At 65.1% G+C, this 110,475-nt stretch carries 113 protein-coding genes, 2 tRNA genes and 1 pseudogene (2 of these 116 cut by a window edge); 48 read left to right on the top strand and 68 right to left on the bottom strand.

Translation table 11 applies throughout. The annotated features are described in order from the left end of the window. The 4 genes from ACVIYL_RS27450 to ACVIYL_RS27435 form a co-directional block, all read right to left on the bottom strand. Positions 1–577, bottom strand: the 5' portion of a protein-coding gene (locus ACVIYL_RS27450) for an SPFH domain-containing protein (protein ID WP_456780290.1). 575 nt of this gene lie to the left of the window's left edge; 577 of the gene's 1,152 nt are visible here — the first part of the coding sequence; the start codon lies at positions 575–577; the stop codon falls past the left edge of the window. Positions 578–915: 338 nt separating this feature from the next. Beyond that, positions 916–982, bottom strand: a tRNA-Ile gene (locus tag ACVIYL_RS27445). 2 nt (positions 983–984) lie between these two features. Then, positions 985–1,056 (bottom strand) — tRNA-Phe (locus tag ACVIYL_RS27440). A gap of 203 nt (positions 1,057–1,259) precedes the next feature. Further along, on the bottom strand, positions 1,260–2,099 hold the full coding sequence (locus ACVIYL_RS27435; RefSeq protein ID WP_310881168.1) for a LysR family transcriptional regulator: 840 nt from the start codon (positions 2,097–2,099) through the stop codon (positions 1,260–1,262). A gap of 123 nt (positions 2,100–2,222) precedes the next feature. Here ACVIYL_RS27435 and ACVIYL_RS27430 point away from each other — a divergent pair, with 123 nt between their 5' ends. Then, complete coding sequence (locus tag ACVIYL_RS27430) at positions 2,223–2,816, top strand: cysteine hydrolase family protein (protein ID WP_028336826.1); 594 nt, start codon at positions 2,223–2,225, stop codon at positions 2,814–2,816. 22 nt (positions 2,817–2,838) lie between these two features. Here the strand turns inward: ACVIYL_RS27430 and ACVIYL_RS27425 are convergent, their stop codons facing one another. The 7 genes from ACVIYL_RS27425 to ACVIYL_RS27395 form a co-directional block, all read right to left on the bottom strand. Further along, positions 2,839–4,335, bottom strand: coding sequence for an AMP nucleosidase (locus ACVIYL_RS27425; protein WP_456780289.1), 1,497 nt, complete (start codon positions 4,333–4,335; stop codon positions 2,839–2,841). A 123-nt stretch (positions 4,336–4,458) separates the two neighbouring features. Next, complete coding sequence (locus ACVIYL_RS27420; RefSeq protein ID WP_310881170.1) at positions 4,459–5,697, bottom strand: tlde1 domain-containing protein; 1,239 nt, start codon at positions 5,695–5,697, stop codon at positions 4,459–4,461. Positions 5,698–6,027: 330 nt separating this feature from the next. Then, on the bottom strand, positions 6,028–6,723 hold the full coding sequence (locus ACVIYL_RS27415) for a DUF899 family protein (protein ID WP_253607983.1): 696 nt from the start codon (positions 6,721–6,723) through the stop codon (positions 6,028–6,030). A 77-nt stretch (positions 6,724–6,800) separates the two neighbouring features. After that, entirely contained in the window at positions 6,801–8,303 is a 1,503-nt protein-coding gene (locus tag ACVIYL_RS27410) for a glycosyltransferase family 39 protein (protein ID WP_456780288.1), read from the bottom strand. 7 nt (positions 8,304–8,310) lie between these two features. Beyond that, on the bottom strand, positions 8,311–9,444 hold the full coding sequence (locus ACVIYL_RS27405) for a glycosyltransferase (protein ID WP_076828534.1): 1,134 nt from the start codon (positions 9,442–9,444) through the stop codon (positions 8,311–8,313). Positions 9,445–9,692: 248 nt separating this feature from the next. Continuing rightward, a complete protein-coding gene (locus ACVIYL_RS27400; RefSeq protein ID WP_456780287.1) occupies positions 9,693–9,899 on the bottom strand; it encodes a hypothetical protein in 207 nt (68 codons plus the stop codon). 67 nt (positions 9,900–9,966) lie between these two features. Next, on the bottom strand, positions 9,967–10,338 hold the full coding sequence (locus ACVIYL_RS27395; protein WP_028339943.1) for a hypothetical protein: 372 nt from the start codon (positions 10,336–10,338) through the stop codon (positions 9,967–9,969). Between the two features lie 139 nt (positions 10,339–10,477). On the opposite strand from ACVIYL_RS27395, the gene ACVIYL_RS27390 reads away from it, so the two are divergent. Next, a complete protein-coding gene (locus ACVIYL_RS27390; RefSeq protein ID WP_057018468.1) occupies positions 10,478–11,326 on the top strand; it encodes a DUF72 domain-containing protein in 849 nt (282 codons plus the stop codon). 10 nt (positions 11,327–11,336) lie between these two features. Beyond that, positions 11,337–11,798 carry a DUF488 domain-containing protein gene (locus ACVIYL_RS27385; protein ID WP_456780286.1) on the top strand — a complete coding sequence of 154 codons (462 nt, stop codon included), beginning with the start codon at positions 11,337–11,339 and terminating at the stop codon, positions 11,796–11,798. Here the strand turns inward: ACVIYL_RS27385 and ACVIYL_RS27380 are convergent. From ACVIYL_RS27380 to ACVIYL_RS27355, 6 genes are all read right to left on the bottom strand, one after another. Further along, entirely contained in the window at positions 11,795–12,712 is a 918-nt protein-coding gene (locus ACVIYL_RS27380; RefSeq protein ID WP_253607978.1) for a PhzF family phenazine biosynthesis protein, read from the bottom strand. The genes ACVIYL_RS27385 and ACVIYL_RS27380 overlap by 4 nt on opposite strands. A gap of 163 nt (positions 12,713–12,875) precedes the next feature. Then, positions 12,876–14,189 (bottom strand): adenylate/guanylate cyclase domain-containing protein, encoded by a 1,314-nt coding sequence (locus ACVIYL_RS27375; protein ID WP_456780285.1) that lies wholly within the window; start codon positions 14,187–14,189, stop codon positions 12,876–12,878. 112 nt (positions 14,190–14,301) lie between these two features. Continuing rightward, positions 14,302–15,465, bottom strand: coding sequence for an ABC transporter permease (locus tag ACVIYL_RS27370; RefSeq protein WP_456780284.1), 1,164 nt, complete (start codon positions 15,463–15,465; stop codon positions 14,302–14,304). A gap of 18 nt (positions 15,466–15,483) precedes the next feature. Then, positions 15,484–16,443: an ABC transporter ATP-binding protein gene (locus ACVIYL_RS27365; protein ID WP_057018437.1), complete on the bottom strand. Its 960-nt coding sequence runs from the start codon at positions 16,441–16,443 to the stop codon at positions 15,484–15,486. Beyond that, entirely contained in the window at positions 16,440–17,225 is a 786-nt protein-coding gene (locus ACVIYL_RS27360; RefSeq protein WP_253607975.1) for an HlyD family secretion protein, read from the bottom strand. The genes ACVIYL_RS27365 and ACVIYL_RS27360 overlap by 4 nt, the downstream gene beginning before the upstream one ends. After that, entirely contained in the window at positions 17,222–17,785 is a 564-nt protein-coding gene (locus ACVIYL_RS27355) for a TetR/AcrR family transcriptional regulator (protein WP_253609975.1), read from the bottom strand. Before ACVIYL_RS27355 ends, ACVIYL_RS27360 begins: the two co-directional genes overlap by 4 nt. Between ACVIYL_RS27355 and ACVIYL_RS27350 the strand changes: the two genes are divergently transcribed. After that, the gene (locus ACVIYL_RS27350) at positions 17,757–17,963 is read left to right on the top strand and encodes a hypothetical protein (protein WP_253610085.1); all 207 of its coding nucleotides are present in this window, start codon (positions 17,757–17,759) and stop codon (positions 17,961–17,963) included. The genes ACVIYL_RS27355 and ACVIYL_RS27350 overlap by 29 nt on opposite strands. Positions 17,964–18,047: 84 nt before the next feature. Further along, entirely contained in the window at positions 18,048–19,097 is a 1,050-nt protein-coding gene (locus ACVIYL_RS27345; RefSeq protein WP_456780283.1) for a bestrophin-like domain, read from the top strand. A gap of 29 nt (positions 19,098–19,126) precedes the next feature. Here ACVIYL_RS27345 and ACVIYL_RS27340 read toward each other — a convergent pair whose 3' ends face one another. Continuing rightward, positions 19,127–19,537 carry a DUF2000 family protein gene (locus ACVIYL_RS27340; protein ID WP_438072525.1) on the bottom strand — a complete coding sequence of 137 codons (411 nt, stop codon included), beginning with the start codon at positions 19,535–19,537 and terminating at the stop codon, positions 19,127–19,129. A gap of 311 nt (positions 19,538–19,848) precedes the next feature. Between ACVIYL_RS27340 and ACVIYL_RS27335 the strand changes: the two genes are divergently transcribed. Then, positions 19,849–21,066 carry an NAD(P)/FAD-dependent oxidoreductase gene (locus ACVIYL_RS27335; protein WP_456780282.1) on the top strand — a complete coding sequence of 406 codons (1,218 nt, stop codon included), beginning with the start codon at positions 19,849–19,851 and terminating at the stop codon, positions 21,064–21,066. A gap of 60 nt (positions 21,067–21,126) precedes the next feature. Here the strand turns inward: ACVIYL_RS27335 and ACVIYL_RS27330 are convergent, their stop codons facing one another. The 9 genes and pseudogenes from ACVIYL_RS27330 to ACVIYL_RS27290 form a co-directional block, all read right to left on the bottom strand. Continuing rightward, positions 21,127–21,477, bottom strand: coding sequence for a DUF4189 domain-containing protein (locus ACVIYL_RS27330; protein ID WP_420888210.1), 351 nt, complete (start codon positions 21,475–21,477; stop codon positions 21,127–21,129). A 278-nt stretch (positions 21,478–21,755) separates the two neighbouring features. Continuing rightward, a complete protein-coding gene (locus ACVIYL_RS27325; protein ID WP_456780281.1) occupies positions 21,756–23,360 on the bottom strand; it encodes an NTP transferase domain-containing protein in 1,605 nt (534 codons plus the stop codon). A gap of 7 nt (positions 23,361–23,367) precedes the next feature. Next, positions 23,368–24,060, bottom strand: a pseudogene (locus ACVIYL_RS27320) (XdhC family protein); the annotation flags it as partial. A gap of 2 nt (positions 24,061–24,062) precedes the next feature. After that, positions 24,063–24,386: an XdhC family protein gene (locus tag ACVIYL_RS27315; protein ID WP_018272401.1), complete on the bottom strand. Its 324-nt coding sequence runs from the start codon at positions 24,384–24,386 to the stop codon at positions 24,063–24,065. 12 nt (positions 24,387–24,398) lie between these two features. Next, positions 24,399–25,601: a vWA domain-containing protein gene (locus tag ACVIYL_RS27310; protein WP_310881182.1), complete on the bottom strand. Its 1,203-nt coding sequence runs from the start codon at positions 25,599–25,601 to the stop codon at positions 24,399–24,401. Between the two features lie 105 nt (positions 25,602–25,706). Beyond that, entirely contained in the window at positions 25,707–26,612 is a 906-nt protein-coding gene (locus ACVIYL_RS27305) for an AAA family ATPase (RefSeq protein WP_028336801.1), read from the bottom strand. A gap of 48 nt (positions 26,613–26,660) precedes the next feature. Continuing rightward, positions 26,661–27,467 (bottom strand): FAD binding domain-containing protein, encoded by an 807-nt coding sequence (locus ACVIYL_RS27300; protein ID WP_050383296.1) that lies wholly within the window; start codon positions 27,465–27,467, stop codon positions 26,661–26,663. Between the two features lie 36 nt (positions 27,468–27,503). Further along, the gene (locus ACVIYL_RS27295) at positions 27,504–27,989 is read right to left on the bottom strand and encodes a (2Fe-2S)-binding protein (protein ID WP_456780280.1); all 486 of its coding nucleotides are present in this window, start codon (positions 27,987–27,989) and stop codon (positions 27,504–27,506) included. 155 nt (positions 27,990–28,144) lie between these two features. Continuing rightward, positions 28,145–28,591 carry an SRPBCC family protein gene (locus ACVIYL_RS27290; RefSeq protein WP_016840413.1) on the bottom strand — a complete coding sequence of 149 codons (447 nt, stop codon included), beginning with the start codon at positions 28,589–28,591 and terminating at the stop codon, positions 28,145–28,147. 211 nt (positions 28,592–28,802) lie between these two features. Between ACVIYL_RS27290 and ACVIYL_RS27285 the strand changes: the two genes are divergently transcribed. The 3 genes from ACVIYL_RS27285 (at position 28,803) to ACVIYL_RS27275 (ending at position 31,661) form a co-directional block, all read left to right on the top strand. Beyond that, the gene (locus ACVIYL_RS27285) at positions 28,803–30,158 is read left to right on the top strand and encodes a 3-carboxy-cis,cis-muconate cycloisomerase (RefSeq protein WP_456780279.1); all 1,356 of its coding nucleotides are present in this window, start codon (positions 28,803–28,805) and stop codon (positions 30,156–30,158) included. An 83-nt stretch (positions 30,159–30,241) separates the two neighbouring features. Beyond that, positions 30,242–31,024: a 3-oxoadipate enol-lactonase gene (gene pcaD, locus ACVIYL_RS27280; RefSeq protein WP_456781897.1), complete on the top strand. Its 783-nt coding sequence runs from the start codon at positions 30,242–30,244 to the stop codon at positions 31,022–31,024. A 253-nt stretch (positions 31,025–31,277) separates the two neighbouring features. Continuing rightward, positions 31,278–31,661, top strand: a complete 384-nt coding sequence (locus ACVIYL_RS27275) for a carboxymuconolactone decarboxylase family protein (protein ID WP_028336796.1) — start codon at positions 31,278–31,280, stop codon at positions 31,659–31,661. Between the two features lie 74 nt (positions 31,662–31,735). On the opposite strand, the gene ACVIYL_RS27270 is transcribed toward ACVIYL_RS27275, so the two are convergent. Next, positions 31,736–32,269 (bottom strand): hypothetical protein, encoded by a 534-nt coding sequence (locus ACVIYL_RS27270; protein ID WP_253607968.1) that lies wholly within the window; start codon positions 32,267–32,269, stop codon positions 31,736–31,738. A gap of 192 nt (positions 32,270–32,461) precedes the next feature. Here ACVIYL_RS27270 and ACVIYL_RS27265 point away from each other — a divergent pair, with 192 nt between their 5' ends. Then, the gene (locus ACVIYL_RS27265; protein WP_456780278.1) at positions 32,462–33,220 is read left to right on the top strand and encodes a hypothetical protein; all 759 of its coding nucleotides are present in this window, start codon (positions 32,462–32,464) and stop codon (positions 33,218–33,220) included. A 94-nt stretch (positions 33,221–33,314) separates the two neighbouring features. Here the strand turns inward: ACVIYL_RS27265 and ACVIYL_RS27260 are convergent, their stop codons facing one another. Beyond that, positions 33,315–33,461 carry a hypothetical protein gene (locus ACVIYL_RS27260; protein ID WP_162832451.1) on the bottom strand — a complete coding sequence of 49 codons (147 nt, stop codon included), beginning with the start codon at positions 33,459–33,461 and terminating at the stop codon, positions 33,315–33,317. Positions 33,462–33,830: 369 nt separating this feature from the next. Between ACVIYL_RS27260 and ACVIYL_RS27255 the strand changes: the two genes are divergently transcribed. The 6 genes from ACVIYL_RS27255 (at position 33,831) to ACVIYL_RS27230 (ending at position 40,122) form a co-directional block, all read left to right on the top strand. Then, positions 33,831–34,748, top strand: coding sequence for an ABC transporter permease subunit (locus ACVIYL_RS27255; protein WP_028339921.1), 918 nt, complete (start codon positions 33,831–33,833; stop codon positions 34,746–34,748). A gap of 10 nt (positions 34,749–34,758) precedes the next feature. Next, on the top strand, positions 34,759–36,084 hold the full coding sequence (gene livM / locus ACVIYL_RS27250; RefSeq protein ID WP_309145024.1) for a high-affinity branched-chain amino acid ABC transporter permease LivM: 1,326 nt from the start codon (positions 34,759–34,761) through the stop codon (positions 36,082–36,084). After that, positions 36,081–36,914: an ABC transporter ATP-binding protein gene (locus ACVIYL_RS27245; protein ID WP_028336791.1), complete on the top strand. Its 834-nt coding sequence runs from the start codon at positions 36,081–36,083 to the stop codon at positions 36,912–36,914. Before livM ends, ACVIYL_RS27245 begins: the two co-directional genes overlap by 4 nt. Next, positions 36,911–37,660 (top strand): ABC transporter ATP-binding protein, encoded by a 750-nt coding sequence (locus ACVIYL_RS27240; RefSeq protein WP_456780277.1) that lies wholly within the window; start codon positions 36,911–36,913, stop codon positions 37,658–37,660. The genes ACVIYL_RS27245 and ACVIYL_RS27240 overlap by 4 nt, the downstream gene beginning before the upstream one ends. A 166-nt stretch (positions 37,661–37,826) precedes the next feature. Beyond that, complete coding sequence (locus tag ACVIYL_RS27235) at positions 37,827–38,945, top strand: branched-chain amino acid ABC transporter substrate-binding protein (RefSeq protein ID WP_028339917.1); 1,119 nt, start codon at positions 37,827–37,829, stop codon at positions 38,943–38,945. Between the two features lie 181 nt (positions 38,946–39,126). Further along, a complete protein-coding gene (locus tag ACVIYL_RS27230; protein WP_253607965.1) occupies positions 39,127–40,122 on the top strand; it encodes a P1 family peptidase in 996 nt (331 codons plus the stop codon). A gap of 170 nt (positions 40,123–40,292) precedes the next feature. Here ACVIYL_RS27230 and ACVIYL_RS27225 read toward each other — a convergent pair whose 3' ends face one another. Further along, positions 40,293–41,084 carry an EF-hand domain-containing protein gene (locus ACVIYL_RS27225; RefSeq protein WP_253607964.1) on the bottom strand — a complete coding sequence of 264 codons (792 nt, stop codon included), beginning with the start codon at positions 41,082–41,084 and terminating at the stop codon, positions 40,293–40,295. Between the two features lie 252 nt (positions 41,085–41,336). Here ACVIYL_RS27225 and rpe point away from each other — a divergent pair, with 252 nt between their 5' ends. Continuing rightward, positions 41,337–42,038, top strand: coding sequence for a ribulose-phosphate 3-epimerase (gene rpe / locus ACVIYL_RS27220; RefSeq protein ID WP_028339914.1), 702 nt, complete (start codon positions 41,337–41,339; stop codon positions 42,036–42,038). 13 nt (positions 42,039–42,051) lie between these two features. Here rpe and ACVIYL_RS27215 read toward each other — a convergent pair whose 3' ends face one another. The 7 genes from ACVIYL_RS27215 to ACVIYL_RS27185 form a co-directional block, all read right to left on the bottom strand. After that, positions 42,052–43,530 carry a serine/threonine protein kinase gene (locus ACVIYL_RS27215; RefSeq protein ID WP_253607963.1) on the bottom strand — a complete coding sequence of 493 codons (1,479 nt, stop codon included), beginning with the start codon at positions 43,528–43,530 and terminating at the stop codon, positions 42,052–42,054. A gap of 5 nt (positions 43,531–43,535) precedes the next feature. Then, positions 43,536–44,276 carry a metallophosphoesterase family protein gene (locus ACVIYL_RS27210; RefSeq protein WP_456780276.1) on the bottom strand — a complete coding sequence of 247 codons (741 nt, stop codon included), beginning with the start codon at positions 44,274–44,276 and terminating at the stop codon, positions 43,536–43,538. A gap of 107 nt (positions 44,277–44,383) precedes the next feature. Then, entirely contained in the window at positions 44,384–44,977 is a 594-nt protein-coding gene (locus ACVIYL_RS27205) for a TetR family transcriptional regulator (protein ID WP_456780275.1), read from the bottom strand. Beyond that, complete coding sequence (locus tag ACVIYL_RS27200) at positions 44,974–45,108, bottom strand: hypothetical protein (RefSeq protein WP_016843141.1); 135 nt, start codon at positions 45,106–45,108, stop codon at positions 44,974–44,976. Before ACVIYL_RS27200 ends, ACVIYL_RS27205 begins: the two co-directional genes overlap by 4 nt. A 621-nt stretch (positions 45,109–45,729) precedes the next feature. Continuing rightward, complete coding sequence (locus ACVIYL_RS27195) at positions 45,730–46,338, bottom strand: hypothetical protein (protein WP_253607961.1); 609 nt, start codon at positions 46,336–46,338, stop codon at positions 45,730–45,732. Then, positions 46,331–47,020 (bottom strand): hypothetical protein, encoded by a 690-nt coding sequence (locus tag ACVIYL_RS27190; protein WP_076828495.1) that lies wholly within the window; start codon positions 47,018–47,020, stop codon positions 46,331–46,333. Before ACVIYL_RS27190 ends, ACVIYL_RS27195 begins: the two co-directional genes overlap by 8 nt. Continuing rightward, the gene (locus ACVIYL_RS27185) at positions 47,017–47,799 is read right to left on the bottom strand and encodes a MotA/TolQ/ExbB proton channel family protein (protein ID WP_253607960.1); all 783 of its coding nucleotides are present in this window, start codon (positions 47,797–47,799) and stop codon (positions 47,017–47,019) included. Before ACVIYL_RS27185 ends, ACVIYL_RS27190 begins: the two co-directional genes overlap by 4 nt. A gap of 244 nt (positions 47,800–48,043) precedes the next feature. On the opposite strand from ACVIYL_RS27185, the gene ACVIYL_RS27180 reads away from it, so the two are divergent. From ACVIYL_RS27180 to ACVIYL_RS27170, 3 genes are all read left to right on the top strand, one after another. After that, entirely contained in the window at positions 48,044–49,414 is a 1,371-nt protein-coding gene (locus ACVIYL_RS27180; protein WP_076828560.1) for a histidine kinase, read from the top strand. A gap of 1 nt (position 49,415) precedes the next feature. Then, positions 49,416–50,084, top strand: a complete 669-nt coding sequence (locus ACVIYL_RS27175; protein ID WP_253607959.1) for a response regulator — start codon at positions 49,416–49,418, stop codon at positions 50,082–50,084. A 168-nt stretch (positions 50,085–50,252) separates the two neighbouring features. Beyond that, positions 50,253–51,425: a M20 aminoacylase family protein gene (locus ACVIYL_RS27170; RefSeq protein ID WP_076828489.1), complete on the top strand. Its 1,173-nt coding sequence runs from the start codon at positions 50,253–50,255 to the stop codon at positions 51,423–51,425. Positions 51,426–51,480: 55 nt separating this feature from the next. Here ACVIYL_RS27170 and ACVIYL_RS27165 read toward each other — a convergent pair whose 3' ends face one another. Both ACVIYL_RS27165 and ACVIYL_RS27160 read right to left on the bottom strand, forming a co-directional pair. Continuing rightward, complete coding sequence (locus ACVIYL_RS27165; RefSeq protein WP_057018413.1) at positions 51,481–52,503, bottom strand: agmatine deiminase family protein; 1,023 nt, start codon at positions 52,501–52,503, stop codon at positions 51,481–51,483. 138 nt (positions 52,504–52,641) lie between these two features. After that, positions 52,642–53,205: a cytochrome b gene (locus ACVIYL_RS27160; RefSeq protein WP_253607957.1), complete on the bottom strand. Its 564-nt coding sequence runs from the start codon at positions 53,203–53,205 to the stop codon at positions 52,642–52,644. A 184-nt stretch (positions 53,206–53,389) separates the two neighbouring features. Here ACVIYL_RS27160 and murI point away from each other — a divergent pair, with 184 nt between their 5' ends. The 8 genes from murI to ACVIYL_RS27120 all read left to right on the top strand — a co-directional run bounded on the left by murI (position 53,390) and on the right by ACVIYL_RS27120 (position 59,224). Next, the gene (gene murI / locus ACVIYL_RS27155) at positions 53,390–54,187 is read left to right on the top strand and encodes a glutamate racemase (protein ID WP_057018411.1); all 798 of its coding nucleotides are present in this window, start codon (positions 53,390–53,392) and stop codon (positions 54,185–54,187) included. A 59-nt stretch (positions 54,188–54,246) separates the two neighbouring features. Next, positions 54,247–55,023, top strand: coding sequence for an HpcH/HpaI aldolase family protein (locus tag ACVIYL_RS27150; protein ID WP_092088568.1), 777 nt, complete (start codon positions 54,247–54,249; stop codon positions 55,021–55,023). Between the two features lie 291 nt (positions 55,024–55,314). Next, the gene (locus tag ACVIYL_RS27145) at positions 55,315–55,704 is read left to right on the top strand and encodes a cupin domain-containing protein (protein ID WP_253607956.1); all 390 of its coding nucleotides are present in this window, start codon (positions 55,315–55,317) and stop codon (positions 55,702–55,704) included. A 119-nt stretch (positions 55,705–55,823) separates the two neighbouring features. Continuing rightward, positions 55,824–56,609 (top strand): acyltransferase, encoded by a 786-nt coding sequence (locus ACVIYL_RS27140; protein WP_253607955.1) that lies wholly within the window; start codon positions 55,824–55,826, stop codon positions 56,607–56,609. A gap of 268 nt (positions 56,610–56,877) precedes the next feature. After that, entirely contained in the window at positions 56,878–57,495 is a 618-nt protein-coding gene (rpsD, locus tag ACVIYL_RS27135) for a 30S ribosomal protein S4 (RefSeq protein WP_076828559.1), read from the top strand. A gap of 119 nt (positions 57,496–57,614) precedes the next feature. Continuing rightward, complete coding sequence (locus ACVIYL_RS27130; RefSeq protein ID WP_456780274.1) at positions 57,615–57,842, top strand: hypothetical protein; 228 nt, start codon at positions 57,615–57,617, stop codon at positions 57,840–57,842. Beyond that, a complete protein-coding gene (locus tag ACVIYL_RS27125) occupies positions 57,821–58,117 on the top strand; it encodes a type II toxin-antitoxin system RelE/ParE family toxin (RefSeq protein ID WP_456780273.1) in 297 nt (98 codons plus the stop codon). Before ACVIYL_RS27130 ends, ACVIYL_RS27125 begins: the two co-directional genes overlap by 22 nt. A 39-nt stretch (positions 58,118–58,156) precedes the next feature. Beyond that, positions 58,157–59,224 (top strand): threonine aldolase family protein, encoded by a 1,068-nt coding sequence (locus ACVIYL_RS27120; protein WP_092088558.1) that lies wholly within the window; start codon positions 58,157–58,159, stop codon positions 59,222–59,224. 44 nt (positions 59,225–59,268) lie between these two features. Here the strand turns inward: ACVIYL_RS27120 and ACVIYL_RS27115 are convergent, their stop codons facing one another. From ACVIYL_RS27115 to grxD, 5 genes are all read right to left on the bottom strand, one after another. Then, a complete protein-coding gene (locus tag ACVIYL_RS27115) occupies positions 59,269–60,783 on the bottom strand; it encodes a serine hydrolase (RefSeq protein WP_143029727.1) in 1,515 nt (504 codons plus the stop codon). A 21-nt stretch (positions 60,784–60,804) separates the two neighbouring features. Further along, positions 60,805–62,067, bottom strand: a complete 1,263-nt coding sequence (locus ACVIYL_RS27110) for a serine hydrolase domain-containing protein (protein ID WP_456781896.1) — start codon at positions 62,065–62,067, stop codon at positions 60,805–60,807. Positions 62,068–62,170: 103 nt separating this feature from the next. Continuing rightward, entirely contained in the window at positions 62,171–63,454 is a 1,284-nt protein-coding gene (locus ACVIYL_RS27105; protein WP_456780272.1) for a serine hydrolase domain-containing protein, read from the bottom strand. 49 nt (positions 63,455–63,503) lie between these two features. Beyond that, the gene (locus tag ACVIYL_RS27100; protein ID WP_176937137.1) at positions 63,504–64,055 is read right to left on the bottom strand and encodes an O-acetyl-ADP-ribose deacetylase; all 552 of its coding nucleotides are present in this window, start codon (positions 64,053–64,055) and stop codon (positions 63,504–63,506) included. Then, on the bottom strand, positions 64,052–64,384 hold the full coding sequence (grxD, locus tag ACVIYL_RS27095; RefSeq protein WP_016843475.1) for a Grx4 family monothiol glutaredoxin: 333 nt from the start codon (positions 64,382–64,384) through the stop codon (positions 64,052–64,054). Before grxD ends, ACVIYL_RS27100 begins: the two co-directional genes overlap by 4 nt. Before the next feature lie 292 nt (positions 64,385–64,676). Here grxD and egtB point away from each other — a divergent pair, with 292 nt between their 5' ends. Genes egtB through ACVIYL_RS27080 form a run of 3 tightly spaced genes read left to right on the top strand, consistent with a single transcriptional unit; the run spans position 64,677 to position 67,375 of the window. Continuing rightward, the gene (gene egtB / locus ACVIYL_RS27090) at positions 64,677–65,930 is read left to right on the top strand and encodes an ergothioneine biosynthesis protein EgtB (RefSeq protein ID WP_456780271.1); all 1,254 of its coding nucleotides are present in this window, start codon (positions 64,677–64,679) and stop codon (positions 65,928–65,930) included. A 53-nt stretch (positions 65,931–65,983) separates the two neighbouring features. Continuing rightward, positions 65,984–66,952 carry an L-histidine N(alpha)-methyltransferase gene (gene egtD, locus ACVIYL_RS27085; protein ID WP_092088546.1) on the top strand — a complete coding sequence of 323 codons (969 nt, stop codon included), beginning with the start codon at positions 65,984–65,986 and terminating at the stop codon, positions 66,950–66,952. 27 nt (positions 66,953–66,979) lie between these two features. Next, positions 66,980–67,375, top strand: coding sequence for a DUF4345 domain-containing protein (locus ACVIYL_RS27080; RefSeq protein ID WP_076828465.1), 396 nt, complete (start codon positions 66,980–66,982; stop codon positions 67,373–67,375). A gap of 9 nt (positions 67,376–67,384) precedes the next feature. On the opposite strand, the gene ACVIYL_RS27075 is transcribed toward ACVIYL_RS27080, so the two are convergent. Next, complete coding sequence (locus ACVIYL_RS27075; protein WP_092088544.1) at positions 67,385–68,566, bottom strand: low temperature requirement protein A; 1,182 nt, start codon at positions 68,564–68,566, stop codon at positions 67,385–67,387. Positions 68,567–68,599: 33 nt separating this feature from the next. Then, the gene (locus ACVIYL_RS27070; protein WP_016843470.1) at positions 68,600–68,836 is read right to left on the bottom strand and encodes a BolA family protein; all 237 of its coding nucleotides are present in this window, start codon (positions 68,834–68,836) and stop codon (positions 68,600–68,602) included. 187 nt (positions 68,837–69,023) lie between these two features. On the opposite strand from ACVIYL_RS27070, the gene ACVIYL_RS27065 reads away from it, so the two are divergent. Next, the gene (locus ACVIYL_RS27065; RefSeq protein WP_057018401.1) at positions 69,024–69,383 is read left to right on the top strand and encodes a DUF427 domain-containing protein; all 360 of its coding nucleotides are present in this window, start codon (positions 69,024–69,026) and stop codon (positions 69,381–69,383) included. A 123-nt stretch (positions 69,384–69,506) separates the two neighbouring features. Here the strand turns inward: ACVIYL_RS27065 and ACVIYL_RS27060 are convergent, their stop codons facing one another. Next, positions 69,507–69,680 (bottom strand): DUF1328 domain-containing protein, encoded by a 174-nt coding sequence (locus ACVIYL_RS27060; protein ID WP_024582607.1) that lies wholly within the window; start codon positions 69,678–69,680, stop codon positions 69,507–69,509. Between the two features lie 187 nt (positions 69,681–69,867). On the opposite strand from ACVIYL_RS27060, the gene ACVIYL_RS27055 reads away from it, so the two are divergent. Both ACVIYL_RS27055 and ACVIYL_RS27050 read left to right on the top strand, forming a co-directional pair. Continuing rightward, the gene (locus tag ACVIYL_RS27055; RefSeq protein ID WP_456780270.1) at positions 69,868–71,052 is read left to right on the top strand and encodes an acyltransferase family protein; all 1,185 of its coding nucleotides are present in this window, start codon (positions 69,868–69,870) and stop codon (positions 71,050–71,052) included. 88 nt (positions 71,053–71,140) lie between these two features. Then, positions 71,141–72,292, top strand: a complete 1,152-nt coding sequence (locus ACVIYL_RS27050; protein WP_456777621.1) for an IS110 family RNA-guided transposase — start codon at positions 71,141–71,143, stop codon at positions 72,290–72,292. A gap of 414 nt (positions 72,293–72,706) precedes the next feature. Here ACVIYL_RS27050 and ACVIYL_RS27045 read toward each other — a convergent pair whose 3' ends face one another. Further along, positions 72,707–75,787 (bottom strand): efflux RND transporter permease subunit, encoded by a 3,081-nt coding sequence (locus ACVIYL_RS27045; RefSeq protein ID WP_456780269.1) that lies wholly within the window; start codon positions 75,785–75,787, stop codon positions 72,707–72,709. 33 nt (positions 75,788–75,820) lie between these two features. Further along, positions 75,821–76,936 (bottom strand): efflux RND transporter periplasmic adaptor subunit, encoded by a 1,116-nt coding sequence (locus ACVIYL_RS27040; protein WP_456780268.1) that lies wholly within the window; start codon positions 76,934–76,936, stop codon positions 75,821–75,823. Positions 76,937–77,067: 131 nt separating this feature from the next. Between ACVIYL_RS27040 and soxR the strand changes: the two genes are divergently transcribed. Then, positions 77,068–77,544 carry a redox-sensitive transcriptional activator SoxR gene (soxR, locus tag ACVIYL_RS27035; RefSeq protein ID WP_057018397.1) on the top strand — a complete coding sequence of 159 codons (477 nt, stop codon included), beginning with the start codon at positions 77,068–77,070 and terminating at the stop codon, positions 77,542–77,544. Positions 77,545–77,651: 107 nt separating this feature from the next. Beyond that, on the top strand, positions 77,652–77,912 hold the full coding sequence (locus ACVIYL_RS27030; protein WP_016843463.1) for a GlsB/YeaQ/YmgE family stress response membrane protein: 261 nt from the start codon (positions 77,652–77,654) through the stop codon (positions 77,910–77,912). Between the two features lie 97 nt (positions 77,913–78,009). On the opposite strand, the gene purL is transcribed toward ACVIYL_RS27030, so the two are convergent. Then, positions 78,010–80,241: a phosphoribosylformylglycinamidine synthase subunit PurL gene (gene purL, locus ACVIYL_RS27025; RefSeq protein ID WP_456780267.1), complete on the bottom strand. Its 2,232-nt coding sequence runs from the start codon at positions 80,239–80,241 to the stop codon at positions 78,010–78,012. Between the two features lie 173 nt (positions 80,242–80,414). On the opposite strand from purL, the gene ACVIYL_RS27020 reads away from it, so the two are divergent. The 3 genes from ACVIYL_RS27020 (at position 80,415) to ACVIYL_RS27010 (ending at position 84,638) form a co-directional block, all read left to right on the top strand. After that, on the top strand, positions 80,415–80,894 hold the full coding sequence (locus tag ACVIYL_RS27020) for a PaaI family thioesterase (protein ID WP_092088532.1): 480 nt from the start codon (positions 80,415–80,417) through the stop codon (positions 80,892–80,894). 250 nt (positions 80,895–81,144) lie between these two features. After that, the gene (locus ACVIYL_RS27015; protein WP_456780266.1) at positions 81,145–83,379 is read left to right on the top strand and encodes an alkaline phosphatase family protein; all 2,235 of its coding nucleotides are present in this window, start codon (positions 81,145–81,147) and stop codon (positions 83,377–83,379) included. Between the two features lie 248 nt (positions 83,380–83,627). Next, entirely contained in the window at positions 83,628–84,638 is a 1,011-nt protein-coding gene (locus ACVIYL_RS27010) for a methyltransferase (protein WP_456780265.1), read from the top strand. A 14-nt stretch (positions 84,639–84,652) separates the two neighbouring features. On the opposite strand, the gene pstS is transcribed toward ACVIYL_RS27010, so the two are convergent. After that, on the bottom strand, positions 84,653–85,714 hold the full coding sequence (pstS, locus tag ACVIYL_RS27005; RefSeq protein WP_253607942.1) for a phosphate ABC transporter substrate-binding protein PstS: 1,062 nt from the start codon (positions 85,712–85,714) through the stop codon (positions 84,653–84,655). A gap of 235 nt (positions 85,715–85,949) precedes the next feature. Between pstS and ACVIYL_RS27000 the strand changes: the two genes are divergently transcribed. Next, the gene (locus ACVIYL_RS27000; protein WP_253607941.1) at positions 85,950–86,927 is read left to right on the top strand and encodes a DMT family transporter; all 978 of its coding nucleotides are present in this window, start codon (positions 85,950–85,952) and stop codon (positions 86,925–86,927) included. 42 nt (positions 86,928–86,969) lie between these two features. Here the strand turns inward: ACVIYL_RS27000 and ACVIYL_RS26995 are convergent, their stop codons facing one another. From ACVIYL_RS26995 to purC, 8 genes are all read right to left on the bottom strand, one after another. Beyond that, positions 86,970–87,566 carry an invasion associated locus B family protein gene (locus tag ACVIYL_RS26995; protein ID WP_456780264.1) on the bottom strand — a complete coding sequence of 199 codons (597 nt, stop codon included), beginning with the start codon at positions 87,564–87,566 and terminating at the stop codon, positions 86,970–86,972. A gap of 248 nt (positions 87,567–87,814) precedes the next feature. Beyond that, on the bottom strand, positions 87,815–88,219 hold the full coding sequence (locus ACVIYL_RS26990; protein ID WP_253607939.1) for a periplasmic substrate-binding domain-containing protein: 405 nt from the start codon (positions 88,217–88,219) through the stop codon (positions 87,815–87,817). Positions 88,220–88,249: 30 nt separating this feature from the next. Then, the gene (locus ACVIYL_RS26985) at positions 88,250–89,419 is read right to left on the bottom strand and encodes an ABC transporter substrate-binding protein (RefSeq protein ID WP_456780263.1); all 1,170 of its coding nucleotides are present in this window, start codon (positions 89,417–89,419) and stop codon (positions 88,250–88,252) included. A 130-nt stretch (positions 89,420–89,549) separates the two neighbouring features. After that, the gene (locus tag ACVIYL_RS26980; RefSeq protein ID WP_253609965.1) at positions 89,550–90,512 is read right to left on the bottom strand and encodes a tripartite tricarboxylate transporter substrate-binding protein; all 963 of its coding nucleotides are present in this window, start codon (positions 90,510–90,512) and stop codon (positions 89,550–89,552) included. A 63-nt stretch (positions 90,513–90,575) separates the two neighbouring features. Beyond that, a complete protein-coding gene (gene purQ, locus ACVIYL_RS26975; protein ID WP_057018388.1) occupies positions 90,576–91,277 on the bottom strand; it encodes a phosphoribosylformylglycinamidine synthase subunit PurQ in 702 nt (233 codons plus the stop codon). Then, entirely contained in the window at positions 91,274–91,528 is a 255-nt protein-coding gene (locus ACVIYL_RS26970) for a hypothetical protein (RefSeq protein ID WP_057018387.1), read from the bottom strand. The genes purQ and ACVIYL_RS26970 overlap by 4 nt, the downstream gene beginning before the upstream one ends. 11 nt (positions 91,529–91,539) lie before the next feature. Beyond that, positions 91,540–91,782 carry a phosphoribosylformylglycinamidine synthase subunit PurS gene (gene purS / locus ACVIYL_RS26965; RefSeq protein ID WP_057018386.1) on the bottom strand — a complete coding sequence of 81 codons (243 nt, stop codon included), beginning with the start codon at positions 91,780–91,782 and terminating at the stop codon, positions 91,540–91,542. Positions 91,783–91,797: 15 nt separating this feature from the next. Beyond that, entirely contained in the window at positions 91,798–92,565 is a 768-nt protein-coding gene (gene purC, locus ACVIYL_RS26960; RefSeq protein WP_016843454.1) for a phosphoribosylaminoimidazolesuccinocarboxamide synthase, read from the bottom strand. A gap of 349 nt (positions 92,566–92,914) precedes the next feature. On the opposite strand from purC, the gene ACVIYL_RS26955 reads away from it, so the two are divergent. Continuing rightward, on the top strand, positions 92,915–93,238 hold the full coding sequence (locus ACVIYL_RS26955) for a DUF1476 domain-containing protein (RefSeq protein ID WP_057018385.1): 324 nt from the start codon (positions 92,915–92,917) through the stop codon (positions 93,236–93,238). Between the two features lie 29 nt (positions 93,239–93,267). On the opposite strand, the gene ACVIYL_RS26950 is transcribed toward ACVIYL_RS26955, so the two are convergent. Then, the gene (locus ACVIYL_RS26950) at positions 93,268–94,212 is read right to left on the bottom strand and encodes a LysR family transcriptional regulator (protein WP_253589906.1); all 945 of its coding nucleotides are present in this window, start codon (positions 94,210–94,212) and stop codon (positions 93,268–93,270) included. Positions 94,213–94,323: 111 nt separating this feature from the next. On the opposite strand from ACVIYL_RS26950, the gene ACVIYL_RS26945 reads away from it, so the two are divergent. The 3 genes from ACVIYL_RS26945 to purB all read left to right on the top strand — a co-directional run bounded on the left by ACVIYL_RS26945 (position 94,324) and on the right by purB (position 97,952). Next, positions 94,324–95,151 carry an isocitrate lyase/PEP mutase family protein gene (locus ACVIYL_RS26945; protein WP_456780262.1) on the top strand — a complete coding sequence of 276 codons (828 nt, stop codon included), beginning with the start codon at positions 94,324–94,326 and terminating at the stop codon, positions 95,149–95,151. A gap of 316 nt (positions 95,152–95,467) precedes the next feature. After that, entirely contained in the window at positions 95,468–96,355 is an 888-nt protein-coding gene (locus ACVIYL_RS26940; protein WP_456780261.1) for a hypothetical protein, read from the top strand. A 166-nt stretch (positions 96,356–96,521) separates the two neighbouring features. Continuing rightward, complete coding sequence (gene purB / locus ACVIYL_RS26935) at positions 96,522–97,952, top strand: adenylosuccinate lyase (protein ID WP_253607935.1); 1,431 nt, start codon at positions 96,522–96,524, stop codon at positions 97,950–97,952. A 67-nt stretch (positions 97,953–98,019) separates the two neighbouring features. On the opposite strand, the gene cynS is transcribed toward purB, so the two are convergent. Together cynS and ACVIYL_RS26925 are read right to left on the bottom strand one after the other, a co-directional pair. Further along, the gene (cynS, locus tag ACVIYL_RS26930; protein WP_050387665.1) at positions 98,020–98,508 is read right to left on the bottom strand and encodes a cyanase; all 489 of its coding nucleotides are present in this window, start codon (positions 98,506–98,508) and stop codon (positions 98,020–98,022) included. 19 nt (positions 98,509–98,527) lie between these two features. Continuing rightward, on the bottom strand, positions 98,528–99,439 hold the full coding sequence (locus ACVIYL_RS26925) for an ABC transporter ATP-binding protein (protein ID WP_456780260.1): 912 nt from the start codon (positions 99,437–99,439) through the stop codon (positions 98,528–98,530). Between the two features lie 255 nt (positions 99,440–99,694). Between ACVIYL_RS26925 and ACVIYL_RS26920 the strand changes: the two genes are divergently transcribed. Further along, positions 99,695–100,858, top strand: a complete 1,164-nt coding sequence (locus ACVIYL_RS26920; protein WP_057015126.1) for an IS4 family transposase — start codon at positions 99,695–99,697, stop codon at positions 100,856–100,858. A gap of 68 nt (positions 100,859–100,926) precedes the next feature. On the opposite strand, the gene ntrB is transcribed toward ACVIYL_RS26920, so the two are convergent. From ntrB to ACVIYL_RS26895, 5 genes are all read right to left on the bottom strand, one after another. Next, on the bottom strand, positions 100,927–101,766 hold the full coding sequence (gene ntrB, locus ACVIYL_RS26915; protein ID WP_253607933.1) for a nitrate ABC transporter permease: 840 nt from the start codon (positions 101,764–101,766) through the stop codon (positions 100,927–100,929). Between the two features lie 157 nt (positions 101,767–101,923). After that, positions 101,924–103,315 (bottom strand): CmpA/NrtA family ABC transporter substrate-binding protein, encoded by a 1,392-nt coding sequence (locus ACVIYL_RS26910; RefSeq protein ID WP_253623727.1) that lies wholly within the window; start codon positions 103,313–103,315, stop codon positions 101,924–101,926. Between the two features lie 106 nt (positions 103,316–103,421). Further along, positions 103,422–104,300 carry a sulfurtransferase gene (locus ACVIYL_RS26905; protein ID WP_456780259.1) on the bottom strand — a complete coding sequence of 293 codons (879 nt, stop codon included), beginning with the start codon at positions 104,298–104,300 and terminating at the stop codon, positions 103,422–103,424. Between the two features lie 125 nt (positions 104,301–104,425). After that, positions 104,426–105,601: an acyl-CoA dehydrogenase family protein gene (locus tag ACVIYL_RS26900; protein ID WP_456780258.1), complete on the bottom strand. Its 1,176-nt coding sequence runs from the start codon at positions 105,599–105,601 to the stop codon at positions 104,426–104,428. 36 nt (positions 105,602–105,637) lie between these two features. Continuing rightward, positions 105,638–106,180: an OsmC family protein gene (locus ACVIYL_RS26895; protein WP_225164216.1), complete on the bottom strand. Its 543-nt coding sequence runs from the start codon at positions 106,178–106,180 to the stop codon at positions 105,638–105,640. Between the two features lie 267 nt (positions 106,181–106,447). Here ACVIYL_RS26895 and ACVIYL_RS26890 point away from each other — a divergent pair, with 267 nt between their 5' ends. Beyond that, positions 106,448–107,113: a TetR/AcrR family transcriptional regulator gene (locus ACVIYL_RS26890; RefSeq protein ID WP_456781895.1), complete on the top strand. Its 666-nt coding sequence runs from the start codon at positions 106,448–106,450 to the stop codon at positions 107,111–107,113. A 298-nt stretch (positions 107,114–107,411) separates the two neighbouring features. Further along, complete coding sequence (locus ACVIYL_RS26885; protein WP_253607928.1) at positions 107,412–108,629, top strand: GGDEF domain-containing protein; 1,218 nt, start codon at positions 107,412–107,414, stop codon at positions 108,627–108,629. A gap of 16 nt (positions 108,630–108,645) precedes the next feature. On the opposite strand, the gene ACVIYL_RS26880 is transcribed toward ACVIYL_RS26885, so the two are convergent. After that, positions 108,646–109,374, bottom strand: coding sequence for an SDR family oxidoreductase (locus ACVIYL_RS26880; RefSeq protein WP_253607927.1), 729 nt, complete (start codon positions 109,372–109,374; stop codon positions 108,646–108,648). Between the two features lie 227 nt (positions 109,375–109,601). Between ACVIYL_RS26880 and ACVIYL_RS26875 the strand changes: the two genes are divergently transcribed. Continuing rightward, on the top strand, positions 109,602–110,475 hold the 5' portion of the coding sequence (locus ACVIYL_RS26875) for an ABC transporter substrate-binding protein (RefSeq protein WP_253607926.1). It continues 365 nt past the right edge of the window; the window shows 874 of its 1,239 coding nt (coding positions 1–874); it begins with the start codon at positions 109,602–109,604; the stop codon falls past the right edge of the window.

Here is a 110,475-nt window from a genome sequence, read left to right as displayed (position 1 = left end):
CGACCGCCTGGGGACGCAGATCGAGGCGCTTGACCTCGATCTTGCGGCCCGCGATCCAGAACGCGTGCCGACCGGGCGCGAGCCGCTCGACCAGCTTGCCCTCGACCGTGAGCAGACCGGCCTCGTGGTTCTCGACCACCGCCTCGGTGATGACGCCGGCCCGGTTGGGCTGGATCATCGCGAGGTGGCGTGCCGTGACCCTGGGATCGCTGGTGACGTCGATGCGCTCGACCTCGACCGACGTCGCGACCTTCCAGTACACGCGCGTCTGCCAAGGCGTCATCAGTTGCACGGGACGGCCGTCGAGGCTGACGATCGCGATCTCGTTCGCGCGGGTTTCCACCGCCTCGAACAGCTCGTCGGCGAGATCAGGCCGCGCGGCCTTGATCACCGCGAAGCGATCCGCGGGGAATTCGGTCCGCACGACGCTGAACAGCTCGGCCTTGAGCTGATGCAGGGGATCGAACAGGCGGTGACGTCCGGGCGCGAGCACCTGCTCGAGCCGGCCGTTGCGCGTCAGCAACGCGCGCTCGCCATCCTTCACCGTCAAATTGGTCGTCAAGAAGTGCCAGGTCATGACACGCCTCCATCGTTTGCCTTCAGGCCCATGGGCCTGAGAGCGGGTTGCATTTGGCAAAGGACGTGAGGACGCGAACGCGGCTTCCTGTCAGCCAAGCGGGCCGTGGCTTAAGGCTTGCGCGATGACGGGCGCACGCGCGCGTTCGCGCGACGAATGTCGCGCGGCCGAGCGGAGCCACCCGGCATCAGCGCAAGCGGTATCCACCGCGGCGCAAAGCCGGTCTCACAGTGTCGATGTTCGGACGAAATGCCTTGCGGCAGGACGGCCGGACTGCGACTGAAGCGCGCGTCCGGTCCCCTTCAGAGGTATCAGCTTTACAGGCTGAAACGGAGCGCTTGGAGCGGGAATCGAACCCGCGACCCGATGAGTATCATTCACCTGCTCTAACCAACTGAGCTATCCTTTGTGAGAGACCGGATTCGAACCGATGCCTTCGGGATTTCATCCCCGACGCTCGACCATGAGCTTCATCTCGCGATCTTCATTTCGGCGGAACACGACACCGCAAAGCGGCTCGCGCCAGTCGGGATCTCAACGAGCCCGAACCCGTGGCCGAAGCGAAGGAGCGGGCTAATAGACGAAGCACGTCCGGGTTGCAAGAGGGCTGCGTGTGATTTTTTCATGACGGGGCGCTGCTGTGACCCACGCGTCGCGGCACGTCCCGTCATTGCGAGGCACCTCACCCCCTCTGCGTGGCATCCTGGAAGCAGGCGCGCAGCCAGTCGATGGTGACGCGCGTCGCCGCGTCGCGCTTGAGATGGTTCTGCACCAGGAGCCAGACGTCGCGTCGCTTCGGCAGCAGCGTGGCGCGCAAACGTCGGTCGGTCAGCAGGTCGGCACAGCTGTGCTCCGGCAACACGCCGACCGCGTGATGCGACTGAATCAGCGTGTGGATGATCCGGACATTGTCGGTGACGCAGCGCGCGCGAAGTCGCTTCGTGCGCAGGAACTGCATTTCCGGAATCCCTCCAAGCTCGTCGGGATAGGCGCACAGCATCGCTTCGCCCGCTGTCGTCGCGGCCGGCTCGAAGAAATACGACCTGACCTCGGCAAGCTTCGAGATCGCAAAGTCGCCCTTGTCCGGCTTGCGCAAGCGGATCGCGAGATCGGCCTCCCAGCGCGAGAATTTTACATTGTCGCTCGACGTCAGAAACTGCAGCGTCAGACCTGGATGGGCGCGCAGGAATTCACTTGTGCGCGGCGCCAGCACCTCCTCGGCGATCGCGCTGGTGGAGGCGATGCGCAGCCGCCCGACCGGACCAGGCAGGCTTTCGCCGATCCGGCCGATCTCCTCGGCATGCGCCGCCATCGCCTCGATATGCGCGAGCACCATGTCGCACTGCCGAGTCGGCTTGCGGACGCCATCGACGGCCTCGAACAGGCGCAGGCCGAGCGCGCGCTCGATCCGCGCCAGCCTGCGCCCGACCGTGGTCTCGTCGATGCGCAGCCGCGCGCTGGCGCCCGCGTAGGTGCCCTCGTCCCTGACGGCCGCGATGATGCGAAGATCGTCCCAGTTCATGGCGGCAGGCTACATCGCGCGGCTGCCGCCTGCAATAACGCAGCCACTGGCTGCAATATCCCTGCATAACAGCAGGCCGATCTCGGGCTATGTTTTCGGCGACACATCCGCTGGAGAACGACCATGACGTCAGCCAAGACATTGATGCAGCTTGCCGGTATCGACCTCACCCCGCCCCGCCTCGGCGACAGCTGCCTGGTGCTGATCGATATCCAGAACGAATATCTGGCCGGTCCGCTGGCGCTGCCCGACGCCAACCCGGCGATTGCGCGCGCCACCGCATTGCTCGCGCGCGCCCGGGAAAGCGGCGCCGCGATCATCCACATCGCGCACAAGGGCCAGCCGGGCAGCCTGTTCGACCGCAGCGCGGAGCGTGGCGCGATCGTCGCGCCGCTGGCGCCGCGGCCGGGCGAGATCGTGATCGAGAAGCAATTGCCGAACGCGTTCGCCGGCACCGACCTCAACGCGCAGCTTGCCGCGACCGGCCGCAAGGAGCTGGTGCTGGCCGGCTTCATGACGCATATGTGCGTGAGCTCGACGGCCCGCGCCGCGCTCGATCTCGGCTTCCGCACCACGATCGACGCCGACAGCTGCGCCACCCGCGACCTGCCCGACGGCGTCGGCGGCACGATTGCCGCAAGGCTGATTCACGACGTCGCGCTCGCCGAACTGTCCGACCGCTTCGCGATCATCGCCCGCGGCAACGCGCTCGCCTGAGGGCCGCTCCGCTCTGCGTTCGCTACTGAAACGCGACCTCGGCAAAGCTGCGCAGCTTGCGCGAATGCAGGCGTTCGGATTCCTGCTGCTTGAGCCGCTCCAGCGCCCTGAGACCGATCTCAAGGTGCTGGCCGACGCGCTGGCGGTAGAATTCGCTGGCCATGCCTGCGAGTTTGATCTCGCCGTGCAGCGGCTTGTCGGAGACGCATAGCAGCGTGCCGTAGGGTACGCGGAAGCGATAGCCGTTGGCGGCGATCGCCGCCGATTCCATGTCGAGCGCGACCGCGCGCGACTGCGACATGCGCCGGATCACCTGCGGCCCGCTGATCTCCCAGTTGCGGTTGTCGACGCTGGCGACCGTGCCGGTGCGCATCAGCCGCTTGAGCTCGAAGCCGGTGAGCCCGGTCACCTCGCCGACGGCTTCCTCAAGCGCGACCTGCATCTCCGCAAGCGCCGGGATCGGCACCCAGAGCGGCAGCTCGTGATCGAGCACGTGGTCCCCGCGCACATAGCCATGGGCGAGCACATAATCGCCGAGCCGCTGCGTATTGCGCAGTCCGGCGCAGTGCCCGATCATCAGCCAGGCATGCGGCCGCAGCACCGCGACGTGATCGGTGATGTTGCGCGCATTGGACGGACCGATTCCGATATTGATCAAGGTAATGCCGCGATAGCCGGGCCGGACCAGATGAAAGGCCGGCATCTGCGGGACGCGTTCGGACGGGGTCCCGGTGGTGCCGCCGCCGAGCCGCGCATTGTGCATGATCACATTGCCGGGCGCGACGAAGGCCTCGAGACCGGCCTCGCCCGACGCAAGCCGCTGCTGGGAGAGCTGCACGAAGGCATCGACATAGAACTGGTAGTTCGTGAAGATCACGAAATTCTGGAAGTGCTCCGGATCGGTGCCGGTGTAGTGGTAGAGCCGGCGCAGCGAGTAATCGACCCGCGCCGCGCGGAACAGCGCCAGCGGCTCCGGCACGCCCGGCGTCAGCTCAAAGGTCCCGTCGGCGATCGCATCGTCCATCGCGGCGAGATCGGGCGTATCGAAGATGTCGCGCAGCGACCTGGTGAACGCCGAACTGTCGGCGATGGTCAGCGCCGCCTCGATATTGATGTCCCGGCGGTAGGCGAAATGGATCGGGATCGGCTCCTGCGACTCGCCGATCTCGACCGCCACGCCATGGTTCTTGATCAGGAGCCCGATCTGCTCGGTGAGATAGGTCCGGAAGATATCCGGCCGCGTGATGCTGGTCTCGTGGACACCGGGTCCTGCGACGAAGCCGTAGGCAAGCCGCGAGTCGAGCCGCGCGTGCGACGAGGTCGTGATGCGGACGAACGGATAATGCGCCCGCACCCGCGTCGTGAACGGCACGCCGTTGACATAGGCCTCGAAACGATTGCGCAGGAAGCCGGTGTTGCGCTCGTAGATCTCTTCGAGGCGGACAACGGCGGCTGCGGCATCGACGAACGCTTCGGTCGTGATCGGCGGCGGGGTTTCGATGGAGTGTGTGGGAGACATGTTCGCGTTGCACCAGATCCGTTGCCGAGCTTGGACTCGCTCTGGATCAGTGCAGTATAGCGACTATGGCATCCAGTTCCAGACGTCGATCAGGCCGCGGCGGTGGGCCGCTGCCCGCTCTGACTACTGAATCCGCGCGAGCACCGCGAGACGGCGGATGCCCTTGTTACGGTAGGCGTCGAGGAACGCGTAATAGTCCTTGAACGAGACGCAACCGTTGGAGTCGCCGTTCGGACCGAGCATGAAGGTGTGCGCGAGCAAGCCGTCGCGGTTGAAGATCTTGCCCTCGCCGCCGATCGGATTGAGCCGCAGTGCCGGCACGCCGTGGAACAGCGCCTCGCGCGGCTTGAGCTCGTAAATGTGCGGCGGCGTCACGCCGACCATCTTCAGATGCGAGGACCTGGGGTCGTCGAGCCTGGAGCCGAGGCCCGAATGCGCCTCGAGGCGCGTGCCGTCGGGCAGGTACACGGTCTTGGCTGAGATGTCGTAGACCGCGGTCTGACGGTCATAGGGCGGCGAGCCGCCGAGCATCGGGTTCTGGTCCAACGTCGAGGGGATGCTGCCGGTCACGTTCGCATCGGCTGAAGCGAAGGAGAGCAGTCCGCCGCTCGACTCCCGCTTGCCCCACAGTTTTTCGACCATGGTCTGCCGCTCGTTCGATGCGATCGACATCACCGCGGCCTTGGCGCGCGCGGCCATGTCGCGAACGCCGCCGGACTTCGCAGCCTGCTTGGCCTCGGCAGGCTTCGCCTCGGACGCCTTCTCGGCCCCCTTGGGCTGAACGTCCGCGGTGGGATCGTTGAGCGCCACCTTCAGATTGGCGGCGGCCTGCTTCTTGGCGGTCTCGACCGACTTCGGCGCCGGCAACGGCTTCGATGTCTCGGCAAGCTCCGCGGAGGCGACCGCCCTCGCCGCTTCGGCGACCTTGGGAGCAGCGGCCTGCTTGATCGGGTCGATCTGCGATGCGGCGTCAGCCACGACGCTGGACGCGACGCCCTCGGGCGAGGCGGCCGCAAACCGATCGTTAAACATAAGCGACGATGCCGGGACTTCCGACTTCGCGACCTCGGTCTTCGCGGGCGCCGCCGGTGCGGGCGTCAAGGACGCGAACACCTCGTTGAAGGCCGGCGTCGGCCGCGCAGCGACCGCGACGGGCCGCTTCACCACCGGCGCATCGAACGACGCATTGCCCACGGAGGGATAGACGCTCGCCGCAAAAATGTTGGCGTAGACGGTCCAGGCGCAGCCAAGCACCAGCCCCGCCACCGCGGCGCTGCCGAGGAAATGCTGTGGGAGAATTTTTCGGGAGGATTTCTTGCGGCTTGGCGCCCCAAGAACATACGCACTCGCACTCGTACCCATACGCCCGGCGCTCAAAACAGGTCCACCTTTGTCCCTCACTCGACGCGGGGTCGAACGGGTGTTCGGCTCAACGTCGCGCGGGGGCACAGACGGCCATTAAGGCGACTTTTAGTTAAATGCGACTTAACCGGATGCGATCCCCTGCAGCGCGGGAAGTGCCTGTGGCGTAGGGCTTTTTTAAGATGACATTGGACCGCCAAAGCGGCTTTTCTGTCCCATCATGGGACATTCCGGTATGCCGCTCCAGCGCGGCATACCGGAATATATTCAGGGGAGAATTTCCTTGCCGATCGCCCCGTAATCGCGCGGGGATCGAGCAAAAACCATCTCTCAGTAGCTGAGCTTCGGATACCAGTCCTTGCCGCGTCCTTCAGGCGTCGTGTCGAGCAAGGTCCACAGCGGATCCATGTCCGGTGCGCCGCGCGGGTCCTGGCCGGGGTCCATCGTGCCCGCACCCATTTCGCCTGCCCAGAAATGACGGATCGTGCCGTTGTGGCGCGTGAAGACATTGTAGCCCGGCAGGTCGCTGTCATCCTTGCTGACATAGTCGCGCGTGTAATCACCCGACGCATCCGAGTAGATCCTGTGACGCGTCCAGCCGCGCGCCTTCTTCGCCTCGATCAGCCGTGCGATCGGCGAGCGCGCCACGAACACGAACGACACGCGCTGCTCGATATCGGGCAGCTTCTCCTCCCACGTGCTCATGAACGACGTGCACATCGGACACGGCTTCTCGCGCTGCGGGCCGTACATGTAGCTGTAGATGATGAGGGTCGGCTTGCTGCCGAACAGATCGGCGAGCGATGCCGCACCGGCCTCTCCGATGAACTCATAGGACTTGGTCACCTCGCCGCCCGGCGGCAATGCGCGGCGTAGCGCGGCGACGCGCTCGATATGCCGGCGCAGCTCGATCTCTTCGACGAGCAATTCCTGGCGGGCGCTTCGATACTCGGCGCTCTCATTGGGAAAGCGCCTGACATTGGTCGTGGCGAGTTCGGCAGCAGGCTTGAGGACGGAACTGGTCATGTTGGAACCTCGCGTGGTTGACGGGCTGTCTGGAAGACGACCCGGACCCGGACGATCCGACACTCAACGGCGAGGATTTATTGCAGTTCCGGCGGCGGGGAACGGTCGAGGATCTCGCCCTTTGCGCCTTCCAGCAGGTCGAGCGCGTAGGTCTCGATGGTCAACGGCCCCCGCATGCGTTTGGCCTCGGCCACCGTTTCGACACGGGCGAAATTGTCGCGCAGCGAGGCCGGCATCGCCTGCTCGACCTCATGCACATAGAGCAGCTTGCCAGCCAGTTGCGCCGGGCTCGGCTCTTGCATGTTGACCCAGCGAATGCGCTGGCCCTGCTGGGCGACGCAGGTGCCCTTGGGGAGATAGAAGGCGAGCCAGCCGGTGGTGCCGTAGTCCGCCGCCAGCACGCAGCTCGCGCCGGTCCGGACGCGGGTCGCCTCGATCTCGTCCGTAAGCTCCTGCCAGCCGACACCGACGCTGCGCACGGTGGCGTCGCGGCGGTAGCCCGAGAGCAAACCGGTGTTGGCCTGCACGATCAGCAGCGCGAACAGCACGACGCCGACGGGTGCGGCCCAGCGGCGGCAGAAATCGACCGTGCGCTGCTCGCGCGACGCCCACTGCACCTGGACTGCCGCGACCGCGGCCGCTACGGCAAAGGCGGGATAGACCGGCGCGAACCAGTTGGCCTCGACCCGCGCATGCAATGCGTGCCAGGTGAAGTAGACCACGATGGTCCAGAACATCGTGTTGACCAGCACGCGCGCCTCCAGCGCGCCGGCGCGGCGCCGATAGAGCGCGTAGAGGCCCATCACGCCGAGGATGAAGACCAATGGCGTTGCGAACGCAAACTGGGTCGGGATCAACTCGGCGATGTAGGTCGGGCGGAAATCCTCGATCCGCGCGCGGCCCATCTGCTTGATGAAGGACACCCAGTGATGGTCGGCATTCCAGCGGATGACCGGGCTGAACAGGCCGAGCGCGACCAGGCCGCCGAGATAGAGCCAGGGCGACAGAAACCAGCGCCGCAGCTTCGGCACCATCGCAAGCCAGATCAGGATCGCCGGACCAAAGAACAGCGCCGAGTATTTCGACAGCAGCGCCGCGCCGGCGCTGGCGCCGACCGCAAGCCACCATTCGCCGCGACCGCTCTCCAGCACCTTTGCCAGCGCGTACAGCAGGAGGCTGGCAGCGACCAGCAGCGGCGCATCCGGCGTCACGATCAGCGTGCCGACGGCGGCCATCAGCGTGACATTGAGCAGGATCGTTGCGCTCGCGGCGACGCGCCGGCCGCCGAACAGGATGCCGGCCGCCCGGTAGATCGCCCAGCTCATCGGCAGTGCGAGCAGGATCGACACCAGCCGCACGCCGAACGGCGTATCGCCCGCGATCATGGTGCCGAGCCGGATCACCACCGCCACCATCGGCGGATGGTCGTAATAGCCGCCGGCGAGCGACTTCGACCACATCCAGTAATAGGCTTCGTCGAAAGTCAGCGGCGTCCATGCCGCGGCGGCCAGCCGCAACACGACCAGCGCGCACACCGCAAGCGCGGTGTTTCGGGCCAGCCGCGCCTCGCTCGCGTTCATGCCGCCGTCATCGCTTGCGCCAGACGAACAGCCCGGACATCGCGTAGTTCCAAACCACGCCCATCAGCGCGCCGGCTGCGCCCGCCAGCCACCAGATCGGCTCCTGGTCGTAGACCGAGAACGCGACGCCGACATTGGCGAGCAGGCCGACGCTGCAGACCAGATAGAACAGCAGCAGGCCGCGCAGGATGCCAAAGCCCTTCAGCCGCTGATCGCGATAGGTCAGGAAATTGTTGAGGATGAAATTGCTGGTCATGGCGACGATCGCACCGGTGGCCTGGGCCTCCGGGAATGGCGCCTTGAACAGTTCGAGCGCGATGAACAGCACGGTGAGGTGCACCACCAGGCCGAGCCCGCCGACCGCCGCGAACAGAATGAAGCGCAGCGAGATCAGATCATTGGTCAGCTTCGCCAGCACCAGGCCGAGGAAGTCGAGCGCGACCATCGAGTCGAGCTTGCTCTCGCCATGCTGGCGGGCACCGAAGGTGTAGGGAATCTCGACCGCGCGCAGCTTGCCCTCCGCAGTCGCCACGACGTCGAGCAGAATCTTGAAGCCCTGCGTCGACAGCTGCGGCGCGAGCTGCTCGAAACGGTCGCGGCGGATCATGAAGAAGCCGCTCATGGGGTCGGCGATCTCGACCTTCAGCGCGCGGCGCGCGATCTCGGTGGCGAACGCGCTGGCACCGGCGCGCTGCTTGTTGAAGCCGTCGGCCTTGTAGCCCTCGATATAGCGGCTGCCGACCACCAGCTCGGCCTCGCCGCTCTGCAGCAGCGCCACCATCTTCGGCAGCTGGGTCTCGTCATGCTGCAGGTCGGCGTCCATCACCGCGGCATAGGGCGCGCTCGAGGCCAGGATGCCCTCGATGCAGGCGCCGGACAGGCCGCGCCGGCCGATCCGGCGGATGCAGCGCACGCGGGAATCCTTCCGCGCCAGCGCGCGCACCACGTCCCAGGTTCCGTCGGGCGAATTGTCGTCGACGAAGATGACTTCCCAGGACACGTCCTTCAGGATCGCGTCGAGCCGGCGGTACAGCACCGTGACATTGTCGCGTTCGTTGAAGGTCGGGACGACCACCGAAAGCAGCGGCAAGCTTGCTGCCTGCGATGAGGTTTCGGGGCTCGGCTTGATGGCTTGGTTCATGAGCGCCAGCGTATAGCCGCAGCCTCTCCCGCTGCCAAGGCAGGCCGACCCAAACGCACGCTCGGAAAGCGGGAAAACGGGGCAAAACACCCCTGAAAATGCCAACGACCACGAACAAGGGGCGCGCGTACATCCGGCGCAGCCAATCAATGTCGTGGTCGTCCGGCGCCGGAGCCCTGAAGCTGCAACGTCGCCGTTGCAAGCAAGATAGGAAGGCCCCAGGCGGTCCGCAAGGGGCGCAGGAGGCGCTAGTTGTTCGGGACTTCCCGGATCACCGGGCCGCGTGGCGCCGGGGCTGCCGGCGCGGCCTCGGCAGCTGGAGCCGCCTGCGGCTGTGCGGCGGACCGGCTCGGGTTACGGAGCTGGCTCGGCGACGGCCCGTAGATGAACGCCGCCGCCAGCGCGACGGCCGCGACCAGTGCGCCCAAGAAACCTGCCGTCGATTGTGATCTCATGCCGATGATCCCCTCGCCTGCGCGGATTGATATCAAAAATCGGCCGGCCGCAACAGGATTTGGGAACCTATTTGGCCGCGGCCCTGCGCCGGGTGAAGGCGGTCACGATGTCCTTCTGCGCGAGCTCGATCGCACGGTTGGCGGTCGTCAGATTCGCGTCGGCGTCCTGCTTCGGAAATTGCAGCGACAGGAAGTCGATCAGCGACACACGGAAGTTCTGCCGCTCCGACGGACAGACATTGGCGATCAGCGAGGTGAACTCCTGGTCGGACATCGCCTTGTTGCTGTCGCGGGGATATTCGCGGGCGAGACAATTCCAGTAGGCGTCGCGGCCGGTGATCGCGAGCTTGTGCGCATCGTCGACCTCATCGGCCATTGCAGCGGAGGATATGGCGGCGGAGGACATGATCAAGAGGGCGGCCGCAACCAGCATGCGCATTGTTGTTCTCCATTTTGGCGCATCGTAGCGAAGAGCGACAGCGACGATAAGCGCCGCCGTGCCGATCTGGCAAACTGGCCAATCACGATTATTTTGATTAGTCTTGCTTCCTGTTCCCTCCCTCACGATGAGTGCAGTCGTGGCCAAAGCTCCCACCAAGGCGACCAAGACAGACACCAAGGCAACCAAGACCGACGCAGGCAACATCTATATCGGCATCGGCGGCTGGACCTTCGAGCCGTGGCGCGGGGTGTTCTATCCGGAGAAGCTCGCGCAAGCGAAGGAGCTGTCCTACGCCGCCTCCAAGCTGACCTCGATCGAGATCAACGGCACCTATTACGGCTCGCAGAAGCCGGAGAGCTTTCGCAAATGGGCCAGCGAAGTGCCCGACGGCTTCATCTTCTCGCTGAAGGGACCACGCTTCGCCACCAACCGCCGCGTGCTCGCCGAGGCCGGCGATTCGGTGAAGAGGTTCTATGATTCGGGCGTGCTGGAGCTGAAGGACCGGCTCGGGCCGGTGCTCTGGCAGTTCGCGCCGACCAAGAAGTTCGACGGCGCCGATTTCGGCAAGTTCCTCGAGCTGCTGCCGCGCAAGCTCGACGGCCGCGCGCTGCGCCACGTCGTCGAGGTCCGCCATGACAGTTTTTGCGTGCCCGAATTCGTCGCCCTGATTCGCGAACACGAGGTGCCGGTGGTGTTCGCCGAGCACGGCAAATATCCGGCGATCGCCGACGTCGCGAGCGACTTCGTCTATGCCCGGCTGCAGAAGGGCGATGACGAATTGAAGACCTGCTATCCGCCGAAGCAGCTCGACGCCTGGGCCAAGCGGTTTCAGGACTGGGCCGGCGGCAGCGAGCCCGACGACCTGCCGAAGGTCGACAAGGCCGCGCCCAAGAAGGCGCCCCGCGACGTGTTCGCCTATGTGATCCACGAGGGCAAGGTCCGCGCGCCGGCCGGCGCGATGGAGCTGATCGAACGGGTGAAGTGAGCGAGAACCGATGGCGAAGGCCAGGAAGCTGTTCACCATCGGCTACGAGCAGACGCCGTCGAAGGCGGTGCTCGACGAGCTCGAGCAGGCCGGCGTCAAGCTGCTGGTCGACGTCCGCGCCATCGCCTCCTCGCGCCGGCCCGGCTTCTCCAAGACCCAGCTCGCCGCCGGTCTCGACGAGCGCGGCATCGGCTACGTCCATCTGCGCGGTCTCGGCACCCCGAAAAGCGGACGGGAAGCGGCACGCAGCGGGCAATATGCGCTGCTGCACAAGATCTATTCGGCGCACCTGAAGACGGCGCAGGCCAAGGAAGAGCTCGACGAGCTGTCGGCGCTGGTCAAGCAGTCCGGCCCGGTCTGCATCCTCTGCTACGAGCGCGACCACCAGCACTGCCACCGTCGATGGATCGCCGAGATCATCGAAGAGCGCGACGGCGTCGGGATCGAGAACCTGGCGGCACCGCAGCTCTAGCCTGCCTCGCCCGGCACGTTCAGCGTTCCCTCCATCATCGTCACGCAGCCGCCGCCGACATGCACCGAAGTGATCGCGCCGCCTTGCTTGCGCACGCGCGTCAGCAACAGGCTCGGCCGGCCCATGTCGACGCCCTGCCCGATCCGCAGCCGCAATTCGCCATCGCGCGCGGGATCGATATCGGCGAGCAGCGCCGCGCAAGCCGCGGTCGCGCTGCCGGTGGCGGGATCCTCGGACAGGCCGCTGGCGCCCGGATGGAACATGCGCGCCTGCAGGTCGAGCGGCTGCTCGCTCGCCGGCACGTCGCTTGTGTAGAAATAGACGACGTCGCGGCCGATCTCGGCCAGCGTCCTGGCGAACGCCGCAGCATCGGGCCTGGCGCGCCTCAGCGCCTCGCGCGAGGCGATCTCGACCACCAGGAACGGCAGCCCGACCGAGACGACCTGCGGGGCATGCCGATCGGTCTTCACATCAGCCGCCGTCAGCGACAGGCACGCGGCGGCCGCGGCCGCGCTCACCTCGTTGGTCCGCTGCAACGCCTGCGGCGCGGTCAGCTCGGCCCCGATCACATTGCCGCCGTCGGACAGGATCTCGACCGGCACCAGCCCCGCCTTCTCCTCGAACCTCAAGCGCGCCGGCGCCTTCGCGGCCCGGCTTGCCAGCACGAAGGCGGTGCCGACATTGGGATGGCCGGCGAACGGAATTTCCGAGCGCACCGTGAAGATGCGAACCTGGGCGTCGTTGGCCTTGTCCTGCGGCGGCAGCACGAAGGTCGTCTCGGAATAGTTGAACTCGGTCGCGATCGCCTGCATCGCTTCGGTCGACAGCCCTTCGGCGTCGAGCACCACGCCGAGCGGGTTGCCGCCGAAGGCGCGGTCGGTGAAAACGTCGACGGTGATATAGCGCCGCTGCATCTTGCTTGTCCTCGTGCTCCGGTCATTCCGATGACGTCATCGTAGCACGGCGCGCGCGATGCCCTTCAGAGCACTCGGTGCAATCGCGGGTAGTCACATGCAGGCAGCTCGCGCGGCTTGAGGAGCCGTGCGTGATTGCCTCGGATCATGTGAGCGTCGCCGCCTACCCCAACTGCCAGACGTGCACCGGGTGCTCGTAGCCCCGCACCGGGATCTCGCCGCGCGACACCGCGTCCTTGCAGTCATCGCCGAGCGCCTCGCGCACCGCGGAGGAAATTAAAAACTGCGAGCCGAGCTCCTTGTTCAGCGCCTCGAGCCGCGCGGCAAAATTCACGGTGTCGCCGATCACGGTGTACTCCTTGCGCCGGGGCGAGCCGATATTGCCGGCGACGACCTCGCCGATGTGGATGCCGATGCCGATGCGCAGCGGCCAGCTCGTCGCCGCGTTGGTGCGCTCGTTCGCGGCGAGCATTTCACGCGCGGCGGCGACCGCCTGATGCGCGGCGTCGCCGGTCTCGAACGGGGCACCGAACAGCGCGAGAAAGCCGTCGCCCAAAAACTTGTTCACGATGCCGCCATGGCGATCGAGGATATCGACCAGCACGGCAAAGGCGCCATCGAGCCTGTCGACCACCTCTTGCGGCGAGCGGGTGCGCGCACCGGCCGTGAAGCTACGGAAATCCACGAACATCACCGCAACACGGCGGATGTCGCTGCCGGTGCCGGCACCCTCCGTCATCAGACGTTCGACCACCTGCGGCGAGACGTGCTGGCCAAACAGATTGGTGATGCGATCGCGCGCGGTGGCGGCCGCGATGCTAGCCGCGAACTGCCGGCGCAGCTGCATGCCGACCGCGCCGGCCAACATGCCGCAGATCAGGATGATCGAGCTCCGCGCGGCGTGATAGTAGATGCTGGTCTCGGCCGCGCCGCCGCCCGAGGGATGGAAGAACACCGCCATGTAGAACAGCTCGACCGCCGCGACGAAGCCGGTGAAGGTCGAGAGCCAGAAGTCGAGCCGTAGCGTCGACAGGATGATGAAGACGAAATAGATCAGCGGCGCCACGAAGCCGAGCGCCTCTTGCGGCCCCATGCTATTCATGTGCAGCGCCAGCACGACGGTCGGCAGCGACGTCTCGACCAGCACGCCGATGTAGCGCCGGACCACCGGCAGGTCGCGCCCCTTGCGCATGTGCCAGCTGATTGCCCCGTGCACCCAGAGCTCGAACAGGATCAGCGGAATGGTGACGTAGAAGACGTAGACGGGGCTGAGGTTGCCGTGCCAGACGCGGCTGACCGCGTCGGGCGCAAAGAAATACACCAGCAGACTGATCGCCGCGAGAGCAGCGGCGGTAGCGATCAGCACCTTGATGCGGAGCAGCTCGGTGGTCATCACCTCGCGCATCAGGGCGTGATGGAAATCGGCGGATACGGTTGTGTCTGCCGCTGCGCCGCTTTTGTCCGAAGATTCCGCCATGCCTCCCACCCCGTCATCCCGGGGCGCGAAGCGAACCCGGAATCTCGAGATTCCGGGTTCGATGCTTCGCATCGCCCCGGAATGACGATCATTGATGGCATCCATCATAGCCTCAATCGAGCGTGCGGCGGAAGCGCGTCACCGCGATCGTCATGGCGAACAGCATCAGGGCGACCAATGCGACGGTGTCGTATTGCAGGTTCTGCATCGCCGCCCCCTTCAGCATGATTGCCCGGACGATGCGCACGAAGTGGGTCAGCGGCAGCCCCTCGCCGATATATTGCGCCCAGACCGGCATGCCCGCGAACGGAAACATGAAGCCGGACAGCAGGATGCTCGGCAGGAAGAACATCATCGAAAGCTGCATCGCCTGCAGCTGGTTCTGGACGATGGTCGAGAAGGTGTAGCCGATCGACAGATTGGTGGTGATGAACAGCGTGGTGAGCAGCGCCAACAGCGTGAGGCTGCCGAGGACCGGCACGCCGAACAGCAAAATGCCGATGGCGATGATCAGCGTGGCCTGGATGAAGCCGACCAGCACATAGGGGATGATCTTGCCGAACATCACCTCGACCGGCTTGATCGGCATCGACAGCAGGCTCTCCATGGTGCCGCGCTCGATCTCGCGCGTCACCGAGAGCGCGGTGAAGATCAGCATGGTCATGGTCAGGATGGTTCCGACCAGGCCGGGCACGATATTGAGACGCGAGTCCGCCGCCGGGTTGTAACGGGCGTGAGCGCGGATCTCGAACGGCATGTCCGGGGGATCGCCGACGTGCAGATCATGCGCCAGCGCCGATTGCACCAGCGGCCCGAGCGCGCCGAGCGCCGAGCCCGACGCCACCGGGTCGGTGGCATCCGCCGCGACCAGCAGCGCCGGCCTGTCGCCGCGCCGCACCGCGCGCTCGAAGCCGCGCGGGATCTCGACGCCGAACAGCACCTTGCCGGATTGCAGCAGCTCGTCGAACTCCTCGACGGTGTGGACCTCGCGGACAAAATGGAAATAGGCGGTGTTCTCCATCGCCTTCAGGATCGAACGGCCGAGATCGCTGTCCTCCTGGGTCAGCACCGCGGTCGGCAGATTGCGCGGCGTGGTGTTGATGGCGTAGCCGAACAACGTCAGCTGCATCACCGGCAGCATGATGATCATGGCGAACGAGACGCGGTCGCGGCGAAGCTGGATGAACTCCTTGACCAGCATCGCGTAGCTGCGCCGCCAGAAGCCGAATGCCGGCTCCCTCGCCTCGCTGTTCTGGATCGTTTCCGTTGCGCTCATCGCAATTATCCCTGGAAATTATCCTTGAAAGTTATCCTTGGAGCGCCCCATCAGATCGATGAAGACGTCTTCGAGCGACGGCTCGCTGGCCTGCCAATGCCATTTCGAATTGTCCCGATAGGGCGCAATCGCGGCCTCGAGCGCCGCCTTGTCGCGGCCGGAGACGTGCAGGCTGGTGCCGAACGGCGCCACCATGTCGACGCCGGGCTTGTCCGTGAGTTCGGCCATCAGGCCGTTGAAATCCTCACCCGTCACCGTCCAGGTCGACAGCGCGGAGGCGGCGATCACCTCGTCCACCGTGCCATGGGCCAACAGATGGCCGTAGGCGATGTAGGCGATCTCGTGACAGCGCTCGGCCTCGTCCATGTAATGGGTCGAGACCAGCACGGTGAGGCCTTCGGCGGCGAGCGCGTGGATCTCGTTCCAGAAATCGCGCCGCGCCTTGGGATCGACGCCGGCGGTCGGCTCGTCGAGCAGCAGCAATTGCGGATTGGGCAGCGTGCAGGCGCCGAGCGCCAGCCGCTGCTTCCAGCCGCCGGAAAGGTTGGCGGCGAGCTGCTCCTCGCGGCCCTTCAGCCCGATCCGCGCGATCATGTCGGCCGCAGCCCCGCGCGCGTCCGGCATGCCGTAGAGCCGCGCCACGAATTCGAGATTCTCGCGCACCGACAGATCCTGGTAGAGGCTGAAGCGCTGCGTCATGTAGCCGACCTTGCGCTTGATCTTGTCGGCATCGCGCCGGATGTCGTAGCCGAGGCAGGTGCCCTCGCCGCTGTCGGGCGTCAGCAGGCCGCACAGGATGCGGATGGTCGTGGTCTTGCCGCTGCCGTTGGGACCGAGGAAGCCGTAGATCGAGCCGCGCTTGACCTGCATCGACAGGTCATGGACGACCTCGCGTCCGCCAAACGACTTGGTCAGGCCCTTCACATCGATCGCGATGGAGGGTGCGTTGGACCGCGCGCTGGTGGAGCCGCCGTTCATCTGCGCTCCGCCACCGGCGTCTTGGGATTGAGGTAGATGCTGATCGGCTGACCGACGCGCAGCACATCGGGCCGGCTCGGCCGCGCCTGGATCAGATAGACCAGCTTGTTGCGTTCATCGAGGCTGTAGATGACCGGCGGCGTGTATTCCGCCGTGGTGGCGATGAAGTAGATCTTTGCCGTGAGGTCGGCGGCGCAATTGTCGCAGGTCACCCTCACCTCGTCGCCGAGCGCGAGCTTCGGCAGCTCGGCCTCCGGCACGAAGAAGCGCAGCTTCATGTTGCCGGGCGGCATGATCGACAGCACCGGGCGCTGCGCCTGCACCATCTCGCCCTCGCGGAAATAGATCTGCTGGATCGAGCCCGCGATCGGCGCAAAGCCCTTGCGGCGGTCGAGCCGGGTCTGCGAGGTGTTGACCCGCGCCTCCGCGACGCGCAGCGCCGAGACCGCGGAATCCAGATTGGCCTGGGTGCCGGCGCCGGTGCCGCGCAGCGAGGCCGCGCGGTCATAGCTCTGCCGCGCGTTGGCAAGGGTCGCGTTGTTCTGGTTGAGATCGGCGCGCTGCAAATCGTCGTCGACCGAATAGAGCAGATCGCCGGGCTTGACCTCGTCGCCCTCGCGCACATTGAGCTTGATGACGCGGCCGGATTCATCGGGGCTGACGAAGATCATATCGGCCTCGACCCAGCCCTGGAAGCCGGGATCACGCTTCTCCTGGCAACCGGCCAGCGCCGCCGCCAGCACGACTGCGGTCACGAGCTTCATCATGCGCGAGACGGTCATGACTTGCTCCGTTCGCCGAAGATCAGATCGAGATGAACCTTGAACATCGCGAGAGCATCGAGCGGCGCGTGCCGGGCAAACAGGCTCTGCCAGATCACCGCGACGATCGCGGGCGCCACGACGAGTTGGGGAAACTGCGCGAGCTGGCGCTGCCTGATCTCGCCGCGCGTGATCGCAAGCTGGATCAGCGCCTGCATCGCGGCCATCCCCTTCGACACCACCTCGCGGAAATAGAAGTCGGCGATCGTCGGGAAGCGCGGCCCTTCGGAGACGATCAGGCGGACGATGTCGCCGCGCCGGGTCGACACGATCTCGCGGATGAAGGTCTCGGCAAACCTCTCCACCGCATCGCGCACCGGACCGGTGATGGTGGGCGGCGCGGCCATGCGATTGACCAAGGGCACGACTGCGGTGCGGATCAACTCCTCGAACATCGACTCCTTGTCCTTGAAGTACAGATAGAGCGTGCCCTTGGCGACGCCCGCCCGCTTAGCGACATCGTCGAGCCGCGTCGCGGCGAAGCCGCGCGCAATGAACTCGTCCATCGCCGCCTCGACGATCGCAGCGCGCCGCTCCGCCGATTTCTCGGCGCGGTTCGCGGCGGGCTTCGGCTCAGGCAGCTTTGCCGAGGCCACCTTCGGGATCTTCGCCGCGGCAGCCCGGATCGCGGTGGTCCGGCGCCTGGCAGGCCGGGAGCGGCTCGTTTCTTCGATGCGCTTTGTCATGGCCATAATATGACTGACCAGTCAGTCATCGTCAATGCGTTCAGAGAAAACGCCTGCCGGCCGGAAGCGTTCCTGTCGGCCTTTCCGGGTCCTCAGGATGCGCATAGATTCGCGATCTCGCGGCGCAAATGCCCGAATTTGCTGCTTATTTCCGCCCTTCTGGGAACAGTGGGCGCAGGGAAAGCCGGGTGGCGATCGCACCCGCGGGCCCTGTGCAACAAAAAGGCACAGGGGTGGCACCACAGGTGTAACCGGAGCAATCCGGCTTTCCCTGCGCGATCGGCTACGGCTCACCTCGTGCTCTCCCCGGCGGGATTGGGGGGATTTTGATACAAGTGATCGGCTGGGGGAAACACCTATGAGCGATTGGTTACACAACCTTTCTGTGCCGTGGATGGCCTTCATCGTCTTCGGCTTCACCTATCTTGTTGCCGTTCTCATTTTCGCAGGCGTTGCGATCCTGTCGACCAAGGAGCGCGCAACGTCTTTCAAATCGATCTCTCCCGGCATGTTGCCGGTGCTCGGCATCCTTTTCGGCCTGTTTGTCGCGTTCACCGCGGCACAGGTCTGGAGTGACAGCGATCGCGCCACCGCGGCGGTGAGCCGCGAAGCCAGCTCGTTGCGGGCGGTCATCTTGCTCGCCGGCGGTCTGCCGCCGGAGCAGGAGGCGCGCCTGCGCGGCCTCGTTCGCGAATACGTCGAGGAAACGGTCGCCGTGGAATGGCCGATGATGGCGCGCCAGGCTGCATCGCTCAAGGCAGCGCCTCCCGCGCTGACCGCGGCGTTGCGCCTTGTCGTGTCAACGCCCGCGCAAAACCCGGGCCAGCAGACGACCCAGCACGAGATCATCACCAATCTGAATTCGGCACTCGATGCGCGACGACAACGGATCATCGTCAGCCAGACCGAAGTCGACTCGATCAAATGGTGGTGCCTCTACCTTCAGGCCATCTGCGAGCTATTGGTCATTGCCCTTGTTCACTGCGACAACCGGTTGGGATCCGCCATCGCGATGGGCCTGTTCGCGACCGGCGTGGCCACATCGGTTCTGCTGATTGCCGCGCATGATCGACCATTCACCGGCCAGATATCGATTGCGCCGACGCCGTTGCTGCAGATCATGCCGGACAAGGAGGCGAGCCGATAAGCGCCGGACCGCACTACGCGCGCTGTCCGCTACGTGTGAAACTTCAGCCCGTCGAGGATCTTGTCGACCACCTTGCGCTCGGCGCGAATGGCGAGGCCGACCAGGTTGAGCTCGCTGCGCACGACCGCCTTCACCACCTCGCGGTTGGCGGCGTCATGCGTGGTCTTGAACATGTCCTCGGTGTAGAGCGCCGGCTGCACGTTGCGCGCCAGCGCGCGCTCCAGCGCTCGCGATAGCGCAGGCCCGTCGGCGCCGTAGATCAGAATCGGCTGGCCTATCAGGGAGAGATATCTGGTCCCCGAGCCGTCCTGGTAATTCTCGCCGATACATTCGGGGAAGGAAGCCGCGATGCCGCCGGCAAGAAACGACGCCACGTTGAGCTTCTGCCAGACTTCCAGGTCGGTGCGGATCACGACCGCGATCTTGGTGTCGAACTGCATGGCGATAATTCTATCCGCAGGTTGACGACAAACGCCAGTTCTGACCGCGCATCCCTCATCTGCCCGCCAGGCGCTGACGTTAGTTTTCTTGAGCAACCCACGGGCGGACCCTGCCCGCCTGAAGGGCGACGTCGCGGCTGGCGAAGCTGATATCGCTGCGGCGAAGAAGCTCAACCCACACGTCGACCGCTAGCCGTGCGACGTCGCAAGGGCCCGATCCCTGCCGGGACGGAAAGCGATAGTCAGCTCCTGCGCCGCGTAGTAGGCTTCGGGCGTTCGATGACCATCAGCATATTTCAGGGCATTGCATCATGATCAGCAAGGCCGATGTTGTTGTTATTGGTTCGGGCGGATTGGGCGCGGCCACAGCCTATTACCTGAGCAAGCGTGGAGGTCTCAGCGTCGCCCTTGTCGACAAGCATGAGATCGGATCGCAAACCTCGCCCCGCGCGGCAGGCATGGTGAGTTGTGCGCGCAAGAGCGACTTGATGATTGGCCTCATCAAGGACGCATGCCGCAAGATCGAGGCGTTCACGGAAGAAACCGGCCAGCCGCTCGACTGGGTGCATTCGGGCAGCCTCAAGATTGCGCGCCGGCCGCAGGACGCCGAAGTGATCGAGGACGATTTCGAGCGCGGACGCCGCACCGGCCTCGACGTCGAGCTGATCTCTCCGCAAGAGGCGAGCAGTCTCAATCCGTTCTTGCAGCCGGCGGGCGTCGTTGCGGCGATGCGGATCGGCGACGACCGGTATTTCGACCCGGCGCAGGTTGCCGTCGGTTTCGCCACAGCCGCGGCGGCCAACGGTGCAATCTTGCTGCCGAAGACCGACGTGCGCGCCGTCAACATCGTCGGCGGCACCGTGATCGGCCTGACCACCGCGAACGGCGTCATTGAAAGTCCGGTTGTCGTCGATGCGGCCGGCGCGTGGACACGGCAGGTCGCGGAGGCGAGCGGGATCCGCGTGCCGCTGGTGCCGACCCGGCAGCAGTTGATCGTGACCGAGCCTTTGGATGGCGCGCGGGCCGACCTGCCGATGATCCGCATCATGGATGCCGCGGTGTATGCCCGTCCGTGTCAGGGCGGTTTCCTGTGGGGTGTCTACGAGGAAACGCCGCGCTTCTTCGATATGCAGTCGCTTGGGGCCGGCTTCGACGTCAAGGACATGCCGCTCGACATCGGCGTGCTTCATGCAGCCGCCGATGAGGTCAAGGACCAGCTCCCGTTCCTGCAAACCGCCAAGGTGCGGGAGTTTCGCGGCGGCATTCCGACGATGACTGCCGACGGCCATCATATTCTCGGCCCAGCCATTGGCGTGGCCGGCTTCTATTTTGCAAGCGGGTGCAACGTCGCCGGTCTGTCGATCTCGCCGACCGTCGGCGAGGCGCTTGCGGCCTGGATCGTGGACGGCAAGCCGCCCGTCGATCTATCGCCGATGTCGGTCATGCGGTTCAAAGACCAATCGTGGTCTGAAGATCAATTGGAGCGCGACGCCGCCTGGCAATACCGACACTTCTATGGCGCCGTCTGAGCGCGGCTCGGAGTGCAGGCCATCAGCGCTTTGCCCGCCAGGCGGATTGTGGCGGCCGCCCTACCCCTTGGCGTCGCAGGCCCAGGCGCGGATCACGCATTCCTTGCCGCCATAGTCGTAGCACTTCTTGGTCGCGGCATTGAGCGAGCTCGAGATCTTCGGCGCCACGGCATAGCCATGGGCGCCGCAGGGATTCTTCATGTCGATCGAGAGCGCGGCGCAGGCCCGCTTCATGGTCACCGTGGTGCAATCGCCCTTGCACTGCTTCAACGCGGCGGCACGCGCCGCGCCTTCCGCCGGATAGTCGTAGGCCTGGCCATAGGCCCCGCACTTGCCGACCGCGAACGCACCGGCCGCGCGCGCCTTGGGCACGAAGGTTTCCACGGAGAAACGCGTGGCGCCGAGCAGCAATGTCAGGACGAGAATCGTCAACGCGCGACGCTGCGCGACGGCGGTCGAAATGATCAAGCGGAAATCCCCCAAAGCCCGGCGCGGACTGTACGCAGGGGTCGTTTCCAGATGGTGAATGACGGGTTGAGAGCGAGTTCTATCCACTCGTCGTCCCGGCGAAGGCCGGGACCCATAGCCACCGATGGTGATGATTGCGCGAGGCTCTGGCCGCTGTCCCACCAACAACAACGATTGGTGGTAATGGGTCCCGGCCTTCGCCGGGACGGCGCGGAGAATGTTCAGCCCTGTCTTGCGGCTTCCAGCGCCTGCGGGGTGTCGATGTCGAGGAAGGCGCTGTCGCCGTCGACCGGGACCTCGGCGACCACCTCGGCATGCTTGGTGATCAAGTGACGGGCGCCGATGTCGCCGTCGAGCGTCATCAGCTCCTTGAAGAAGCGCCTTGACCACAGCACCGGATTGCCGCGGCGGCCCTCGCTGACGGGGACCGCGATCAGATGGCCGCGGTCCGGCGCGAAGGTCTCGATCAGGCGATCGATCAGCTTCGCATCGATCAGTGGCATGTCGCCGAGGCAGACGATCGCGCCGTCGGCGCTGTCGGACACCGCCGCAATTCCCGCCTTCACCGAGCTGGCGAGGCCGCCGGCGAAATCCGGGTTGCGGACGAATTTGACCTTGAGGCCATCGAGCGCCTGCTCGACCAGCTCGGCCTGATGCCCGGTGACGACGATGACCTCGGAAGCCTTCGAGGCCAGCGCTTGCTCGGCGACGATGCGCGCGAGCTTCTTGCCGTCGAGCTCGGCGAGCAGCTTGTTCGGGCCGCCCATCCGGGTCGAGCGGCCGGCGGCAAGCACGATCGCGGCGACGTTGCGGTTGCCTTCGGTGTCCGGCACGGTGCGCGGCTGCGGCCGCGTCACGATCTCCATCAACAGGCCGCCGACGCCCATGCCGGTGAGATCCGATCGCGTCACCTTGATGCCGGCGAGCAGCCGCATCAAGACCCAGTCAAAGCCGTTCTCGATCGGCGAGCGCGCGCAGCCCGGCGCGCCCAGCACCGGCACGCCGCCGGCGCTGCCGATCAGCAGCAGATTGCCGGGATCGACGGGCATGCCGAAATGCTCGACCGCGCCGCCGATCTCAGTGATTGCAGCAGGAATGACATCGCGGCGATCGGCGATCGCGGACGCGCCGAACACGATGACGAGCTCGGCGCCGAGCACGAGCAATTCCTTGATCGAGGCCGCCAGCACCGTCTCGTCATGCGGCACGCGGCGCTCGGCGATGATGGTGGCGCCGGCCGGCGCGAGCCGTTCGGCGGTGACGCGCAGCGTCTTGTCGATCACCTTCGGTGCAAGGCCCGGCAGCAGCGTCGAGACCACGCCGACCTTCTGGATCACATAGGGCGCGATCCGCAGCGTATCCTTGCCGGCGACCGCGACGGCGGCATCGCGTAAGCGCCCCTCGACGCCGAACGGGATCAGCTTGACGGTCGCGATCATCTCGCCTTCGACCACCGGCTTGAACGCGGCGAGCGTTGCGAAGGTGATGGCCTCGTCGACGTCGTTGATACGGTCGACCGCGGCGCGATCGATCACCAGCACACCGGGACGGGCCGCGAACAGATTGGCGCGGCCGGTGAAGGCGCGCTCGACATTGACGCCGTCGCCCGCCACCGCCTGCGCGACGCTGGCGGCCGCGGCGTCCTCGGAGACGTCGCCCTCGTCGAGCCGCACCACGACGATCTCGTCGACGCCGGCCTTGGTCAGCGCCTCGACCTCGGCGAGGCCGATCGTGGTGCCCTTCTTGAGCACCAGCGCGCCCCGGCGGAGGGTATGCACGGTGACGCCGCCAATCGCGTCGGCCGGACTGGCGGGACCGAATTTCATGCCGCTTCTTCTTTTTTTCTTTGGGGGGCAAGCGCAGCTGCGCGGTGATCTCGGCCATGATCGCGACCGCGATCTCCGACGGCGACACCGCGCCGATATCGAGGCCGATCGGCGCGTGGATGCGCGCGATGTCGCTGTCCCTGGCGCCCTGCGCACGCAGCCGCTCGGCGCGCTTGGCGTGGGTCTTTCGCGATCCGAGCGCGCCGATATAGAAGCAGTTGCGGTCGAAGGCGTGCAGCAGCGCCGGATCGTCGATCTTCGGATCATGCGTCACCGCGACGAAGGCGGTGTAGTGATCGACGTTGAGCGGCGGCAGCGCGACGTCGGGCCATTCGGCGACCAGCGGCACGTCGGGGAAGCGCTCCGGGCTCGCAAACGCGGTGCGCGGATCGACCACCGTGACGTCATAGTCGAGCGAGCGCGCCAGCGGCGCCAGCGCCTGGCTGATATGGACCGCGCCGATGATCACGAGCTTTGCGGTCGGCGCGTAGACGTTGAGGAACAGCTTCTTGGTCCCGACCTCGACATTGCCGCTCTTGCCCATCCGCAGTTGCTTTGAGAGCTCGGCGCGCAGCGGATCGGCGGCGATGTCCGCGGCCTTGACCAGGCGCTGATCGCCATTGGCGGTGTCGGTGACAATGATGACCGGGCGGCGCGCGGCGCGCTCGGCGTTCAGCTCTTTCAGGATCTCGAGTTTCACGGCTAACCAACCTTCTCAACGAAGACGCGGATGGTGCCGCCGCACGACAGGCCGACATTCCAGGCGGTCTCGTCGGCGACGCCGAATTCGAGCATTTTGGGCTGGCCGCTCGCGATCACGTCGAGCGCTTCCGTTACGACCGCGCCCTCGACGCAGCCGCCGGAGACCGAGCCGAGGAAGGTGCCGTCGTCATTGATGACGAGGCTCGAGCCGGCTGGACGCGGCGCCGAGCCCCAGGTCTCGACCACGGTGGCAAGCGCCACGCCATGGCCCTCTTTCTGCCAGGTCTCGGCGGCCTGAAGAATGTCTTCGTCGCGGTTGAGCATGAGAGCGTCTCCTCAAGCAACAGAGCGGATCAGGCTGCGGTGGTGCGCCGGCGGCGGGGATGACAGCGCCCCGATCAAGCCCTTGATGGACGTCAAGTTATGCACCGGGCGAAATTCGTCAACGTGGGGCAACATCATTTTGATGCCCTGCGCCTTGGCCTCGAAGCCGGAGTAGCGCAGCAGCGGATTGAGCCAGATCAGGCGGCGGCAGGAACGGTGCAATCGGTCCATCTCGAAGGCCAGTTTGGCATCCGCCTCCCGTTCTAGTCCATCGGATATAAGGAGGACGATGGCGCCCTGCCCGAGCACCCGGCGGGCCCAGAGCTGGTTGAAGCTGTGCAGCGAGGTCGCGATCCGCGTCCCGCCGGCCCAGTCCTCGACCGAGGACGAGCAGCTCGCCAGCGCCTCGTCGGGGTCACGGGCCCGTAACGCGCGCGTCACATTGGTCAGGCGGGTGCCGAACAGGAATACCGAGACCCGCTTGCGGGCGTCGGTGATGGCGTGCAGGAAGTGCAGGAACAGGCGGGTGTACTCGCTCATCGAGCCGGAGATATCGAGCAGCGCCACGATCGGCGCCGGCTTCTCGATCCGGCCGAGCTTTCGGATGTCGATGATCTCGCCGCCGGTGCGCAGCGAGTTGCGCACGGTGCGGCGCATGTCGAGCCGTAGGCCCCGCGCGTCCGGCTGGTAGCGGCGGGTCACGAGCTCGGCCTGCGGCAGCCGCATCTTGGCGATCTCGCGCGTCACCTCGGCGATCTCCGCCGCGGTCATCTGCGCAAAATCCTTCTTCTGCAGGATCTCCTTGTCGGAGACCGAGAGCTTCAGCTCCTGCTCCTGGGCCTGCGGCCGCTCCTCGCTCCGCGCCGGCTGCGCCATCGCCTCCTGGACGCGGCGCGAGGCCGGCGGCGGCTTCTTCCTGGCGTGGTCCGGCAGCGGCACCGAATCCAGCATGCTCTTCCACTCCTCGGCGGCGCGGAAGAACAGCATAAAGGCCTGGCGGAAGATCAGCGCGTGCTCGTGGCGCTTGACGAAGATCGCTTCCAGCGTGGCGTAGAAATCGGAGCGATGGCCGACCTCGATCAGCTGCAGCGCGTCGAGCGCATCGATCACCGAGCCCGGCCCGACGGGAAGCCCGGCCGCCCGCAGCGCGCGGGCAAAGCCGATCACGTTGTCGGCCATGTGGCCGGTCGGAGGCGCGAGGTGGTTGATCGCCATTGTTGTTTGGCCTCGTCATTCCGGACCGCACGAAGTGCGGATCCGGAATCTGGAGATTGCGGCGCGAGATTCCGGGTTCACGCTTCGCGTGCCCCGGAATGACGGCTAGTCGCTCGTCGCTTCCTTCAATGTCTTCTGCAACGCATCGCCCTGCATGCGCGCGATGTCGTCCTGATACTTCAAGAGCGCGCCCAGCGTGTCGCCGACGACCTGCGGGGTCAGAGAGCGGGCGTCGAGCTCGGACAGCGCGGTCGCCCAGTCGATGGTCTCGGCGACACCCGGCGACTTGTAGAAATCCTGGTTGCGCAGCGCCTGCACGAAGCGGACGACCTGCTGCGACAGCTTTGCGGAGATGTTCGGCACCCGCGACTTGACGATCGCGAGCTCGCGCTCGGCGGAGGGATAATCCACCCAATGATAGAGGCAGCGCCGCTTCAGCGCGTCGTGGATTTCGCGGGTGCGGTTCGAGGTGATGATCACGATCGGCGGCGCCGGCGCCTTCACGGTGCCGAGCTCGGGGATCGTGACCTGGAAGTCGCTGAGGATTTCCAGCAGATACGCCTCGAACGCCTCGTCGGCGCGGTCGAGCTCGTCGATCAGCAGCACCGGAGGACCCGCGACATCGGGCTCGAGCGCCTGCAGCAGCGGCCGCTTGATCAGGAATCGCTCGGCGAAGATGTCGCTGGCGAGCTGGTCGCGATCGGTATCGCCGGAAGCCTCCGCAAGGCGGATCGCGATCATCTGCGCCGCGCTGCTCCACTCGTAGACGGCGGAGGCGACGTCGAGGCCTTCATAGCATTGCAGGCGGATCAGCTTGCGCCCGAGCGCCGCCGACAGCACCTTTGCGATCTCGGTCTTGCCGACACCGGCTTCGCCTTCGAGGAACAGCGGCCGGCCCATCCGCAGCGCGAGATAGGTCACGGTCGCGAGCGACCGCTCGGCGAGGTAGCCGCGCGAGGTCAGGAGATCCTCGAGCGCATCGACGGAAGTGGGTAACGCCGATGCACTCATGGAATAGCCAGTCTTCGAACAGAGGTCAGCAAAGTCACGCCTTGGTACTTAGTCCTTGGCGTTCGCGGCTTCCACCGCCCTGCGCGTCAAAACGCCGATCAGATGCGCGCGGTATTCGGCACTGCCGTGCAGGTCGCTGTTCAGCCCGTCGGCCGAAACCGCGATGCCGTCGAGCACTTTGTGCGAGAAGCGCTTCTTCAGCGCGTCCTCGAACGCAGTGACGCGGAAGACGCCGTCGGAGCCCGCACCGGTGACCGCGACGCGCACGTCGGACGGACGCTTGGCCACGAACACGCCAACCAACGCATAACGCGAGGCCTGGTTGCGGAACTTGACGTAGGCCGCCTTCTTCGGCACCGGGAACATCACCTTGGTGATGATCTCGTCGGCCTCCAGCGCGGTCGAGAATAGGCCCTGGAAATACTCCTCGGCCTTGAGGCGGCGCTTGTTGGTGACGATGGTCGCGCCCAGCGCCAGTACCGCGGCCGGATAGTCGGCGGTCGGGTCGTTGTTGGCGAGCGAGCCGCCGATGGTGCCGCGGTGGCGCACGGCGGGATCGCCGATCAGGCCGGCAAGCTCGGCCAGCGCCGGGATCGCCTCGCCCACGACCGCGGAGTTCGCGACTTCGGCATGCTTGGCGGTGGCGCCGATGACCAGCGAGCGGCCCTTCATCTCGATCGTGTCGAGACCTTCGATGTGGGAGAGATCGACCAGATGCGGCGGGCTGGCGAGCCGCTGCTTCATGACCGGCACCAGCGTGTGGCCGCCGGCGATCAGCTTGGCGTCCTCGTTCTTCACCAGCAGGTTGGCGGCCTGCCGCACGGTGCCGGGACGGTGATATTTGAATTCGTACATTGGAATGTCCTGATCGCGCTCGCGATGAATTGCTGACTAGGCGAGGTCCGACTTCGCCATCGCCTTGGCGCCGGCGGCGATCGAAGCAACGATGTTCTGGTAGCCGGTGCAGCGGCACAGATTGCCTTCCAGCTCCTCGCGGATCACCTCGTCGGAGAGCTCGTGGCCCTTGCGATGGACCAGGTCGACCGCGGTCATGATCATGCCCGGCGTGCAGAAGCCGCACTGCAGGCCGTGATGCTCGCGGAAGGCCTCCTGCATTGGATGCAGCGGCGCGCCATCGGCCGCCAGCCCCTCGATGGTCTTGACCTCGTGACCGTCGGCCATCACCGCAAGCGTCGTGCAGGACTTCACCGCCCTGCCGTCCAGATGCACGACGCAGGCGCCGCACTGCGAGGTGTCGCAGCCGACATGGGTGCCGGTCAGCCGCAGGTTTTCGCGCAGAAACTGGACCAGAAGGGTACGGGGGTCGACATTCGCGTTCACGGGGGTGCCGTTCACGATCATTGAAATCTTGGCCATCAGCACTCTCTTATCTGCGCCACCGCATATCGGCGAAGCAGGCGGTTTTAAATCATTCCAGACGGCATAATATGGGCGCGCCCCGCGATGGGCAACCTTTCGAGCCACCCCTCCAGGACATGGCCGGACCTGAATAATCCAGCCGAAAGGCGGGGCTAACCCTGCACCGCCTTGGCGAAATTTGCAAAGAATTCATCGGCCAGCTTCTTGGCGGCGCCGTTGATCAGGCGCTGGCCGAGCTGGGCGAGCTTGCCGCCGATCTGCGCCTCCACATTGTAGCTCAGAAGCGTACCGCCATCCTTGTCTGCAAGGCCCACGGTGGCGCCGCCCTTGGCAAAGCCGGCGACCCCGCCCTCGCCTTCGCCTGAGATCTTGTAGCCGTTCGGCGGGTCGAGATCGCTCAAGGTGACCTTGCCCTTGAAGCGGGCGGAGACCGGGCCGACCTTCATCTTGGCGGTAGCGCGGAAGCCGCCCTCGTCGGTCTTCTCCAGCTCTTCGCAGCCGGGAATGCAGGCTTTCAACACTTCGGGATCGTTGAGCTTGTCCCACACAGCCTGGCGCGGCGCTGCAAGCTGGACTTCGCCGGTCATTGTCATGGCCATGGGGGATCTCCTCGATCGCTAGAACCTTTATCCCCCAAGTAAAGCAGCCGGGGCGCAAAGGAAAGGGCACCTTCGGAGGATGAGCGATGCATATTCGCAACCGCAGCAAGCCAAGCCGATCGTTCACGAAATCGCGCAATCCCCGGTGTTGAAAATGCAGGCAGCCCCGGGGCATTGGCATCGACGCGCGGGAGTGGTTAGGTCGCCGGCCATGAGCACAGCCCTCTCTCCCCTGCTTGCGCCGATGCTGTCGAGCGCCGCGATGCGCGCGGTGTGCGACGACGCCGCCACGCTGCAGAACATGCTGGATTTCGAGGCCGCGCTGGCCCGCGCCGAGGTGGCCTGCGGCGTGATTCCCGCAGCTGGCGCAGGACCAATCGGCGCCGCCTGCAAGGCCGAATCATTCGACCTGGCCGCGCTGGCCGACGCCGCGACGCGGTCCGGCAATCTGGCGATCCCGCTGGTGAAGGCCCTGACCGCCAATGTCGCCAGGGCGGACGCTGAGGCGGCGCGCTACGTGCATTGGGGCGCGACCAGCCAGGACGTCATCGACACCGCGACCATGCTGTCGTTGCGTGCGGGGATCGACGCGCTGCTGGCCGACCTCGACCGCGCCGTCGCCGGCTTCGCCGGGCTTGCGCGCGCCCATCGCAACACCGCCGTGGTGGCGCGGACCTGGCTGCAGCATGCGCTGCCGATGCCGTTCGCCCTCAAACTCGCCGAATATGCCGCGGCGCTGCATCGCTCCCGCAAGCGCTTGCTGCGCCTGCGCCGCGAGACGCTGGCGCTGCAATTCGGCGGCGCCGCCGGGACGCTCGCAGCGCTCGGCGACAAGGGGCTGGCGGTCGCCGCCGCCCTTGCGCAAGAGCTTGATCTGCCGCTGCCGGATGCGCCCTGGCATACCCATCGCGACCGCATCGCCGAGGCCGCGTCGGTGTTCGCGATCCTCGCCGGCAGCTGCGGCAAGATCGCGCGCGACGTGTCGCTGATGATGCAGACCGATGTCGGCGAGGCCTTCGAGCGTGCCGGCGCCGGCCGCGGCGGCTCCTCGACCATGCCGCACAAGCGCAATCCGGTCGCTGCCGCGAGCGCGCTGGGGGCTGCGACCATGGCGCCGAATCTCGCCGCGACGATCTTCGCCGCGCAGGTGCAGGATCATGAGCGCAGCGCCGGTCCATGGCATGCGGAATGGCCGACCTTGCCGGGCCTGATGCTGGTGACCTCGGGCGCGCTTGCCGCCATCGTCGATCTCGCCGAAGGGCTCGAGGTCGATCCGGCGCGGATGCGCGTCAATCTCGATGCGACTCAGGGGTTGATCATGGCGGAAGCCGTCACCTTTGCGCTGGCCGACAAGATCGGCAAGAGCGACGCCCATCATCTGATCGAAGCCGCCAGCAAGCGCGCGGTCGCGGAGAAGAAGCACCTGCGCGAGGTGCTGTCGGCGGATGCCAAGGTCACCGCGCATCTCGACGCGAAACGAATCGCGGAATTGTTCGAGCCGATGGCCTATCAGGGCGCCTCGCAAGCGCTGATCGACCGCCTGCTGGCTTCACTGGATGACAAATAGCGACGATGTCATTGCCGGGCAACAGCGCGAAGCGCATGTTCGCGCAGATGACCCGGCAAGCGCATGACGAGAGGGACAAGACGATGCCGATGATCAACGCCGACGGGTGCCTGCTCAACGTCCAGGTGGACGGCCGCGACGGCGGACCGACCTTGATGCTGTCGAACTCGCTCGGCTGCACCTTGCAGATGTGGGAGCCGCAGATGCGGGCGCTGACGCAGCTGTTCCGCGTCATCCGCTACGACCGCCGCGGTCACGGCAAGTCCGGCGTGCCGGCGGGCCCCTACTCCATGGAGCGCTTCGGCCGCGACGTGCTGGCGATCCTCGACGACCTCAACATCGAGAAGGTGCACTGGTGCGGCCTGTCGATGGGCGGCATGGTCGGACAGTGGCTGGGAGCGAATGCCCCGGAAAGATTCGGCAAGATCATCCTCGCCAACACCGCCTGCTACTATCCCGATCCGACCAACTGGCTGAACCGCATCAAGGCGGTGAAGGAAGGCGGCATCGCCGCGGTCGCCGATACCGTGATCGCGGGCTGGCTGACCGCAGATTTCCGCGAGCGCGAGCCGGAGACCGCGGCGCGCATGAAGGCGATGCTGGTTGCCTCGCCGGTCGAAGGCTATCTCGCCTGCTGCGAGGCGCTGTCGACACTCGACCAGCGCGCGCTGCTGCCGAAGATCAAGAGCCCGACCCTGGTGATTGCAGGAAAGCAGGACATGGCGACGCCGGTGTCGGCAGGCGAAATGATCCGCAGCGGCATTCCCGGCGCCAGCATGACGCTGCTCGATGCCGCGCACATTTCCAACGTCGAGCAGTCGCACGCCTTCACCGAGGCCGTGGTCGGCTTCCTGACGCAACGGTAACGGTCATCGTCATTCCGGGGCGATGCGAAGCATCGAACCCGGAATCTCGATCCGCATCCATAACTTCGAGATTCCGGGTTCGGTCCTGCGGACCGCCCCGGAATGACGTAACCGGGAAAGATGCTCTATGGGCGACAATCAGCACGTAGCCCGGATGCAGCGAAGCGAAATCCGGGACAAGTCCTTCGGCCAACGCTGAAGCCCCGGATTGCGCTGCGCTCCATCCGGGCTACGATTTCATGAGGAGACATCCATGGACGACAATCAGCGCCGCGACGACGGCATGACGCAGCGCCGCAAGGTGCTCGGCAATGAATGGGTCGACAAGTCGATCAAGAACCGCAACGCGTTCAACACCGACTTCCAGGACCTGATCACGCGCTATGCGTGGGGCGACATCTGGACCCGGCCGCATTTCGATCACCGCACCCGGCGCGTGCTTGTGATCGGCACCATGGTCGCGCTCGGCCAGTGGGACGAATTCCGCCTGCATGTGCGCGCCGCGCTCGCCGAGGGCGGCTTCACGCCCGAGGACATCAAGGAGATCCTGCTGCAGCAGGCGATCTATTGCGGCGTGCCAGCGGCCAACCACGCCGTCAAGGAAGCCGGCGCGATCATTGCCGAGCTAGGAGCATGATCCGGAAAAGTGCGAAGCGGTTTTCCGAAAAGATCATGCGCAAAAAACGACTAAAGCGCGAAGACTATCGCGCTTTAGGGCTGCTGAAGGGATAGCTGGCCTGCGGGCGTTTCGGTGGTCGTTGCTGCATTGGCAGACGCTTGAGCTCGCTTCGGCGAGGTCTCGAACAGCATCACGATCGCGGTCCCGAGCAGCATCAGAAGCTCGGACGCATGCATGCGCATCGCTTCGACCTCGCCGACCTTGGAAGCCATCATCATGCTGGCGAAGCTCAGCACGCTGCCAAGGCAGAGAGCCACCGCGAGCGCCTCGTCGGCGCCACTGCTGCTCTTGCGCAGCGGCGAGAAAGCGGCCATCGCGAGGAAGACTGTGAAGAACGCCACCACGGTGATCCGCGCCAGCGCGAGCAGCCATGCGAGGCGCACCGTCGCCATCTTGCCGAGGTGCAGATAGTCGCTGGCATAGAACGCGATCGACACGCTCGGCCGCTCATAGAGGCCGTGGATCGGCGACACCATGATGCTGAAGGCGATGATGGTCCAGACCGGAATGAAATAGGCCGCAAGCAGCGCGCCATTGAAGGAGCTGATCCGCCAGTTGTTCGACATTGCCGCTTCCCGTGCTTCCCGCGCCTTTCAGACCGGCGACGGTTCAGGGCGCGAGCTAACGCCGATCAATTGCCGGCAGCAATTTAAACCCTTTGTTAAGGTTAAGCGCGATGCGATGGTTCCGGATCGATGCGATCGGGCCCGGCCGGGATCTGCGCAAGATCGGCGCCGGCCGGGGATAAAGGGGGCAAAATGACCGAAAGAACGCGCGTTTTCGTCGCAACGCCCTGCTACGGCGGCGATCTGAAGATGGCCTATGTGTTCTCCGCCCTGAAGCTTCAGGCCGCGGCCACCGCCCGGGGCATCGACATCCAGTTTCATCTGATCGGAAACGAATCGCTGATTGTCCGCGCTCGGAACGAACTGGCCCACCAATTCCTTGCATCCGGCGCCAGCCATCTCCTGTTCATCGATGCCGATATCGGGTTCGAACCCGAGTCCGTGTTCCGGTTGCTGGATTGCGGCACTGATGTTTCGGCCGCGGCCTATCCGCTCAAGCACATCGATTGGGCAAAGGTGCAGCGGGCTGCGGACGCCAAGCGCAAGAACCTCGCGTCATCCTCGCTGGACTATGTCGTCACATGGGAGGGCGACCAGATCACATCTCGCGGCGACGGCTTCGCCAAGGTCCGCTATGCCGGAACCGGCTTTCTCATGATGAAGCGATCCGCCCTCGTCAGGCTGTGCGACGCCCATCCCGAACTCAAATATCGGGCGAACCACAAGAGCAACGACTTGAACACCGGCGACCTGGTTCGCGCCGACCTCGACCGCGTCTCGCTGTTCGAATGCATGATCGACAAGACAATCGGCGAGTATCTATCCGAAGATTACGCGTTCTGCCGGCGCTGGATCGATCTCGGCGGCGAAATCTGGCTCGACCTTCGAAGCGAGCTCACGCATTTCGGTTCGTACGCCTTCCGCGGCCGCTTCGCCGACCAGTTGGCCTGAACAAGACAGCCCAAGCGAAAAGAGTTTAAGCCTGAACAAGGGAGGCCTCGCCTTTCGGCGAGGCCTCCCTGCTAGTTCGGCTCAATTGTCCGAATTAGCGCTCCGGATTGGGCTTCTGGCCCTGCCGGCCCGGATCCTGCTGTTGCTGGCCGGGCTTCTGGCCGCCGCCCTGCTGCTGCTGGCCGGGCTTCTGATTGGGGTTCTGGTTCGGCTGTCCCGGATTCTGATTTGGGTTGCTCATTCAGCTACTCCCTTTGCTTTCATCAAGCTGTGGACAACGCGCGCGTCGGAAGCGCGGTTGCTCGGGGAACACGGGTTCCGGCGTGATCATTGCAAGGCAAGGCCATGTCGGCCCTGTGACATCGGAACCGCATCCGCCAAACTAGTTATGTACAAGCCCTTTCTGCTGCTGCCACGCTGTTGCCGCGGCCGGGGTTCCACTGTTAGAAAACGACACGACGCGACGGATCAGGCTGCCGGGGCCCTCGCCGCGTCACCCTCGACGTAGCGTTTTCGAGCGAAGTGGGAACCGGTTCGCGTGAAGAAAGCGCGTCCAGATCAACACGAGAGCCTGGTCGGTTCTCAACCGAACAGGCTCTGACGGCAGCGTATGGATTATTTCGCCCAGCAATTGATCAACGGCCTCGTGCTCGGTTCGATCTACGGCCTGATCGCCATCGGCTACACGATGGTCTACGGCATCGTCGGCATGATCAACTTCGCCCATGGCGACATCTTCATGATCGGCGGCTTCATCGCGCTGATCTCGTTCCTGGTGCTGGTGTCGCTCGGCCTCACCGCGATCCCCCTGATCCTGCTGATCGTGCTGCTGGTCTCGATGGCGATCACGGCGCTCTACGGCTGGACCATCGAGCGCATCGCCTACCGACCCTTAAGGCATTCGTTCCGCCTGGCGCCGATGCTGTCCGCGATCGGCATGTCATTCGTGCTGACCAATTTCTCACAGGTGTCGCAGGGCGCGCGAGTGAAGCCGGTGCCGCCGATCATCACCGGCGGCTACACGCTGCATGAAGGCTCGTCGGGCTTCGCCGTGCAGCTCTCCAACATCCAGATCATGGTCGTGCTCGCCACCATCGTCGTGCTGGCGCTGTTCACCTGGCTGGTCTCGCGCACCCGGCTCGGACGCGACATGCGCGCCTGCGAGCAGGACCAGACCATGGCCGCGCTGCTCGGCGTCGACGTCGACCGCACCATCTCGATGACCTTCGTGATCGGCGCCGCGCTCGCCGCCGTCGCAGGCATGATGTATCTCCTGTATTACGGCCTGGTCGATTTCTTCATGGGCTTCGTCGCCGGCATCAAGGCGTTCACCGCCGCCGTGCTCGGCGGCATCGGCTCGCTGCCGGGCGCGATGCTCGGCGGGCTCGCAATCGGCCTGATCGAGACGTTCTGGTCGGCCTATTTCTCGGTTGAGTACAAGGACGTCGCCGCGTTCTCGATCCTGATCGTGGTGCTGATCTTCATGCCGACCGGCCTGCTCGGCCGTCCCGAAGTCGAAAAAGTCTGACAGGCACTTCGTGAGCGCGACCTCAGCCCGCCCCTCGCACGCCGCGCAGCCCTCGGGCAGCGCCTTCATTCTCAAGAAGGCCCTGATCAGCGCCCTTGTCGCGCTGGTGCTGTTCTCGCTGATGATCGGCATTCGCACCGAGGCCGGGCCGCAGGGCGGCTTGATCTACTGGACGCGGTTCGGCGACCTCGCAGCCCTTGTCGCTACCGTGTTCGGCGGCAGCATCGTCGTCGAGTTGCTGCGGCAATGGTGGGGACCGGTCGACAAGGACCGCATCGTGCCGAAGCCGGTGCAATCGGCGATGTCGTTCGCCGGCCGCTGGCTGGCGCCGGCGCTCCTGGTGTTCACCTTCCTCGTGCCTGTCATCTTCTACAACCAGCGCTACATTCTCGACCTGTCGATCCTGGTCCTGACCTATGTGATGCTGGGATGGGGATTGAACGTCGTGGTCGGCCTCGCCGGCCTGCTCGACCTCGGCTATGTCGCGTTCTACGCGGTCGGCGCCTATTCCTATGCGTTGCTTGCGACCAATTTCGGATTGTCGTTCTGGGTCTGCCTGCCGCTTGCCGGCATCCTGGCGGCGTTCTGGGGCGTGCTGCTCGGCTTCCCGGTGCTGCGGCTGCGCGGCGACTATCTTGCGATCGTGACGCTCGCCTTCGGCGAGATCATCCGCCTCGTCATCATCAACTGGCAGAGCCTGACCGGCGGCCCCAACGGCGTCTCGGGAATTCCCCGCCCGACCATGTTCGGCATTCCGCTGACGGCGGGTGAAGACGGGCTCGCCGCCAAGCTCGGCATCGAATTCTCGCCGACCCACCGCCTCGTCTTCCTGTTCTATCTGATCCTGGCGATGGCGCTGATCACCAACTGGGTGACGATCCGGCTACGGCGGCTGCCGATCGGCCGCGCCTGGGAGGCGCTGCGCGAGGACGAGGTCGCCTGCCGCGCGCTCGGCATCAACACCACGACGACCAAGCTGACGGCGTTCGCGACGGGTGCGATGTTCGGCGGCCTCGCCGGCGCGTTCTTCGCCACCCGGCAGGGCTTCATCAGCCCGGAATCCTTCACCTTCCAGGAATCGGCGCTGGTGCTGGCGATCGTGGTGCTCGGCGGCATGGGCTCGCAGCTTGGCGTGGCGCTCGCCGCGCTGACCATGATCGGCGGCTTCGAGCTGTTCCGCGGCCTCGATCAATACCGCATGCTGGTGTTCGGCATGGCGATGGTGCTGCTGATGATCTGGCGGCCGCGCGGGCTGATCGGCCATCGCGCGCCGACCGTGTTCCTGGAACGCAACCAGGCGATCTCGTCCGACCTCGTCAAGGAGGGCCACGGATGAGCGGCGACCCTATCCTCACCGTCGACCGCCTGATGATGCGCTTCGGCGGCATCGTCGCGGTCAACGAGCTGTCCTTTGCGGCCGAACGGCGCAAGATCACCGCGCTGATCGGGCCGAACGGCGCCGGCAAGACCACTGTGTTCAACTGCATCACCGGGTTCTACCGGCCGAGCGGGGGCGCGATCCGCCTCGCCCATGACGACGGACGCACCATCCAGCTCGAGCGGCTGAACGATTTCCGCATCTCCAAGCAGGCCAAGGTGGCGCGGACCTTCCAGAACATCCGGCTGTTTCCCGGCATGACGGCGCTGGAAAATCTGATGGTCGCCCAGCACAACGCGCTGATGCGCGCCTCGGGCCTGACCCTGCTCGGGCTGCTCGGCCTGCCGTCCTGGCGCGAGGCCGAGCAGCGCGCCATCGATCTGGCGCGGACCTGGCTCGCGCGCGTCGGCCTGCTCGACCGCGCCGACGATGCCGCGGGCAACCTGCCCTATGGCGACCAGCGCAGGCTCGAGATCGCGCGCGCGATGTGCACTGAACCGGTGCTGCTCTGTCTCGACGAGCCGGCGGCCGGTCTGAACGCGCGCGAGAGCGGCGGGCTCAACGAGCTGCTGCTGTCGATCCGCAACGAACAGGGCACCTCGATCCTCCTGATCGAGCACGACATGTCGGTCGTGATGGAGATCTCCGATCACGTCGTGGTCATGGATTACGGCGTCAAGATCGCCGAAGGCACGCCGCAGACGGTGCGCGACGACCCCAAGGTGATCGCCGCCTATCTCGGCGCCGACGAGGAAGAGGCGATCGCCGTGATGGAGAGCGGCACGTGAGCGCGGCACAGGCAACGACACCCCTGCTCGCGGTGCGCGGCGTGCGCGCGGCGTATGGCAAGATCGAGGCGCTGAAGGGCGTCGATATCGAGATCAATCGCGGGGAGATCGTCGCCCTGATCGGCGCCAACGGCGCCGGCAAGTCGACGCTGATGATGACGATTTTCGGCAGGCCGTGCGCCCGCGCCGGCGCCATCGAGTTCGACGGCCGTGACATCACCGGCGTGCCGACCCACGAGATCGCGCGGCTGCGCATCGCACAATCGCCGGAGGGCCGGCGGATCTTTCCGCGCATGAGCGTCGCGGAAAACCTGCAGATGGGCGCCGATGCCACCGAATGCAGCGAGGCCGAACGTGCAGCCGGGCTGGAGCGGGTGTTCGCGCTGTTCCCGCGCCTGAAGGAACGCGTCGCACAACGCGGCGGCACGCTGTCGGGCGGCGAGCAGCAGATGCTGGCGATCGGCCGCGCCTTGATGAGCCGGCCGCGGCTGTTGATGCTGGACGAGCCCTCGCTCGGGCTCGCGCCGCTGATCGCGCGCCAGATCTTCGACGCCATCCGCACGCTGAACCGGCAGGACGGCCTCACCGTCCTGATCGTGGAGCAGAACGCCAACCATGCGCTGAAGCTCGCCCATCGCGGCTATGTCATGGTCAACGGGCTGATCACGCTGGCCGGAACCGGCGCCGAATTGCTGCAGCGCCCGGAAATCCGCGCCGCCTATCTGGAAGGCGGCCGCCGCGGCTAGCTTGACGTTCCGTGCCGCCCCCGCAAGCAAGACGCGGCGGATGCAGCGTCGATTTGCCTGAAAATTGCCGGTGACTTCGCCGCGAAATCAGCTGAGAATGCCCGCGGTTTTGGGGCCCGGCGTGCCGGGCCCTTCCGCAAGAGGCAACGACCACGAGGGACGTCTCATGAAATCACTGAAGCTGATCGGCCTGGCACTTGGCGCTTCGTTCGCATTATCGGCGAGCGCGTTCGCGCAAGACATCACCATCGCCGTCGCGGGCCCGATGACGGGCTCCGAATCCGCTTTCGGCCGGCAGATGAAGAACGGCGCCGAGCAAGCGGTCGCCGACATCAACGCCGCCGGCGGCGTGCTCGGCAAGAAGCTCGCGCTGGAAGCCGACGACGATGCCTGCGATCCGAAGCAGGCGCGCTCGATCGCGGAAAAGATCGGCTCTTCGAAGATCCCGTTCGTGGCCGGCCATTTCTGCTCGTCGTCCTCGATCCCGGCCTCCGAGGCCTATGCCGACGCCAACGTGCTGCAGATCACCCCGGCCTCGACCAACCCGCTGTTCACCGAGCGCAAGCTCTGGAACGTGGCGCGCGTCTGTGGCCGTGACGACCAGCAGGGCCTGGTCGCCGCCGACTACATCATGAAGAACTACAAGGGCAAGAACGTCGCGATCCTGAACGACAAGACCACCTACGGCAAAGGCCTCGCCGACGAGACCAAGAAGGCGCTGAACAAGGCCGGCTTCCAGGAGAAGATGTTCGAGTCCTACAACAAGGGCGACAAGGACTTCAACTCGATCGTCTCCCGCCTGAAGCGCGACAACATCGATCTGGTCTATGTCGGCGGCTACCATCAGGAAGCCGGCCTGATCCTGCGCCAGATGCGCGACCAGGGCCTGCAGACCGTGCTGATGGCCGGCGATGCCATGAACGACAAGGAATTCGCCTCGATCACCGGCCCCGCCGCCGAAGGCACGCTGTTCACCTTCGGCCCCGACCCGCGCAACAAGCCGACCGCGAAGGCGATCGTCGAGAAGTTCAAGGCCAAGAACATCGACCCCGAGGGCTACACGCTCTACACCTACGCCGCGATGCAGGTCTGGACGCAGGCCGTCGCCAAGGCCGGTTCGACCGACGCCAAGAAGGTGATGGACACCATCAAGGCCGGCGAGTGGGACACCGTGCTCGGCAAGATGGCCTTCGACGCCAAGGGCGACATCAAGGCGATCGATTACGTCGTCTACAAGTGGGACGCCAAGGGCAACTACACCGAGATCAATCCGAAGGGCTCCTGAGCCTCTCGCGCGTCTGATCCAATCAGAGATACGAGAACGCCCCGATCCGCCGGGGCGTTTTTCTGTTTGCCGGATGCCTGCAAGTCTTACCGCACGTCTCCGCCCGCCCGTGCCCGACGGTTGATGCATCCGTCGCGGCTGCTATACCGGATCGATCGGACAGCAGGCGGATGGACCCATCGTGAAAAACCTTCTCACCGATATTGCCGGCGTTGCCGTCGGCCATGCCGACGATCCCACAGTCGCCTCCGGCGTCACCGCCATCCTGTTCGAGCGGCCGGCGGTCGCCTCGATCGATGTCCGCGGCGGGGGTCCGGGCACCCGCGAGGAAGCGCTGCTTTCGCCGCACAACGTCGTCGAGGCAATCGACGCCATCGCGCTGTCCGGCGGCTCGGCGCACGGGCTCGACGCCGCCGGCGGCGTGCAGGCCTGGCTCGCCGAGCGCGGCCGCGGCTTCCGCATCCGCGACGCGGTGATCCCGATCGTGCCGGGCGCGATCTGCTTCGACCTGCTCAACGGCGGCAACAAGGCGTGGGGACGCTTTCCGCCCTATCGCGACCTCGGCTACGCGGCGGCCAATGCCGCCTCCGATGACTTCGAGCTCGGCAGCGTCGGCGCCGGCATGGGCGCGACCACGGCCAACCTGAAGGGCGGCCTCGGCTCGGCGTCCGATATGACCGACGACGGCGTGACGGTCGCGGCGCTCGCGGTGGTCAACGCGGTCGGCAGCGTCACGGTCGGCAGCGGCCCCTGGTTCTGGGCGGCGCCGTTCGAGGTCGGCGGCGAATTCGGCGGGCGCGGCCTGCCGCCCTCGTTCACGCCGGACATGCTGAAGGCGCGGCTGAAGGGCGGCGCCGACGCCAGCGCCGCCGAGAACACCACCCTCGTCGTCGTGGTGACCGATGCGCAGCTGACGAAGCCGCAGGCGCGGCGGCTTGCGATGATCGCGCAGACCGGCATGGCGCGCGCGATCTATCCGGTGCACGCCCCGCTCGATGGCGACGTGGTGTTTGCCGCCGCGACCGGCGCCAAGCCGATCGATCCGCTGTTCGGCCTCACCAGGCTCGGTGCGCTCGCCGCCAACACCGTGGCGCGCGCCATCGCCCGCGGCGTCCATTCAGCGACCGCGTTGCCATTCGCCGGCGCGCTGCCGAGCTGGCACGATCGGTTCGGTTAGGCGAAGGGTTTTACAGCCCGGCGCCGCCTTCGTCATTGCGAGCGAAGCGAAGCAATCCAAATCCATCTCGCCGCTTGCGGAGACATGGATTGCTTCGTCGCTTCAGCGCAAAATTGCTTTGCAATTTTGTCGCCGAGCTCCTCGCAATGACGGCTAGTAGCAAATTCGCCTTAGGCCCTGACCGAAATCGCAGCGAAGTCCTGCGCCGAGATCGCCTTCGCCTGGCGCTGGATCAGCTGCTCGACGATATTGTAGGACGAGGCCGCGTTGAGGGTCGCGGAGGATGCGGCCGGCGTCGTCATCGCCACCTTCGAGCCGTCGGCATAGGTCGTCGTCGTCGTGGTCGAGCCGTCGCTGTTGGTCACCGACGTCGAGGTCGCACCGTCGAGCGCCTGCATCAAGGGATCGGAGCTCGATCCGCCCGCGCCGGAGCCGGATCCGTCGGTCGAGCCGCTGGCCATGTGATGGCGATGATGGCCGCCGCCCTTGTGGCCCTGCAAGGCCTGGGACATCTCGTCGAGGCTGACGTTACCGTCGCCATTGCTGTCGAGCTTGGAGAACACGTCGTCGGCCTGCGCCGTGTTGGTGCCGCCGGCGCCGAGCGCGTTCTCGAATTCCGACTGGGTGATCTTGCCGTTGCCGTCGGCATCGATCTGCGAGAACAGGTCCTTGAGCGCATCCGAGCGGCTGGCCGCCGTCGGGCTGTTTGAAACCGCGGTCTGGGACTGGCTTTGCGCGGAAATCAGCGCGCCCATCGTCAGCGGCGAGATCTGCGGAGAGCCGCTGCCCGAGCCGGTACCGGTGCTGCTGCCTGTCGACGTCGATGTACCGGTCGAGGGGGCGAACAGGCCGGTGGTCTTAGTCCCCTGACTGGAGCCGCCGGTCTGGGTCGTCGACTTCGACGACATCAGCGAGCTCAAGAGGTCAATGGCCGACGACGCAGCGCCAAGGGCGAACAGCATGGCAATACTCCAACAGGGCCGCGCCTGGCGGCTCTAACGCTGGTCAGTGGCTGAGCAAAGGGCGTGCCATGGCAAAAACCCAGTAAAACCAGGCGTTCCCACTTCGAAGCGGGTTCCGCGCACCCGGCAAGAGCTGCCGCCGGCGGAAGAATTTTCCGGTCGCAGAGCGCCGTCCGCTCGCATTGCCCGCCACGCGTCCGCATGTTAGGCGGACTCACCCGTCGCCCCCTGAAGTCTTCCGGAACAGCTGACATGACTCAGTCATTCACCCCGCGTCCCCTCGTTATCGCTCCGTCGATCCTGGCGTCGGATTTCTCAAAGCTCGGCGAGGAGGTCCGCGCCGTCGACCAGGCCGGCGCCGACTGGATCCATCTCGACGTGATGGACGGACACTTTGTGCCGAACATCTCCTACGGCCCCGACGTCATCAAGGCGATGCGGCCGCACACCAAAAAGATCTTCGACGCCCATTTGATGATCTCGCCCTGCGATCCCTACCTGGAAGCGTTCGCCAAGGCGGGCTGCGACCACATCACGGTGCATGCCGAGGCCGGCCCGCATTTGCACCGCTCGCTGCAGGCGATCCGCGCGCTCGGCAAGAAGGCCGGCGTCTCGCTCAATCCGGCAACGCCGGCGAGCGCGATCGAATATGTGCTCGACCTGATCGACCTCGTGCTGGTCATGTCGGTCAATCCCGGCTTCGGCGGCCAGGCCTTCATCCGCTCGGCGATCGGCAAGATCAGCGATGTCAGGGCGATGGTCGCGGGCCGCCCGATCGACATCGAGGTCGACGGCGGCGTTGCACCCGACGTCGCGGGCCAGCTCGCGGCCGCCGGCGCCAACGCCTTTGTCGCGGGATCCGCCGTGTTCAAGGGCGGCACGGTCGAGGCTTACAAGACCAACATCGCCGCGATCCGCCATGCGGCGGCCGAGGCACGCGGCGAAGCGATCTGATGATCCGGGGGAGCTAGAACACTGCGGGCGGCGTGGCCGCGGCATTCGCCGCTTGCTCCGCCGCCTCATCGCCCTCGCCGTCGTCCGCTTGCGACGCCAGCCGCGACGGCCGCACCACGGTCACCGTGCACGGCGCTTCCCCCGCGACCCTGGCGGACACGCTGCCGAGCAGCGCGCGCCGCAGCGAGTTCTGCCGCGCGCCGATGATGATGTGGTCGACCAGGTTGACCGCGGCGAATTCCAGGATCGCGGCGGCGGGATCGATCGCCTCCAGCACATGCACGGTCAGCCGCCCCTCCTCGAGCCCGAACGGCCGCGCCCAGTGCTGCAGCGCCACCAGGCGGTCGACATGCTTGTTCTGGCCCTGCTCGTCATGGGTGCGGTCGATCGCCAGGCGATTGAGCTTCAGCACATTCACGCAGGCGAGCCGCGCCGACGGCGAGGTCGACAGCACCCGCTCGGCGGTGACGCGGATGGTGTCGTTCAGTGCCTCGGCACCCTCGCCGATATCGAGCGCGACGGCCACGATCGGGCTCGAGGCGAGCTGGGCCGCGACATCGGACTTCGGCCGCGGCGGCACCGCGCCGAGATTGAAGCGGCGGCGCCAGACCGTGCTGAGCGGATCGCGGCGCAGCCGCTGCGCCCGCGCCGTCAGCTTCACCTGATCGGGATGGCCGAGATCGAAGGCAAGCTGCGCCGCGGTCGGATAGCGCGCGGCGGGGTCGATCTCCAGGCAGCGCAGCACGATCTCCTGCAGCCAAGGCGGATAGTCGGGCTTCAGCTCGCGCGGCGGATAGGGGTCACGCCACAGCCGCCGGCGCATGCCGCGCAGGCTTTCGGTCTCGCCGAACGGGCGCACGCCGGTGGTGAAGAAATAGAGCAGCACGCCGAGCGAAAACAGATCGCTGCGCGGATCGTCGCGGACGCCGAGCAGGCGCTCCGGCGCCATGTAGGGCGCGGTACCGTAAGGCAGCCGAAACTCCTCCTGCAACAAATCGGGCAGATGCCGGTGATGCGAGAGGCCGAAATCGATCAGCACCGCCGAGCCGCGCTCGCGGAACATGATGCTGCTCGGCTTGATGTCGTGATGGATGACGTTCTGCCGGTGCAGGCTGGCGAGCGCGGTGGCGACCTTGCCGCCGATCACCCTCACCTCCTCATACGGCATCGGCAGCTCGCCGAGCCGCTTGTAGAGCGTCTGCCCGGGGATGCGCTCCATCACGACATAGGCCTGGCGTTCGAAGTCGCCGGTGCCGAAACAGGCCGGCACGTGCGGCCCCGACAGCCGCGGCAGGATCATCTGCTCCATCTCGAAGCTGACGATCGCGGCCGGATCCTCGCCCTCCGAGGTGAGCGGCACCTTCATCAGCAGCGGCACGGTGATGCCGGGATGGGTGACGCTCCACAGCGTCGCCATGCCGCCGCGGTGCACGCGTTCGCCGATGGTGAAGCCATCGATCTCGGCGCCCGCCTGCATCGCCAGCGCCGCCATCGGCGTCACCGGCCGAGCGGCAGGCGGTCGGCGAGCCAGTGCGGCAGGCCGTTCGCCTTGATCCGCGCCGCCGCGGTTGCGACGTCGTAGGGCACGCGATGAAAGGTGATCTCGCGGCTTATGGTATCGAACATCGCAAACGACGCCGCGGGATCGCCGTCGCGTGGCTGGCCGACCGAGCCGAGCACCGCAAGCCAGCGCCGCCCCGGCAGCAACTGAACGGCGATGCCCGAAGTCGGAACGAAGCTCGTCATCTTGGCGGTCGAGGACATCGAATAGAGGCCGGGACGATGGATGTGGCCGCAGAACGTGATCTGCAGCTCGGTGGCCATCATGCTGCGCGCGGCGTCGGCGGTGTCGCGCACGTAGCGCCACCTCGCAGGCTCCGAAGCTTCGGAGTGCACGTAGAGCCGATTGTCCTCCTCCCGCGACATCGGAAGCTCGGCGAGGAACGCCTTCTGCTCGCCGCTGAGCCGGCCGCGGGTCCAGTCGATCGCGGCCTGCGCCTCGGCATTCATGCTGTCGCTCGGTACGCCGATCGCATTGTCATGATTGCCGCGCACCGCGACCGCGCCCTTCGCGACGAGGTCCATCACCGTGTCGACGGCCCATTCGGGATCGGCGCCGTAGCCGACGATATCGCCGAGGCAGATCAGCCGCTCGGCGCCGCGCGCATGCGCAGCGTCGAGGCAGGCGGCGAAGCCCTGCCGGTTGGCGTGAATATCGGCGAACAGTGCAAGCCGCATCGTGATCCGCGTTGCTGATCCCTATCCGATATCAAGCACACGCGGCCCCGGGCCGGCAATCGGGCCAAAGGCATCAGGTGGTCAGGGGATGTCGGCAGAAAGCTCAGCTAGGGCTTGCAGACCCGCAGGCCCTTCAGCAGCAGGGCCAGCAGCGCATCGATCCGCCCCGGGCATTCCGGCTTGGCCCATTCCTCAGCATGCGCCGGGTGATGGTAGCGGATGGTGGCGTCGAACACAGCGCGCGCGGTCGCCTTCACATTGTCGATCTCGAACACGCCCTGCGCGACACCGTCGGACAGGATTTTCGCGATCAGATCGACCTGCTTGTCCTTGTAGGCTTCCACCACCTCGCGCGCGTCCTGCGCCAGCGCCAGGTAGGTCGCGAACATCTCGGGATCGTCACAGACCTTCTTCTGCTTGATCGTGAAGGCGGTGCGCAGCCATTGCTCCAGCCGCTCCGGCGCCGGGCCATCGCCGGCTGCGATCTTGCACAGCGGCTCGTTGGCGCGGTCGAGCCAGCGCTTGGCGACGGCATCGCGCAGTGAGGCTTTGCTGGGGAAGTGACGGTAGACGCTGCCGTGGCTGACATCCAGCGCGCGGGCAACGTCGACAACGGTGGCCTTGGTCAGCCCGAAGCGCCTCAAGACATCCTCAGTTGCCTCAAGGATCCGCTCGGGTGTCAAAACCACCGCCTCGTTCATGCGTTTACCGTCTGGTTATCGCTGTCCTGCCCGCGGGTGAACTTGGCGGCCTGGGCGGCCAAGTGGCGGGCGACGCGAAGATTGAGCCACTGTTGAATCTGGGCGGTCAATTGAAAGATTTCTATGGTCATGGAGGTAGTCCTTCGAGGTAGTCAAATTAAGTCCGGCTCCGCCGGCCAAACGCCGGAACAGCCACTGGGCGCCCTCCTCCCTTGGGCTGATGAGTATATACACCATCCCGCTGACAGATTTCAATATCTGTCAGACAATATTTTGTGAAATGACAGCGATCCTCCCGGGCAAGCCCCCGGCTGATGGGCGCTACAACGTTCCGTGAGCAGCGGGGGCGATCTGCCAATCCGCGCCTATGTCTCGCTCGGGGCTACCTGGGAGAGACTTGCATGGACCGGCCAGTGACCTTGAAGGAGATCGCCAAGATCACCGCGGGCGCGGTGGTCTCGCTTGTCATTGTCGGGTGGCTGATGGTTCTTGCGATCGCATTCCTGACGGTGCTGTGAGCCCGCCTCGACGCGCCGGCCCCTCGCCGTACCTTGCCACCGGAATCGAAAGGGGCCGCTTCACGCAGCGGCCCCTTTGCCGGGAAAAATGGCTTGGGGATAAAATCTAGCCCCGGTTAGCTCCAAGAGTACACGCTTCAGGCAATTGAGGAATTCCGGATGATTACTGTCCATCCCGCTGACTGATTATTCCCGATCCCTATTTTTGTGCCACCCTCCCGGGGAGGCATCCCGCTATCGCTGCTCGTCCTTGGGCGGCATCCGGGGCGGCGGCAGCGGCGTGAACACCGACCCTTGCGCGCCGGCCGGCGGGGCCACGAACGTCCCCGTCGTGGAATCACCGCCGGTCGTCTCCAGGATCGTCTTCGGCGTGATGTACTCCCTGACGAAGTCCATGATGGTGCCGTCGCCGCCGCCGAAATCCGCCGCCCGTCCGCCTTGCGGGTGCCCGGCCTTGATCTCGTTCTCGGCGGTGTGGGTCTGCTCCGCCAGCGCGTCGCTATAGGGAATGCGGAAAGCGCGCGGGATCGCGCTCGGCCGGTTGTCCTCGTCAAGCTCCTCGACCCAGAGATAGATCGAGCCGGGGTCGCCCTCCAGCGAATGCGGCTCCACGATCCGCGTCGACAGCAGCTTGAAATTCGCCGGCAATTTTTCCGCGGACGCCCAGCCGAGCAGATCGCGCATGCCGCCGAAGCTGACGAAATAGAACGCGCTGGTCACGACGATGACGACAGCCTTCAGCGACCAGTGCAGCCGCGCATAGACCAGCACGATCAAGAGCAGCGCACCGACCACCGCGTATGCGACCGCAAGCGTGAGGATCACCGACTGCAAGCTAATCATTGCGGAGCACCCTGACGCCGGATTTCGGGACGCCGGTGTTCGGATCGAGGTCGCCGCCGTTGCGCCAGCTGCTGCGGAAGGTCTCGAGCAGCGATTTCGGCCGCCGGTCGACGTTGATCACCTTGCCCTCGGCATCGAGACGAAACCTGACCGCGGTCTTCTCGTCGCCGGTGTGATCGACGGTCAGCTTGTCGTCGAAGATCACCTGCGCGGTCGGATTGAGCTTCTGCACCTTCACATTGGCCTGCACTGGCTGGCCGGTCGTCGCCTGGAAATGCGAGACGTTGACGGTGTATTCGCCGGCGACGACGCCGCGCAGCGTGACGATCTCCTCGCGGATCGGCGATGCGATCTTTTTGCCGTTGACCACGATGAAGTCGTTGGCGCCGCCGCGGTCGTCGCGATCGAGCGTCAGGAAGCCGGCCTCGCGATGCCGGTACCAGGCGATGTTGCCGGCCGGATCCTGCACGAACAGGTCGAGATCGTCAGGATGGTTGTCCGGCCAGTCCATCGTGATGATGAACTCCGCCTTGGATTCGATCTTGCCTTCCTTGGAGTCCGGCGACACCGCAAGCAGCGCCAGGAAGAACAGGAAGGCGATGACCTGCAGCGCCTTGAACAACATCACGCCGAGCGGATCGAACGGCTCCTCACGCGGATAGAGCCCGAACTCATCCATCATGACGGCGTACCGAGGCGACGTTCCAGGGCCGGCGTGACGTGCGTCTCGGTCAGCACGACGGCGTCGGAAAACACCCGCTGGGTCGCGGAATCGAGCATGTAGTACTGGATCCGGACCAGGATCGATCCGATCAGCCCGGCCAGCGTCGTGTACATCGCGACCGCCATGCCGTCGCTCATCAGGCCCATCGACGATTTCATCGCGACCTTGTCGGCGGCATCCAGCGAAGCGATCGGCGCCAGCATGATGATGAAGCCGATGATGGTGCCGAGCAGGCCGAGCTTCATCAGCGTGTCGGAGACGAAGGCGCCGAAGCCGTTGGACCCGCGCAGCCGGTCCGCCAGCGTCCGCAGCAGCAGGGTCTGGTCGATGCGCCCCTTGGCCTGCGCCTCGGCCTTCTGCACCAGGCTCTTGATGTGATCGGTGACGAGCCCGCCGGGCAGGCCGCGGGCATTTGATGCGAGCGCCCCTGATGCAAGGATCTTGGCGCCATCTGGCGCGGCGAGGATGGTGCGGCAGGAGCGCGCGACCTCGCCTTCCCGCGCGATCGCCCGCGTCCGCCAGAAGCAATGGATGCAGGTGACGATGTAAAGGACGGCGATGACGCTGGAAATGTAGGTGCGGTCGGAACTGATCATGAGGCGGATCAGCCCGTAGCGCCACAGCAGGAATGCGGCGAACACCGAAAGGCCGGTGAAGATCATCCAGAGCAGCAGGGCGCTGCGCTCCGCCGCGTCCGTGCCGGCCGATGCGGCCGCGACGTCGACCTTGGCATCCATGCTGCGTGAGCTCCCTGTGTTCCGTGAGGCGCGGCGCGGGCCTCACCTTCCGTTAGAGCAGAGCCGGCCTGCGCCGTCCAAAGACATCTGCCCAGATTCCGTCAGGCAAATTTCCCGACCTGCATAGCTTCGCATGCTTGCGATTGGCGGGGAACAGCGGTGCTGTTAGCATCGCACCTCTCGTTTGAGCATGACCAGCCGCTTCTCTCCGTTCCGGATCATGCTCTGGCCGTGGAGTGATCGCATGCGCCTTGTGCTTCAACTGGTCGCCCGCCTGCTCGTGATCGTCGCGCTATGCCTCGGCGCGGCCACCGTCTGGGCCACGATCGACGCCTATCGCAGTGTCGATCGTGCCACGCAGGCATCCGCCGAGCGGGTTTCGCAATCGCTCGAGGCGCTGTACTGGCGCGAATTGCTGCTGCGCAGCAACCGGATGCGCGAGCAATTGCTGCCGGCACCGGACTGGCGCACCATCGAAACCATGGGCCTGATCGCGCCCGGGATCTGCGTTCAGTTCGAACCGGCCGGCGCCTTCGAGAAGCCGCTCTGCGGCCAGAGCAAGGGGATCGGCAAGGCGCCGCCGCGCTGGTTCGCGGCCACCGTGCAGATGATACTCGGCGATCACGCCACCGTGGAGCGGCCGATCAGCGCCCGCGCCGCGACCGCGGGAACCGTCCGCGCCATCGCCGATCCGGACGCCGCGATCGCGCTCGCCTGGCAGCACATTCTCGACAACATCCATGTCGCGCTGTTGATGGCCCTCGCCATCGCGCTGCTCGCTTCGCTTGCGATCGCGCACACGCTGGCGCCCGCCCACTCGATCGTGTCGGCGCTGCGGCGGATGGCCGACGGCGAGTACCGTACGCCGCTGCCGCGCGTCCGCTCGATGGAGCTCGCGATGATCGGGCGCGCCGTCAGCGATCTCGGCGACCGCCTCGCGCTTGCCGAGGAGGAACGCACGGTGCTGACCAGGCGGCTGCTCGAAATCCGCAACGACGAACGCCGCACGCTGGCGCGCGAGCTGCACGATGAGTTCGGCCAGAATCTCACCGCGATCCTCGCCTTCGCCAACACGATCGAGGCAAGCGCCGGAGACAAGTACGCCGCCGGCACCGAAATTGCGCAGGATGCACGGATGATCTCGCAGGCGACGCGCCGCATCATGGCGTGCCTGCGCGATACACTGAACCGGCTGCGCCATCCGCCGGCCGAAGAGCTCGGGCTGGAGGCAAGCCTCGTCGATCTCGTCGACAGCTGGCGGTCGCGCACGGCGCAGCCGATGATCCAGCTCGATCTGCAGGGCGACCTTGCCGACATCAGCGGCACGGTCGCCGCCACCGCCTATCGCGTCGCGCAGGAATGCCTGACCAATGCGCTGCGCCACAGCTCGGCGCGCGAGATCGTGCTGCGGATCGAGCGGCGCACCGGAAGCGAGAACGCCCTGCTGGTGCGCGTCGAGGACGACGGCGGCGGCGATGCGGCCAAGGTGGCGCAATCCGCGGGCTTCGGCCTCACCGGCGTCAGCGAACGCGTCACCGCCCTCGGCGGCTCGCTGTCGATCGCGCGCGCCAGCCGCGGCCTGTCGGTCGCCGCCACGATCCCGCTCGCCGCCTGAGATGACAACCGTGACGACGACAACGGCGAAGATTCGGGGCATCTCGATCCTGCTGGTGGACGATCATCCGGTGGTCCGCCAGGGCTACCGGCGCGTGCTCGAGCATCAGGACGATTTCCACGTGGTCGCCGAAGCCGACAACGCCGCCAGTGCCTATCGCGCGTTCAAGTCGCACCAGCCGGACGTGGTGGTGATGGATATCTCGATGCCGGGTGCGAGCGGACTGGAAGCGATCCGCAACATCCGCGCCCGCGACGCCGACGCGCGCATCCTCGTCTTCAGCATGCACAGCGAGGCGGCCCAGGTGAAAGCGGCATTCGGCTCCGGCGCCAGTGGCTTCGTCACCAAGGGCAGCGAACCGGCCGAGCTGATCGCGGCGATCCGCTCGGTGGCGCGCGGCGAGCATGCGATGAGCGACGACGTCGCCCGCGTGCTGGCGATGGAAAGCCTGGTGCCGACCCGATCGGCGCTCGACCAGCTCGGCGAGCGCGAGATCGAAATCCTCCGGCAGCTGGCCGCCGGCAGCACCAAGGAGCAGATCGCCGCCAACCTCAACCTCAGCACCAAGACCGTGCAGAACTATCACTACCTCATCAAGGCCAAGACCGGCATGCGGACCGACGCCCAGCTGGTCCGCCTCGCCGTCGAATGCGGGCTGGCGAATTTGTAGCCCGTTCCCGTAGCCCGGGTGAGCGCAGCGACACCCGGGGCTGGTTGTGCATATCCCCGGATATCGCTTGCGCTCATCCGGGATACTGACGCCATTCCCGCGTGACAAGTCGGCGGGTTACGCTACGCTGACCCGCCCACCAAAGTTCACAAGAAACGGACGCTCCCCATGCCCATCGTCAATCGCGTTGCCGCCCTCTCGGATGAAATGGCCGCCTGGCGCCATGACTTCCATGAGAATCCCGAACTGCTCTACGAAGTCCACCGCACCGCCGGCATCGTCGCCGACAGACTGCGCGAGTTCGGCTGCGACGAGGTGGTGACGGGGATCGGGCGCACCGGCGTGGTCGGCGTGATCCGCGGCCGCAAGTCCACTTCGGGAAAGACCATCGGCCTGCGCGCCGACATGGACGCGCTGCCGATCGCGGAGGCCTCGGGCGTCGCCTACGCCTCGAAGATTCCCGGCAAGATGCACGCGTGCGGCCATGACGGCCACACCGCAATGCTGCTCGGCGCCGCCAAATATCTCACCGAGACGCGCAATTTCGACGGCACCGCGGTCGTGATCTTCCAGCCCGCCGAGGAAGGCGGCGCCGGCGGCAAGGCGATGGTCGACGACGGGCTGATGACCCGGTGGGGCATCCAGGAGGTCTACGGCCTGCACAACATGCCCGGCCTGCCCGAGGGTTACTTCGCGACGACGCCGGGCCCGATGCTGGCCTCGTCAGACACGTTGAAGATCGTGGTCCACGGCAAGGGCGGCCACGCCGGCGCCGCCCCGCACGAGGCGGTCGACAGCGTGCTGATCGGCGCCCAGATCATCAATGCGCTGCAGTCGATCGTATCGCGCAATGTCGACCCGCTGAAATCGGCGGTCATCTCGATCACCATGTTCGAGGCCGGCACCGCGTTCAACGTGATCCCGGAGACCGTGACGCTGGGCGGCACCGTGCGCACGCTCGATCCCGGTGTGCGCGACCTGGTCGAGCGCCGGATCGGCGAGGTCGCCTCCAGCATCGCCAAGGCCTATGGCGGCTCGGCCGAGACGGATTATGGACGCATGTATCCGGTGACGTTGAACCACGCGCGCGAGGCCGGCGTCGCCGCCGAGGTCGCCCGCGATGTGGTCGGCGCCGACCGCGTCAACGACAATCTGGTGCCGGTGATGGGCGCCGAGGATTTCGCCTTCATGCTGGAAGCGCGACCCGGCGCGTTCGTCTTCCTCGGCATGGGCGACGGTCCGATGTGCCACCACCCCGCCTACAAGTTCAACGACAACATCCTCGGCCACGGCGCCTCCTACTGGGTGCGGCTGGTCGAGAAGCAGATGCCGGCGGGCTAGCGCCGCTCGTGCAGCCACGGCCCGGTCGCCCGCTTCGCGACCGGGCCGCCAGCTTTCACAAGCGCGGCTGCTGCTGCGTCACGCAGTGGATGCCGCCGCCACCGGCGGCGATGCCGTCGATATCGAGCTGGATGATTTCCCGGTCCGGGTACAGGTCGCGCAGCTTGTCGCGCGCGTTGCGGTCCGCTGCCGCATCACCGAATTCCGGCGCGATCACGGCACCGTTGCAAACGTAGAAATTGATGTAGCCGGCGGCGAAGCCGTCGTCGTTTCCGTACTTTGGACGGACCGTCGACGGTCCCTGCAACTCCACGACCTTCAGGTGTCGACCTCTTGCGTCTGTCGACTTGCGCAGGATTGCCAGGTGTTCTCTCGTCACCTCGTAATCGTCGAACGACGTATCCATCTCCAGGCCCGCGACAACGACGCCCGGGCTGGTGAAGCGCGCGTAGAAATCGGTATGGCCGTCGGTAATGTCGTCTTTGTTGTGACAGCCGGGTAGCCAGATGATCTTGTCCAGTCCGAGCAGGCGAGACAATTCGTCTTCGCATTTCGCCTTGGGGACGTCGGGATTGCGATTTGGGTTGAGGACGCAGCTCTCGGTGATGATGGCCGTCCCCTCGCCGTCGACCTCGATCCCGCCGCCTTCCAGCACCAGATCGGCCTTCAAGAAGATTGCCTGCGCGGCTCCGGCCAGATGCTCTGCCACCTTGGCATCGCGTGCATATAGATGCTGCTTGCGTGCATACGGTTGCGGCTTGTTGCCCCAGCCGTTGAAATTGAACCCGACGGCGCCGAGCTGCCCGGCCGGATTGGTCACGAAGACCGGTCCGGTATCGCGCAGCCACACATCATCGAGCGGTTGAACGACGAGGCTGACCGAGGGACCGCACAGCCGCGCGGCGATGTCGTAGTCCTCCTCGCGCACGAGCATCTTCACCGGCTCATAGACCGCGATTGTCTTGGCAACGCTGGCGAGATTATTTCTGATGACGGGAAGCAGCTTCGTGCCCCAGAGCTCCACGTCGGCGCCAAAGGCCATCCAGGTGGCGGCATGCGGGGCGCCCTCGTCCGGCATGCGCCAGTTCGTTTGATGTCGTGCAGAATCGTTCATGAGCATTCGAACCGCGATGGCCGCCCCCGTTCGTCACAGGGTAGCGCAGGTGTCCCCGCGCGGGCGACCATTTTTGGAACGCACAGAGCCGGCCGCCCCCGCCTAGCGGGCGGGGTCGACCTCGCTTGTCCCCACCATCCGCGCGGCGACACGGTCGCGCTTGACGAAGTGGTGGAGGGCGACCGCGGCGAGGTGCAGCACGATCAGCGCCAGCAAGACATAGGCGAAGAAGATGTGGCGATCCTCAAAGGCATCCGCCGCCGCCTTGTCGGGCGAGGTGATCTGGGGAACGTGAAACAGGCCGAAGAAGCTCGAATAATCCTGGGCGCGGGCGCCGGAATGCGCCCACCCCAGCATCGCCACCAGGAGGGTGACGGCGTAGAGCGCGCCGTGGCTGACCCGGGCGGCGATCCGCTGCCAGGAGGGCATCTCGGCCGGCAGCGCCGGCGTCGGGTTGACGCCGCGCCAGACCAGCCGCAGCACGGTGAGCAGCAGCACCAGGTAGCCGATATCGGCGTGGATCGAGCGGTAGAAGAACTTGTCCGCCCGCGCCGGGACGTGGTTCATCCACCAGCCATAGGCCAGCATGCCGATGATGGCGATGCCGAGCACCCAGTGGAACGCGCGGGCGAGCGAGCCCCAGCTCGCGGCGGTATTGCGGATCATGTCGCGTGGCCCCCTTGCGGCCGCATTTTTGGATTTCACACGTCGCAGCAATAGTTTGCCGTGATACTTGCAGCTATCGGTCAAGGCCATGTGAAATTCCCGGCTTCACCGCCTTTTGTCGGCCGAAGCGGCCGGATAGCCAAAAACAACTGAATGGTAACCCTGCTTCGGATAGAGTTTTCGCGTGTCCACTCCCCCGACCATCCTTGTGTTCGATTCCGGCCTCGGCGGCCTCACCGTGCTGCGCGAGATCGTCCGCGCCCGGCCCGACGCGCATTACGTCTATGTCGCCGACGACGCCTTTTTCCCCTATGGCCACCACGGCGAGGACGAGATCATCGCCCGTGTGGTGCCGCTGGTCGGTGAGCTGATCGCGGCCCACGCGCCCGACCTCGTCGTGATCGCCTGCAATACGGCATCCACCCTGGTCATGTCGCATCTGCGCGACGCCTATCCTTTGCCCTTCGTCGGCACCGTGCCGGCGATCAAGCCGGCCTGCGCCTCGTCGAAAACGAAGCGCGTGTCGGTGCTCGGCACAAGGGGCACCGTGAAGCGCGAATATACCCGCAAGCTGATCTCGGACTTTGCGCAGGGCTGCGAGGTGACGCTGGTCGGCTCCGGCGAGCTCGCCTCGCTGGCGGAGGCCGCCCTCAGCGGCGCGAGCGTGCGTGACGAGGATATCGCGGCCGAGCTCGCGCCCTGCTTCGTCGGCGATGGCGCCCACGACCCCACCCGCACCGACACCGTCGTGCTCGCCTGCACGCATTATCCGCTGCTGCTGGAACGCCTCAGGAGGCTCGCGCCCTGGCCGGTCGACTGGATCGATCCGGCGCCGGCGATCGCACGCCGCGTCGCCGACCTGCTCGGCCCTGCCGGCCACGAGAGCGACCAGGCCGGCGCCGAGATGATCTTCACCTCGAAGCGCCCGCACGCGCTGACGGAAGCCTTGACGCCATTCTTCGGCGGCCGCGTCCCGGCCTGATCCTTTTCGCCGTCACAACGCGCTGCTAGCCTCTGCTCTCCTTCGAAGGAGGACCGAATTTGACCGCAGCCCCGCTGACGCCGCTCAATCGCCTGCGCGAGGCGTGGCGCGACAAGCGCCCGACCTTCGGCGCGATCGCGACCATTCCGAGCATCCAGACCGTGCAGATCATGGCGCAGTCGCTGGACTGGATCATCGTCGATCTCGAGCACGGGCCGATCGATCTCGGCACCGCCCATGCGATGATCGTGGCGACCTCGGGCACGCCCTGCGTGCCGATGGTGCGGATCGCCGCCAACGAGCCGCATCTCGCCAAGGCACCGATGGACATCGGTGCGCTCGGCATCAATTTTCCGATGATCTGCAACGCAAGCGATGCGGTGAAGGCGGTGCGCAGCGTGCGCTATCCGCCGCAAGGCGACCGGCTCTGGGGACCGTTCCATGCGCCGTTCCGCTGGGGCGTCTCGATGAACGACTACATGGCGACCGCTGACGACGACATGATCTGCATGATCACGATCGAGCACGTCGATGCCGTGAACCGCATCGACGAGATCATGGCGACACCGGGCATCGACCTCGCGGTGATTGGACCCGGCGATCTCGCCACCTCGATCAACAAGCGCGGTCTGCCCGACGATCCCGAAGTGGTCGCGCTGATGCAGCGCGCCGAACAAGGCATCATGAAGAGCGGCGTGCCGATCGGCGGCGTCGCACGCACCGCCGAACAGGCCAATGCGATGATCGAGCGCGGCTACCTCGCGCTCGCGCTCGGCTTCGACTGGTCGCTGTTCCAGCGCGGCATTGCGGCCGCGTTCGCGGGGATCAAGCGGTAGGCGTCAAACGCGGCCGCGCGGCGCTCCGCTTGTTCACAGCTGCCGGCGAGCAGGTTCCAGTCACGTCGTGAAGGAACCGCGGGTGCAACTTCCGGCATCGCGCCTGCGACGGAGTGAACGATGCGTGTCGCCGATACAGCTCGTTCGCCTGAGTAGCTCATGAATAAGCTGCGCAAACCTGCGCTATTGGATGAACCGACTAATCCCAACGTCGCAAGTGCACATCACACATCGCCCGCTTTCCGCCGCGATTCCGCGCTGCTAGAGATTCGCGGGTTGGGAAGAAAATCCATGTTCAGGAAATTACTGCTTGGTCTCACCGTGATTGCCCTTGCCGGTGCCGGCGCTGCGCTGGCGCAGCAGAGCGGCATCAAGCGGACGGCGCTGCAGAAGGTCGATTTTCCGCCGGGCTACAACACGGTCACCGCGATCGCCGAGGTTCCGGCCGGGGGTGCGTCGGGACGTCACACCCGTCCCGGCGCTGAAACCGGCTATTTGCTCGAAGGCGAGCTCGAGCTTCTGATCGACGGCAAGCCGCCGCTGAAGCTGAAGGCGGGCGATTCCTACCAGATCCCGGAAGGCGCGGTGCACGACGCCAAGACGTCCGGCGACCAGCCGCTCAAGGTGCTCGGCGTCTATGTGGTCAAGGCCGGCGAGCCGTTGGCAAAACCAGCGCCGTGAGCAGAACCCCTTGGTCTCCGACCAGTTGGTTCATCTGAGCTTCAGGTGCGGCGAGCAACCATTTGAGCTCGCCGGGCCTTTGATTTTTTGCCTGTTTGCTAAGGAACTGAACCGAACGGATGCGCGGTAAATTTCGTCAAATTTCATTGCCGCGCCGTCTCGTCGCCGATCTGATGCATGCATCGGCCGGCGTGCCGCTGGTCTCCCTGAAGCGCACCCTGAACGTGCGGGCAATCGTCGAGGCTCGTGCACGTGCGGCGCAGGCACCGGGCTGGGCCGCCATCTTCGTCAAGGCATTCGCGCTGGTCGCCAGGACCGAGCCAACCTTGCGCACGCTGCACGTCAAATGGCCCTGGCCTTGCCTCTACGAGTTGCCGCGCAGCGTCGGCATGGTGGCGATTGCCCGCGTCGAGAAGGGCGAGGACTGTGTGCTGTTCGAGCGCGTCTGTGCCGCCGACGAGATGCCGCTCGCCGAGGTCGACGCGCTCATCCGCCGCGCCAAGACCGCGCCGCTGCACGAAATTCCCTCGTTCCGCAAAATGCTCTGCGTGACCCGCCTGCCGCTTCCGCTGCGCCGCCTGGCGTGGGCGATCGGGATGAATTTTGGCCGGCAGCGCGCCAATTTCTGCGGCAGCTTTGGCGTGACCTCGGTCGCGGCCTATGGCCCCGGCGAATTGCACGCGCTGAGCCCCGGGCCATTCCTGTTGAGCTATGGCGTGATCAGGCCGGACCACACCGTCGACGTGGTGGTGCGCTGGGACCATCTGGTCTGCGACGCCGCCCTGATCGCGCAGACCTTGATCCGCCTCGAGCAGGTGCTGGGCGGCGAAATCGCCGCCGAACTGGGCGCGGGCCGGCCGCAAGCCGATGCCCGGCTGGTCCGGGCGGCCGGAAGCCGCCTCTAACGGACGAAATTGGCCAATTTTGACGCCGATTCGGCCCAAAATGCCCTGCGTTTTGTTTGACAGAACCGGACTTTCTCCTTAAGACCACCTTGCTCGCGGGCCGGTTTCGGCCCGCGATGCGTTTCGCGACCCGTGGTCCTCCCCGAGCTTTCGAGGCGGACCTGTCGGTACAGGCCTTTTGGCCGGTACACAGGAGGGCGCGTCTCCTCAAACCCTAGACTGACAAAACGCCGGGCGCTGGGTGCGACGGCTGTACAAAGAGGACGCGATGACAAAGCGCAGTGAGGCGAAGTACAAGATCGATCGCCGCATGGGCCAGAATATCTGGGGCCGCCCGAAGAGCCCCGTGAACCGCCGCGAATACGGCCCCGGCCAGCACGGCCAGCGCCGCAAGGGCAAGCTCTCCGACTTCGGCGTGCAGCTGCGCGCCAAGCAGAAGCTCAAGGGCTACTACGCCAACATTTCCGAGCGCCAGTTCCACGGCATCTATGTCGAAGCCAGCCGCCTGAAGGGCGACACCGGCGAGAACCTGATCGGCCTCCTGGAGCGCCGTCTCGACACCGTGGTCTACCGCGCCAAGTTCGTCTCCACGATGTTCGCCGCGCGCCAGTTCATCAACCACGGCCACATCAAGGTGAACGGCCGCAAGGTCAACATCGGCAGCTACAAGCTGAAGGTCGGCGACCTCATCGAGGTCAAGGACTCCTCCAAGCAGCTGACGCCGGTGCTGGAAGCGGCCCAGCTCCCTGAGCGTGACGTGCCCGACTTCATCGAGGTCGATCACTCCAAGATGACCGCGACGTTCGCGCGCACCCCCGGCCTCTCGGACGTGCCATTCCCGGTGCAGATGGAGCCGCATCTGATCGTCGAATTCTATTCGCGCTGATCACTGCAGCATTGCGATATCCGAAAGGCCCCGGTTTTGCCGGGGCCTTTTTGTTTGCCCACAAGACGACTATGATATTCGGGACTTGGCAGATGACTGCCCGTTGAGGTTTCTTGCCGATGACCCGGTTACTGGAACAGGCCTTCGAGACAGTTTCAAACTTGCCTGACACAGAGCAGGACGAGCTCGCGCGCATCATGCTGCAGCTTGCCGGCGTCGACCAACCACCGCTTCAGCTCGCGCCGGAAGAACACGCCGATCTGGCTGAAGCCGACTCCGAGATTGCACGCGGCGAGCTGGCAACGGCCGAGGAAGTCCGTGCGATGTGGGCAAAGCACGGGCTGTGAACGTCCGTTACACGCGACGCGCTCTTGTTCAGATTGATCAGGCACTCTCCTATATCGAGACACGATCGCCCCAGGGGGCGGTCGACGTGCGGGACCGCATCTTGGCACTTGTCACGCTGCTGCAAGAGCAGCCGCGTGCAGGGCGCCCGACAAGCCGCTCAGGCGTCCGCCGGCTTTCGGCGACACCTTATCCCTACCTGATCGACTATCGCGTGACGCCCACCGAGATCATAATTATGCGGTTTCGTCACGCTGCCCGGAGGCCTATACGCTAGCGGCGATTCCGCACGCCAGCGGAGCGATGAGGAAAGCCCATGCACTACACCCCTGCCCGGCCCGATCCCAAGGCCCCGCCCGTCCGCATCAACCTTCTGTCCGATACGCAGACCAGGCCGACGCCGGCGATGCGCGAGGCGATGGCGAAGGCGGAGGTCGGCGACGAGCAGGTCGGCGACGATCCGACCACCAATGAGCTCTGCGCCCGCGTCGCCGATCTGCTCGGCAAGGAGGCCGCCGTGTTCATGCCGTCGGGCACGATGTGCAACGTCGCGGCGACGCTGGCCTATTGCCGCCCCGGCGACGAGATTTTGGCGCATGCGACCGCGCATATCATCGCGCGCGAGGGCGGCGCCCATGCCGCGCTCGGCGGTTTCCAGATCACGCAGCTGCCGGGTGATGACGGCCAGTTCACGCCTGAGACCTTCCAGGCCGCGCTGCATCCGCGCACCCGCTACCAGCCGCCGCAGGTGCTCGTCAGCGTCGAGCAGACCGCCAATATCGGTGGCGGCACGATCTGGAAGAAGGCGGTGCTCGACGAGGTCGTGCGCATCGCCAAGGCCCACGGCCTTGTCACCCACATGGACGGCGCGCGGCTGCTCAATGCGACCGTGGCGTCCGGCATCACGCCGCGCGAAATGACGGCGGGCTGGGATTCCGCCTGGATCGATTTCTCCAAGGGCCTCGGCGCGCCGATCGGCGGCGTGATCGCCGGCACCCGGGCCTTCATCGACGATGTCTGGCGCTGGAAGCAGCGGCTCGGCGGCTCGATGCGGCAGTCCGGCGTCTGCGCCGCCGCCTGCATCCATGCGCTCGATCACCATGTCGACCGCCTCGCCGACGACCACGCCAATGCCCGGGCGCTGGCGCGCGGCCTGTCGCAGATCAACGGCATCGCGGTGCAGGCGCCGGAGACCAACCTTGTGTTCTTCAAGCCCGACGGTGCCGGGGTATCAGGCGACAAGATGGTCGCCGAGCTGCGCAAGCGCGGCGTGACGCTGGCGATGATGGACGGCCGGATCAGGGCCTGCACGCATCTCGATGTCACGGCAGCGATGATCGAGGAAGCGATCGGACACGTCAGGGACATCGTGCGCGCGGCGTAACTCCCGTAGCCCGGATGGAACTGCACGAAATCCGGGCTGCCAAACTACGGCAGCCGCTTTCCGACATGGTCAGTTCCTTCCTGGTGAAGGGTCACTTGCATTGCCGCGTTCCGACCGTCCGTGTCGAATGACAGCACGGCATCGACGACTTTGAAAAAGAACTTGCGATCGCTGGTGGCGAAGATTTCACGCCGCTCCTGCCCTGTCGCCTCGCTGAACAGGCGATTGCCCTCCCTCGTGACGCGGATCGAAAATTCCGGCGTGAACCGATAGGTTCCGACCAGACGATCCAGCGCCTGCGGGCTCACTGCAATGAACTTGCCGACCTTGGCCTGGCGATCCGGCCAGCGGTACTCGGCCGCGATGCTGCGCAGGATCTCGTCGACGAGGATCCGACCGCCCCAACCATTCGTCATCACGACGGCACCATCGCCGTTCTCGAAAATGACCATGGTGTCGATGAAGCCCTCGTTCACCCCGTTGTGCCAGAATTGCCGGTTCGGCGCCGAGCCGCGAACCAGCCAGCCCAGCCCGCGTCGTCCGATCCCAGGGGGTAGCCCGTCGGCACTACCGAGTACCGGCGAGAGCATCGCGGCCGTCATCGATTGCGACAGAACGGGATTGCTCCGACCGGCTAACGAATCCAACACGCCGAGCAAGAGACGGGCGAGATCGGTCGGCGTCGTCCATAATCCCGCGGCGGCCAGTTCGGGATAGACATGCGGGCCGCCAGGCACCGGCGCGCCGTCCGACCGGTACGGTGTGGCGGCCATCGTCAAACGATCCGCAGGCAATGGTTGCGCAAAGCTGGAATGCGTCATCCCGAAAGGCTTGAGGACGACGTCGTCGAGCAGCGCGGGAAACGGCCGTCCCGTCACATCGACGAGCAGTTGCTGAACGATCGTGTAGCCGCTGCCGGAATAGCGGTCCTGCTTGCCGGGCTCGTGCTCGACCCGGACAGGCGCGCTGTTCGCAGGCGGCGTGCCGTCGAGAATCTGGAGGAGCGAGGGGACCGGCTGGCCCGCCTGATAGCCCGGGTAGAACGGCACGTTGGTCCCGGCCGTATGGCTCAGCAACCGCCGAACTGTCACCCGAGATTGGGGATACGGATAGTCCGGAATCTTCCAGCTCTTGAGCGCAGTGTTGACGTCCGCATCGAGATCGAGCTTGCCAGCCTGGGCCAGCGCCAGAGCAGCAATGGCGGTCACCGGCTTGCTGATCGAGGCCGCCTGGAACAGCGTTTCCGGCACCACGGGCGGACCGCCGATGGCGACCGAGCCAAAGCCGCGCACCCATTCGATGGCGCCGCCGTGAATCACCGCGATGCTGACACCGGGAACGTGCAGCTCGTTCATGCGATCGGCAAGCGTCATTGGCGCATCGCCGTCGACGACGATCGCCGTCCTCAGGCCGTTCAAGACATGGTCGATCCGCTGCATGACGTCGGCATCACTGGGGCGGCGAGGTTCTTCGGCCAGAACAGGCCAGCACGCAGTCATGGCTGCAGACGTGACGGCCGCGAGGATGAGCTTGCGGAAAGTGAATGTCATCGCCTGCATGACCACCTCCGCGCGCCACGTCTACCGCCCCATCGCCCGGTAGATCAGCGTCTTCAGCTCCTGCTGGATTCGGCCGCGCTGCGACGGCGTCTGCACCATGAAGATCCCGAACAGGTCATCCGCGGGATCGATGAAGAAGAAGGTACCGCCGACGCCGTCCCAGCGATACTCGCCCAGCGGCCAGTCTGTGTTCGCCGGCACCGAGGTGCGGACCGCGAAGCCGAGGCCGAAGCCGGAATTCGGACCGGGATAGTAGTTCTGGTCGCGCACGACGCCGGTCTCCGGACCGATATGGTCCCTCGCCATCAGCGCGATGGTCTCCGGCTTCAGATAGCGCCTGCCCTCATAGCTGCCGCCATTCAGCAGCATCTGCGAGAAGCGCGCATAGTCGCCGATGGTGCCGACCATGCCGCCGCCGCCGGATTCCCATCGCAGCGGCTTGCGCGGATTGCGGACGTCGGCGACCGGACTGATAGTGCGATCCTTCGGCATCGGCTCGGCGATCAGCGGCCATTTCGCCCGGTCGGCGACATAGAACGCGGTCTCGTTCATCCCGAGCGGGCCGAGCAGCCGCTCCTTCTCGACCTGAAACAGCGATTTCCCCGTGATCACCTCGATGATGCGGCCGAGCACGTCGGTGGAATGGCCGTAGTCCCATTGCGTGCCGGGTTGTTCGGCGAGCGGCAATGCCGTAAGCCGCGCCACGAATTCGGCATTGTCGGGATCGTTGTTGAACAGGCCGGCATCGGCGTAGGTCTTGTTCACGACACCACCGCCGTAATAGCCGTAAGGCAGGCCGGCGGTGTGGCGCATCAGGTCTTCGATGGTGATGGGGCGCCTCAGCGGCTCCAGCGTCATCGCCATCTTGCCCTCATCGCCGCGCTTTTCCACCCCGACCTTCATATCGGCAAAGGCCGGGATATATTTCGACACCGGATCGCCGAGGGCGAGCTTGCCTTCCTCGACCAGCATCATCGCGATGACCGTGGTGATCGGCTTCGACATCGAATAGAGGCGGAAGATGGTATCGGCGCTCATCGAGAATTCAGTGGCGACATCGCGAACCCCGAACTTCTCGTAGTAGACCGGCTTGCCATGCTGCTGCAGCAGCAGGATCGCGCCCGGAATCTTTCCGGTCGCGACCTCGTTTCTGACATAGTCGGAAACCTTGGCGAGGCTTTCCGCCGAGAAGCTGTGCGCGGCCGGCCCCGCGGAGCCGGCCTTCGCAACCGTTGCGACCAACGCGAACGCGAGTACCGCGACGAACGCGCGGCGCCCACGCATGCAAGCGCATGAGCCGATCCGCCTGAATCGGATCATGCCGTCATTCCCTTCTTTTCAACGCGTTTCTTCACGCGAACCGGTATCCACTTCGCTCGAAAACGCTCTAGTTTTCCATGGCTTCATAGACGAGCTGCTTCAGCGTCCGCTGGATGCGCTGACGCTCGGTCGGCGTCTGCTCCAGCAGGACGAAGAAGAAGTCCTGCTTGCGGTCGATGACATAATAGCAGCCGCTGGCGCCGTCCCATTTCAGCTCGCCGAGATCGCCGGGCGGCGGCGGCTTCGCAGTGCCGGGATCGGTGCGCACCGCGATCCCAAGCCCGAAGCCGAAGCCGTCGCCGGGGAAGTAGAAAAAGTCGCGCTCGACGCCGGAGCCCGGTCCGACGCGGTCGGTCGTCAGCTCCTTGAACGTCTCGGGCTTCAGGATGGTCTTGCCGTCGAGGGTGCCGCCATTGAGCAGCATCTGCGCGAAGCGCGAATAATCCGCCATGGTCGAGACCATGCCGCCGCTGGCGGACTCCCATTTCTTGACCTTGGTCGGATCGTTGACCCGGCCGACCCGGAAGTCGCTGTCGTTCGGCATCGGCTCGGCCATCAGCTTCTGCTTCTCGGGATCGGTGACGAAGAAGCCGGTGTCCTTCATGCCGAGCGGATCGAGTAGCCTTTCGTACTCGATCGCCGAGAGCTTCTCGCCGGTGGCCACCTCCATCACGCGCGCCAGAATGTCGGTGGAATGGCCGTATTGCCAGAGCGCGCCGGGCTGGTTGTGCAACGGCAGCTTGGCGATCCGCTCGGCGAATTCGGCGAGATCAAAATCTCCGCCGTAGATATTGGCTTCCTTGTAGGCTTTGCGGACCAGGCTGTCGCCATAGAAGCCGTAAGTGATACCCGACGTATGCGTCATCAGATCGAGGATCGTGAGCGGCCGCTTTGGCGGCACCAGCTCCAGCGTCTTGGTGCCGTCCTCGGCCTTCTTCTCGACGCCGACCTTCACGTTGGCAAAGGACGGGATGTACTTCGAGACCGGATCGTCGAGCTTGTATTTGCCCTCCTGCAGCAGCTGCATTGAGACGACGGCGGTGATCGACTTGGACATCGAAGCCAGCCGGAAGATGGTCTTGTCCGTGATCGGCACCTTGCTGACCACATCCTGCACGCCGAAGGCCTCGTGATAGACCGGCTTGCCGTGCTGCTGGATCAAGACGATGGCGCCGGGAATCTTCCCGGTCGCGACCTCGTTCTTGAAGAACTCGCTGATCTTGGCGAGCTTGTCGCGGTTGAAATGCGCACCCGCCGGAATCTCGTAGGTGCCCTCGGTGTGCGGGTACGCCGGCGCCGCCAGCACCACCGCGGCGGCCGCGGCCGCGCACGTCAAACGAAATGAATGCATTTGGATTATCCCTCCCCGGAAATCACGGGGAAGTGTAGCGGCGGTATCATCAGGCACAAGGGCTGCCAAAGGCCCCCAGGACCTTCTGATGAAGCTCGCCGCTTTGGGCAGAAAAGCAGCAAAAGATCACCTGCGCGAGGCCGGGTGCGGCGGCCAGGGCATCGACGACGGCCTTGACCGCGATGTCGGCGGCGCGGTCCGGCGGGAAGTGATAGACGCCGGTCGAGATGGCGGGAAATGCAATGGAGCCAAGCTGATTGGCGTGGCACAGCTCGATGCCGCGGCGATAGCAGGATGCGAGCAGCGCGCCCTCGTTTTGGGTGCCGCCGTGCCAGATCGGGCCGACGGCGTGGATCACGTGCTTGGCCGGGAGCCGATAGCCTTTGGTGATCTTGGCGTCGCCGGCCTTGCAGCCGTGCAGGGTGCGGCACTCGGCGAGCAGCTCGGGGCCCGCGGCACGATGGATCGCTCCGTCGACGCCGCCGCCGCCGAGCAGCGATGAATTGGCCGCGTTGACGATGGCGTCAACGCGCAGGGTCGTGATGTCGGTAACGATGACTTCGAGCCGCGCCTTGCCGATCTGGCGCGCCGTCAAGGTCAGGCAGCCACGTCGACCGGGATGCCCTTGTCGGCAAACAGCTGCTGCAATTCGCCGGCCTGGAACATCTCGCGGATGATGTCGCAACCGCCCACGAACTCGCCCTTCACATAGAGCTGCGGAATCGTCGGCCAGTTCGAATAGACCTTGATGCCGTTGCGCAGCTCGGCGGATTCGAGAACGTTGAGGCCTTTGTAGCCGACGCCGATGTGGTCGAGGATCTGCACGACCTGACCGGAAAACCCGCACTGCGGGAATTGCGGCGTGCCCTTCATGAACAGGACGACGTCGTTCGACTTCACTTCGTTGTCGATGAATTGCTCGATGCTCATTTTCGCTTCCTTCGGGGGCGACGCTCTCAGGCCTTGACGGGCCGGCCCGCCCTTCTAACCCGTGACTGACTATATATGTAGCTCAAACCATTGTGCATCCAAAGCAAAATGGCGGAAATCTGGCATGCGCCGGGCGCTGCGGGCGCCCCAAATGGGCCGGGATTATCTGACGGCCCCAATATCATCGCGGGGGGAGGCTTTTTTCCCGTAACGGAGCCCCTATCTAGGACGAACTGTCCGTTGGGAACCAGTTTGCCGAAGCAACGTTCTCTCCATTGAATCGGAGACCCCTGTGACGAAACCAGCCTCTGCCGCGGCCGCCCTTCCCGCCGTCCCCCCGTCACTGTCCTCCGAATCCGGACCGCTCACCCAGCGCTTGGTGGACGCCTATCGCGCCGTCCGCGACGAGACCGAACGGCGGGCCGCACCGCTGTCGCCCGAAGACCAGCTGATCCAGTCGATGCCGGACGCGAGCCCGGCCAAATGGCACCGCGCCCATACCACCTGGTTCTTCGAGCAGTTCCTGCTCGGCGAGCATGTCAGGGGCTACACGCCATTCCATCCGGACTACGCTTATCTGTTCAATTCTTATTACGTCAGCGCCGGTCCGCGGCACGCCCGCCACCAGCGCGGCCATTTGACCCGCCCGACCGCCGACGAAGTCACCGCCTACCGCCGCCATGTCGACGCCGAGGTGGTGAAATTCTTCCAGACTGCCGGTGCCGATACGCTCGAGGCGCTGGTGCCGCTGGTCGAGGTCGGCCTCAATCACGAGCAGCAGCATCAGGAGCTGATGTACACCGACATCCTGCATGCCTTCGCGCAGAACCCGATCCCGCCGGCCTACGATCCGGCGTGGCGCTTCCCGGCGTCGCAGCACGGGCCTGAGGAATGGGTGACGCTCAACGAAGGCATCCACACCGTCGGCCATGGCGACGACAGCTTCCATTTCGACAATGAGAAGCCCGCGCATCGCGCTTTGGTCGGCCCGGTCAAGCTCGCGAAGAACCTCGTCACCAATGCAGAGTGGCTCGCCTTCATGAAGGACGGCGGTTATTCCACCGCCACGCTGTGGCTGATGGATGGCTTTGGCACGGTGAGCAACGAGGGCTGGCAGGCACCCGGCCACTGGCGCGAGATTGACGGCGAATGGAGGATCATGACGCTCGGCGGCCTGCAGCCGATCGATCCGTCAGCGCCGGTTTGCCATGTCAGCTATTACGAGGCCGACGCCTTCGCCCGATGGGCCGGCAAGCACCTGCCGACCGAGATGGAATGGGAGGTCGCCGCGCGCGCCGGCCTGCTCAACGACGCCTACGGCATCGTCTGGCAATGGACCCGCAGCTCCTATTCGCCCTACCCGGGCTACCGCGCGATCGAAGGCGCGCTCGGTGAGTACAACGGCAAGTTCATGGTCAACCAGCTCGTGCTGCGCGGCTCGTCGCTGGCGACGCCTTCAGGTCACAGCCGCGTCACCTATCGCAACTTCTTCTATCCACACCATCGCTGGCAATTCACGGGGTTACGCCTCGCAGACTATGCCTGATTGAGTCCTGTCGACATCAATAACGCGTCGGTAAGCGCGTTCGGGAGAGTATCATGAATGTGCATGCCGCCGCTTTGGCCAAAGCGTATCCGTTCGACGAAGCGACATCGATGTTTGCCGGCGACGTGATTGGCGATCTCGCCCGTCACCCGAAACGGCTGTCACCGAAATATTTCTACGACGCCACCGGCTCCGAGCTGTTCGAGCAGATCACGGTGCTGCCGGAATATTATCCGACGCGCACCGAGCTTGGCATCCTGCGCGACCGCGGTGACGAGATCGCCGCGATCATCCCTGACGGCGCGGCGCTGGTCGAGTTCGGCGCCGGCGCGACCACCAAGGTGCGCCTGCTGCTCGAGCATTGCGAATTCGGAGCCTATGTGCCGGTCGATATCTCAGGCGATTTCCTCAAAGCCCAGGCCGACGGGCTGCGGAAGGATTTCCCCGGCCTCGGCATCTACCCGGTCGCGGCCGATTTCACCACGCCGTTCACGCTGCCCGAGGCCGTCGCCGCGATGCCGAAGGTCGGCTTCTTTCCCGGCTCGACGCTCGGCAATTTCGAGCCGAGCGAGGCCTTGGCCTTCTTGCGGAGCGCGCGAAAAATCCTCGGCCACGGCGCGCAGATGATCATCGGCGTCGACCTCGAGAAGGACGAGCGCGTGCTGTACGACGCCTATAACGACGCGGCCGGCGTCACCGCGCGGTTCAACCTCAATGTGCTGGTTCGCATCAACCGCGAGCTCGGCGGCAATTTCGATCTGTCGGGCTTCACGCACCGCTCGATCTACAACCGCGATCGCCATCGCATCGAGATGCACCTGATCAGCCGCAAGGCGCAGACCGTGCGCATCCTCGGCAATACCTTTGCGTTCCGTCCCGGCGAGAGCATCCACACCGAGAACAGCTACAAATACTCGATCGAGCGCTTCACCGCGCTCGCCCGCAGCGCGGGCTGGACGGTGCGCGAGAGCTGGACCGACGCCAACACGATGTTCTCGGTGCACGCGCTGGTCGCGGACTAGCGCCCAAACCAAGAGACGGGGCAAATCATGGGCAGGCGTCCGCTGCAGATCGCGACGGCGTTGCTCGCCCTGGTCCCGATCCTGACCGGCATCATCACCATGCTGGGCGTCAGCGATCCGCTCTACGCCTCCGCGGGCGTCCCGGCACTGCCGGTGCTCGACAGCAATCTGCGCTTCTTCGGCGGGGTCTGGCTCGGTCTCGGCCTCGCGCTGCTCTGGCTGGTGCCGCGGATCGAAAGCGAGAGCGTGCTGTTTCGGGTGGTCTGGGGCGGCATCTTCCTCGGCGGTATCGGCAGGCTTTTGTCGATGCTGATGGTCGGCCTGCCGCCGCTGCCCTTCGTGGGCTTCACCGCGCTCGAAGTGATCGGCGCACCGCTGTTCGTCTATTGGCAGCACCTGGTAGCAAAGGCCGGCCGCAAGTAACGGCGGCCGCTATTCCTCTTCCCCCGTTGATCGCAGCGAGATCGACTCCCACGCGGCGACCACGATCATGATCGCGGTGGTGACGATCGAGAGCACCAGCGGCGACATCTCGCGCGCGAAATAGGCCGTGATCGCCAGCGCGACGATGCCGACGCCGTGCGACAGCTGCAGGAAGTTGCGGATCACATATTTGAACAGGATGGTCCCGACCAGGAACAGCATGGGCCCGCCCACCGAGCTGACGATCGTGTTCAGATCGGAATGACCGGACGGGTGCTTCAGCACCAGTTCGTCGGCCACCGCGGTGAGGATGATGCCGCCGACGATCGGCATGTGCAGATAGGTATAGGCGATCCGTGCTACGCGGCCGGATTCCTCTGACCTGGAGATCATATCCGAGCCAGCCTCGGCGCCCTTGTGGAAATAGATCCACCACATCGCGATGCTGCCGACCAGCGCCGAGATGAACGCGGTGACATTCTCCGGCGTCCAGGTCAGCTCGGCAAAGGTCGCGCCATCGACCACGATGGCCTCGCCGAGCGCAATGATGATGAAGCCGGCGCAGCGCTCGGCCATGTGGCCACCCTCGACCGACCACGCCTCGATCGAGGAAAAGCCGAGCCCAGGGGTCCAGAATCGCGCGGCCGGCGCGATATATTCGATGGTCAGCGCCGCAATCCAGAGCCACATCCGCGTCTCATGTTCGGCGAATCCGCCGAGAATCCACAGCACGGCCGAGCAGGACAGCCAGGTCAGGATGCGGATGGCGTTGTGGCGCACCGCCGTCCGGCGCCGCGGCGTCGCCAGCAGCCAGAACGTGGTGCGGCCGACCTGCATTGCCGCATAGGTCCCGGCGAACCACAGCCCGCGGCCCTCGAAGGCGGTCGGTATGGAGGTCGACAGCAACAGCCCGCCCAGCATCAGCACGAACAGCAGCAGGCGGACCGGCGTCAGCTCGGGATTGAGCCAGTTGGTGACCCAAGTGGTGTAGACCCACACCCACCACACCGCGAGGAACAGCAGCGTGACCTGCACCGCCCCAAGCAGGGTGAAGTGGTGCAGCAGCGTATGCGACAGCTGCGTGACGGCGAAGACGAAGACGAGGTCGAAGAACAGCTCGGCATTGGTGACGCGGCTGTGCTGGTTCGGGACGATGACGCGAAACATCGCGCCACGCGGATTGTCCACCATGCTTGAGGCCCCCGCCCGCAGCTTTGCCGGGCCCTAGCCTTCCGGCACGCCGGTCTGCAGGGCCAGCGCGTGCAGCACGCCGCCCATCTGGCCCTTCAGCGACTGGTAGACGATCTGGTGCTGCTGGACGCGGGACTTGCCGCGGAATGACTCGGAAATAACAGTGGCGGCGTAGTGGTCGCCGTCGCCGGCCAGATCGCGGATCGTCACCTCGGCATCGGGAATCGCTGCCTTGATCATCGATTCGATATCACGGGCGTCCATCGGCATCCCAGTCCACCTCCGTCAGGTCGTTCGAATCAGGGCCAGATCGGCCAGATAAACCTAAGGATAAAACCTAGCCCTTGGGGTCTTCTAGGTCATCCCGGGCACACTATATTCCCATTCCCAGCGATTTAAACCTGCATCAATCGGTCACAAGCCATCACACCGAAATGACCAGAAGAGGCGCAGAATCATGAAGCTCCCCGGCCCCGATCATCCCATCACGATCACGCCCAATGCCAAGCGCGTCCGCGTCATCGCCGACGGCGTCGTGATCGCCGAGACCACCCATGCGCTGACCTTGAAGGAAGCGAGCTATCCGGCCGTGCAATACGTCCCCCGGCAGGACGCCAACATGGAGCTGTTGACCCGCACCGAGCGGACCACGCATTGCCCGTACAAGGGGGACGCGAACTACTTCAGCATCAAGGCCAACGGCAAGACGCTGGACAACGCGATCTGGACCTATGAGGAGCCCTTCCCGGCGATGACCGAGATCGCCGGCCACCTCGCCTTCTATCCGGACAAGGTGAAGATCGAGGAAGTCGCCTAGGGTCGCCTGCCGCAAGCGCCGGGCCTCGCCCGGCCTTTGGTCGCGCGCTGACCCAGCCTGCAGAACGGCAATGCCCGGGCGAGGCCCGGGCATGACGTCGAGAGCGCTTGGCCCCGATCCCAGCTATACCCTGAATATCGTGAGCCCGAGGATCAGGAGCACCAGGAAGATCACGACGAACACATAGAACAGAAAGCGCGCGATGTCGGCGGAGGCGGCGGAAATGCCGGTGAAGCCAAGCAAACCCGCGATGATCGATACGACAAGGAAGATCAGCGCCCATTTCAGAATTGTCATTACCCGCTCCTCATCACCGCGCGTGTCCGCCAGGTCGGACGAGAACGCCCGCACCCGACCGCAGTTCCAAAGACGAAACAGCTTCGCCGAGATGACCGACCTCGATACTCCCCCGTCCGGCCGATTGGGCCTTGCTGAATCAGGTTCCCGACTGCAACATCAGGGTGCAGACCCGGCTGGTGGCACCATGAAATCGATTGCTCACGCGGCTCCGGCCGTCGACATCCAGGCAGCACCGAAGCTCCACAAGCGCAATGTCGCGCTGGACCGCGCGCGCACCTTCCTGACCCTCGTCGTGCTGCTGCACCACGCGGTGATCCCCTACACCTATTTCGGGCACACCGACCCGACATCGTGGATCGGCTTCGACTGCGTGGTGCTCGCCACCGACAGCTTCTTCATGGCGATGTTCTTTTTCCTGTCGGGGCTGTTCGTCTGGCCGGGGCTCGGCAACAAGCCATGGCTGATCTTCCTGCGCGACCGGCTGCTGCGGCTCGGCCTGCCGTTCGTGATCTGCGCTGTCACGATCATTCCGATCGCCTATTACGCGATCGCGCTGCGCGCGACGCCGGGGCTGAGCTTCTCCGAATTCTGGTGGAAAACCATGACGGTCGGGCCGTGGCCAAGCGGCCCGATCTGGTTCGTCTATGTCCTGATGGCCTTCGACCTGACGGCGAGCATGCTGTACCGGGTGTCGCCGCGTCTGCTCGATCCGATCAACCGTCTGTCGATCAAGGGATTTCAACGTCCCTCGAAGTTCTGGCTGTTCCTCGTCATCGTCAGTGTCGCCGCCTACCTTCCGATGCTGGTCCATTACGGCCAGAACTACTGGTTCGAGTTCGGGCCGTTTTCGGTGCAGGCGAGTCGCGTGCTGCTGTACGCGTCCTATTTCTTCATCGGCGCGGGAATCGGGGCGGCGAACCTCGAGGGTGGCGTGCTCAGCGCGCACGGACGGCTGACCGAGCGCCGCTGGTTCTGGACCGGCATCACGCTGATCCCGTACTGTTTGATGTGGGTGATGATCTACATCAAGCGCATGATCATCGGTAACCCCGATCCGCTGCCCGGCTGGTATCTCGGGATCTACGGTACCTTCTATGTGCTGTTCAGCGCCTCGATCCTGTTCGCGATCCTGGCCTACTTCCTGCAATCGAAATCGTCGGGCCCGACGCTGCTCGACCGGATGCAGGGCGACGCCTACGGCATGTTCCTGGTGCACTATCCGATCGTGCTGTGGCTGCAATACTGGCTGTTCGATATGGATCTGCCGGCCTTCGCCAAGGCCGCGATCGCGTTCTTCGCCACCGTGGCGCTGAGCTGGGCGGTCACGGCCGTGTTGCGCAAGATTCCCGGCTCGAGATACGTGCTTTAGTTCGATGAAGCCGTAGATTCCATGGGGCGGTGAGCGTGGCCTTTCCGATAGATTTGGGTTTCCACACTCGAACCATCGGAGAAGTCAGATGCAAGCATCGACCGCAGGGACGCCCACCGCCAGCCATTGTGGCACAATTTTTGTTGCGATCGAACTCAGTCAGAAGACGTGGCTTGTGACGCTGCACAGCCCGGACCGGGATCGGATGTCGCGCCACAAGCTGCAAGGAGGCGATCACGCCGAACTGCTGGCGTTGATCGAACGGACCCGCGCCCGGGTGGCGGAGAAGCTCGGATCGGTGCCGCGTGTGGTGAGCTGCTATGAAGCCGGCTATGACGGCTTTTGGCTGCACCGGCTGCTGGAGGCGGCCGGGATTTTGAACTTCGTGTTCGACCCCGCGAGCATTGCGGTGGAGCAGCGGGCACGGCGAGCAAAGACGGACCGGATCGACGGCGAGCTATTGCTGCGCACGCTGATGGCCTATTTGCGGGGTGAGCCGCGGGTGGTCCGGATCGTGCGGGTGCCGCGCGTGGAAGCGGAGGATGCCCGGCGCGCCAGCCGCGAACGCGACCGCCTGGTCACCGAGCAGACCGCCCACAGCAACCGGATCAAGGCGTTGCTGCGTCTTCGGGGGATGGCGGTCGGCAATCCGCGGCGGCGCGACTGGCTTACCTGGCTCGAGCGGCAGCGCGACTGGCAGGGCGAGGCGCTGCCGCCGCATCTTCTGGCCGAGATCAAGCGCGAGCACGCCCGGCTGATGCTGGTGTGTGAGCAACTCGCGGCGCTGGAGCAGACCCAGGCTGCGGACACTTCTCCGGCGGTTCCGACGCCGATGGTCGAGCGACGAGATCAATTGCAGCGGCTCAAGGCGCTCGGCCCGGCCTTCACGGCAACGCTGGTGAACGAGCTGTTCTACAAGGACTTCCGCAACCGCCGCGAGGTCGCCAGCTATTGCGGATTGACGCCCAGTCCCTGGAAGAGCGGCGGCACCGATCGCGAGCAAGGCATCAGCAAGGCCGGCAATCGGCGCGCCCGCCACAAGGCGATCGAACTGGCCTGGCTGTGGCTTCGTCATCAAGGCGACAGCACGCTCAGCCGCTGGTTCCGCACCCGCACCGCCGACGCCGGCAAGCGCGCCAAACGCATCGCCATCGTCGCGCTGGCGCGCAAGCTGATCGTGGCATTGTGGCGCTATCTCACCACCGGCCTCGTCCCCGACCAGGCCGTGATCAAGGCGTAAAACCGACCACCCCACCACGCGCCGCGGCTTCGCCGCGCTCCGTGCGGGATGGATGATGACCGTGCCATCCTAGGGCTTCAACCGCCGTTTCGTAGATGGGTCTCATCCTCGCCAGGCTTCCTCGCCGCAAGCATGCGGAAAGTGGGTACGGATCAAACAATCCGACCGGATATGAGGTGATGCAGTGAACTGCAGCAATCTTCGGAAGCCAATCCCTGTTCGTTGCCCGGTCGTCGCGCTGCGCTACGCTCGGCTCCGCGCGCCGCCCTCTTGCCGTCAAACACCAACCCAGACCTCGCGAAGAGACTTGACTCACAAATCCCCATATGAGGATGGGTAGAGCGCAGCGAAACCCATCACTTTCGTGCCGTGCATCGAGATGGTGGGTTTCGCTGCGCTCTACCCACCCTACGCCTACGCAGCGATCTCGCCCCTCGCCGCCACGCTTTCCAGCCGCGGGGCGGCCGCGGCGCGATGGTCGCGGGCGATCAGGATGTAGAAGGTCGGCAGCACGAACAGCGTGAACAGCGTGCCGATCAGCATGCCCATCACCACGACGATGCCGATGGCGAAGCGGCTCGCGGCGCCGGCGCCGTCGGCATAGAGCAGCGGGGCAAGGCCCGCGACCATCGCGGCTGTCGTCATCAGCACCGGCCGCATCCGCACCGCGGCCGCCTTCTGGATCGCGGCGACCCGGTCGAGCCCTTCGTGGTGCTGGATCTCGTTGGCAAAGCTCACCATCAGGATGCCGTGCTTGGAGATCAGCCCGATCAGGGTGACGAGGCCGATCTGGGTGTAGATGTTCAGCGTGGTGAAGCCGAAATACAGCGGCAGCAGTGCGCCGCAGACCGCCAGCGGCACCGTGACCATGATCACCAGCGGATCGCGAAAACTTTCGAACTGCGCCGCCAGCACCAGGAAGATCACGATCAGCGCCATGCCGAAGGTGACGATGAGACGGTTGCCCTCCTGGACATATTGCCGGCTGTCCGACAGCCAGTCGACGGTCATCCCCGGCGACAGCTTCTGCGCCTGCATGAACGACACCGCCTGCCCCATGGTGACGCCGGGCCTCAGCACCGCCGAGATCGTCGCCGCGTTCATCTGATTGAACTGCGGCAGCCGGTTCGGCTCCGGCTTGACGTTGACCTTGATCACCGTCGACAGCGGAAACATCTGCCCCGAGCTCGAACGGACGTTGAAGTTTCCGAGCCCTTCCGGCGTGACCCGGTCGGCCTGGCGCACCTGCGGGATCACCTCGTAGGAGCGTTCAAAGAAATTGAAGCGGTTGACATAATTCTCGCCGACCAGCACCGCGAGAGTGTCGGCGATGGTCTGCATGCTGACGCCGGCCTCGGCCGCCTTGGCGTGATCGATGGTGATCCGCGCGGTCGGGCTGTCGAAGGCAAGATCGCTGTCGACGAAGGCGAACAGCCCGCTCTTCCATGCGGCCCCCTTCAGCGTCTCGACCTCCTGATAGATGGTGGCGAAATCGCCGGCCGAGCGCACCACCATCTGAAACGGCAGGCCGCCGGTCGCCGCCGGCAGCGCCGCCGGCTGGAACGGCGTCACGCTGGCGCCGAGCACGCCGTAGGACATGCCGTAGAGCTGGTTCTGGATGTCGTTGGCCGAGCGCTTGCGCTTGTCCCAATCGGTCAGGGTGATGCCGCCGAAGGCATGGTTCTGCCCGTCGGTACCGTTGATGAACCAGCTCGCATGGTATTCGGGAAACGAGCGAAACAGCTGCTCGATCTGGTCGGAGGAGCGCGTGGTGTAATCGACGCTGGCATATTGCGGCGCGCGGAGCACGGTGAACACATAGCCCTGGTCCTCGGAGGGCGCGAGCTCGCGCTGGCTGCCGAGGAACAGCACCACGATCGCCGCCAGCACGCCGAATGCCACCAGCAGCACCGCTGCGCGCATCTTGAGCGTCGCGGCCAGCAGCCGGCCATAGCCACGCGACAGCCTTGAGAACTGATGCTCGACAAAACGGGCAAATCGGCCGTGCGAGGTGGCTTCGCCGAGCAGCTGCGCGCTCATCATCGGCGACAAGGTCAGGGCGATGACGCCCGAGACCACCACCGAGCCCGCCAGTGTGAAGGCGAACTCGCGGAACAGGCTGCCGGTCAGGCCACCCATGAGGCCGATCGGCGCATAGACCGCGGCGAGCGTGATCGTCATCGCGATCACGGGACCGATGATCTCGCGCGCGCCAATCAAGGCGGCGTCGCCGGGGCTCCGCCCTTCCTCGATGTGACGATGGATGTTCTCCACCACCACGATGGCGTCGTCGACCACGAGCCCGATCGCCAGCACCATCGCGAGCAGGGTCAGCAGATTGATCGAGAAGCCGAGCGCCAGCATCATCGCGGCGGTGCCGACCAGCGACAGCGGCACGGTGACCACCGGGATCAGCACGGAGCGGAACGAGCCCAGGAACAGCAGGATCACCACCACCACGATCGCGATGGCCTCGGCCAGCGAATGCTGCACCTCCGATATCGAGGCCTTGACGAAGTGCACGATGTTGAAGACGTCGGCGACCTTCAATCCGGGCGGCGCCACGCGGTTGAGGTCCTCGATCACCTTGGCGGTGGCGGCGACGATCTCCAGGGGATTGCCGTCGGGGGTCGGCTGCACCGCGATGTAGACGGTGGGCCTGCCGCTGTCGCGTGCGTTGGAATCGTAGTTCTCGCCGCCGATCTCGAGGGTGGCGACGTCGCCGAGCCGCACCAGGCCTCCGCCGCCGGCGCCGGTCTTGATCACCATCTTGCGGAAATCGTCGAGATTGCGCAGATCGGTCGCCGCGGTGATGTTGGTGACGGTCATCTCGCCGCGCAGCCGCCCCGGCGCCGCCTGCACGTTGTTGGACCGCAGCGCGGCGGAGATATCGGCCGCGGTCAGCCCGCGTGCCGCGAGCTTGAACGGATCGATCCACACCCGCATCGCCAGCGACGATCCGCCCGAGGTGTCGGCCGACGCCACGCCGGGCACCGAGGTGAGCAGCGGCTGCGCCACGCGGGTCGCGAAGTCGGTGATCTGCGCCGGCGTCAGCGTGTCGCTGGTGAAGGCGATGTACTGCACCGCCGAGGCGCCGTCGGTGATCTTGGTGATGACAGGGTCGAACACGCCGGTCGGCATCCGGTACTTGACCTGCTGCACCTTGGCGAGCACCTCGGTCATGGCGCGGTCGGCATTGGCGTTGAGCACCAGCTTGGCCTTGATCTGGCTGAGGCCAAGCGTCGAGTTCGAGGTCATGTACTCGATGCCGTTGGCGGTCGCGATCGACTGCGCGATGACGGACGTGACGAAGCCCTGCATCACGTCCTGGGTCGCACCGGGGAACGAGACGTCGACCTGGATCGTCGCGCTCTCCATGTTGGGATATTGCCGCACCGGCAGCGAGACCATCGCTGCGGTGCCGATCAACAGGATCAGCAGGCTGACGACCGTCGCCAGAATCGGCCGGCGGATGAAGATGTCGGTGAAATGCATGATGCTTGCCTTTGGTCGCCTACCGCTCGCGGGTCAGCGCCCCTTCTCCGGCGTCTCCGCCATGGTCGTCTGGACGGCCGCGCCGGGCATGACGCGGAGCTGGCCCGCGGTGACGATGTGATCGCCGGGCGCAAGCCCCTGCTCCACCACGACACGCTCGCCGATCCGTTGCCCGGTCTTCACGGCGACGCCGACCGCCTTGTTGTCGCGCACCACAAGCACGCTCTCGCCGGATGCGCTGGTCTGGATCGCGGTGACCGGCACCACGATGGCGTCGGCCTGCGGCGGCAGCACGACGTTCACCATCACGAAGAGGCCCGGCCGCAGCAGCCGGTCGGGATTAGGAAACAGGGCTTGCACGAGGACATTGCGGGTGTCCTCGGCGACCTGCGGTTCGATGGCGTTGATCTTGGCCTCGAACACCCGATCGGGGAAAGCATCGGTACGGATCGTCACCGCGCCTCCGACCTTCAGATTTGACAGGCGCTGCTGCGGAACGGTGAAATTGGCATAGAGCTGGTCGAGCGCGGTCAGCGTCGCGAGCGCATCGCCGGCATTGACGTATTGGCCGAGATTGACCTTGCGCAGACCGACCTGGCCCGCGAACGGCGCGCGGATCGTCATCTGCGCGATCTGGGCATCGAGCTGATCGAGCGAGGCGTCGGCCTGCTTCAGATCCTCCTGCCGCTGCTGCAGCGTCTCCTGGGTCACGAAGCCGGACGGAGCGAGGCCCTGCGAACGCTTCTCCTGCAATTGCGCGAAACGTCCCTTGGAGACCGCAACCGCACGCGCGGAGCGCAGCGGCGCGTCATAGAGCTGCACCAGCGGCGCGCCCTCGGCGACATCGATGCCGGCATCGAAATTGATCGCGGTGACGCGGCCGGCAACCTCGGGCGCCAGAATCACCTGACGCACCGCCTGCAGCGAACCGATCGCCTCGATCGAGCGCGGCAAGGTTTCGGTCCGCACCACCATCGCCGCGACCGGCGTCGGCGGGGCTTCGGCGGTGGGCTTGGCCGAGGCGCTGGATCCGCCTGCGCGCCAGGCAAACAAGCCGGCCGCGGCACAGGCGAGCAACAGAACGGTGATGCCGAACGGCCTGGCACGAAGCCCGAGCCAGCGGCGCGACGAAAATGATGCGGACGGCATATTGCTTCCAAGAACGAACCCCGGCGTGTCGGCCGGAAGCTTGCCCCTGCAAGCCCGCAACTGATATAGAACCTCAAGTATGGTTGAGGTCAAGGCTGGGAGCTTGCAGGACTTCTAATCCAGGATTTGCAATGACGCTTGCGCAGGAGCTTTCAGTCGGCGAGGTGGCGCGGCGCAGCGGACTTGCCGTCTCCACCCTTCACTTCTACGAGAGCAAGGGACTGATCGCGAGCCGCCGCACCGGCGGCAACCAGCGCCGCTACATGCGCGGGGTGCTGCGGCGGATCGCGGTGATCAGGATCGCGCAGCGCGCCGGGATCCCGCTGGAAGAGATCAGGCAGACCTTCGCCGCGATCCCGCTCGATCGCGCGCCGACCGTGCGCGAATGGGAGCGCGCGATGCGGGCCTGGACCGAGACGCTGGAGCAGCGCATCAACGATCTCACCGACCTCCGCGACAAGCTGTTCAACTGCATCGGCTGCGGCTGCCTGTCGGTGACCGATTGCCCGCTGCGCAACTGCGACGACAAGCTCGGCGCCCAGGGGCCGGGCCCGCGCATCCTGATCACCGCAGCCGAACGCCGGGCACGGCGCAAGCGGCGGGGCTGACGGCATTTTCGCGGCCGACAAGTTGCGCACAACCTGCCTTTGGTCACATCCCGCCAGGTGATTCTCAGGTATGCTGGCCGGACTGCTTGACCCTAGGGAGTCCTGAGATGAACGACCCTCAAGTTGGATGGATCGCCGCCATCATCGTCGGCGGACTGGCGGGCTGGCTCGCCGAGATGTTCATGAAATCCGGAACCGGCATCTTCATGAATATCATCCTCGGCATTGTCGGCGCCGCGCTGGCGAACTGGCTGTTGGGTCTGCTCGGCGTATCGCTCGGCGGAGGCTGGCTCAGCTATCTCGTCGCCGGCTTCATCGGCGCCTGCATCATCATCTTTGCCTGGCGCGCGGTCCGCGGCGCGACATAAGGCATGATCCGAAGGGATCACGTTCGGAATAGAAATGGCGCGATGATGGGTTCATCGCGCCATTGAATCGTTGCTCGCGGCGCCTGATCCAGCCGGATCAGGCGGCAGTGCCGTGCATGTAGTTCGGCAGCCAGTGCTCGAAGGCGCGCGACAGGCTTTCGACCGCAACCGGCGACTCCCCAGCCACCGCAATCGCGTCGCCGCCGGTGGTGCCGATGCGCGCGCAGGGCACGCCGGCGCCCTTCATCTTGGCCAGCACGAGGCCTGCGTCGGCGGCCGGCACGGTGACGATGTAGCGGGCCTGATCCTCGCCGTACCAGTAGGCATGCGGCACGATCGAGGATGGCGCCGCCATGAGCTGCGCGCCGATGCCGCTGGCGATCGCCATCTCGGCGAGCGCGATCAAAAGACCGCCGTCGGAGACGTCGTGCACCGCGGTCGCGGTGCCGGCATGGATCATGCCGCGCACCACGTCGCCATTGCGCTTCTCGGCGGCGAGATCGACCGGCGGCGGAGCGCCCTCCTCGCGGCCGCAGACGTCGCGCAGATAGACCGACTGGCCGAGCCAGCCCTGCGTGTCGCCAACCAGAAGGATCGCCTCGCCGGCCGCCTTGAACGCCAGGGTCGCGGACTTGGTGAAGTCGTCGAGCAGGCCGACGCCGCCGATCGAGGGCGTCGGCAGGATGCCGCGGCCGTTGGTCTCGTTGTAGAGCGAGACGTTGCCGGACACGACCGGGAAGTCCAGCGCGCGGCAGGCCTCCGAAATGCCCTTCAGGCAGCCGACGAACTGGCCCATGATCTCGGGCCGCTCCGGATTGCCGAAGTTGAGATTGTCGGTGATCGCGAGCGGCCGGCCGCCGACCGCAGTGATGTTGCGCCAGGCTTCCGCGACCGCCTGCTTGCCGCCCTCGAACGGATCGGCCTCGCAATAGCGCGGCGTGACGTCGACGGTGAGCGCAAGGCCCTTCGGTCCGTCCTCGACGCGAACCACCGCGGCATCGCCGCCGGGGCGCTGCATGGTATTGCCGAGGATGACGTGGTCGTACTGCTCCCACACCCAGCGCTTCGAGCACAGCTCGGGCGTGCCGATCAGCTTTTCCAGCGCCTCCGCGATGCCGAGCGGCGGCTTGACGTCCTGCCCGCGGATCACCGGCAGCGCATTCGAGGCGACGTGCGGACGGTCGTAGACCGGCGCCTCGTCACCGAGCTCCTTGATCGGCAGATCGGCCATCACGTCGCCAGCATGCTTGACGACGAAGCGCTTGGTCGGCGTCGTGTAGCCGACGATGGCGAAATCGAGCCCCCATTTGCGGAAGATCGCCTCGGCCTCTTTTTCCTTCTCAGGCTTCAGCACCATGAGCATGCGCTCCTGGCTCTCCGAGAGCATCATCTCGTAGGCGCTCATGCCGGTCTCGCGGGTCGGCACCGCGCTGAGGTCGAGCTCGACGCCGAGATCGCCCTTGGCGCCCATCTCGACCGCCGAGCAGGTCAGGCCCGCCGCGCCCATGTCCTGGATCGCGATCACGCAACCCTTTTCCATGATCTCGAGGCAGGCTTCCAGCAAGAGCTTCTCGGCGAAGGGATCGCCGACCTGCACGGTCGGGCGCTTCTCCTCGGAGGCGTCGTCGAATTCGGCCGAGGCCATCGAGGCGCCGTGGATGCCGTCGCGGCCGGTCTTGGAGCCGAGATAGACGATCGGCATGTTCACGCCGGAGGCCGCCGCGTAGAAGATCTTGTCGGCGTCGGCGAGGCCGACCGCCATGGCGTTGACCAGGATGTTGCCGTCATAGCGGGTGTGGAAACGCACCTGGCCGCCGACCGTCGGCACGCCGAAGGAATTGCCATAGCCGCCGACGCCCGCGACCACGCCGGACACCAGATGCCGGGTCTTGGGATGCTCGGGCGCACCGAAGCTCAGCGCGTTCAGGCAGGCGATCGGCCGCGCGCCCATGGTGAAGACGTCGCGCAGGATGCCACCGACGCCGGTGGTCGCGCCCTGGTAGGGCTCGATGTAGCTCGGGTGATTGTGGCTCTCCATCTTGAAGACCACGGCCTGCCCGTCGCCGATGTCGATCACGCCGGCATTCTCGCCGGGGCCCTGGATCACCCAGGGGGCCTTGGTCGGCAGCCCGCGCAGATGGATGCGCGACGACTTGTACGAGCAATGCTCGTTCCACATCGCCGAGAAGATGCCGAGTTCTGTGAAGGTCGGAACCCGCCCGATCAGCTTCAGGATGCGCTCGTACTCGTCCGGCTTCAGCCCGTGGGCGGCGACGAGTTCGGGGGTGATTTGGGGCTCGTTCTTGGGGTCGTTCTTGGGCGCGTTCATGGGACCCTTAATAGGTAGATAGAACGGGGGCGAAAAGGCCTTTTAGGGCCCATTTCCGGCCTGTCCAGAGCTTTGCGGCAGCTGACCGCGGCCCGGGATCTGCTCCCGGGATTTGCACAATGGGGATGGATCGGATTTAAGGACCCGAACCCGATAATTGAAGGCCATATTTCGTGAACGAGCTCGCCAAAACTGCATTCAACCGCCGCCCCGACCTGCACGTCGAAACCGAGGGCGAATTCGCCGGCTGGCGAACCTGGACCCGGGACAATTTCGAGACCCATACCGGCCCGTTTTACCACCGCATGGACGAGAACGGCCGCATCACCTGCGCGTTCCGGGTCGGCAAGAAGCATCTCAACGGCTCCGGCAACGTCCACGGCGGCTGCTTCATGACCTTCGCGGATTACTGCCTGTTCGCGCTCGCCGGCTCGGTGCTGCAGGGCCCCGGCGTCACGGTGTCGTTCGCCTCGGAATTCCTCGACGCCGCCCGCGAGGGCGACCTGATCGAGTGCACCGGCGAGGTCACCCGCGCCGGCATGTCGCTGATCTTCGTGCGGGGCATGCTGACATCGGCGGAGCGGCCGCTGTTCACCTTCTCCGGCACCATCAAGCGGGTGAAGCGCAGGACGCCGGCGCAGGCAACGGCGTAAAGCGTGTGACGTCTGTGGACGCACGCCGTCATCCAGCCGTTACATCGCCACGGATTGAATCGACAGCACAGCTCTAGCGCGTTGTGTTCACGCGCGTTCTTCGCGTGAGGCAATACGAACTGCGGTTGTGACGCATCGACGCACTGTCGTTGCGTCGTCGCGCGCGCGTCACATGCGCGTCAGGCAAGCCCCCGAAGATTGCTGAACGGTTTCCGTTTGTGCGTTCGCGCAGCGAAGTTGGGGCATTCTCATGAAATTGAAGACGTTCGTTTCCGTTACGACGGCGATGTCGCTTGTCGCATCGCTGGTGTGGACTGCAACTCCGGTGCGCGCCGGTCAAGACGGCGATAATGGTGATCGCGGCGTTGGCGATGCTCGCGGTCATGATCAGGATCAAGACCAGGATCATGACGGCGGTCATCACGGCCGCGAGCCGCGCGTGGTGATGATCTCGCTTGACGGTGCCAAGCCCGATTTCATCCAGAAATTCATCGAGGAAGGCGTACTGCCGCGCGACGGCGGCCTCGCCCGGCTCAGCCGACGCGGCGCAGTGGCGTTGCAGAACGTGACGGCGTCACCGTCGCTCACCGCGGTGTCGCATATTGCCATCGCGACCGGTTCGACGGCGGTCCACAACGACATCCCCTCGAACACGTTCGAGCCGATCGTCGGGCCGATCTCCGGCAGCATCAGCGGCTTTGCGGCGCCGATCGGCGGCTACAGCGAGAATCCGCTCGGGCCGTCGCCGCACCCGACCGCGGTGCCGTTGTGGGTGCAGCTGCGCCAGCAGGGCAAGAAGGTTGTCACGGCGACCTGGCCCGGCGGCGACGGCGCCGACATCTCCATCAACAAGACCGTGGTGCAGCCGGCCCAGCCGACCCGCATCACCGACTTCACGGTCCCGTTCGGCGCGTTCGGCGGCATCGGGGCCCAGGGCTTCTCGCTGTCGCGAGGCGACTTCACGGCCGACCCGAGCATCGTGACGGCGCTGCAGGCTGCCGGCCATTTCTCGTTCAGCCCGGTGCTGGTGACCTCGGCACCGATCGAGACGTTCTCCTGCTCGGCCGCGGCAACCGCGACCTGCACCAATGCCTCGACGCTCGATGTCAAATATTCGATCCGCGTCGCCGCGATCGACACCACCAACGATCGCAAGGTGAACTACGACACGCTGGTGTTCTTCGACGCCAACCGCGGCATCACCGCAGGACCGTTCCACGCGCCGTCGACCGGACCGGCCTATGTCAAGTTCGGCGGCGAGAACGCACCGTTCTTCTTTGAAGGCAGCGGGGCGAAGGTTGGTGCCGCGTACTTCGTCTCTGCGCTGTCTCCCGATCTCTCGGTGGTGCGCTTCGCCCGCTACGGCGCCAATTACATCCCGCGCAATACGCCTGTGCTCGCCGACGTCGACGACATCAACAACAACATCGGGTTCTGGCGTCCGCAGGCCGACTTCCGCATTCCGGAGCGCCTGAGCCCCGGCTTCACCAGCTTCTCCGACGTCGAGATCGAGACGATGTTCGAGGACATGGTGAAGACCTTCGTGCGCTACCAGGCCAATATCGGCGAGCGCGCGATCAAGACCCATCCGGACGCCGACCTCGTCATGGTCTATATCGAGCAGCCCGACGGCTCCGAGCACCAGTTCCTGCTGACCGATCCCCGCCAGGGCACCAACCCGACCGATCCGAATTCGATCGGCGCCAACCAGGATGCTGCCAAGGTCAAGCGCTACGCGTCCTACATCCGTTTCGCCTACCAGACGGCCGACAAGGCGGTGAAGCAGATCGCCGATGCGGCGGGCCGCGACAGCAACGTGATCGTGGTGTCGGACCACGGCTTCGCGCCGTTCCACACCTCGGTCAATCTCACCAACATCCTGCGCAACGCCGGGATCGACACCAGCAAGGTCGGGATCCGCACCTCCGGCCCCGCCGCCGACATCTACATCAACCTGCAGAACCGCGAGCTCGGCGGCACCGTTGATCTGGCGACCTACCGCACCCTGGTGGCGCAGATCACTGACGCGGTGAAGAACGCGGTCGACCCCAATGCCCGCTTCAACTACTCACTCAAGGACCAGCGCATCTTCACCGTCGTCGAGACCCGGCCGCTGCAATGCGACGCCGGAACCGGACAATGCATGAGCAAGACCATCGGCCAGGACTATGGCGACGTGTTCGCGCTGATGGCGCCCGGCTACAATTTCGACGGCATCCAGAACCCTGGCGTCGCGCGCCAGGGCGACGCGCCGTTCAACGCGGCAACCACCATGCTGTCGATGCCGAACTTCTATGGCGCCCACGGTCACGACCCCGAGCTTCCGGTGATGAGCGCGACGTTCATCGCCGCGGGCCCGCAGATCCGCAAGGACTCCGTGGTGCGGCACATGCGCAATATCGACGTGGCGCCGACCATCATGCGGATCCTCGGTTCGGCACCGCAGCAGGTCGACGGCGAGGTGCTGGGCCAGGTCCTGCGCTAGAGCATGGTCCGGCATTTCAGGCACAGCTCACGCGATGGACGCCGGAGCGGCGTCCATCGCTGATTCGTTCTCGCCAATCCTGCGCCACTGGCGTTCACCGAACGGAAGTGTCAAAATCAAATTTATTCGCCGTTATTTGAAATGACGCCGTGGTGAACCCCTGCCACCCTCCCGGCGCACCAGGCCCGAACCAGGGGCGACATGTTCACCCGGCTGCACCAGCAGTGACAACCAATTGGGATCAAGTCATGAGCGCGGCAACACCGGAACATATTATGCAGATTGGTCTGGGCTTTTGGGCGTCCAAAACGCTCTTGAGCGCCGTCGAACTGGGCGTGTTCAGTACGTTGGCCGATGGCCCCGCTGACCTGCCGACGCTGCAAAGGACGCTTGCGTTGCATCAGCGATCGGCCCGCGACTTCCTCGATTCGCTGGTGGCGCTCAGATTGCTTGAGCGCGAGAACGGCATCTACAGCAACACCCCGGACACGGACCTGTATCTCGATCGCGCCAAGCCATCCTACATCGGAGGCATTCTGGAGATGGCGAATGCCCGGCTCTATGGCTTTTGGGGATCGCTCACGGAGGCCCTGCGCAGCGGCGAATTGCAGAACGAGGGCAAGGGCGGAGGAGAAGACTTATTTGCGGCGTTGTATGCCGATCCGGATCGGTTGCGGGGATTTCTGACCGCGATGAGCGCAATAAGCGCGGGTGCGGCGCATGCTATTGCCGGCAAGTTCCCTTGGAGCGAGTACAAGACTTTCATGGATCTCGGTTCGGCTCAGGGCATGGTGCCTGCCACGCTCGCACACGACCATCCGCACCTCACCGGCATCGGCTTCGACCTTCCCGCGGTCAAGCCGGTGTTCGAGGAATTTATCGCTCAGCGCGGGCTGGAGGATCGGGTGCGGTTTCGGCGAGGAAACTTCTTCGAGGACCCGCTGCCGGAGGTTGACGTCATCATCATGGGTCACATCCTTCATGATTGGGACCTTGCCAAGAAACGGGCGCTTCTCGGCAAGGCATTCGATGCGCTTCCGAAAGGTGGCGCAATCATTGTTTATGACGCCATCATCGATGACGATCGCCGCGAAAACGCTTTCGGGCTTCTGATGAGCTTGAATATGCTGATCGAAACCGCCGGTGGGTTTGACTACACAGGCGAAGACTGTCAGGCTTGGATGCGCGACGTCGGATTTTCCCGAACGCGGGTCGAACCGCTCGTTGGCCCGGATTCGATGGTGATCGGATTTAAGTAGCGTATCCGCGTGGTCTACCGATCAGTCCGCTTTCCGGACGCCGCTGCCGACGCCGTAAGCGCCTCGAAATTATGCTGCCAATACTGCTCGATCTGCTCGACCAGCGTGGCCGGCAGGGGAACGTAGTTGAGCAATTGAGCCTGCGGCTTGCCGCTCTGCAATGACCAGCGCAGGAAGTCGATCGCGGTAGCCGACCCGTCGGGCGATTTCGGCTGCTTGTGCATCAGGACGAAGGTCGTGGCCGTGATCGGGTATGCGTCCTCGCCGGGAGCGTTGGTGAGGACCTGGTAAAAATCCTGCGTCGTCGTCCAGTCCGCACTCGACGCCGCAGCCTGGAACGATGCGGCGTCCGGAGTGACGAAATTGCCGGCACTGTTCTGCACCAGACCGAAGGAAATCCGGTCAAGCCGTTGCAGCGCGTAGGCATATTCGAGATAGCCGATCGCCCCGGGAATCAAACTGACGAGCGAGGCGACGCCATCATTACCCTTGCCGCCGAGCCCTACCGGCCACTCGACCGACGAGCCCTCTCCGACGCTTGCCTTCCACTGCGCACTGACCTTCGCAAGATAGTTCGACCAATTGAACGTCGTCCCCGACCCATCGAGGCGATGCACGACGGTGATCGCCGTGCGCGGCAGCTTCAGATCGGGATTGACCGCCTGGATGGCCGGATCGTTCCACGATTTGACCTTGCCGAGATAGATGTCGGCGAGCAGCTGTCCGGTGAACTGGATCTGGCCGGGCTTGACGCCCGCGATGTTGACCACCGGCACGACGCCTCCGATCACGATCGGGAATTGCACCATGCCGAGCCTGTCCAGCTCTTTCGGATCGAGCGGCATATCGCTCGTCCCGAAATCGACGGCGGCCTTCTTGATCAGGCCGACGCCGATGCTCGAGCCCACCGATTGATAGCTGACCGTGTTGCCGGTCTTGGCCTTGTAGGCATCGATCCATTTCGCCATCACAGGCGACACGAAGGTTGAGCCCGCGCCCTTGGTCTCCGCAGCAAAGCATTGCGTTGCGACGACGAGTGCAGTGAAAATGATCGGTAATTTGAAATGCTTCGTCATGCTGTTGAGCCTAGCAGGACGAGCCAGACGCCCGTGTGGGCCAAGTCACAAAACGGTAGCATACGCCGGAGGCGTCGGATTGGCACCCGGACGACGCCAGCCTCAGTCCCACAGACGCAGCCCGCCAATTCCTCCAAGCGGGATATCGGCGTAAATTCAATACCCTAGCCTTGCATCGCGCCGCCGCGCTAGATTGCTGCTTCGCGCGCCAATGCGCGAAGGGAGCCAAATCAAGGTGCCGAAGAGCACAGCGAAAACGGGCGGCGTGACGGCTCCCGAGAAAGTGCCCACCTCGCCCACGCCAGCGCCGGGCGCGCGCGGCTGGCGCGACTATGCGCTGCTGCTGGCGCTCGCCTGCTGCTGGAGCTCTACCTATCCATTGACCAAGATCGGGCTCGGCTCGATCCCGCCGGTGACCTTCATTTCCGCGCGCTCGCTGGTGGCCGCCGCCTTCCTGCTCATCGTGCTGCGCATTCGCGGCATCCGCATCCCGACCGACCTCAAGGCCTGGAAGCTGTTCGCCTTCCAGCAGACCATCAACTCCACGATCCCGTTTTTGGTGATCACCTGGGCGCAGCTTTACGTGCCGGCATCCAACACCGTGGTGCTGGCCTCGACGACGCCGATCTTCGCCTTCCTCATCACCTGGGCGATCACGCGACACGAGCCGGCCTCTCTGCTCAAGCTGGTCGGCGCGATCCTCGGCCTCGCCGGCACGGTCGCGATCATCGGCCTCGACGCACTCTCAGGCTTCGGCAAGGAGATCTTCGCCGAGATCGCGATCCTGCTCGCCACCGTCTCGTTCGCCTGCGCCACGATCTTCGGGCTTCGGCTGTCGGACTATGATCCGATGGTCGTGGCGGCCGGCTCGCTGTTGTTCGGCGGCACCGTGCTGCTGCCGGTCGCCCTGATCGTCGACCATCCCTGGACCCTGCACCCGACGCCGCAGGCGCTGGTCGCCACCGTCGTGATGGGCATCTTCTCCAGCGCGTTCGGCCTGATGCTGTTCTACATGTGCCTGACGCGGCTCGGCACGCTGACGACGAATGCGCAAGGTTATCTTCGCATTCCGATCGGCGTCGCGCTGTCGGTGATCCTGCTCGGGGAATCCGTGCCGTCGAATCTCGCGCTCGGCCTCGTGCTGGTCATGGCCGGCGTCGCCGCGATGACGGTGCCGGGCGAAGCAGTCAAACGGTGGCTGCGCAGGCTTTAGCTGCTGCTCATCGAATCTGACAGACCCGCTATTTGCGGTCGCCTATCTCGCTTCACAGCGCGCTTTGCGCTCCTCTTCGGCGCGCTTCGCACGCTCCGATCTCGCCTGCTTTTCCTCCGCCGAAAGCACCTCCTCGATGACCTTCGTCTCTTGTGCGGGTCCATCGTAGGCATCAGCGAATCCGGCGAGCGGCACGGTCAGGCTGATCGGCGAATTGGCCTTATCGAAGGCTTCCAGAGTGAGCGCATGCGCTTGCTTGAGCTGGTCGACCATTTCCGGTCCGGCGTCGTAGTCAGCCGTGCAACCGTAGGCAAAGCAGCCCGCGTAGGGCCGCTCAATCGCTTGTCCCTGATCGATAATGATCCGAACACCACGTTCGACTATCACCCGGGTCGGCAAGAAAACGCGCAACGTCTTCCTGGAATCTCCGGTGCGCGCGATCAGCGCGGCTGCCACGACTGCCCCGCAGTCTATGTTCTCTATCTTCGATCGCCCCTCTCGCCCGACAATGCAGGTGTCGGCTATGCAGAACTTCGTCCAGGGGGGATAAGTCAACGTAGCCTGTTCGCCGGCTGCTGGGCCGGCAACCAGCCAAGCAAGCGCCATGCCGGCGCAGCAACGCAAGATCACACGGCGCATGGCCGCTTTCCCCGATCAGACCTGAACTCAGGCTCGTCGCGGACTGTGTCCGCATCAGGGCGTTGCACGCCGCAGAAATGCTACTTCTTGTCGTCCTTCGCAACGTCGCGGGTCACGAGTTGCTGCAGCACCTCGGCGCGCGAGTTCATTGGCGTCGGGTACGACCGTCGACAGGTCGACGAATCGCTTCTTCACCGCTTCGCTCGCACTCGGGCGCAGCCATGCGGGCGACGATGCTGGATCCCGGCTTATTGCACGCTGACCAGCGTGAGGTCGACGAACCACGATTGGGGCGACACAAAACCCTTCACCTTCGGACTCATCGCGCGAGGGTTCAGATCGTGGACAATATAGAGCCAGGGCGGATCGTCGACGAGGCGCTCATGCGCCTTGCGGTAAGCCGCCGAGATCACTTTCGGATCGGTCGCTTCCGAAATCGTCTTGAGTGCGGCTTCGAACTCGTCGTCCTTCCATTGCTCGAAATTGAAACCGTTCGGTGAAAAATTGGCGGCCAGGAAATAGCGCGCCATCACGCCGGCGTCCGACGAAGGCGAGCTGATATTGAGCGCCATGGCGCCGCGCAAAGTTGGGCTGTCGGGCGTGGCCCGGGCCGCCGTCAGAAGCACCTGCCACTCGATGACGTCGAATTCCACATCGACCCCGCAGGCTTCCTTCAGGTTCTGCTACAGGAATTCGTTCATCGGCAGGGGCAGCATCTGCCCCGAGCCTGAATTCGAGATCAGCACCTTGAACGCCAATGGCTTCGCCGACGTGTAACCCGCCTCGGCAAGCAGCGCCTTGCCCTTGGTCGGATCGAACTTGTAGTGATTGACCGGCGCGCCGAAATCGGGATCGCTGGCCTTGAGCCAGCCGACCGACGGCTCTGCGGTCCCGTTGAGCAGGGACACCAGCCCGTCCCGATCGATGCAGTAGTTCAGGGCCTGGCGAACCCTGACGTCCTTGAACGGGCTGTTGGCGGCGCCGATGTTGTAGAACCACGGCCAGACATGCGGATAGGAGCCGGTGGTAATGGTGAAGCCGGCGGATTTCAGCGAGTCGACGCCATCGGCCGGCGGCACTTCGATCCAGTCGACCTGGCCGGCACGCAAGGCGGCCAGCCGCGAATTGGCCTCGGGGATCGGCAGCAACACGACATTGTCGACCTTTGCTGTCTTGCTCGTGTCCCAATACTTGTCCCAACGCGCCAGATCTGCCTCTTGCCGCGGCACAATCCTGGTGATGCGGAACGGCCCGGTGCCGGCAGCCGGCAACGTCGCGACCTTGGCCCAGTCGCGGCCGGCCTTTTCGAATGAGGCGGGCGAGGTGAACAGAAGATAGACCGCCATATAGGGAAAATAGGATGCCGGCTTCGTCGTCGAGATCGCCACCGTTGCGTCATCGATCTTCCGGTAACTGCCCATCACCGGGACCCGCGCCCGCGACATCGCCGAACTCGGCGGCTCAAATTGCGGGCTCTCGCTGTTGAAGTAGCGATCGAGATTCCAGATCACGGCATCGGCATTGAAATCGGTACCATCGTGGAATTTGACGTCCTGGCGCAGATGGAAAATCCAGGTCTTGTTGTCGACCGGGTCCTGTTCCCATTTCTCCGCGAGTCCGGGACGCAAAGTCGCCAAGCGGTCGGTTCCGCTCAGATTCCACAGCACCAAACCTTCAAAGATCGGATAACCGAGAAAGCGCATGCCTTCGAAGCCGTTATTCGGCAGCCCGGTGGCCGTCGGGATATCGGACGCCGTCATGGCGATGCGCAACGTGGTCTCGGCCATCGCCCAATGCGACCACAGCAGCGCGCATAGGAACGCAATCGTGCAGTGAGCCTTGCGAATGAGCATGATGCGCTCCCGTCCTGATCGATCGGGAGATCACCAGCAAATTTCAGGCCAGTCTGGCGAGCGGCTGACGCAAGGCTCGCCGCCTCGGCGACCGCGTCGAGGGCAGAGCCAACGCAGCGACGATGACCCTCTACTTCTTATCGTCCGCCAGCAGCGTGCGGTATTTCGCGACGTCGCGGGTCACGAGCTGCTGCAGCGCCTCGGGCGCGAGCTCATTGGCGTCGGGGGCGACGGTAGACAGGTCGGCGAAGCGCTTCTTCACCGCCTCGCTCGCAACCGCGGTGCGCGCGGCGGCGTTGAGCTTGGCGATGATCTCGGGCGGTGTGCCCTTCGGCGCGAACAGGCCGTTCCAGCCCTGCGCCTCGAACTCGGGCAGTCCGGCCTCGGCCGAGGTCGGCAGTTCCGGCAGCGAGGCCAGCCGCACGGTCGAGCCAACGACGACCGCTTTCACCAGCTTGTCGTCGATCGCCTGCGACACCGAGGCCGCGGCATCGCAGACGCCGTCGATCTGGCTGCCGATCGCGTCCGTCAGCGCAAGCGCTGCGCCGCGATAGCCGACCAGCTGCACGTCGATGCCGGCGGCATGAACAAAGCTCTTGCAGATCAGGTAATTCGAGGAGCCCACGCCGGCATGGCCGAGATTGACCTTGCCCGGATTGTTCCTGGCGTAGTCGATGAATTCCTTGAGGTCCTTGGCCGGAAAATCCTTGCGCAGCGCGACGATGCCGAAGGTCTTGGCGACCACGGCGATCGGCGCGAAGGAGTCAGGCATAAACGGCAGCTTCGGATAGATCGTGTAGGTCGCGGCGTTGGTGCCGGCATTGCCGATCGCGATGGTGTAGCCGTCCGGCTCGGCGCGCGCGGCGCGGGCGAGCGCGGTCGAGCCGCCGGCGCCGCCGACATTCTCGATGATGATGCTCTGGCCGAGCGCAGCGCTCATCTGGTCGGCGACCGCGCGGGCGATCACGTCGGAGGTGCCGCCGGCCGTGAACGGCACGATCATCGTGATCGGACGCTTCGGGAAGTCCTGGGCGTAGGCCGACGTCGCAAGCACAAGCGCCGCAGCCGCGGCAACGCACCACCGCCGCAGCATTTTATTCTGACGCGTTTTCTTCACGCGAACCGGTCCCCACTTCGCTCGAAAACGCTATGGTGATTACGCCGCCTTTTCGAACTGCTGGACCAGGCCTGCGAACAGGCCGCGGCCGTCGGTGCAGCCCATGATCTCTTCGACGTGGTTTTCGGGATGCGGCATCATGCCGAGCACGTTGCCGCGCTCATTGACGATGCCGGCGATCGAATGCGCGGCGCCGTTCAGATTGGAGGCCTCGTCGACCACGCCCTCCGGCGAGCAGTAGCGGTACAGCACCCGCCCGTCGCCTTCGAGCCGCTTCAGCGTCTCTTCGTCCGCCTCGTAATTGCCTTCGCCGTGAGCCACCGGCACGCGGATCACCTGGCCGGCATTGTAGCCGCGGGTGAACGGCGTGTCGGAACGCTCGACGCGCATATGCACGTCGCGGCAGATGAACTTCAGCCCGGCATTGCGCATCAGCACGCCCGGTAGCAGCCCCGACTCGCAGAGGATCTGGAAGCCATTGCAGACGCCGAGCACGAGCCCGCCCTTGGCGGCGAAGTCGCGCACCGCGTCCATCACCGGCGCGCGCGCTGCGATCGCGCCGCAGCGCAGGTAATCGCCATAGGAGAAGCCGCCGGGCACCACCACGAGGTCCGTGCCTTTGGGCAGCGCGGTCTCGGCGTGCCAGACCATCGCGGTCTCATTGCCGGATGCGAGCTTGAGCGCGCGCGCCATGTCGCGCTCGCGGTTGATGCCGGGGAAGACGAGGACGGCTGATTTCATGGAGTTGGTACTTCGTTCAATTCGAGACGTGTCTCTATGCGGTCAAGACGCCCTTCGTGGCGAACCAGCGTCGCGTGAATACCGGAAATCTCCTGGAACACGCCGGTAATTTCCTGGCGGATACCATTCTGAGACGTTCGCGATGCCTGCATTTCCTGCTTCAACTCATCGATCTTGCCGTCGACCTGAGCCAAACGCGCCTGGACCGATTTCATCACTTCGAACATCAGCTCCATCGTCACGTCGGCCATTTGCTCGCCCCTTACGCCTTCAGTTCGATGGCATAATTCTCGATCACGGTATTCGCCAACAACTTGTCGGCGGCGGCCTTCAGCGCCGCTTCCGCCTTGGCCTTGTCGGTCGCGGCGAGCTCGATGTCGAACACCTTGCCCTGGCGAACGCTGGCGACGCCGTCGACGCCGAGCGATTTCAGCGCACCCTCGATCGCCTTGCCCTGCGGATCGAGGATGCCCGACTTCAATGTCACAGTCACACGTGCCTTCACGGTCGTCCCTTCACCTTAGCTCTTCACCAGCACCGGGCCGCTACCGGCCGGCCGCTCGTTTTCAATCAGAATGCCGAGCCGCTTGGCGACCTCGGTGTAGGCCTCGAGCAGGCCACCCAGATCCCTGCGGAAACGGTCCTTGTCGAGCTTCTCGTTCGACTTGATGTCCCACAGCCGGCAGGAGTCCGGCGAGATCTCGTCGGCGACGATGATCCGCATCATCTCGTTCTCGAACAGCCGTCCGCACTCCATCTTGAAGTCGACGAGGCGGATGCCGATGCCGAGGAAGAGGCCGGTCAGGAAGTCGTTGACGCGGATGGCCAGCGCCATGATGTCGTCGATCTCCTGGGGCGTCGCCCAGCCGAAGGCGGTGATGTGCTCTTCCGACACCATGGGGTCGTTGAGCTGGTCGTTCTTGTAATAGAACTCGATGATCGAGCGCGGCAGCTGGGTGCCCTCCTCGATCCCGAGCCGCTGCGACAGCGAGCCGGCGGCGACGTTCCGCACCACCACCTCGAGCGGCACGATCTCGACCTCGCGAATCAGCTGCTCGCGCATGTTGAGGCGGCGGATGAAGTGGGTCGGCACCCCGATGTCGTTGAGGTGCTGAAACAGGTACTCCGAAATCCGGTTGTTGAGGACGCCCTTGCCCTCGATCACCTGGTGTTTCTTGGCGTTGAACGCGGTCGCGTCGTCCTTGAAGTGCTGGATCAGGGTTCCCGGCTCGGGGCCTTCGTAAAGCACCTTGGCCTTGCCTTCATAAATACGGCGTCGACGGCTCATTGGGATGTACCGTGTTTTGTTGAAATCCATGGATTTGGGTGCTCCGGATGACTTGGGGTTACGACCCACGACGGAGCTGCCGCGGAGGCCTGGAACCTGGGCAATCCAACTGGAAACAGAACAAGAACCATGCCTGTTGGCAACCTATCCGATTGGCCCATCCAGCACAATCGATAGTGCCCCCTTGAGGGCACTTATACCGCCCTATCATAAAGGGCCGATTCCGCCAGTTTTGCCTGCGGCTTAACGGCTCGTTGTCTTGCCGATTCCTCCCACCTATCTAGGCAGGCATCGGGGTTGCCGCAACGCGCGGCGGCCCTCATTCAGCAAGGGAATTGGAACTTCAGCCATGAGCGAATTCAACAAACGCGAGGAAGGTTTCGAGAAGAAGTTCGCCCTCGACGAGGAGCAGAAGTTCAAGGCTGAAGCCCGCCGGAACAAGCTGCTTGGCCTGTGGGCCGCCGAGAAGCTCGGCATCACGGGCGATGCCGCCAGCGCCTATGCCAAGGAAGTGGTCGCCGCCGACTTCGAGGAAGCCGGCGACAACGACGTGCTGCACAAGGTTCTGAAGGACCTCTCCGCCAAGGACCAGGCCGTCACCGAGCGCGATATCCGCGCCAAGATGGACGAGCTGCTGGCGGTGGCCGCGGCCCAGGTCAAGGCGGGAAGCTGAGTTCCCGGTACACCCTACCAAGTCGACTTTTACGCGCGCCGGACACCGTTCCGGCGCGACGTATTTGTGCCCCTCGCCTTGGTGAAGTCGGCACGGAGGATGTCGAACAGACGGCGTGAGGCGGCGCTAAGGAAGCCGCCATGCCGCGTCACGGCGACGACCTCGTGACTTGCGGCGAGATCGCCGACGCGGATCGTCGCGATCCTCGAGCTACCCAATTCCTCCGCCGCATTGCTTTGTGACAGCAGCGCGATCCCGAGCCCGGCCTCGACCAGCCGCTTCTGCGCCGTCAGGCTGTCGACCGGCGTCCAGGCGACCTCGCCGAGCCCGTGCGTCAGGAACAGGGCGAAGACGTGCGAGGCGGTGATTTCGCGGCGTCCCGGCACCTCCGGGAAGGCGATCCAGCGCTCATCCCTGAGATCGGCAAGCTTGCCGACCCGGCGTCCCGCCAGCGGATGGTCCGGCGCGCAGACCACCCCGAGCGGCTCGGCAAACAGCACCTCGCAATCGAGGTCGCGCGAGCGGTCGCGGTCGTAACGCAACCCGATCGTCGCCTCGCCGCGCCGGATCAGGTCGCTGACCTCGGCGCTGGTCGCGGTGCGCAGCGTCAGCGCAACGTCCGGGTGCCGGCGGGCAAAGCGCTTCAATACGTTCGAGAGCCGCTCGCCGGCGAGGGTACCGGTCACCGCCAGCGCCACCGGGCCGGAATTGTCGCGCAGCAGCGCGCGCACCGCGTTCTCGGCATCCTGCGCCGCCGCCACCGCCCGTTCGGCATAGGGCACCATCACCCGCCCGGCATCGCTCAGCCGCGTCTTGCCCGCGATCCGCTCGAACAGGGGCACCCCGAGCTCCTGCTCGAGCAGCGCTATGCGCCGCGAAATCGCCGGCTGCGAGCGGTGCAGCGCCTTGGCGGCATGCGAGATCCCGCCGCGCCGATGCACCACCAGGAACGTGTTGAGCGCGTCGCTGTCCATCGCTCTCCCATGCAAAAAGCTGATGATATCGAGAGAAATAACAAATTTGTCTGATGGGCGAAACCGCCCTATCGCTGCTTTCAGTCGCTTTTGACAACAGCAGGAGTTCACATGCGCACCCAGGCGGACAAGGCAGCACGGTTTCGCGAGCTGCATCAGCGGCCCGGCACCTTCATCATTCCAAATCCGTGGGACGCCGGAACGGCGAAGCTGCTCGCATCCATGGGCTTCGAGGCGCTCGCAACCACCAGCCTCGGGCTCGCCAATACGCTCGGCCGTTCGACGGTCAGCCTCGATGGGATCATCGAGAATTGCCGGGTGATCGCCGAGGCCACCGACCTGCCCGTCAATGCCGATCTGGAAAAATGCGGCGCCGACATGCCGAAGCTCGCGGCCGAGGCGATCCGCTTCGCCGCCGAGGCCGGCGCGGTCGGCGGCTCGATCGAGGACTCGACCGGCGACCCGCAGCGCCCGATCTACGATTTCACGCTCGCCGTGGAGCGGGTCCAGGCCGCGGTCGAGGCCGCACGGGCGCTGCCCTTCCCGTTCACGCTGACGGCGCGGGCGGAAAACTTCCTGCACGGCCGCAAGGACCTCGACGACACCATCAAGCGGCTACAGGCGTTCGAGGCCGCCGGCGCCGACGTGCTGTATTCGCCGGGCCTCTACGATCTCGCCACCATCAAGACCGTGGTGTCATCGATCAACAAGCCGTTCAACCTCGTGATGGGCTTTGCCGATCCGACCCTGACCGTCGAGCAACTCGCCGCCGTCGGCGTCAAGCGCATCAGCGTCGGCGGCGCGATGCAGCGCCACGCGCTGGCTGCGTTCCTGCGCTGTGCCCGCGAGATGAAGGACAACGGCGCATTCAGCTTCGTCCGCGACATGGCGCCGGTGAAGGAGGTCCGCGCGGCATTCGCCGCAGCGAAGAGCGAATAGGGCGCAGCGAATAGCTAATCGGAAAGCATCCATTCGCTATTCGCGCTTCTCTCATCTCCTCGAAGTCCGTCTTCCGACAAGTCGCCACTCACGTCGCGGCGTGCCTTGCGCGGCCTCGATTCTCAGTCTGCGCACGACATATATGGTCTCCTCCTCCAGGGTGAGTGAACAGCTTCACACAACCGTCGGTGAATCGGACGTAGAACACGACGGGCGCAGGCGTACGATCAGTTCATTCCAATCGATCCTGCGCACGTCGATCCAATCTACACCGCTGATCAGAGGCGGCGTCTCGTCGCCATGGGGGATTTCCAAAATGAAGAGCTGGTTGTTTTCCCTGCACAAGGGCGTTGGAAACAGTCCGCAATTTTTTACGAACGTCTTCAACGGCGAGGCCTGGAGCGGCGATGTCCCGATGCCGGGGAACACCTGGATCAGCAACACGCCGGCAGCCGTCGTCTTCAACACCAACCTGTATGTGTTCTATCCGATCAACCAGTCCCTCTATTACAGAGTCTATGACGGCGAGCTGTGGACGGCGGCAGCCCAGGTGCCCAACATGGCCGGCGTCGGCGGAGGAGTGGCGGCCGCCGTGTATGACGGCCTGATCTATCTGCTGTACTCGAATCCCGGCCAGTCCGACCTGATGTACAAGACCTACGACGGCACCAGCTTCGGACCCGAGATCAACACATCCGGAACCAACCATCTCATCTCCGTCGCCTACCAGAACGTCGACACCCCGGCCGCGGCCGTGCGCGGCGACACGCTCTACGTGTTCGGCCGCGGGCCCGGCTATAGCGAACCCGGCAACATGAACCGCTTCTGGTACGCGACCTTCGACCGCAGCACCTGGCGAAGCAATCCGGTTGCCGGCACGGAAGGCCTCAGCAACGGTCCGGGCGCGGCTTCCTACAAGGACTGGATCTACCTGTTCTTCAACGACCCCACGGGCCTCTTCTTCAAGCGGTTCGACGGCATTGGCAGCTGGGGAGCCGACCGCCAGGTCCCCGACACGCCGGGCAATTTCGGCAATGCCGCGCCGGTCGTGTTCAACGACACATTGTACGTCCTGCACCAGGGACCCGACGGCCAGTTCCTGTACAAGACCACTGACGGCGAGGACAACTGGACCAGCGACACGGCCGTGCCGAACACGGCCGGCCTGAGCTGCGGACCCGCCGCAGTGACCTTCTCGCTCTGACGCGGGGCGAAGCATGCCTGCGCCGCCCCGGATTGCCCGAGGCGGCGCCTTCCTGAATCTGGTATGCTGGCGCCAGCACCGCAAGCCCGGCCGAGCGTTACCAGACCTGACGATTCATCGCAGGTCGCGGCTTGCAGCCAGCCTCAGGCAATGCCAAGAGAGCGGGATGTCCCAAGATCACATTTCCAACGTCCTCGCCGAACGTTACGCTTCGCCCGCCATGCGCGCCATCTGGAGCGGCGAAGGCAAGGTCCGCCTCGAACGCGACTACTGGATCGCCGTGCTGAAGGCCCAGCGCGATCTCGGCATCGCGGTGCCGGATGGCGTGATCGAAAGCTACGAGCGCGTCAAGGACCAGATCAACCTGGCCTCCATCATGAAGCGGGAGCGCGTCACCCGCCACGACGTCAAGGCGCGCATCGAGGAGTTCTGCGAGCTCGCCGGTCACGAGCACCTGCACAAGGGCATGACCAGCCGCGACCTCACCGAGAACGTCGAGCAATTGCAGGTCTACCGCGCGCTGCAGCTCATCGAGACCAAGAGCATCGCCGCACTCATCCGCTTTGCCACGCGCGCGAAGCAATTGCGCGACATCCCGTTCACCGCGCGCACCCATAACGTGGCCGCGCAGGTCACGACGCTCGGCAAGCGCATCGCCATGTCCGGCGAGGAGATGCTGCTGGCGCATCAGAGCCTGGTCAATGTGCTGCAGACCTATCCCGCCCGCGGCCTGAAGGGCGCGGTCGGCACCCGTCTCGATCAGATCACCCTGTTCAACGGAGATGCCGGCAAGGCGCGCGCGCTCGAGCAGCGCGTCCTCGTTCACCTCGGCCTGCCGAAGGCCCTCGATGCCGTCGGCCAGGTCTATCCGCGCAGCCTCGACTTCCGTGCGGTCAGCGTGCTCACCGAGCTCGCCAGCGGGCCCGGCAATTTCGCCAAGACCATCCGCCTGATGGCAGGCCACGAACTCGCCAGCGAAGGTTTTGCCAAGGGCCAGGTCGGCTCCTCCGCGATGCCGCACAAGATGAACAGCCGCTCCTGCGAGCGCATCAACGGCCTGCATGTGATCCTGAAGGGCTATCTCGCGATGGCCGCAGGCCTTGCCGGCGATCAGTGGAACGAAGGCGACGTCTCCTGCTCGGTCGTCCGCCGCGTCATGCTGCCCGATGCCTTCCTCGCCATGGATGGCCTGCTCGAAACCTTGCTCACGGTGCTTGACCAGATGGAGGTGTTCGAAGCCGTGGTCGAGACCGAGCTCAACCGCTATCTGCCCTTCCTGCTGACCACCACGGTGATGATGGAAGCGGTGAAGAAGGGCGCGGGCCGCGAAGGCGCCCACGAGGCGATCAAGGAGCATGCCGTCGCGGCCATCGGCGACCTGCGCACCGGCAAGATCGTGCAGAACGATCTGCTGCAGCGCCTCGCCGCCGACAAGCGTCTTGGCTTGAGCGCAGCCGAGTTGCAGCACGTGCTCGAACAGGGTCGCGCCAACTCCGGCGACGCCGGCGCCCAGGTCGATTTCTTCGCCGAGCAGGTCGAGGCTTTGGCCAAGGCCAAGCCTGAGGCGGCTCGCTACAACCCGGGCACGATCCTGTAGCGATTGGTGAGGTGCGAGTAGCGAATGGGCAGGAATCCATTCGCTACTCGCCATTCGCCCCCTCGCCTTACTCTTCCTTGAAGCCGTATTCAGGCACGTTGCCGCTGGCGCCGTAATATTTGTACGGCAGGAACTTGCCGCTCATGGTGATCTTGACGCGGTCGCCCTTCGGATTGGCGACGCGCTCCAGCGCCATGTCGAAGTCGATCGCCGACATGATGCCGTCGCCGAATTCTTCTTCGATCAGCGCCTTCCAGGCCGGGCCGTTGACCATCACCATCTCGTAGAAGCGGTAGATCAGCGGATCGGTCGGCGGCATCGGCGTGCCGGTGCCGCGCATCGGCACCTCGTTGAGCATCGCGATCTCGGCCTTCGACAGCCCGAACAATTCGCCGGCATTCGCCGCCTGCGGCTTTGTCAATTTCATCTGGCCGAGGATCGCGCCCGTGATCAGCACGTCGGAATAGCCGCCGATCTTCTCGCAGATGTATTTCCAGCTCCAGCCCTTCTCGCGCTTGATGTCGAGCAGCTTCTCGGTGAGGTCTTCGCGTTTCATCAGGTTTCCTCCTTGGGCTTCAGCGCGCAGCGCTCTGCGCGGGATTGGGTTCGACGGCGCGTGGCGGCGAGACGATCACGGGCTCGCCGACGCCGGGCCGCACCGTCGGCACGCGGCGCGGATCGTGACCGGTCACCTCGGCGGCAAAGCTCTTGCTGCGGCTGACCAGGAAATCGACGATATGGTTGCGCAGCGCATAGTAATAGGGATGGCGGTGCAGGTCGATGCGGCCGCGCTCCTTCGGCAGCGGGTTCTCGACGATCTCGGCCAGCACGGCGCCGGGACCGTTGGTCATCAGGAAGATCTTGTCGGCGAGAAAGATCGCCTCATCGACGTCATGGGTGATCATGAAGGTGGTCTGCCCGGTCTCCAGGCAGATCCGCCGCACCTCATCCTGAAGCGTGCCGCGGGTCAGCGCGTCCAGCGCCGAGAACGGCTCGTCCATCAGCATGATCTTCGGGGTGATCGACAGCGCCCGCGCGATGCCGACGCGCTGTTTCATGCCGCCGGAGAGTTCGGACGGATGCTTTTGCTCCGAGCCGGTGAGCCCGACGAGATCGATGAACTTCTGCGCATGCGCCTTCACCCGCGCACGGTCCCATTTGCGCCATTTCGAGCCGACGGCATAAGCGACATTGCCCGATACGGTGCACCACGGCAGTAGCGCATGGCTTTGGAAGATCACGGCGCGGTCGAGGCTGGTGCCCTCGATCCCCTGCCCGTCGACGATCACCGTGCCCTCGCTCGGTTCGTCGAGGCCGGCGAGGATGTTCAGCACGGTGGTCTTGCCGCAGCCGGAATGGCCGATCACGCAGCCGAACTCGCCGCGCGCCATCGACAGCCAGAAATTCTCGAACACCGTGGTGGTCCCGCCGCCGGCGCCGGGATAGCGCCGCGCAATGCCCTCGATCGAGATGAACTTGTCGGTCATCCGCGGTAGCTCCACGAATGGACTGCGCTCCCTCGCCCCGCTCTTCGCGGGGAGAGGGTTGGGGTGAGGGGCTTCCTCCGCGAGCACGGCGGCAGATAGACCCGCGGAAACTCCCCCTCACCCGATCGCTTTGCGATCGACCTCTCCCCGCAGGCGCAGGGGTGTCCGGGGAATGATTCACTGTGTCGCGGTGCATGCTCGGCAGGACCGAGGCAAATCGGTCTTTTCTGGTTGTCGAGACACAGAGGGCCGAGCATGCGATATCGCGGTAGCATTTTTGGAAGGCTGCTTGAACCGATCAATCGACGGCAGTTTCAGACGGTTGTGGATCGTCTGGACGGGGATGCCTACGACAAGTCGTTCAGGAGCTGGGATCATCTGGTGGCGCTGATCTATGCCCAGCTTAGCGGCAACAGCAGTCTGCGCGGGGTGGTGACTGGCTTCAACGCCAATTCGCAGCATCACTATCACTTGGGAACCGGCAAGCTGTCGCGCTCGACGTTGTCCGATGCCAATGCCCGCCGTCCGATCGGCATTTTCGCGCAAACCTTTGCGGCGCTGTCGGCGATGGCGCGTCGCCAGCTGCGGAGTGAAGGCATGGAGATGGTGCGTCTGATCGACGCCAGTCCGATCCCGCTCGGCAAGGTCTGCAGTTGGGCGACGTGGAACGGCCGCATCCGCGGCATGAAGCTGCATGTCGTCTACGACCCAAGGAGCGATGTCCCGACCTGCGTCGAGATGACGGCCGCGAACGTCAATGACATCGAGATCGGCCGACAGACCCCAATCCAGCCCGCCACCACCTATGTGTTTGACAAGGGCTATTGCCGTTTCGACTGGTGGCAGAAGATCAATGATAGCAAGGCTTTCTTCGTTACCCGGGCGAAGACGAGCATCCGTCTTCGCTCGCTCAGGCATCGCGCCATCCGCAAGCGTAACGGGGATGGCTTCGAAATCCTTGCCGATGACGAGGTGAAGCTCACCAGCAAGGGCGATTCGCGCCTTCCAATCCCGCTCCGCCGCATCAAGATCAGACGCGAGAAAGGCGGCAAGATCACACTCCTGACCAACGACCTTGCCCGTAGCGCCGTCGAGATCGCCGCCCTCTACAAGAGCCGATGGCAAATCGAGCTGCTGTTCCGCTGGATCAAGCAGCATCTCGATATTCGCAAGTTCCTCGGCGCCAACGACAACGCGATCCGCCTTCAGGTGCTCGCTGCGATGATTGCCTACCTGCTGCTGCGCATCGCCGCTCACACCAACTGCATCAAAATGCTCCCGCTCAGGTTCGCCGAACTCGTCGGCCAGCTCCTGCTCACGCGTCGATCCCTCGCTGCCATCGACAAACCTCCGCCCATCAACCCCAGCCGTCGGAAATCAACCATCTCACCTGACCAGATGGAGCTCCGCTATGCCTGAATTTCCCCGGACACCCCTGCCGCAGGCGGGGCGAGGTGAAGGGGCTGCAATGCGGCTGTCGGTCATCGCTACTCCGGAAACGTTACCATGCGCGTGAACCGCGCCAGCACCTGGTCGAGCAGCATGCCGACAAGGCCGATCAAGAGGATCGCGATGATCACGTTGGTGATCGACAGGTTATTCCACTCGTTCCAGACGAAGTAGCCGATGCCGGTACCACCGACGAGCATCTCGGCGGCGACGATCACGAGCCAGGCGATCCCGATCGAGATCCGCATGCCCGTCAGGATCGTCGGCGCCGCCGCCGGCAGGATCACCGTGAAGGCGCGCCTGACGGTGCCGACCTCGAGCGTGCGCGCAACGTTGATCCACTCCTTGCGCACACCGGCGACCCCGAACGCGGTGTTGAGCAGCATCGGCCACACCGAGCAGATGAAAATGACAAAGATCGCCGAGATCGAGGAATCCTTGATCGTGTAGAGCGCGAGCGGCATCCAGGCCAGCGGCGAGATCGGCTTCAGCACCTGGATGAAGGGATCGAGCGCCCTGCTGATCAGCGGCGACATGCCGATCATGAAGCCGAGCGGAATCGCGACGACGACCGCGATCAGATAGCCGAGCCCGACGCGCCCGATCGAATAGGCGAGCTGGATGCCGAGCCCCTTGTCGTTCGGGCCATTGTCGTAGAACGGCCGCTTCAGATGCTCCCACAGCTTGGCACCGACATCGAGCGGCCCGGGCATCGCCGACTTGCCCTGCGTCGCGGTCAGCCCCATCAGCCTGGCGTATTCGGGGCTCATCGCCGCCGTCGTGCCGCTGCTGCGGGTGGCGAGGTGCCAGGCGCCGAGGAAGCCGGCAAGCAGCGCGATCGAGACGATGGCGGCGCGGAGACGGAGGGAAAAGGTCACTCGCACTCCCTCCCCGCGTCGTCCCTGCGAAAGCAGGAACCCATAACCACCGGCCCCAATTGTTGCGCTAAGTGTCTCCCCGCGCGCCTAACCGAGAGAGCACGGCGTATGTGTCCCTGCTTTCGCAGGGACGACGCCGTGGAGAAAGCCTCGCCCGTCACGACGATTTCCTGATCTTGAAGCTCGCGAGATAATCGTCGGGCTTGGCCGGATCGAAGCTCTTGCCCATCACCGAGAACGACTTGTACGAGGTGGCGGGTGGCGCGAGGCCCATCTCGGCCATCACCTTCTTGGTATCGGTGGCGAGATAGACCTGCTCGGCGACCGCCTTGTAGTCGACGTCGCCCTTGATCTGGCCCCAGCGCTTCATCTGCGTCAGCATCCACACCGCAAAGGACTGCCAGGGGAACGGATCGAAATCGACGCGCTTCGGATCGGTTTTCACGCCACCGAGCCCGTCGGCATAGGTGCCGGTCAGCACCTGCTCCAGCACCGTCACCGGCGCGTTGATGTAGTTGGCCGGCGCAATCGCTTCCGCGATCTGCTTGCGGTTCTCGGCCTTCGCCGCGTAGCCGGTGGCATCCACGATCGCGCGGGTCAGCGCCGCGAAGGAATTCGGCGCCGTCGTGATGAACTCGCGGCTGGCGGCAAAGCTGCAGCAGGGATGGCCGTCCCAGATCTCCTTGGAGAGGATGTGCAGGAAGCCGACCCCGTCATAGATCGCGCGCTGGCAGATATTGTCGGGCGCGAGGAAACCGTCGATGTTGTCGGCGCGCAGATTGGCGACCATCTCAGGCGGCGGCACCGAGCGAAGCTGCACGTCGGTATCCGGATCGAGCCCGTGCTCGGCGAGGTAATAGCGCAGCAGGTAATTGTGCATGGAGTAGTCGAACGGAATGGCGAACTTCATGCCCTTCCAGTCCTTCGGATCGCGCCTGTCCTTGTGCTTCATCGCCAGCGTGATGCCCTGCCCGTTGATGTTCTCGATCGCAGGGACCGTGAACGGGATGGCGTTGGCGCCAAGGCCGAGCGAGATCGCGATCGGCATCGGCGCCAGCATGTGGGCGGCGTCGTATTCCTTGTTGATGGTCTTGTCGCGAATGACCGCCCAGCCGGCGGTCTTCACCACCTCGACGTTGAGGCCCTGCTTGGCATAGAAGCCGAGCGGCGCCGCCATGATGATCGGGGTCGCGCAGGTGATCGGGATGAAGCCGACCTTGAGGTCCTTCTTCTCCGGCGGTCCGGCGTCGGCGAACGCCTCTGTCGCCGTCTTCAGCGGGAAGAACTGTGACAGCGCGGCGAGCGCCGTCGCGGCGCCAACCGATTTCAGGAAAGCGCGGCGCGCGACATCCTGCGGAAACACCGCCCGCATCACCGCCGACGCAACGATGCCTTCGTAACGCTTCTGTTCGCTGAGGTCGGCGACCGGCTCGCAGCGCAACGTGCGCGCGGCCTGCTCATGCTCGGCGGCTGAGCGATGCCAGCCGCAGGCGCAACCCGATCGCGTGAGCACGCGGTCGGCGTCGAAGGGATCATCTGACATGGACATACTGCGCCCCATTGTCGCACCGAAACGCGGAGAACTCCGCGATCCGGTTCATTGATCGGCGTCCGGCCGCGTTTTGCGCCGCCGGACACCAACAAACATGCAGGTTCTATGCCGCCTTGCCGGTGACGACGGCCGCGGTCGGCAAGCCCTCGTCGATCGGCAGCGACGGGTCGCGCGACCACTCGTTCCAGGAGCCGAAGTACATCCGCACGTCCTTCACGCCGGCGTTCTTCAGCGCCAGGAAGGTGTTCGAGGCGCGTGCGCCCTTGAAGCAGTAGAGATAGACCGGCGTGGTCTGCGAGATGCCGACGGTGGCGCACTCCGCCAGGATCTCGTCCTTTGACTTGAAACGCGGGCCCTCGGCGGTCGGCTTCATCATGCGGTACCATTCCAGCCACACCGCACCGGGGATGCGGCCCTTGCGCGGGCAGAAATCCTTGCCGTAGGGCGAGGAGCTTTCGCCGATCCACTCGTCGACGTCGCGCACGTCGAGGATCGCAACACCGGGCTTGCCGACCGCCGCCAGCATCGCCTTGGCGTCGATCATGATATCGCCGGCCTCCGGTACGATCGCAAAGGAGGCCTTCGCCGGCACCGCCACGTCGGTGGTCACCGGCAGGTCGGCCGCCTTCCAGGCATCGAAGCCGCCATGCAGCACCTTGATCCTGGGATAGCCCAGCATCGTGAGCAGGTAGTAGCCGCGGCAGGACTGGCCGAAGCCGGAATTCATCGACTGCTCGTAGATCACCGCGGTCTCCTTGCCGGAGAGACCGGCGGCACCGAACGCGTCGGCGAATTTTGTCTTGAGCTCGTGGATGCCTTCCGGCGTCGAGGTCGCAAGAAAGGTGAAGATGTCACGCACATTGACGGCACCGGGCAAATGGCCGGCCGCATAGGCATCCGGATTCCGCGTGTCGATGATGACACACGGGTCTTTCTTGACGAGCTCGGCAAGTTCGCCGGCGGTGATCAGAACGTCCGTCATGGCAGCCTCTCCTGTCTGTGGTTGCAGTTGTGGTGGTCCCGAACTTGTTTGAGCATGATCTCCGCGCAAACGCGTTCCGCGTTTGTCGCGAGGGAAAACCGGTTTCCACTTTTCCGGATCATGCTTCAGCCGTCCGCCAGCATCTTGCGCAGCTGCTTGGTGGCGGGCGTGACGATGGCGACAAAATAGGCCTCGCGCAGCCTGCGCTGGGCGCGGTGGCTCATCAGGTAGCCGCGCGCGCCGCAATGGAGCATCGCGGCATGTGCGAATGCGACGCTGGCATCGCCGATCCGCAGTCGCAGTGCGACGACGCGGCGCCAGTAACTGTCATCGGCATTGTAGGGATCGCTTGCCAGCGCCATTGCCTCCTTCTCGAACTCGGCATGGAGCTCGCGGAATTGCAGCGGCTGTTGCGGCAGATAGCGGTTGACGTGTCCGAGCGGCGCATGGACCTCGTCCATGATATTGATGCAATCCTTCATCAGCCCAAGACCCATGCCGGCCTGCAACAGGATGAAGCCGGCGCGGATTTTCTTGACGAACGGCGCGGCCGGCTCGGCCAGGATCAGTTCGTCAGGCACGAACACGTCGCGAAACTGGACGCCATAGGTGCCGGTGCCGTCCATCGCCAGGAACGGCTTACAGGGCGTCAGCGTGATCGCGGGATCGGAGCAGTCGGCGAGGAACATCACGGTGCTGCCCAGCTCGCCGCTTGCGATGCTGCCCGGCTCGCCGCTTGCGATGCCGCCCGGCTCGCCCTTGGTGCCCTCGTCCTCGCGCTCGAAGATCGTGCCAAAGTAGTGGCCGGGCCCGAGGTTCGACACCCAGGGCAGCGCACCGCGGACGATGTAGCCGCCATCGACCTTGCGGCCCTTCAGCTTCAGCCGCTCGATGCCGAAGAAGCTCTTCATCGGGTTCGAGAGCCCGGTGCCGCCGAGCGCGCGCCCGCGGGCGAAGCAGTCACCGAAGCGCGCGGCGAGCTTCATGTTGGTGGAATTGGCGACGTACCAGACCAGCGTGTTCTGGCACCACGCCATGAAGGCGGTGGCGCCGCAGACCTCGCCGAGCGCCGCCATCGACTGGATGGCCCAGCGCAGGTCGGCAGGCCCCTCCTGCGGCACATGGCTGCTCCAGGCGCCGACCTTGCCGAGCCGGCGCAGGAATTCGCCGGGATAGACCGAGCCGGCATCGATCGCGGCTGCGATCGGCGCCAGCTCCTGACGGGCAAGGCGGGCAACCTCGTCCGCAATGGTCGGTGCGGGATCTTGAGCTGCGACCCGCGATAAAGCCAGTGAACCCATGGATGATCTCCGCACCTTGAATTGCCGGTCGGGCGTTTACGCGCTGACCTCGAGATTGACGGGACGGGTGAAGGTGTTGGCGACCGGCGACCACTTCTTCACATGCGCCACCAGCGCGTCGATCTCGGCCTGCGAGACCCCCTCGCACTCCATGTCGACCTTGACGCGGACGTCGGTGAAGCCGACCGGCTTCTCGCTGACGTCGCCGGTGCCCCACACCGCGGTGATATTGAGATCGCCCTCGAGCTCGAGCTCGAGCTTGTTGACGATCCAGCCGCGATGCACGGCGTTGGCGTGCAGGCCGACCGCAAGGCAGGAGCCGAGCGCGGCGAGCGAGGCCTCGGAGGGATTGGGCGCGGTGTCGTCGCCGAGCAGGCCCGGCGGCTCGTCGACGATGTAGGGCGCGAGGTTGCGGATGTAGTTGGCGTGACGGAACTTGCCCTCGGCCACCGTCTTGCACTTCAAGGTCTTGATCACCTTCGGGTTGGCCTTGCCATTGGCAATCAGCTGCTCGAGCCCGCCTTTGTCGATCGGCGCGAGGCAGCCGGTCAGTGCGGTTTTCTGGGCGACAGCGGTCATCAGTTTTCTCCCTGGGAGCGATGGATTTGGTTAGGATACCGAACGGTCTGTTTCCTGCACGAAGCGTGCCAGTCCCGCCGCAAATCAAAAGGCGAAATCCTGCAGGCGCTTAAGCGGGCCTGCCTGCGGATTGATCAGCGCGCGGCTGCTCAAACGCGGTGCATCTGCGGCGCCGCCGCGATTATTTTGAGCGCAGGACGGCGCACATGCCCGCCCCCGTGAAGATGCGGCTTGATGATTTCGGCGCGCTCCGATTTACTGCCGCGCATGGCCAAATCGCTTGCGAAGAAAAAACCTGCCGCGGCGTTCACCGCCGGCGACAATGAATCGGCGCGCGGGCGCCTGCTGAACGCCGCAACCCATCTGTTCTGCAAGAACGGCATCAACGCCACCGGCATCGATGCGATCATCGACGAGGCCGGAACCGCGAAGACCACGCTCTACAAGCTGTTCGGCTCGAAGACCAACCTCGTGCATGCGGTGCTGGAGAGCGAAGGCCGCCAGTGGCGCGAATGGTTCATCGGCGCGATCGAGGCCGGCGGCGGCGATCCGCAGACCAAGCTGTCGCGGATCTTCCCTGCCCTGAAGACCTGGTTCGCCGAGGAGCGCTTCTACGGCTGCCCCTTCATCAACGCGGTCGCCGAGCACGACAAGGACGCCAAGCAGTTCCGCAACATCGCGCTGAAGCACAAGAAGGTGGTGCTGGCGCATATCGAGAAGCTCGCCGGCGAGATGGGCGCGGCCGAGCCGGCCGTGCTGGCGCACCAGCTCGCGCTGCTGATCGACGGCGCCATCGTCGCGGCCATGGTGTCGTGTGATCCGACCGTCGCCGACACCGCGGGCCTTGCCGCGAGCAATCTGTTCGCGCCCGCCAAGGCGAAGAAGCCGAAGCGCGCCGGCGGCGCGGCGGAACAACAGCTCCTCGCCGTGTAACGCAACGGCCGCCGCAATCCGCGGCAGTCCTGCCCTTCTCACATATCGTAGTCTGCCGACGCGGCGTCCGCGCTGTTTCGGCGCGTCCGCCACCCTGGCAAGGCCGGCATTGGCGCAGACTTCATCCTTCTCACCGCCGGCCGAACCGATCGTCGCGACCTCCGGCGTCGGTATTTCTGCGGCGCGATCGCCCGCCGGGTTTACCTGCCGTCAATCACGCCGCGCGATCGGCGCCGGCCTTAAACGCCTGTTAGGTCGGGCCGGGTCAGTTGCGCGGTGAAAGTACGAGGCAAGAACAATGCAGTCCGAAAAAGGACGATACAGCCAGCCGCGCTGGGGCGTGACGCGCTGGCTCGCCGACGCCGGACCGGGCGTACCTGACGACATCCGCGCGGCGCTGATCGGGGATCTCTACGGCTCGCTGCCGGTGTTTGCGGCTGGCGCGGTCAATACGGTCGCAGTCGCGGCCGTGATTGCGATCCGCGAGCCGACCGCGCTGTTCATCACCTGGGTCGTCCTCGAACTCGTCATCTGCCTCTCGCGCCTCGCCGTGCTCGTGGTTGCGCATCGCGCCGCGCGCGAGCAGCGGCCGACCCCGACCGATTTGCATCTCGTGCTTGCAGTCGCCTGGAGCGCCAGCGTCGGCTTCGGCATCCTGATCAGCCTCGCAAGCGGCGATTGGGTGGTTGCGCTGCTGGCTTCGCTATCGGCGGCGGCGATGGTCGGCGGCATCTGCTTCCGCAATTTCAGTGCCCCGCGCCTTGCCGGCACCATGATCCTGCTCAGCCTCGGCCCGATCGTTCCGGGCGCGGCCCTTGCCGGCGAGCCGCTGCTCTTCATCGTCGTCATGCAGGTGCCGCTGTATCTCACGGCGATGACGGTGGCAGCCTTCCGCCTCAACAAGATGCTGATCGCCACGATGCGCGCCGAGCGCGAGAACGGCCATCTTGCCCATCACGACACCCTGACCGGCCTGCGCAATCGCGCCGGCTTCGTCGCGGCGCTGAACGCAAAGCTGGCGGCCCCCGCCGAGAATGGCGGGCCCTTTGCGCTGCTGTTCTTCGACCTCGACAATTTCAAGCCGGTCAACGACACCTATGGCCACGCCGCCGGCGATCAGGTGCTGATGCTGACCGCGGAGCGGCTGCGGCGTGCGCTGCCCGAAACCGCGGTAATCGCACGGCTCGGCGGCGACGAGTTCGTGGTGCTGGTCAACGGCGTCACGGCGGAACAGGCGCTCACGGCCGGCCAGCGCATCATCCAGACCGTCACGATGCCCTATCAGCTCGCGGGCGGCATCTCGGCCGAGGTCGGTGTCAGCGTCGGCATCGCGGTGTCGCCTGAGCACGGCACCGAGGCCGAACAGCTGCTGGCGTCCGCCGACGCCGCGCTGTACGAGGCGAAATCCGAAGGCAAGGCGCGGTGCCGGATGGCTTCCGTCGCGACCAATGTCGCCGCGCTGCGCCGCCTCACGCAGCACGGCCACGCGCCCGCCACCGATCGCAGCGCCGCCTGAGGCGCGGCGCTCGCCGTTACAGGTCGAAATTCGTCGGCAGCATCACGACGTCGCGGATGGTCATGCCGCGCGGCCGGGTCAGCATGAACATCACGACCTCGGCGACTTCGCTGGCCTCCAGCAGGCTTCCGGCCGCCTTGGCCTCCGCAAGCTTCTCGGGCGGCCAGTCCGCCAGCAGCGCGCTGATCACGGGTCCTGGCGAGATCGAGCCGACACGGATGCCGTGCTTGAACACCTGGCGCCGCACCGTCTGCACGAAGCAGTTGACCGCCCATTTCGACGACGCATAGACCGGCTCCCACGGCGTCGGGAAATGCGCGGCGAGCGAGCTCGTCACGATGATGTCGCCGGTGCCGCGCGTGATCATGTGCGGCAGCACGTCGTGCACGTTCTTCATCACGACGTTGACGTTGAGGTTCAGCATCCGGTCGATCGCAATCGTATCCGCATCGACGAGGTCGCCGCCGACATAAATGCCGGCATTGGCGTGCAGGATGTCGAGCTGGCCGGTCTTCTCGAGCACCTTGGGCAGCAAGGTTGCACACTGCGCGGGATCGAGCAGGTCGATCACCAGCGGGACCACCGCATCGCCGTGCTTGCGGGCGAGCGCTTGCAGCGCGGTGGCATCGCGGTCGACCATCACCACGCGCGCGCCCGCGGCCAGCATCGCCTCGCTGCTCGCCAGTCCAATCCCCGACGCCGCCCCGGTCACGGCCGCCACCTTGCCTTCCAACACTTTCGCCATCGGTCCACCCTGCTGAGATCACCACGACAGTCGCCGCAGTATAGCAATCCCGGACGGCATGTCGGTAACCGAGGATGGGGGAACGCGGCCTCCGCGGCTGACATCGTGCGAAAATTTCAGATGGTAGCGACTGCACACAAGTCCCAAAGCACCGCTGTGGAATGCTGCGCGCCGACATGCCCGTCAGAGGCTGCCAAACGGCCAACAAGAAGAAGCGGAGGACTACAATGACAAGGAACCGTTCGCCCCGGCTATCGCGCCGTCATCTCATCAAGGGCGCCGCGGCCACGTCAGCCGCGCTGCTGCTCGGCAGGCCCGCGATCGCCAGAGGCAAGACGGAGGGCAAGACCGAGATCGTCATCGGCAACATCGACGCCTATTCGGGACCGGCCGCGGTCTATTCGTCGATCGGCCGCACCCCCGGCGGCTATTTCAAGATGATCAACGAGCAAGGCGGCATCAACGGCCGCATGATCAAGTACATCACCTATGACGATGCCTACAGCCCGGCCAAGACCGTCGAGCAGGCGCGCAAGCTGGTCGAAGGCGACGAGATCGACGTGCTGTTTGCGCCGCTCGGCGCGCCGACCAATGCGGCGATCATGAAGTACATGAACCAGAAGAAGGTCCCGCACCTCTTCATTGCCTCGGGCGCGACCAAGTTCGGCGACTACAAGAATTTCCCCTACACCATGGGTTTCCAGCCCTGCTACCAGATCGAGGGCCGCGCCTTCGCGCAGCATGTGCTGTCGACACAGAACGATCCCAAAATCGGCATCGTCTACCAGAACGACGATTTCGGCCGCGACGTGCTGAAGGGCTTCAAGGACGGACTTGGCGCCAGGACGTCCGCAATCGTGGCGGAGCTGTCCTATGAGACCGCCGACCCGACCATCGACAGCCAGGTGGTCCGCTGCAAATCCGCCGGCGCCAACGTGTTCATGAGCATGACCACACCAAAATTCGCCGCCCAAGGCATCAAGAAGATCGCCGAGCTCGGCTGGCAACCGGCGCACTACATCGGCAACAACGCCTCCTCCGCCGGCTCGACGCTGAAAGCCGCGGGCTTCGACGTCTCCAAGGGGATCATTTCGAGCGCCT

Source organism: Bradyrhizobium sp. USDA 3315 (genome assembly GCF_054056795.1).
This window is presented reverse-complemented; position numbering and strand designations above follow the sequence as displayed.

What these genes read in the sequence shown, in the direction of transcription:
- ACVIYL_RS27325 (WP_456780281.1), bottom strand. Translation starts at nt 23,360, where the DNA reads ATGAAATTCGGTCCCGCCAGTCCGGCCGACGCGATTGGCGGCGTCACC.
- ACVIYL_RS27215 (WP_253607963.1), bottom strand. Translation starts at nt 43,530, where the DNA reads ATGGCGGCGCTGGCGATGCAGGCGGGCGCCGAGATCGATGGCTTCACC.
- ACVIYL_RS27290 (WP_016840413.1), bottom strand. Translation starts at nt 28,591, where the DNA reads ATGGCCATGACAATGACCGGCGAAGTCCAGCTTGCAGCGCCGCGCCAG.
- ACVIYL_RS27070 (WP_016843470.1), bottom strand. Translation starts at nt 68,836, where the DNA reads ATGCCGATGGACGCCCGTGATATCGAATCGATGATCAAGGCAGCGATT.
- ACVIYL_RS26970 (WP_057018387.1), bottom strand. Translation starts at nt 91,528, where the DNA reads ATGGCCGACGTGACGATGGAGCTGATGTTCGAAGTGATGAAATCGGTC.
- ACVIYL_RS27075 (WP_092088544.1), bottom strand. Translation starts at nt 68,566, where the DNA reads ATGGTGGACAATCCGCGTGGCGCGATGTTTCGCGTCATCGTCCCGAAC.
- ACVIYL_RS27270 (WP_253607968.1), bottom strand. Translation starts at nt 32,269, where the DNA reads ATGTCGAACAACTGGCGGATCAGCTCCTTCAATGGCGCGCTGCTTGCG.
- ACVIYL_RS26980 (WP_253609965.1), bottom strand. Translation starts at nt 90,512, where the DNA reads ATGCTGCGGCGGTGGTGCGTTGCCGCGGCTGCGGCGCTTGTGCTTGCG.
- ACVIYL_RS27430 (WP_028336826.1), top strand. Translation starts at nt 2,223, where the DNA reads ATGACGTCAGCCAAGACATTGATGCAGCTTGCCGGTATCGACCTCACC.
- ACVIYL_RS27420 (WP_310881170.1), bottom strand. Translation starts at nt 5,697, where the DNA reads ATGGGTACGAGTGCGAGTGCGTATGTTCTTGGGGCGCCAAGCCGCAAG.
- purQ (WP_057018388.1), bottom strand. Translation starts at nt 91,277, where the DNA reads ATGAAATCAGCCGTCCTCGTCTTCCCCGGCATCAACCGCGAGCGCGAC.
- ACVIYL_RS27160 (WP_253607957.1), bottom strand. Translation starts at nt 53,205, where the DNA reads ATGATCCGCAATACCGCCGCGAGCTGGGGCTCGCTCGCCCGCGCGTTC.
- ACVIYL_RS26995 (WP_456780264.1), bottom strand. Translation starts at nt 87,566, where the DNA reads ATGCGCCGTGTGATCTTGCGTTGCTGCGCCGGCATGGCGCTTGCTTGG.
- ACVIYL_RS27295 (WP_456780280.1), bottom strand. Translation starts at nt 27,989, where the DNA reads ATGGCCAAGATTTCAATGATCGTGAACGGCACCCCCGTGAACGCGAAT.
- ACVIYL_RS27190 (WP_076828495.1), bottom strand. Translation starts at nt 47,020, where the DNA reads ATGATGGATGAGTTCGGGCTCTATCCGCGTGAGGAGCCGTTCGATCCG.
- ACVIYL_RS27010 (WP_456780265.1), top strand. Translation starts at nt 83,628, where the DNA reads ATGAGCGCGGCAACACCGGAACATATTATGCAGATTGGTCTGGGCTTT.
- purB (WP_253607935.1), top strand. Translation starts at nt 96,522, where the DNA reads ATGTCCCAAGATCACATTTCCAACGTCCTCGCCGAACGTTACGCTTCG.
- ACVIYL_RS27180 (WP_076828560.1), top strand. Translation starts at nt 48,044, where the DNA reads ATGCGCCTTGTGCTTCAACTGGTCGCCCGCCTGCTCGTGATCGTCGCG.
- ACVIYL_RS27195 (WP_253607961.1), bottom strand. Translation starts at nt 46,338, where the DNA reads ATGATTAGCTTGCAGTCGGTGATCCTCACGCTTGCGGTCGCATACGCG.
- ACVIYL_RS27395 (WP_028339943.1), bottom strand. Translation starts at nt 10,338, where the DNA reads ATGCGCATGCTGGTTGCGGCCGCCCTCTTGATCATGTCCTCCGCCGCC.
- ACVIYL_RS27370 (WP_456780284.1), bottom strand. Translation starts at nt 15,465, where the DNA reads ATGAGCGCAACGGAAACGATCCAGAACAGCGAGGCGAGGGAGCCGGCA.
- ACVIYL_RS26900 (WP_456780258.1), bottom strand. Translation starts at nt 105,601, where the DNA reads ATGGGTTCACTGGCTTTATCGCGGGTCGCAGCTCAAGATCCCGCACCG.
- egtD (WP_092088546.1), top strand. Translation starts at nt 65,984, where the DNA reads ATGAATGTGCATGCCGCCGCTTTGGCCAAAGCGTATCCGTTCGACGAA.
- ACVIYL_RS27225 (WP_253607964.1), bottom strand. Translation starts at nt 41,084, where the DNA reads ATGCTGTTCGCCCTTGGCGCTGCGTCGTCGGCCATTGACCTCTTGAGC.
- ACVIYL_RS26880 (WP_253607927.1), bottom strand. Translation starts at nt 109,374, where the DNA reads ATGGCGAAAGTGTTGGAAGGCAAGGTGGCGGCCGTGACCGGGGCGGCG.
- ACVIYL_RS27205 (WP_456780275.1), bottom strand. Translation starts at nt 44,977, where the DNA reads ATGAACGAGGCGGTGGTTTTGACACCCGAGCGGATCCTTGAGGCAACT.
- pstS (WP_253607942.1), bottom strand. Translation starts at nt 85,714, where the DNA reads ATGACGAAGCATTTCAAATTACCGATCATTTTCACTGCACTCGTCGTC.
- ACVIYL_RS27065 (WP_057018401.1), top strand. Translation starts at nt 69,024, where the DNA reads ATGAAGCTCCCCGGCCCCGATCATCCCATCACGATCACGCCCAATGCC.
- ACVIYL_RS27170 (WP_076828489.1), top strand. Translation starts at nt 50,253, where the DNA reads ATGCCCATCGTCAATCGCGTTGCCGCCCTCTCGGATGAAATGGCCGCC.
- ACVIYL_RS27415 (WP_253607983.1), bottom strand. Translation starts at nt 6,723, where the DNA reads ATGACCAGTTCCGTCCTCAAGCCTGCTGCCGAACTCGCCACGACCAAT.
- ACVIYL_RS26910 (WP_253623727.1), bottom strand. Translation starts at nt 103,315, where the DNA reads ATGTCCATGTCAGATGATCCCTTCGACGCCGACCGCGTGCTCACGCGA.
- rpsD (WP_076828559.1), top strand. Translation starts at nt 56,878, where the DNA reads ATGACAAAGCGCAGTGAGGCGAAGTACAAGATCGATCGCCGCATGGGC.
- ACVIYL_RS27285 (WP_456780279.1), top strand. Translation starts at nt 28,803, where the DNA reads ATGAGCACAGCCCTCTCTCCCCTGCTTGCGCCGATGCTGTCGAGCGCC.
- ACVIYL_RS27350 (WP_253610085.1), top strand. Translation starts at nt 17,757, where the DNA reads ATGAACTCGTCCATCGCCGCCTCGACGATCGCAGCGCGCCGCTCCGCC.
- ACVIYL_RS27040 (WP_456780268.1), bottom strand. Translation starts at nt 76,936, where the DNA reads ATGCCGTCCGCATCATTTTCGTCGCGCCGCTGGCTCGGGCTTCGTGCC.
- ACVIYL_RS27405 (WP_076828534.1), bottom strand. Translation starts at nt 9,444, where the DNA reads ATGAACCAAGCCATCAAGCCGAGCCCCGAAACCTCATCGCAGGCAGCA.
- ACVIYL_RS27410 (WP_456780288.1), bottom strand. Translation starts at nt 8,303, where the DNA reads ATGAACGCGAGCGAGGCGCGGCTGGCCCGAAACACCGCGCTTGCGGTG.
- ACVIYL_RS26890 (WP_456781895.1), top strand. Translation starts at nt 106,448, where the DNA reads ATGGCCAAATCGCTTGCGAAGAAAAAACCTGCCGCGGCGTTCACCGCC.
- purC (WP_016843454.1), bottom strand. Translation starts at nt 92,565, where the DNA reads ATGAGCCGTCGACGCCGTATTTATGAAGGCAAGGCCAAGGTGCTTTAC.
- ACVIYL_RS27260 (WP_162832451.1), bottom strand. Translation starts at nt 33,461, where the DNA reads ATGAGCAACCCAAATCAGAATCCGGGACAGCCGAACCAGAACCCCAAT.
- ACVIYL_RS27400 (WP_456780287.1), bottom strand. Translation starts at nt 9,899, where the DNA reads ATGAGATCACAATCGACGGCAGGTTTCTTGGGCGCACTGGTCGCGGCC.
- ACVIYL_RS27115 (WP_143029727.1), bottom strand. Translation starts at nt 60,783, where the DNA reads ATGCAGGCGATGACATTCACTTTCCGCAAGCTCATCCTCGCGGCCGTC.
- ACVIYL_RS27105 (WP_456780272.1), bottom strand. Translation starts at nt 63,454, where the DNA reads ATGCATTCATTTCGTTTGACGTGCGCGGCCGCGGCCGCCGCGGTGGTG.
- ACVIYL_RS27265 (WP_456780278.1), top strand. Translation starts at nt 32,462, where the DNA reads ATGACCGAAAGAACGCGCGTTTTCGTCGCAACGCCCTGCTACGGCGGC.
- ACVIYL_RS27235 (WP_028339917.1), top strand. Translation starts at nt 37,827, where the DNA reads ATGAAATCACTGAAGCTGATCGGCCTGGCACTTGGCGCTTCGTTCGCA.
- ACVIYL_RS26950 (WP_253589906.1), bottom strand. Translation starts at nt 94,212, where the DNA reads ATGGACAGCGACGCGCTCAACACGTTCCTGGTGGTGCATCGGCGCGGC.
- ACVIYL_RS27145 (WP_253607956.1), top strand. Translation starts at nt 55,315, where the DNA reads ATGTTCAGGAAATTACTGCTTGGTCTCACCGTGATTGCCCTTGCCGGT.
- ACVIYL_RS26920 (WP_057015126.1), top strand. Translation starts at nt 99,695, where the DNA reads ATGCGATATCGCGGTAGCATTTTTGGAAGGCTGCTTGAACCGATCAAT.
- ACVIYL_RS27200 (WP_016843141.1), bottom strand. Translation starts at nt 45,108, where the DNA reads ATGACCATAGAAATCTTTCAATTGACCGCCCAGATTCAACAGTGGCTC.
- ACVIYL_RS27345 (WP_456780283.1), top strand. Translation starts at nt 18,048, where the DNA reads ATGCGCATAGATTCGCGATCTCGCGGCGCAAATGCCCGAATTTGCTGC.
- ACVIYL_RS27110 (WP_456781896.1), bottom strand. Translation starts at nt 62,067, where the DNA reads ATGCGTGGGCGCCGCGCGTTCGTCGCGGTACTCGCGTTCGCGTTGGTC.
- ACVIYL_RS26955 (WP_057018385.1), top strand. Translation starts at nt 92,915, where the DNA reads ATGAGCGAATTCAACAAACGCGAGGAAGGTTTCGAGAAGAAGTTCGCC.
- ACVIYL_RS26885 (WP_253607928.1), top strand. Translation starts at nt 107,412, where the DNA reads ATGCAGTCCGAAAAAGGACGATACAGCCAGCCGCGCTGGGGCGTGACG.
- ACVIYL_RS27245 (WP_028336791.1), top strand. Translation starts at nt 36,081, where the DNA reads ATGAGCGGCGACCCTATCCTCACCGTCGACCGCCTGATGATGCGCTTC.
- ACVIYL_RS27165 (WP_057018413.1), bottom strand. Translation starts at nt 52,503, where the DNA reads ATGCCGGACGAGGGCGCCCCGCATGCCGCCACCTGGATGGCCTTTGGC.
- ACVIYL_RS27015 (WP_456780266.1), top strand. Translation starts at nt 81,145, where the DNA reads ATGAAATTGAAGACGTTCGTTTCCGTTACGACGGCGATGTCGCTTGTC.
- ACVIYL_RS27305 (WP_028336801.1), bottom strand. Translation starts at nt 26,612, where the DNA reads ATGAGTGCATCGGCGTTACCCACTTCCGTCGATGCGCTCGAGGATCTC.
- grxD (WP_016843475.1), bottom strand. Translation starts at nt 64,384, where the DNA reads ATGAGCATCGAGCAATTCATCGACAACGAAGTGAAGTCGAACGACGTC.
- ACVIYL_RS27045 (WP_456780269.1), bottom strand. Translation starts at nt 75,787, where the DNA reads ATGCATTTCACCGACATCTTCATCCGCCGGCCGATTCTGGCGACGGTC.
- ACVIYL_RS27375 (WP_456780285.1), bottom strand. Translation starts at nt 14,189, where the DNA reads ATGGCGGAATCTTCGGACAAAAGCGGCGCAGCGGCAGACACAACCGTA.
- ACVIYL_RS27175 (WP_253607959.1), top strand. Translation starts at nt 49,416, where the DNA reads ATGACAACCGTGACGACGACAACGGCGAAGATTCGGGGCATCTCGATC.
- ACVIYL_RS27380 (WP_253607978.1), bottom strand. Translation starts at nt 12,712, where the DNA reads ATGCAGCGGCGCTATATCACCGTCGACGTTTTCACCGACCGCGCCTTC.
- ACVIYL_RS27255 (WP_028339921.1), top strand. Translation starts at nt 33,831, where the DNA reads ATGGATTATTTCGCCCAGCAATTGATCAACGGCCTCGTGCTCGGTTCG.
- ACVIYL_RS27080 (WP_076828465.1), top strand. Translation starts at nt 66,980, where the DNA reads ATGGGCAGGCGTCCGCTGCAGATCGCGACGGCGTTGCTCGCCCTGGTC.
- ACVIYL_RS26905 (WP_456780259.1), bottom strand. Translation starts at nt 104,300, where the DNA reads ATGACGGACGTTCTGATCACCGCCGGCGAACTTGCCGAGCTCGTCAAG.
- ACVIYL_RS26940 (WP_456780261.1), top strand. Translation starts at nt 95,468, where the DNA reads ATGAAGAGCTGGTTGTTTTCCCTGCACAAGGGCGTTGGAAACAGTCCG.
- ACVIYL_RS27435 (WP_310881168.1), bottom strand. Translation starts at nt 2,099, where the DNA reads ATGAACTGGGACGATCTTCGCATCATCGCGGCCGTCAGGGACGAGGGC.
- ACVIYL_RS26925 (WP_456780260.1), bottom strand. Translation starts at nt 99,439, where the DNA reads ATGACCGACAAGTTCATCTCGATCGAGGGCATTGCGCGGCGCTATCCC.
- ACVIYL_RS27120 (WP_092088558.1), top strand. Translation starts at nt 58,157, where the DNA reads ATGCACTACACCCCTGCCCGGCCCGATCCCAAGGCCCCGCCCGTCCGC.
- ACVIYL_RS26945 (WP_456780262.1), top strand. Translation starts at nt 94,324, where the DNA reads ATGCGCACCCAGGCGGACAAGGCAGCACGGTTTCGCGAGCTGCATCAG.
- ACVIYL_RS27385 (WP_456780286.1), top strand. Translation starts at nt 11,337, where the DNA reads ATGGCGAAGGCCAGGAAGCTGTTCACCATCGGCTACGAGCAGACGCCG.
- ACVIYL_RS26985 (WP_456780263.1), bottom strand. Translation starts at nt 89,419, where the DNA reads ATGCTCATTCGCAAGGCTCACTGCACGATTGCGTTCCTATGCGCGCTG.
- ACVIYL_RS27275 (WP_028336796.1), top strand. Translation starts at nt 31,278, where the DNA reads ATGGACGACAATCAGCGCCGCGACGACGGCATGACGCAGCGCCGCAAG.
- ACVIYL_RS27140 (WP_253607955.1), top strand. Translation starts at nt 55,824, where the DNA reads ATGCGCGGTAAATTTCGTCAAATTTCATTGCCGCGCCGTCTCGTCGCC.
- ACVIYL_RS27060 (WP_024582607.1), bottom strand. Translation starts at nt 69,680, where the DNA reads ATGACAATTCTGAAATGGGCGCTGATCTTCCTTGTCGTATCGATCATC.
- ACVIYL_RS27210 (WP_456780276.1), bottom strand. Translation starts at nt 44,276, where the DNA reads ATGCGGCTTGCACTGTTCGCCGATATTCACGCCAACCGGCAGGGCTTC.
- cynS (WP_050387665.1), bottom strand. Translation starts at nt 98,508, where the DNA reads ATGAAACGCGAAGACCTCACCGAGAAGCTGCTCGACATCAAGCGCGAG.
- ACVIYL_RS27425 (WP_456780289.1), bottom strand. Translation starts at nt 4,335, where the DNA reads ATGTCTCCCACACACTCCATCGAAACCCCGCCGCCGATCACGACCGAA.
- ACVIYL_RS27310 (WP_310881182.1), bottom strand. Translation starts at nt 25,601, where the DNA reads ATGGCGATCAACCACCTCGCGCCTCCGACCGGCCACATGGCCGACAAC.
- ACVIYL_RS27300 (WP_050383296.1), bottom strand. Translation starts at nt 27,467, where the DNA reads ATGTACGAATTCAAATATCACCGTCCCGGCACCGTGCGGCAGGCCGCC.
- ACVIYL_RS27335 (WP_456780282.1), top strand. Translation starts at nt 19,849, where the DNA reads ATGATCAGCAAGGCCGATGTTGTTGTTATTGGTTCGGGCGGATTGGGC.
- soxR (WP_057018397.1), top strand. Translation starts at nt 77,068, where the DNA reads ATGACGCTTGCGCAGGAGCTTTCAGTCGGCGAGGTGGCGCGGCGCAGC.
- ACVIYL_RS27050 (WP_456777621.1), top strand. Translation starts at nt 71,141, where the DNA reads ATGCAAGCATCGACCGCAGGGACGCCCACCGCCAGCCATTGTGGCACA.
- ACVIYL_RS27365 (WP_057018437.1), bottom strand. Translation starts at nt 16,443, where the DNA reads ATGAACGGCGGCTCCACCAGCGCGCGGTCCAACGCACCCTCCATCGCG.
- ACVIYL_RS27130 (WP_456780274.1), top strand. Translation starts at nt 57,615, where the DNA reads ATGACCCGGTTACTGGAACAGGCCTTCGAGACAGTTTCAAACTTGCCT.
- ACVIYL_RS27030 (WP_016843463.1), top strand. Translation starts at nt 77,652, where the DNA reads ATGAACGACCCTCAAGTTGGATGGATCGCCGCCATCATCGTCGGCGGA.
- ACVIYL_RS26895 (WP_225164216.1), bottom strand. Translation starts at nt 106,180, where the DNA reads ATGACCGCTGTCGCCCAGAAAACCGCACTGACCGGCTGCCTCGCGCCG.
- ACVIYL_RS27360 (WP_253607975.1), bottom strand. Translation starts at nt 17,225, where the DNA reads ATGACCGTCTCGCGCATGATGAAGCTCGTGACCGCAGTCGTGCTGGCG.
- ACVIYL_RS27315 (WP_018272401.1), bottom strand. Translation starts at nt 24,386, where the DNA reads ATGCTCAACCGCGACGAAGACATTCTTCAGGCCGCCGAGACCTGGCAG.
- ACVIYL_RS27185 (WP_253607960.1), bottom strand. Translation starts at nt 47,799, where the DNA reads ATGGATGCCAAGGTCGACGTCGCGGCCGCATCGGCCGGCACGGACGCG.
- purL (WP_456780267.1), bottom strand. Translation starts at nt 80,241, where the DNA reads ATGAACGCGCCCAAGAACGACCCCAAGAACGAGCCCCAAATCACCCCC.
- ACVIYL_RS27055 (WP_456780270.1), top strand. Translation starts at nt 69,868, where the DNA reads ATGAAATCGATTGCTCACGCGGCTCCGGCCGTCGACATCCAGGCAGCA.
- pcaD (WP_456781897.1), top strand. Translation starts at nt 30,242, where the DNA reads ATGCCGATGATCAACGCCGACGGGTGCCTGCTCAACGTCCAGGTGGAC.
- ACVIYL_RS27340 (WP_438072525.1), bottom strand. Translation starts at nt 19,537, where the DNA reads ATGCAGTTCGACACCAAGATCGCGGTCGTGATCCGCACCGACCTGGAA.
- rpe (WP_028339914.1), top strand. Translation starts at nt 41,337, where the DNA reads ATGACTCAGTCATTCACCCCGCGTCCCCTCGTTATCGCTCCGTCGATC.